116 protein-coding genes, 2 tRNA genes and 3 pseudogenes (1 of these 121 running past the window's edge) are annotated in these 96800 nt (G+C 63.6%); 55 read left to right on the top strand and 66 right to left on the bottom strand.

Annotated elements, in window-relative coordinates; genetic code table 11:
* The first annotated feature begins 131 nt into the window (after positions 1 to 131).
* The 4 genes and pseudogenes from ABMY26_RS00860 to ABMY26_RS00845 form a co-directional block, all read left to right on the top strand.
* Positions 132 to 485: a transposase gene (locus ABMY26_RS00860; RefSeq protein WP_372393877.1), complete on the top strand. Its 354-nt coding sequence runs from the start codon at positions 132 to 134 to the stop codon at positions 483 to 485.
* Complete coding sequence (gene tnpB, locus ABMY26_RS00855; protein ID WP_372393875.1) at positions 482 to 835, top strand: IS66 family insertion sequence element accessory protein TnpB; 354 nt, start codon at positions 482 to 484, stop codon at positions 833 to 835. Before ABMY26_RS00860 ends, tnpB begins: the two co-directional genes overlap by 4 nt.
* Positions 836 to 905: 70 nt before the next feature.
* Positions 906 to 2480 (top strand): IS66 family transposase, encoded by a 1575-nt coding sequence (locus ABMY26_RS00850; RefSeq protein WP_372393873.1) that lies wholly within the window; start codon positions 906 to 908, stop codon positions 2478 to 2480.
* A 14-nt stretch (positions 2481 to 2494) separates the two neighbouring features.
* Positions 2495 to 2734, top strand: a pseudogene (locus ABMY26_RS00845) (transposase); the annotation flags it as partial.
* Between the two features lie 52 nt (positions 2735 to 2786).
* Here the strand turns inward: ABMY26_RS00845 and ABMY26_RS00840 are convergent.
* Together ABMY26_RS00840 and ABMY26_RS00835 are read right to left on the bottom strand one after the other, a co-directional pair.
* Positions 2787 to 3506 (bottom strand): response regulator transcription factor, encoded by a 720-nt coding sequence (locus ABMY26_RS00840; protein WP_372393871.1) that lies wholly within the window; start codon positions 3504 to 3506, stop codon positions 2787 to 2789.
* Positions 3499 to 4938, bottom strand: a complete 1440-nt coding sequence (locus ABMY26_RS00835; protein WP_372393869.1) for a sensor histidine kinase — start codon at positions 4936 to 4938, stop codon at positions 3499 to 3501. The genes ABMY26_RS00840 and ABMY26_RS00835 overlap by 8 nt, the downstream gene beginning before the upstream one ends.
* Before the next feature lie 357 nt (positions 4939 to 5295).
* Here ABMY26_RS00835 and ABMY26_RS00830 point away from each other — a divergent pair, with 357 nt between their 5' ends.
* From ABMY26_RS00830 to ABMY26_RS00820, 3 genes are all read left to right on the top strand, one after another.
* Positions 5296 to 7209 (top strand): MAC/perforin domain-containing protein, encoded by a 1914-nt coding sequence (locus tag ABMY26_RS00830; RefSeq protein WP_372393867.1) that lies wholly within the window; start codon positions 5296 to 5298, stop codon positions 7207 to 7209.
* Between the two features lie 182 nt (positions 7210 to 7391).
* Entirely contained in the window at positions 7392 to 7604 is a 213-nt protein-coding gene (locus ABMY26_RS00825; protein WP_372393865.1) for a transposase, read from the top strand.
* A gap of 117 nt (positions 7605 to 7721) precedes the next feature.
* Complete coding sequence (locus tag ABMY26_RS00820; protein WP_372393863.1) at positions 7722 to 9278, top strand: ISL3 family transposase; 1557 nt, start codon at positions 7722 to 7724, stop codon at positions 9276 to 9278.
* 67 nt (positions 9279 to 9345) lie between these two features.
* Here ABMY26_RS00820 and ABMY26_RS00815 read toward each other — a convergent pair.
* Positions 9346 to 9837 (bottom strand): annotated as a pseudogene (locus ABMY26_RS00815) (transposase); the annotation flags it as partial.
* Here ABMY26_RS00815 and ABMY26_RS00810 point away from each other — a divergent pair.
* Complete coding sequence (locus ABMY26_RS00810) at positions 9834 to 10316, top strand: hypothetical protein (protein WP_372393994.1); 483 nt, start codon at positions 9834 to 9836, stop codon at positions 10314 to 10316. The pseudogene ABMY26_RS00815 and the gene ABMY26_RS00810 sit on opposite strands and share 4 nt — an antisense overlap.
* Here the strand turns inward: ABMY26_RS00810 and ABMY26_RS00805 are convergent.
* Complete coding sequence (locus ABMY26_RS00805) at positions 10272 to 10523, bottom strand: hypothetical protein (protein WP_372393862.1); 252 nt, start codon at positions 10521 to 10523, stop codon at positions 10272 to 10274. The two genes, ABMY26_RS00810 and ABMY26_RS00805, sit on opposite strands and share 45 nt — an antisense overlap.
* Before the next feature lie 42 nt (positions 10524 to 10565).
* On the opposite strand from ABMY26_RS00805, the gene ABMY26_RS00800 reads away from it, so the two are divergent.
* The 10 genes from ABMY26_RS00800 (at position 10566) to ABMY26_RS00755 (ending at position 19656) form a co-directional block, all read left to right on the top strand.
* Positions 10566 to 10787 carry a hypothetical protein gene (locus tag ABMY26_RS00800; protein ID WP_372393860.1) on the top strand — a complete coding sequence of 74 codons (222 nt, stop codon included), beginning with the start codon at positions 10566 to 10568 and terminating at the stop codon, positions 10785 to 10787.
* A gap of 7 nt (positions 10788 to 10794) precedes the next feature.
* The gene (locus ABMY26_RS00795; protein ID WP_372393858.1) at positions 10795 to 11076 is read left to right on the top strand and encodes a hypothetical protein; all 282 of its coding nucleotides are present in this window, start codon (positions 10795 to 10797) and stop codon (positions 11074 to 11076) included.
* Positions 11077 to 11137: 61 nt separating this feature from the next.
* Positions 11138 to 11359: a hypothetical protein gene (locus ABMY26_RS00790; protein ID WP_372393856.1), complete on the top strand. Its 222-nt coding sequence runs from the start codon at positions 11138 to 11140 to the stop codon at positions 11357 to 11359.
* A gap of 122 nt (positions 11360 to 11481) precedes the next feature.
* Positions 11482 to 12081 carry a hypothetical protein gene (locus tag ABMY26_RS00785; RefSeq protein WP_372393854.1) on the top strand — a complete coding sequence of 200 codons (600 nt, stop codon included), beginning with the start codon at positions 11482 to 11484 and terminating at the stop codon, positions 12079 to 12081.
* Between the two features lie 11 nt (positions 12082 to 12092).
* Entirely contained in the window at positions 12093 to 12488 is a 396-nt protein-coding gene (locus tag ABMY26_RS00780) for a hypothetical protein (RefSeq protein ID WP_372393852.1), read from the top strand.
* Positions 12478 to 13113 (top strand): hypothetical protein, encoded by a 636-nt coding sequence (locus tag ABMY26_RS00775; RefSeq protein WP_372393850.1) that lies wholly within the window; start codon positions 12478 to 12480, stop codon positions 13111 to 13113. Before ABMY26_RS00780 ends, ABMY26_RS00775 begins: the two co-directional genes overlap by 11 nt.
* A 253-nt stretch (positions 13114 to 13366) precedes the next feature.
* Positions 13367 to 14224 (top strand): transporter substrate-binding domain-containing protein, encoded by an 858-nt coding sequence (locus ABMY26_RS00770; RefSeq protein WP_372393849.1) that lies wholly within the window; start codon positions 13367 to 13369, stop codon positions 14222 to 14224.
* Positions 14225 to 14441: 217 nt separating this feature from the next.
* Positions 14442 to 18752 (top strand): strawberry notch-like NTP hydrolase domain-containing protein, encoded by a 4311-nt coding sequence (locus ABMY26_RS00765; protein WP_372393847.1) that lies wholly within the window; start codon positions 14442 to 14444, stop codon positions 18750 to 18752.
* A gap of 95 nt (positions 18753 to 18847) precedes the next feature.
* A complete protein-coding gene (locus ABMY26_RS00760) occupies positions 18848 to 19159 on the top strand; it encodes a hypothetical protein (RefSeq protein WP_372393845.1) in 312 nt (103 codons plus the stop codon).
* A gap of 104 nt (positions 19160 to 19263) precedes the next feature.
* Complete coding sequence (locus ABMY26_RS00755) at positions 19264 to 19656, top strand: hypothetical protein (RefSeq protein WP_372393843.1); 393 nt, start codon at positions 19264 to 19266, stop codon at positions 19654 to 19656.
* Positions 19657 to 20140: 484 nt separating this feature from the next.
* On the opposite strand, the gene ABMY26_RS00750 is transcribed toward ABMY26_RS00755, so the two are convergent.
* From ABMY26_RS00750 to ABMY26_RS00685, 14 genes are all read right to left on the bottom strand, one after another.
* Entirely contained in the window at positions 20141 to 20398 is a 258-nt protein-coding gene (locus ABMY26_RS00750) for a DUF4326 domain-containing protein (RefSeq protein ID WP_372393841.1), read from the bottom strand.
* Positions 20399 to 20511: 113 nt separating this feature from the next.
* Complete coding sequence (locus tag ABMY26_RS00745) at positions 20512 to 20763, bottom strand: hypothetical protein (RefSeq protein ID WP_372393839.1); 252 nt, start codon at positions 20761 to 20763, stop codon at positions 20512 to 20514.
* Positions 20760 to 21968 carry an ATP-dependent RecD-like DNA helicase gene (locus ABMY26_RS00740; protein ID WP_372393837.1) on the bottom strand — a complete coding sequence of 403 codons (1209 nt, stop codon included), beginning with the start codon at positions 21966 to 21968 and terminating at the stop codon, positions 20760 to 20762. The genes ABMY26_RS00745 and ABMY26_RS00740 overlap by 4 nt, the downstream gene beginning before the upstream one ends.
* On the bottom strand, positions 21965 to 22186 hold the full coding sequence (locus ABMY26_RS00735; protein ID WP_372393835.1) for a hypothetical protein: 222 nt from the start codon (positions 22184 to 22186) through the stop codon (positions 21965 to 21967). Before ABMY26_RS00735 ends, ABMY26_RS00740 begins: the two co-directional genes overlap by 4 nt.
* Entirely contained in the window at positions 22183 to 22644 is a 462-nt protein-coding gene (locus ABMY26_RS00730) for a hypothetical protein (protein WP_372393833.1), read from the bottom strand. Before ABMY26_RS00730 ends, ABMY26_RS00735 begins: the two co-directional genes overlap by 4 nt.
* Positions 22610 to 23614, bottom strand: coding sequence for a hypothetical protein (locus tag ABMY26_RS00725; RefSeq protein WP_372393831.1), 1005 nt, complete (start codon positions 23612 to 23614; stop codon positions 22610 to 22612). Before ABMY26_RS00725 ends, ABMY26_RS00730 begins: the two co-directional genes overlap by 35 nt.
* 2 nt (positions 23615 to 23616) lie before the next feature.
* Positions 23617 to 25035: a replicative DNA helicase gene (locus ABMY26_RS00720; RefSeq protein WP_372393829.1), complete on the bottom strand. Its 1419-nt coding sequence runs from the start codon at positions 25033 to 25035 to the stop codon at positions 23617 to 23619.
* Positions 25032 to 25262: a hypothetical protein gene (locus ABMY26_RS00715; RefSeq protein ID WP_372393827.1), complete on the bottom strand. Its 231-nt coding sequence runs from the start codon at positions 25260 to 25262 to the stop codon at positions 25032 to 25034. The genes ABMY26_RS00720 and ABMY26_RS00715 overlap by 4 nt, the downstream gene beginning before the upstream one ends.
* The gene (locus ABMY26_RS00710; protein WP_372393825.1) at positions 25262 to 25738 is read right to left on the bottom strand and encodes a hypothetical protein; all 477 of its coding nucleotides are present in this window, start codon (positions 25736 to 25738) and stop codon (positions 25262 to 25264) included. Before ABMY26_RS00710 ends, ABMY26_RS00715 begins: the two co-directional genes overlap by 1 nt.
* A gap of 2 nt (positions 25739 to 25740) precedes the next feature.
* Complete coding sequence (locus ABMY26_RS00705; RefSeq protein ID WP_372393823.1) at positions 25741 to 27102, bottom strand: hypothetical protein; 1362 nt, start codon at positions 27100 to 27102, stop codon at positions 25741 to 25743.
* Positions 27103 to 27168: 66 nt separating this feature from the next.
* Positions 27169 to 27474 carry a hypothetical protein gene (locus ABMY26_RS00700; RefSeq protein WP_372393821.1) on the bottom strand — a complete coding sequence of 102 codons (306 nt, stop codon included), beginning with the start codon at positions 27472 to 27474 and terminating at the stop codon, positions 27169 to 27171.
* Positions 27471 to 28190 (bottom strand): MT-A70 family methyltransferase, encoded by a 720-nt coding sequence (locus ABMY26_RS00695; RefSeq protein ID WP_372393820.1) that lies wholly within the window; start codon positions 28188 to 28190, stop codon positions 27471 to 27473. The genes ABMY26_RS00700 and ABMY26_RS00695 overlap by 4 nt, the downstream gene beginning before the upstream one ends.
* Positions 28187 to 28399: a hypothetical protein gene (locus ABMY26_RS00690; RefSeq protein ID WP_372393819.1), complete on the bottom strand. Its 213-nt coding sequence runs from the start codon at positions 28397 to 28399 to the stop codon at positions 28187 to 28189. The genes ABMY26_RS00695 and ABMY26_RS00690 overlap by 4 nt, the downstream gene beginning before the upstream one ends.
* Positions 28396 to 29067, bottom strand: a complete 672-nt coding sequence (locus ABMY26_RS00685) for a hypothetical protein (RefSeq protein WP_372393818.1) — start codon at positions 29065 to 29067, stop codon at positions 28396 to 28398. The genes ABMY26_RS00690 and ABMY26_RS00685 overlap by 4 nt, the downstream gene beginning before the upstream one ends.
* 47 nt (positions 29068 to 29114) lie before the next feature.
* Between ABMY26_RS00685 and ABMY26_RS00680 the strand changes: the two genes are divergently transcribed.
* Complete coding sequence (locus tag ABMY26_RS00680) at positions 29115 to 29273, top strand: hypothetical protein (RefSeq protein ID WP_372393816.1); 159 nt, start codon at positions 29115 to 29117, stop codon at positions 29271 to 29273.
* 43 nt (positions 29274 to 29316) lie between these two features.
* On the opposite strand, the gene ABMY26_RS00675 is transcribed toward ABMY26_RS00680, so the two are convergent.
* From ABMY26_RS00675 to ABMY26_RS00640, 8 genes are all read right to left on the bottom strand, one after another.
* A complete protein-coding gene (locus tag ABMY26_RS00675; RefSeq protein ID WP_372393814.1) occupies positions 29317 to 29841 on the bottom strand; it encodes an N-acetyltransferase in 525 nt (174 codons plus the stop codon).
* Complete coding sequence (locus ABMY26_RS00670; protein WP_372393812.1) at positions 29838 to 30326, bottom strand: GNAT family N-acetyltransferase; 489 nt, start codon at positions 30324 to 30326, stop codon at positions 29838 to 29840. Before ABMY26_RS00670 ends, ABMY26_RS00675 begins: the two co-directional genes overlap by 4 nt.
* Positions 30323 to 32440, bottom strand: coding sequence for an SNF2-related protein (locus ABMY26_RS00665; RefSeq protein WP_372393810.1), 2118 nt, complete (start codon positions 32438 to 32440; stop codon positions 30323 to 30325). Before ABMY26_RS00665 ends, ABMY26_RS00670 begins: the two co-directional genes overlap by 4 nt.
* Positions 32441 to 32443: 3 nt before the next feature.
* Positions 32444 to 32863 (bottom strand): hypothetical protein, encoded by a 420-nt coding sequence (locus ABMY26_RS00660; RefSeq protein ID WP_372393808.1) that lies wholly within the window; start codon positions 32861 to 32863, stop codon positions 32444 to 32446.
* Positions 32860 to 33546, bottom strand: a complete 687-nt coding sequence (locus ABMY26_RS00655) for an MT-A70 family methyltransferase (protein ID WP_372393992.1) — start codon at positions 33544 to 33546, stop codon at positions 32860 to 32862. Before ABMY26_RS00655 ends, ABMY26_RS00660 begins: the two co-directional genes overlap by 4 nt.
* A gap of 96 nt (positions 33547 to 33642) precedes the next feature.
* Positions 33643 to 34206 carry a hypothetical protein gene (locus ABMY26_RS00650; protein WP_372393806.1) on the bottom strand — a complete coding sequence of 188 codons (564 nt, stop codon included), beginning with the start codon at positions 34204 to 34206 and terminating at the stop codon, positions 33643 to 33645.
* Positions 34203 to 35375, bottom strand: coding sequence for a hypothetical protein (locus tag ABMY26_RS00645; RefSeq protein ID WP_372393804.1), 1173 nt, complete (start codon positions 35373 to 35375; stop codon positions 34203 to 34205). The genes ABMY26_RS00650 and ABMY26_RS00645 overlap by 4 nt, the downstream gene beginning before the upstream one ends.
* A gap of 43 nt (positions 35376 to 35418) precedes the next feature.
* Positions 35419 to 35916 carry a phage regulatory CII family protein gene (locus ABMY26_RS00640; protein WP_372393802.1) on the bottom strand — a complete coding sequence of 166 codons (498 nt, stop codon included), beginning with the start codon at positions 35914 to 35916 and terminating at the stop codon, positions 35419 to 35421.
* A gap of 59 nt (positions 35917 to 35975) precedes the next feature.
* Here ABMY26_RS00640 and ABMY26_RS00635 point away from each other — a divergent pair, with 59 nt between their 5' ends.
* The gene (locus tag ABMY26_RS00635; protein ID WP_372393800.1) at positions 35976 to 36233 is read left to right on the top strand and encodes a hypothetical protein; all 258 of its coding nucleotides are present in this window, start codon (positions 35976 to 35978) and stop codon (positions 36231 to 36233) included.
* A 297-nt stretch (positions 36234 to 36530) separates the two neighbouring features.
* Here the strand turns inward: ABMY26_RS00635 and ABMY26_RS00630 are convergent.
* Positions 36531 to 36767 (bottom strand): annotated as a pseudogene (locus ABMY26_RS00630) (YdaS family helix-turn-helix protein); the annotation flags it as partial.
* On the opposite strand from ABMY26_RS00630, the gene ABMY26_RS00625 reads away from it, so the two are divergent.
* Entirely contained in the window at positions 36657 to 37217 is a 561-nt protein-coding gene (locus ABMY26_RS00625; RefSeq protein WP_372393798.1) for a helix-turn-helix domain-containing protein, read from the top strand. The pseudogene ABMY26_RS00630 and the gene ABMY26_RS00625 overlap by 111 nt on opposite strands.
* A gap of 447 nt (positions 37218 to 37664) precedes the next feature.
* Here ABMY26_RS00625 and ABMY26_RS00620 read toward each other — a convergent pair whose 3' ends face one another.
* The 6 genes from ABMY26_RS00620 to ABMY26_RS00595 all read right to left on the bottom strand — a co-directional run bounded on the left by ABMY26_RS00620 (position 37665) and on the right by ABMY26_RS00595 (position 41830).
* Positions 37665 to 38138 (bottom strand): LuxR C-terminal-related transcriptional regulator, encoded by a 474-nt coding sequence (locus ABMY26_RS00620; protein ID WP_372393796.1) that lies wholly within the window; start codon positions 38136 to 38138, stop codon positions 37665 to 37667.
* Positions 38139 to 38292: 154 nt separating this feature from the next.
* Entirely contained in the window at positions 38293 to 38598 is a 306-nt protein-coding gene (locus ABMY26_RS00615) for a LuxR C-terminal-related transcriptional regulator (protein WP_372393794.1), read from the bottom strand.
* On the bottom strand, positions 38598 to 39131 hold the full coding sequence (locus ABMY26_RS00610) for a hypothetical protein (protein WP_372393792.1): 534 nt from the start codon (positions 39129 to 39131) through the stop codon (positions 38598 to 38600). Before ABMY26_RS00610 ends, ABMY26_RS00615 begins: the two co-directional genes overlap by 1 nt.
* A 102-nt stretch (positions 39132 to 39233) precedes the next feature.
* The gene (locus ABMY26_RS00605; protein ID WP_372393790.1) at positions 39234 to 39686 is read right to left on the bottom strand and encodes a glycine-rich domain-containing protein-like; all 453 of its coding nucleotides are present in this window, start codon (positions 39684 to 39686) and stop codon (positions 39234 to 39236) included.
* Between the two features lie 10 nt (positions 39687 to 39696).
* On the bottom strand, positions 39697 to 40764 hold the full coding sequence (locus tag ABMY26_RS00600; RefSeq protein WP_372393788.1) for a hypothetical protein: 1068 nt from the start codon (positions 40762 to 40764) through the stop codon (positions 39697 to 39699).
* A gap of 181 nt (positions 40765 to 40945) precedes the next feature.
* Positions 40946 to 41830: a DMT family transporter gene (locus ABMY26_RS00595; protein WP_372393786.1), complete on the bottom strand. Its 885-nt coding sequence runs from the start codon at positions 41828 to 41830 to the stop codon at positions 40946 to 40948.
* A 92-nt stretch (positions 41831 to 41922) separates the two neighbouring features.
* On the opposite strand from ABMY26_RS00595, the gene ABMY26_RS00590 reads away from it, so the two are divergent.
* A complete protein-coding gene (locus ABMY26_RS00590) occupies positions 41923 to 42222 on the top strand; it encodes a ribbon-helix-helix domain-containing protein (protein ID WP_372393784.1) in 300 nt (99 codons plus the stop codon).
* A 130-nt stretch (positions 42223 to 42352) separates the two neighbouring features.
* On the opposite strand, the gene ABMY26_RS00585 is transcribed toward ABMY26_RS00590, so the two are convergent.
* From ABMY26_RS00585 to ABMY26_RS00575, 3 genes are read right to left on the bottom strand one after another with little or no spacing between them, the layout of a single operon-like run.
* On the bottom strand, positions 42353 to 42649 hold the full coding sequence (locus ABMY26_RS00585; RefSeq protein ID WP_372393782.1) for a hypothetical protein: 297 nt from the start codon (positions 42647 to 42649) through the stop codon (positions 42353 to 42355).
* Between the two features lie 39 nt (positions 42650 to 42688).
* Positions 42689 to 43432, bottom strand: coding sequence for a hypothetical protein (locus tag ABMY26_RS00580; RefSeq protein WP_372393780.1), 744 nt, complete (start codon positions 43430 to 43432; stop codon positions 42689 to 42691).
* Between the two features lie 9 nt (positions 43433 to 43441).
* Positions 43442 to 43900, bottom strand: a complete 459-nt coding sequence (locus ABMY26_RS00575) for a hypothetical protein (protein ID WP_372393778.1) — start codon at positions 43898 to 43900, stop codon at positions 43442 to 43444.
* A 169-nt stretch (positions 43901 to 44069) separates the two neighbouring features.
* Between ABMY26_RS00575 and ABMY26_RS00570 the strand changes: the two genes are divergently transcribed.
* From ABMY26_RS00570 to ABMY26_RS00425, 30 genes are all read left to right on the top strand, one after another.
* On the top strand, positions 44070 to 44321 hold the full coding sequence (locus ABMY26_RS00570) for a hypothetical protein (RefSeq protein ID WP_372393776.1): 252 nt from the start codon (positions 44070 to 44072) through the stop codon (positions 44319 to 44321).
* A 16-nt stretch (positions 44322 to 44337) separates the two neighbouring features.
* Entirely contained in the window at positions 44338 to 44808 is a 471-nt protein-coding gene (locus ABMY26_RS00565; RefSeq protein WP_372393775.1) for a hypothetical protein, read from the top strand.
* A 442-nt stretch (positions 44809 to 45250) separates the two neighbouring features.
* Positions 45251 to 45326, top strand: a tRNA-Ala gene (locus ABMY26_RS00560).
* Between the two features lie 9 nt (positions 45327 to 45335).
* A tRNA-Pro gene (locus ABMY26_RS00555) sits at positions 45336 to 45413 on the top strand.
* Positions 45414 to 45480: 67 nt separating this feature from the next.
* Positions 45481 to 45927 carry a hypothetical protein gene (locus ABMY26_RS00550; protein ID WP_372393773.1) on the top strand — a complete coding sequence of 149 codons (447 nt, stop codon included), beginning with the start codon at positions 45481 to 45483 and terminating at the stop codon, positions 45925 to 45927.
* Between the two features lie 320 nt (positions 45928 to 46247).
* A complete protein-coding gene (locus ABMY26_RS00545) occupies positions 46248 to 46664 on the top strand; it encodes a ProQ/FINO family protein (protein ID WP_372393771.1) in 417 nt (138 codons plus the stop codon).
* Positions 46665 to 46669: 5 nt separating this feature from the next.
* The gene (locus tag ABMY26_RS00540) at positions 46670 to 46972 is read left to right on the top strand and encodes a hypothetical protein (protein WP_372393769.1); all 303 of its coding nucleotides are present in this window, start codon (positions 46670 to 46672) and stop codon (positions 46970 to 46972) included.
* A gap of 5 nt (positions 46973 to 46977) precedes the next feature.
* The gene (locus ABMY26_RS00535) at positions 46978 to 47358 is read left to right on the top strand and encodes a hypothetical protein (RefSeq protein WP_372393767.1); all 381 of its coding nucleotides are present in this window, start codon (positions 46978 to 46980) and stop codon (positions 47356 to 47358) included.
* A gap of 30 nt (positions 47359 to 47388) precedes the next feature.
* Positions 47389 to 47922, top strand: coding sequence for a helix-turn-helix domain-containing protein (locus ABMY26_RS00530; RefSeq protein WP_372393765.1), 534 nt, complete (start codon positions 47389 to 47391; stop codon positions 47920 to 47922).
* A gap of 5 nt (positions 47923 to 47927) precedes the next feature.
* Entirely contained in the window at positions 47928 to 48113 is a 186-nt protein-coding gene (locus ABMY26_RS00525; protein WP_372393762.1) for a hypothetical protein, read from the top strand.
* Entirely contained in the window at positions 48110 to 48994 is an 885-nt protein-coding gene (locus ABMY26_RS00520) for a PD-(D/E)XK nuclease-like domain-containing protein (RefSeq protein WP_372393760.1), read from the top strand. The genes ABMY26_RS00525 and ABMY26_RS00520 overlap by 4 nt, the downstream gene beginning before the upstream one ends.
* Before the next feature lie 76 nt (positions 48995 to 49070).
* Positions 49071 to 50213 (top strand): recombinase RecT, encoded by a 1143-nt coding sequence (locus ABMY26_RS00515; protein ID WP_372393758.1) that lies wholly within the window; start codon positions 49071 to 49073, stop codon positions 50211 to 50213.
* A gap of 195 nt (positions 50214 to 50408) precedes the next feature.
* Positions 50409 to 52136: a hypothetical protein gene (locus tag ABMY26_RS00510; protein WP_372393755.1), complete on the top strand. Its 1728-nt coding sequence runs from the start codon at positions 50409 to 50411 to the stop codon at positions 52134 to 52136.
* A gap of 240 nt (positions 52137 to 52376) precedes the next feature.
* Positions 52377 to 52595, top strand: coding sequence for an RNase H family protein (locus ABMY26_RS00505; RefSeq protein ID WP_372393752.1), 219 nt, complete (start codon positions 52377 to 52379; stop codon positions 52593 to 52595).
* Positions 52588 to 54027, top strand: coding sequence for a DUF5131 family protein (locus ABMY26_RS00500; protein WP_372393750.1), 1440 nt, complete (start codon positions 52588 to 52590; stop codon positions 54025 to 54027). Before ABMY26_RS00505 ends, ABMY26_RS00500 begins: the two co-directional genes overlap by 8 nt.
* A complete protein-coding gene (locus tag ABMY26_RS00495) occupies positions 54017 to 54751 on the top strand; it encodes a hypothetical protein (protein ID WP_372393748.1) in 735 nt (244 codons plus the stop codon). Before ABMY26_RS00500 ends, ABMY26_RS00495 begins: the two co-directional genes overlap by 11 nt.
* Positions 54738 to 55205 carry a hypothetical protein gene (locus ABMY26_RS00490; protein ID WP_372393745.1) on the top strand — a complete coding sequence of 156 codons (468 nt, stop codon included), beginning with the start codon at positions 54738 to 54740 and terminating at the stop codon, positions 55203 to 55205. Before ABMY26_RS00495 ends, ABMY26_RS00490 begins: the two co-directional genes overlap by 14 nt.
* Positions 55198 to 56529: a hypothetical protein gene (locus tag ABMY26_RS00485; RefSeq protein WP_372393743.1), complete on the top strand. Its 1332-nt coding sequence runs from the start codon at positions 55198 to 55200 to the stop codon at positions 56527 to 56529. The genes ABMY26_RS00490 and ABMY26_RS00485 overlap by 8 nt, the downstream gene beginning before the upstream one ends.
* The gene (locus ABMY26_RS00480; RefSeq protein WP_372393741.1) at positions 56522 to 57265 is read left to right on the top strand and encodes a hypothetical protein; all 744 of its coding nucleotides are present in this window, start codon (positions 56522 to 56524) and stop codon (positions 57263 to 57265) included. Before ABMY26_RS00485 ends, ABMY26_RS00480 begins: the two co-directional genes overlap by 8 nt.
* Positions 57258 to 57698: a hypothetical protein gene (locus tag ABMY26_RS00475; protein ID WP_372393739.1), complete on the top strand. Its 441-nt coding sequence runs from the start codon at positions 57258 to 57260 to the stop codon at positions 57696 to 57698. Before ABMY26_RS00480 ends, ABMY26_RS00475 begins: the two co-directional genes overlap by 8 nt.
* The gene (locus tag ABMY26_RS00470; RefSeq protein ID WP_372393737.1) at positions 57691 to 58041 is read left to right on the top strand and encodes a hypothetical protein; all 351 of its coding nucleotides are present in this window, start codon (positions 57691 to 57693) and stop codon (positions 58039 to 58041) included. The genes ABMY26_RS00475 and ABMY26_RS00470 overlap by 8 nt, the downstream gene beginning before the upstream one ends.
* Entirely contained in the window at positions 58041 to 58535 is a 495-nt protein-coding gene (locus tag ABMY26_RS00465; RefSeq protein WP_372393735.1) for a hypothetical protein, read from the top strand. Before ABMY26_RS00470 ends, ABMY26_RS00465 begins: the two co-directional genes overlap by 1 nt.
* On the top strand, positions 58532 to 59029 hold the full coding sequence (locus ABMY26_RS00460; protein ID WP_372393733.1) for a hypothetical protein: 498 nt from the start codon (positions 58532 to 58534) through the stop codon (positions 59027 to 59029). Before ABMY26_RS00465 ends, ABMY26_RS00460 begins: the two co-directional genes overlap by 4 nt.
* 210 nt (positions 59030 to 59239) lie before the next feature.
* Complete coding sequence (locus ABMY26_RS00455) at positions 59240 to 59485, top strand: hypothetical protein (protein WP_372393731.1); 246 nt, start codon at positions 59240 to 59242, stop codon at positions 59483 to 59485.
* A complete protein-coding gene (locus tag ABMY26_RS00450; protein WP_372393729.1) occupies positions 59478 to 59759 on the top strand; it encodes a hypothetical protein in 282 nt (93 codons plus the stop codon). The genes ABMY26_RS00455 and ABMY26_RS00450 overlap by 8 nt, the downstream gene beginning before the upstream one ends.
* 231 nt (positions 59760 to 59990) lie before the next feature.
* Positions 59991 to 63131 carry a DNA cytosine methyltransferase gene (locus ABMY26_RS00445; protein ID WP_372393727.1) on the top strand — a complete coding sequence of 1047 codons (3141 nt, stop codon included), beginning with the start codon at positions 59991 to 59993 and terminating at the stop codon, positions 63129 to 63131.
* A gap of 5 nt (positions 63132 to 63136) precedes the next feature.
* On the top strand, positions 63137 to 63562 hold the full coding sequence (locus tag ABMY26_RS00440) for a hypothetical protein (RefSeq protein WP_372393725.1): 426 nt from the start codon (positions 63137 to 63139) through the stop codon (positions 63560 to 63562).
* A gap of 39 nt (positions 63563 to 63601) precedes the next feature.
* Positions 63602 to 65005, top strand: a complete 1404-nt coding sequence (locus ABMY26_RS00435) for a hypothetical protein (protein WP_372393723.1) — start codon at positions 63602 to 63604, stop codon at positions 65003 to 65005.
* A gap of 4 nt (positions 65006 to 65009) precedes the next feature.
* A complete protein-coding gene (locus ABMY26_RS00430; protein WP_372393721.1) occupies positions 65010 to 65240 on the top strand; it encodes a hypothetical protein in 231 nt (76 codons plus the stop codon).
* Positions 65241 to 65244: 4 nt separating this feature from the next.
* Entirely contained in the window at positions 65245 to 65640 is a 396-nt protein-coding gene (locus ABMY26_RS00425) for a DUF2493 domain-containing protein (RefSeq protein WP_372393719.1), read from the top strand.
* Positions 65641 to 65890: 250 nt separating this feature from the next.
* Here ABMY26_RS00425 and ABMY26_RS00420 read toward each other — a convergent pair whose 3' ends face one another.
* The 3 genes from ABMY26_RS00420 to ABMY26_RS00410 form a co-directional block, all read right to left on the bottom strand.
* Entirely contained in the window at positions 65891 to 66484 is a 594-nt protein-coding gene (locus ABMY26_RS00420; protein WP_372393717.1) for a hypothetical protein, read from the bottom strand.
* Complete coding sequence (locus ABMY26_RS00415) at positions 66481 to 67116, bottom strand: AAA family ATPase (RefSeq protein WP_372393714.1); 636 nt, start codon at positions 67114 to 67116, stop codon at positions 66481 to 66483. The genes ABMY26_RS00420 and ABMY26_RS00415 overlap by 4 nt, the downstream gene beginning before the upstream one ends.
* Positions 67117 to 67232: 116 nt before the next feature.
* The gene (locus ABMY26_RS00410) at positions 67233 to 68222 is read right to left on the bottom strand and encodes a replication protein RepA (protein ID WP_372393712.1); all 990 of its coding nucleotides are present in this window, start codon (positions 68220 to 68222) and stop codon (positions 67233 to 67235) included.
* 493 nt (positions 68223 to 68715) lie between these two features.
* Between ABMY26_RS00410 and ABMY26_RS00405 the strand changes: the two genes are divergently transcribed.
* From ABMY26_RS00405 to ABMY26_RS00395, 3 genes are read left to right on the top strand one after another with little or no spacing between them, the layout of a single operon-like run.
* Entirely contained in the window at positions 68716 to 68979 is a 264-nt protein-coding gene (locus ABMY26_RS00405) for a hypothetical protein (protein ID WP_372393710.1), read from the top strand.
* Positions 68976 to 69209: a hypothetical protein gene (locus ABMY26_RS00400; RefSeq protein ID WP_372393708.1), complete on the top strand. Its 234-nt coding sequence runs from the start codon at positions 68976 to 68978 to the stop codon at positions 69207 to 69209. Before ABMY26_RS00405 ends, ABMY26_RS00400 begins: the two co-directional genes overlap by 4 nt.
* A complete protein-coding gene (locus tag ABMY26_RS00395; RefSeq protein WP_372393707.1) occupies positions 69206 to 69547 on the top strand; it encodes a hypothetical protein in 342 nt (113 codons plus the stop codon). The genes ABMY26_RS00400 and ABMY26_RS00395 overlap by 4 nt, the downstream gene beginning before the upstream one ends.
* A 41-nt stretch (positions 69548 to 69588) precedes the next feature.
* On the opposite strand, the gene ABMY26_RS00390 is transcribed toward ABMY26_RS00395, so the two are convergent.
* The 27 genes from ABMY26_RS00390 to ABMY26_RS00260 all read right to left on the bottom strand — a co-directional run.
* On the bottom strand, positions 69589 to 70125 hold the full coding sequence (locus ABMY26_RS00390) for a ribosome-inactivating family protein (protein ID WP_372393705.1): 537 nt from the start codon (positions 70123 to 70125) through the stop codon (positions 69589 to 69591).
* A gap of 72 nt (positions 70126 to 70197) precedes the next feature.
* Positions 70198 to 70503 carry a hypothetical protein gene (locus tag ABMY26_RS00385; protein ID WP_372393703.1) on the bottom strand — a complete coding sequence of 102 codons (306 nt, stop codon included), beginning with the start codon at positions 70501 to 70503 and terminating at the stop codon, positions 70198 to 70200.
* 121 nt (positions 70504 to 70624) lie between these two features.
* Positions 70625 to 71314 carry a thermonuclease family protein gene (locus ABMY26_RS00380; protein ID WP_372393701.1) on the bottom strand — a complete coding sequence of 230 codons (690 nt, stop codon included), beginning with the start codon at positions 71312 to 71314 and terminating at the stop codon, positions 70625 to 70627.
* A gap of 343 nt (positions 71315 to 71657) precedes the next feature.
* Positions 71658 to 71924: a hypothetical protein gene (locus ABMY26_RS00375; protein WP_372393699.1), complete on the bottom strand. Its 267-nt coding sequence runs from the start codon at positions 71922 to 71924 to the stop codon at positions 71658 to 71660.
* Positions 71906 to 72226 (bottom strand): hypothetical protein, encoded by a 321-nt coding sequence (locus ABMY26_RS00370; RefSeq protein WP_372393697.1) that lies wholly within the window; start codon positions 72224 to 72226, stop codon positions 71906 to 71908. The genes ABMY26_RS00375 and ABMY26_RS00370 overlap by 19 nt, the downstream gene beginning before the upstream one ends.
* On the bottom strand, positions 72223 to 72426 hold the full coding sequence (locus ABMY26_RS00365; RefSeq protein ID WP_372393695.1) for a hypothetical protein: 204 nt from the start codon (positions 72424 to 72426) through the stop codon (positions 72223 to 72225). The genes ABMY26_RS00370 and ABMY26_RS00365 overlap by 4 nt, the downstream gene beginning before the upstream one ends.
* A gap of 110 nt (positions 72427 to 72536) precedes the next feature.
* Positions 72537 to 72839 (bottom strand): hypothetical protein, encoded by a 303-nt coding sequence (locus tag ABMY26_RS00360; RefSeq protein WP_372393693.1) that lies wholly within the window; start codon positions 72837 to 72839, stop codon positions 72537 to 72539.
* Between the two features lie 438 nt (positions 72840 to 73277).
* A complete protein-coding gene (locus ABMY26_RS00355; protein WP_372393690.1) occupies positions 73278 to 73868 on the bottom strand; it encodes a KilA-N domain-containing protein in 591 nt (196 codons plus the stop codon).
* A 521-nt stretch (positions 73869 to 74389) separates the two neighbouring features.
* Positions 74390 to 74593: a hypothetical protein gene (locus ABMY26_RS00350; RefSeq protein ID WP_372393688.1), complete on the bottom strand. Its 204-nt coding sequence runs from the start codon at positions 74591 to 74593 to the stop codon at positions 74390 to 74392.
* A 2-nt stretch (positions 74594 to 74595) separates the two neighbouring features.
* Complete coding sequence (locus ABMY26_RS00345) at positions 74596 to 75429, bottom strand: N-acetylmuramidase domain-containing protein (protein WP_372393686.1); 834 nt, start codon at positions 75427 to 75429, stop codon at positions 74596 to 74598.
* Positions 75430 to 75515: 86 nt separating this feature from the next.
* Entirely contained in the window at positions 75516 to 75719 is a 204-nt protein-coding gene (locus tag ABMY26_RS00340; RefSeq protein ID WP_372393684.1) for a hypothetical protein, read from the bottom strand.
* A 73-nt stretch (positions 75720 to 75792) separates the two neighbouring features.
* Entirely contained in the window at positions 75793 to 76275 is a 483-nt protein-coding gene (locus tag ABMY26_RS00335) for a discoidin domain-containing protein (protein WP_372393683.1), read from the bottom strand.
* 2 nt (positions 76276 to 76277) lie between these two features.
* Positions 76278 to 76922, bottom strand: coding sequence for a hypothetical protein (locus ABMY26_RS00330; protein ID WP_372393682.1), 645 nt, complete (start codon positions 76920 to 76922; stop codon positions 76278 to 76280).
* On the bottom strand, positions 76919 to 77263 hold the full coding sequence (locus ABMY26_RS00325; protein ID WP_372393988.1) for a hypothetical protein: 345 nt from the start codon (positions 77261 to 77263) through the stop codon (positions 76919 to 76921). The genes ABMY26_RS00330 and ABMY26_RS00325 overlap by 4 nt, the downstream gene beginning before the upstream one ends.
* A gap of 7 nt (positions 77264 to 77270) precedes the next feature.
* Complete coding sequence (locus ABMY26_RS00320) at positions 77271 to 78527, bottom strand: hypothetical protein (RefSeq protein WP_372393986.1); 1257 nt, start codon at positions 78525 to 78527, stop codon at positions 77271 to 77273.
* A complete protein-coding gene (locus ABMY26_RS00315) occupies positions 78527 to 79399 on the bottom strand; it encodes a hypothetical protein (protein ID WP_372393985.1) in 873 nt (290 codons plus the stop codon). The genes ABMY26_RS00320 and ABMY26_RS00315 overlap by 1 nt, the downstream gene beginning before the upstream one ends.
* Complete coding sequence (locus ABMY26_RS00310) at positions 79396 to 81219, bottom strand: hypothetical protein (RefSeq protein ID WP_372393983.1); 1824 nt, start codon at positions 81217 to 81219, stop codon at positions 79396 to 79398. The genes ABMY26_RS00315 and ABMY26_RS00310 overlap by 4 nt, the downstream gene beginning before the upstream one ends.
* Positions 81216 to 90713, bottom strand: a complete 9498-nt coding sequence (locus ABMY26_RS00305) for a phage tail length tape measure family protein (protein ID WP_372393981.1) — start codon at positions 90711 to 90713, stop codon at positions 81216 to 81218. Before ABMY26_RS00305 ends, ABMY26_RS00310 begins: the two co-directional genes overlap by 4 nt.
* Before the next feature lie 1121 nt (positions 90714 to 91834).
* Positions 91835 to 92107, bottom strand: a complete 273-nt coding sequence (locus ABMY26_RS00300) for a hypothetical protein (protein ID WP_372393979.1) — start codon at positions 92105 to 92107, stop codon at positions 91835 to 91837.
* A gap of 44 nt (positions 92108 to 92151) precedes the next feature.
* Entirely contained in the window at positions 92152 to 92700 is a 549-nt protein-coding gene (locus ABMY26_RS00295; protein ID WP_372393977.1) for a hypothetical protein, read from the bottom strand.
* A gap of 161 nt (positions 92701 to 92861) precedes the next feature.
* Positions 92862 to 93290 (bottom strand): hypothetical protein, encoded by a 429-nt coding sequence (locus tag ABMY26_RS00290; protein WP_372393975.1) that lies wholly within the window; start codon positions 93288 to 93290, stop codon positions 92862 to 92864.
* Positions 93291 to 93310: 20 nt separating this feature from the next.
* Positions 93311 to 94516: a phage tail tube protein gene (locus ABMY26_RS00285; protein WP_372393973.1), complete on the bottom strand. Its 1206-nt coding sequence runs from the start codon at positions 94514 to 94516 to the stop codon at positions 93311 to 93313.
* A 100-nt stretch (positions 94517 to 94616) separates the two neighbouring features.
* A complete protein-coding gene (locus ABMY26_RS00280) occupies positions 94617 to 95075 on the bottom strand; it encodes a hypothetical protein (protein ID WP_372393971.1) in 459 nt (152 codons plus the stop codon).
* Positions 95076 to 95077: 2 nt separating this feature from the next.
* Complete coding sequence (locus ABMY26_RS00275) at positions 95078 to 95533, bottom strand: HK97 gp10 family phage protein (RefSeq protein WP_372393969.1); 456 nt, start codon at positions 95531 to 95533, stop codon at positions 95078 to 95080.
* 243 nt (positions 95534 to 95776) lie between these two features.
* Positions 95777 to 96394, bottom strand: a complete 618-nt coding sequence (locus tag ABMY26_RS00270; RefSeq protein WP_372393967.1) for a hypothetical protein — start codon at positions 96392 to 96394, stop codon at positions 95777 to 95779.
* 4 nt (positions 96395 to 96398) lie between these two features.
* A complete protein-coding gene (locus tag ABMY26_RS00265) occupies positions 96399 to 96677 on the bottom strand; it encodes an HU family DNA-binding protein (protein WP_372393966.1) in 279 nt (92 codons plus the stop codon).
* Positions 96677 to 96800, bottom strand: partial view of a MucR family transcriptional regulator gene (locus tag ABMY26_RS00260; protein WP_372393990.1) — the final stretch only. The gene runs 311 nt beyond the window's last position; 124 of the gene's 435 nt are visible here — the last part of the coding sequence; its start codon lies beyond the right edge, outside the window — the gene reads right to left on this strand; it ends in the stop codon at positions 96677 to 96679. Before ABMY26_RS00260 ends, ABMY26_RS00265 begins: the two co-directional genes overlap by 1 nt.

The raw sequence follows: 96800 nt of genomic DNA, 5'->3' as shown, positions 1-96800 counted from the left end.
TAAGCGGTGTTCTGGCCCCACCTTCCAGCGGAAACAGGGCGGAGCGAGTCTTCCGGATCGAATGGATGGGAGATCGGTTTGTGTCTGCGCTCAACCTTACGCTTGCCTCTGAGCCCGTGCGGGTGCGCCGGATGGAGGTGATCACCGGCGATGTGGGCCGCCGGACTTGGTCACCGGAGGAGAAGGAACGGATCCTGGCGGAGGCGGCGGTGCCCGGGGCCGTGGTCTCCGAAGTGGCCCGGCGTCACGGATTGCGCCCCCAGCAGGTGTTCGACTGGCGCCGGGAAGCGCGTGCCGCCAACCGCTTCCAGGAAGAGGGGTTGGTGTTTGCGCCGGTGGTGCTGGACACCACGCCGCCCCCAGCCGCAGCGAAGGAACTCCGGGCCATCGAAGTGCAGATCGGCGATGCGGTGGTGCGCGTGCCGGCCGGCATGGACAGCGCCACCGTCAAGGCGGTGCTGCGCGCGGTGAGGGCGTCGCGGTGATCGGCATCGAGGGCGCGGTGCGGGTTCTTGTCGCCGCCAAGCCGGTCGATTTCCGCAAGGGTATGGATGGTTTGGCCGCTCTGGTGCAGCAGCAACTGGGGGCGGATCCCTTCAGCGGGGTCGTCTACGTCTTCCGCTCCAAGCGAGCCGACCGGGTGAAACTCCTGCACTGGGACGGCACCGGATTGGTTCTCATCGCGAAGAGATTGGAGGCCGGCCAGTTCCGCTGGCCAGCGATCCGCGACGGCGTGATCCGGCTGACCCCGGCTCAGCTCTCGGCGCTCGTCGAGGGTCTGGACTGGACCCGGGTGCGGGGCGTGCGGGTGTCTCGGCCGACGTCCGCCAGCTGAGCTGCGACACAGCGACTCGGCCACCGCTTCGGAGGCGAGGACTGCGCAAGCCGCCGCTATACTGGTGGACGTGACGACCGCGCCTGAAACCCTTCCCAGCGATCCTGACGAACTGCGTGCCCTGCTGCTGACCGAACGGGTCCGGCATGCCGCGGAGTTGACGGCGGCCCGTTCCTCGGCCGAGGAGGAGATCGCCCGGCTACGCCAGATCATCCGGGAATTGCAGCGCCATCGCTTCGGCCGCCGGGCCGAGCGCCTTGATCCGGACCAGTTGGCCTTGGCCTTGGAGGACCTGGAGCAGACGCTGGCCGCCAAGGAGGCCGAGCCCACCGGCACCGCGGCGGCCAAGCCGGCCCCTTCGCCGCCACGGCGTCGGGTGAACCGCGGCAACCTGCCGGCCGATCTGCCGCGCGAGGAGATCCTCATCGATGTCGCCGACAAGACCTGCCCGTGTTGCGGCGGCACGCTGCATCCCATCGGCGAGGATGTCTCGCAGCGTCTCGACCTCGTCCCGGCCCGCTTCCGGGTGCTGGTGACCCGTCGGCCGAAATACGCCTGCCGCCAGTGCGAGGAGGGCGTCGTGCAGGCCGCGGCGCCGGCGCGCATCGTGGACGCCGGCATCCCCACCGAGGCGCTGATCGCCCACGTGCTGGTGTCCAAGTACGCCGATCACCTGCCGCTCTACCGCCAAGCCCAAATCTACGCGCGCCAGGGTGTCGATCTCGACCGCTCCAACCTGGCCGGCTGGGTCGGACGGGCGGCGTGGTACCTGCGGCCCCTGCATGAGCGGTTGCTGGCCAGCCTGAAGGCGTCGGGCAAGCTGTTTGCTGACGAGACGACGGCGCCCGTGCTCGACCCCGGACGGGGCAGCACGAAGACCGGCCAGCTCTGGGCCTACGCGCGCGACGATCGCCCCTGGAACGGACCGGAGCCGCCGGCGGTGGCCTACGTCTATGCTCCCGATCGCAAGGCGGAACGCCCCGTGATGCATCTGCAGGGGTTCACCGGCGTGCTCCAGGTCGACGGCTATGCCGGCTATCGCAAGCTGGCCGAAGGCGGAGCCGTACGCCTCGCCTTCTGCTGGGCGCACGTCCGCCGCGGCTTCTATGATCTCCAGACCGGCGGCTCGGCGCCGATCGCCAGCGAAGCCTTGCGGCGCATCTCCCAGCTGTACGCGGTGGAGGCCGAGATCAGCGGCCATGCCCCCGAATCGCGCCGCCGGGAGCGCCAAGCACGATCGACGCCGTTGATTGCGGAACTGAAGGTGTGGCTGGAAAAGCAGCTGGCGACCGTGTCGCGCAAATCGACATTGGCCGAGGCGATCCGTTACGCGCTCAGCCGCTGGGAGGGGTTGACGCTGTTCCTCGACGACGGCCGGGTGGAGATCGACAGCAACAGCGTGGAGCGCAGCATCCGCCCGCTGGCCCTCACGCGCAAAAATGCTCTGTTCGCTGGCAGCGACGGCGGCGGTGAGCACTGGGCGACCATCGCGTCGCTGGTGGAAACCTGCAAGCTCAGCGGTGTCGATCCGCAAGCTTGGTTCGCCGATGTCCTGACCAAACTCGCCAGCGGACATCCGATCACCAGACTCGATGAACTGCTGCCCTGGAGCTATGCCCGGCAGGCCGAAACCGCCGTGGCCTGAAAACACCGCTTACGGTGAAGGACAAAACGCCGACCCTGTTCGACGGCTGGCTGCGTGAGGCGGAGGCCAGTTCCCTGAGGCCGTTCGTCGCCGGCATCCGACGCGACGAGGACGCCGTCCGCGCCGCGCTCACCGAGCCGTGGAGCAGCGGGCAAGTCGAGGGCCACGTCAACCGGCTCAAGGTTATCAAGTGGGATATGTACGGCCGTGCCGGCTTCGATCTCCTACGCAGCCGCACTCTCCATGCAGCGTGAGCGCTGCCTTCACGCAAAGTGCGGGAGAACCAAACTTCATTCGGCCTTTACACTACGCGTCGCCGGTGAAACAGTAGCCAACGCCGTAGACAACGCGGATCGGAACGGCCATGCCGCTGGCCTGCTCCACCTTGCGCCGCAGGCGGCGGACGACCTCGTCGAGGTTGCGATCGTTGAAGCGCATGGACGGTCGTGCCAGTGCGGCGATCAGGTCCGCGCGCGGACGGGGCGTTCCCGGCTTTGCCAGCAGCGCCTCCAGGAACGCGACCTCGGTCCCGGTGAGGGTGATGCGGGCGGCGTTGGGGGCCTGCAGCGTCCAGTCCGCCCGCAACATTCGCCATCCCCCGACGTCCTGTCCGCCGGCGGGGGCCGCTGCCGGTGTCTCCGCCGCTGCCGTGGCTGCTACGGGCAGCCGGCGCAACACGCTGCGGATCGTGGCCTCGATCTCCCGCAAGGTGGCGTGCTTGACGAGGTACGTGTCGGCTCCGCTTTCCAGGCCATCGACCCGGTCGTTGGGGGTGGACAAGCCAGTCAGCATGATCAGCCCGCATCCCACCCCAAAACGCGCGTGGATTTCGCGCGCAAGCGCGAACCCGTGTCCATCCGGCAGTCTCACATCGAGAACGACGACATCCGGCGACATGCGGTCGAGGGCCTGACGGCAGGCGGCCGCACTCTCCGCCCCGATGGTGCGGAAGCCCTTCAGGTTGAGATAATCCACGAGGTCGAAGCGGAGACCATCGTCGTCGTCCACCACCAGGATGTCAGGCATCGGCCGGCTCCGGTGCGTTGTCGCGGCGGTTCAGGGGAAAGGTCGCGATCATCGTCGTTCCTTTGCCATCCGGCCCGTCATCGATGGTTAGATGACCGCCCTGTACAGCGAGAAGCCGACGCACCGCGAAAATCCCCAACCCTATTCCCGCAACTGTACCAACATTTGACGCCCGAAAGAAGCGCTGTCCGACAAATTCGCGTTCCGAGCGTGGAATTCCGATGCCGCGATCATACACGAGAATGTTTGCTTCATCGATTCCACATGACACCGTAACACTCACCGTCGTATCGGCCGGGGAGTACTTCAGGGCGTTCTCGATCAGATTGCGCAGGATCGCCATCGCCATGCCCTGGTCGGCGACGATGCGGACCGATTGGTCGGGCACAGTCACGCGGATGCGGAGGGCGGCACCCGCGTCTTCCAATCCACGCACGACGATGCCGATGACCTCATCCACGGCCAGAGGCTCGGGCCGCAGCCGCGCGTGGTGGTCACGCTCCGTCGCCAGCAGCCGGTCGATCATGCCGATCGTGTGCCTCACCCGATTGCGGATGCCGTCGACCCGGTGGAGGACGGCGCTGTCGCCGAGCATCAGCATCTCGGCCGCGCGGTCGATGCCGGCCAGCGGCGACCGGATTTCGTGGCCGACGATGTGGATAAGCTGCTGCTGCTCCGCCCGCAGCCGCACCTCGGTGGCGAGGGCAGAGGAGAGTTGGCGTTCCAGCCGGAGCCGCCGGTCGATCTCGTCCGACAGGACTTGGTTGCGCGCCCGCAGGTCGTCGTTCAACCGCGCCCCGACCATGACGAGGAAGCACACGAACAGGGTGTTGGCATAGACCACGCTTTCCAGCGCGGACAGAACGTCGAGCGGCGCGTTGGCGTGAATGCTCGGCGGCAGGCCCTGCAAGGCCCACCAGCCCCGCATCAAGGCGAACCCGATGTGCACAACCGTGAGCGCGCCGACGATCCGACGCACCCATCGGTGGGCGCCGCTGCCATTGCTGATCACGGCGATAAGATAGCCGAAGGTGACGACCGTCACGACGGTCGCGGCGGCGATCCTGAGTCCCCGCTCGTCCGGTAGGAAATAGAGGGCCGGCGGCCACACCAGAATCGTGAAGAGCAGGCAGAAGGCCGGCAGCCACAGCCGGCTCGGCCCCCCAAGAAAGATCCCCAACCCGTTGACACCCAGGCCGTGGGACAAATTGACCAGAAGGTTCGCGGTGAAGAGTGCAAACGGCGAGGCCGGAGCCGGCAGGAGGCTTTGAATGGTCAGACCGATGCCGCCGAGTATATAGGCCGCCGCAATGTCCGGAACCCCGTGCAGATGACGGTTCTGAAACCAGACGATTGCCGAGACGGTTGAATTTATGACTGCCAGGGTGAGATAAACAAAAAGTATCGTCTTTGAGTCGAAGGGAACATGCATTGTCCGCTCCCTCACTTTTTCAGGAGAAATCAATTTTTTGGTGTGTCATTAACATAAATGGCAAACTTTGATGGCGTGCGGGTTGATGATTGTGGTTAGAAACCGGAATCTATCGAAATTGGTGAGATGAAGCAATTTTCGAATTGTAATAGTTTTCGAACGGGAAAGATTGTTATCGCGATAATGCGGTCATTCGGATTCCTGGTTCGTCGTGCTTCCGGTTGAGAAAGCAGGTCGAAGCGATCAAGACACGAAATTTGAGAGATTTCGCATGTCGCTACCGATCTCTGTCCTGCAAGCGCCTGTCATGCGGCAATGTAACAATTGAAAACTCCACGTGAAATACAGGAGGGATTTATGAGCTCCGAACCCGCGACGCCGCCTCCGGCCGACCTGATACAAGCCTTCTCGCTCGCTTTCAACATGAAGACTGGTAGCTTCGGTGGAAGTCAGATCTTCGATCTGACGTACAATGAGAACATCACCCAGGCGGTCGGGCCGGTCGGGCTTTCGCAGACCTACTCCGTTCCCGACGGCATCAACATGCTGACGCTCCAGGCCGGCGGGTTCGAGACGTCGAACACCCAGCTCTACACGTCGAAGCAGCAGTTCACCGACGCGTTCAATCTGTCGATCGGCGGCGAATTCTCGTATCTCGGCTTCGAGGCGTCCGCGAATGTCGGCATCAGGTCGGCAAGCGAGATTCTGAGCGACGGCAGCAGCTATATGGCGCTCAACATCGGCGGCCAGACGGTCTACACGGCGGAGTGGGCGGAACAGCCCGCCCCGACCGCCGGGATGAAGGCCGATCTGCTCGCGCTCATGCAGAATGGCAGTGCGGCGAGCTACCAGAGCTTCGTCGCGTTCTTCGAGAAATACGGCACGCATTACCTCAAGCGGGCCGCCTTCGGCGGCTATTACGCGCTCCAGACGACGATCAGCTCCAGCCAGTACCAGAGCTCGACCGAATCGTCGCTGACCGCGAACATCGGCCTCGCCTATTCCGGCGTCGTCGCCAGCGGCAAGCTCAGCGTCGATCTGTCGAGCGAGTCCTCGACGATCGGTGCCGTCTCCTCGGAGGTGACAGCCATGTCGGTCACCACGGTCGGCGGGTCCTTCAATCAGGATCTCCAGACCTTCATGGACAGCATCATCGGCGACCCCGCAGTGCTGGTGGTTCCGTCCGGTCCGCCCGCGCGTTTCGTGCCCCTGTCCGCCCTGGTGCTGATCGCGGGCGGCAGCCAGGCGCTGGCCACAGCGTTCAACAGCGCCCTGGTTCAGTATCTCGGCCTGGGTTCCGGGCAGATGTCCGCCGTGTTCGACGGACCGGTCCATGTCCGACCGAACCAGATCTTCCAGGCCACCTCCGACGGCTTCGTCACGGTGAATCTGCGCCTGAAGTCCACCGCAGCAGCCACCAACAACTGCACCGCGCAAATCTTTACAGATAGCTCGCCGCAACCGACAACGCTGCGAACCGCCGCCGCCGTGCAGGCCACTCTGTCTATGACTCAAAGCACGTGCATGAGCCCAGTGCGCGAGGGCGACTACTACTTTGTACAACTCTCCGCTCCGCAGCAGGTGGCGGCGAAGATCGAGTTTCTTCCCCTGTTGGCGTCGTCCGGACTGTCCCTCGGATCTTGGGCTAATGTTTCTGGTGGCGCTCCTACAACAGCCACAAGTGATTGCATCGCAGTGGCGAATTTCCAAGCGGGAAACCAAAATAGCGGAAACCTATGCCTTTGCAACAATCAAACTAATACCTCGCAAATTGTGGCATCTAGTGCTTTTTTTAACCCAGGTTATACTATTCCATGTTACATTGGTGTCATCGGGTGTGCGCTTCCTGTTCAGAATTCTAATACATTTTCCTGCAACGGAAGGAACGTTATTCAAAGACCCGTCGGCCCCACCAGTCCCGTCTACAGTCTCCCGATCACCCAGAAAAGCAACGCTGCGGTGTTCGGAGCCACCGTCGTATACACACCGGGATTGGCGTTCACCCCCTCAGCCGACGGATTTCTGATCGTGCTATCGTCTGCAAGCTCCGGAACCAGCAATGGGTCGGTGGCCGCGGTTGTATCGTCGGGCGCTGACAACGAAATCATCGGCAACGCATTGGCGGCGCAGATGCCGTCGGTGGGAGGGGTGTACTTCCCCTACGCTTCCTTCTGCGCGCCGGTGCCGCTCGGCAGCGAAATCCGGGTCAACATCAACACGACCGGACCGGGTGGGTCCGTGAACGTGTGGTGGGTGCCCATAGCGACCTGAGCCGCATGGTGTATGCACCGCAACGATCGGCGTCCTGTCCCACTTCGGCGCGGTCGGGACGCCGTTTGTGTTTGGCCGGGCGGCGAACCGGGGACGGCCGGTGGGATGGGGCGCGCAGGCCTTCGGCTAGGGTCTGTTCTCAAAGTTCGTGACGGAAGCGGGTGTGGCCCTGTTAAGGGTCTATGGCACGAGACGAACTGAGCGAGGGGCAGCTTGAACGTCTGCTGACCTTGCTGCCGCCGGAGCGCCCCCGGACCGGGCGCCCGGCGCGGAACTTGCGGCAGACGGTGCTGGCCATCCTGTGGGTGAACCCCACGGGGGCGGCATGGCGCGACCTGCCGGCAGAATTTGGCCCTTGGCAGACGGCAGCCAACCGGTTCTACCGTTGGCTGTGAATCGGCATGGAATAAGGACCCCGTATAGGGGGTGATCGGCATCCAAACGGGGCTCTGTCGCAGTTTTGATGGTGCTGAATTGTTATCAGTTCTGGCTTCATCAGCGGAATCAGCATCATGGCTCAATCGCTTCGCTGCACGGGGTGTGTGCCGCCCGGCTTCGTGGTCATTGAGGCGACGGACGCCGGCCTCGCCATTCAGATCACGGTGCGCTCCACCGCCGCGTTCAGCCCTTGCCCGGTGTGCGGCGGGCACTCGTTTCGGGTGCACAGCCGGTACCAGCGCCTCCTTCTCGACCTGCCGCTCTCGGGGCGTAACGTCCACCTGCACCTCCAGGCGCGGCGCTTCCACTGCGATGTTCCAACCTGTCGGCGCCGGATCTTCGCCGAGCGCTTTGATCCGGATGTTCTGAAGCCATGGGCCCGGAGAACGGCGCGGCTCGACGATCTCGTCCATCATCTCGGTCTCGTCCTCGGTGGACGCCCCGCGGCCCGACTGGGAAGACGCCTGATGGTGCCGATCACCAAGGACACGCCTCTGCGCACCATGCGGCGGCACGGCCGTCCTGCATTCCTGCCGCCCTCGGCCAGCGGGATTGATGACTGGGCATGGCGGCGCAACCAGCGCTACGGAACGCTCATCTGCGACCTCGATCGCCACCGCACGATCGCTCTGCTGCCCAACCGCGAGCCGGCGAGCGCGGAGGAGTGGCTGCTGGATCAGCCGCAGATCGCGATCGTGGCGCGTGACCGCAGTGGCGCCTACGCCCAAGCGGCCTCCAACGCCCTGCCGTATGCCGTCCAGGTCGCTGACCGCTGGCACTTGATGGAGAACGCCAGCCACGCCTTTCTGGATGCCGTGCACAAGTCGATGCGCCAGATCCGCGCCGCCATTGGTGCAGCGACTGTTGATCCCGCCCTACTCACCGCGGCGGAGCGGATTCAGTATGAGGGCTATCTGCGCCGGGAGGAGACCAACGGCGCCATTCTCGCCCTGGCCAAAGAGGGCGTCGCCATCAAGGAGATCGTCCGTCGCACCGGCCTCAGCCGCAAGCTCGTCCGCAAAGTCGTGCGCGGCCAGCGGTCCGACATCTTCCGGATCCGGGAAAGCTCGCTTGACCTGCATCTCCCCTGGCTGGATGCGCAGTGGGCTGCTGGGCAACACAACGCGACCGACCTCTGGCGCCAGTTGAGAAGGAGTGGGTTTCGGGGCAGCCTTCGTGTCGTTGGCGAATGGGCGACGCGCCGCCGGCGCTCAGACCGGGCGCAGGCTGGGGAACATAGCCGCACGCCGGCGGCGCGGACGATCGCGCGCTTGCTCACCATCGGATGGGATGCGCTGACCAAAGCGGAGACGGTGACGGTCGCGGCGATTGAGGGCGGAGTGCCGCTGCTGGTCGAGGCACGTGAAATCGTTGCAGCGTTCCACTCAATGATCCGGAAGAAAAGTGCCGAGGATTTTGAACCCTGGCTGCAGCGGGCCAAGGCCAGCTTGGTGGCGTCCTTCGCCAATGGGGTGGCCAAGGACCGGACTGCCGTCATCGCGGCAATTACTTTGCCGTGGTCCAACGGCCAGACCGAGGGGCAGATCACCAAGCTCAAGCTGGTGAAGCGGCAGATGTATGGCCGCGGCAAACTCGACATCCTTCAGGCGCGCGTCATCGGCCCCGGATGAGATCCACACCATCAAATCTGCGACAGAGCCCCTTTTCCGTGCCGATCCAGGGTCCCTATCGCAAGCCGATTGACATGTACATGGCGGCAGCGCGCTGTCCGCCTCGATCCGAGCCGCAGAATAGCCATGCCCGTCTGCCCAGAGCGATGCCACGCAACGCTCGTTCGGCGGCATTGTTAGTCTGGCAGACCCGGCCGTCGTGCAGGAAACGGGTGAAGCCCTCCCAGCGGGTCAGCAGGTAGTCGATCGCCTTGGCCACCGGCGCGTGCTTCGACATCCCGGCCCGTGCCGTTCGCATCCAGTTTTCCAGTTCCTCGACCCGGGGCTTGGAGAGCTCTGTGCGCACCGCCAGACGGTCGGTCGCCGAGCGCCCGAGGGCCTCGCGCTCGATGCCAAACAGCGGATCGATGCGCCGCACCGCCTCCAGCGCCAAGGGCGAGATCGGCGGCGCCCCCTTGCCGCGCCAAGAGATCGCGGCGATGTCGGCCAGCTTGAAGAAGCCGCGCCGCGCATGCGCCCAGCACAGCACGTCGCGGATCGGCCCCGGCTGCCCGGCTGCCCGGCTGGCGGTACCGCCGCAGCACCCCGGACCTGCATGTTCTGTTCGGGTATCTCCAGGTCGGGGAGGTTCTGGCCCTGGGCCCGGATAGCGCCGCGCTGCGCGCCGGCCGGCCAGAGCTGGCCGAGCATCCGCACTTCAACGGTCGCTGGGCCGAGGGGAACACCGTCTATGTCGCCTCCGACCGGCTGGTGATCGACGGACAGGACCTCGGCGTGCCGCGGTGGCGGCGTCTTCCCGCGCTTCCACCACAATCTTCGGCTCACCAAGCCCGGCAGCACCCGGACCGTCTGGTCATTGCCGGGCTGGTTCCTACCGAAAGCCGGGCCGGCGCTGAGCTACCACATGGACGCCGCACGCTGGGAGTGGGTGGCGACCGTTGCCAACTACGCACGGTGGCGAAGGGGCAGGAATTCGTGGCCACAGGTCTGCCGTTATACAGTGCTGCCGGGTGGCTGCGTGATATTTTTGATTTGTAGCTCTGCGCTGTATTCATCGGCCATTGCCAGTTCGAGCGCCTTTCCCCGATCCGCTTTCGGAAGCAGGTCGAAAGCAATCAGTAGCCGGATGATCGGTGCTCGTTCCCTGGTGAGGTTCGGCAGTGGCGCCCAGACTGCCGCCCGTCGTTCGATGGGGACAAGAGCGGCAACCCGAAGCAGTGTTTCAACCGCGGCATCAATCCGCATTTCCCCTTTGGACCATCGGTTAACCGTCGATGAGTCCCTGCCATGCACAAGCGCGTCACGCAATGCCGTCAAGGAGCCCAGCCCCAACGACATCACGCGACGGACGAATGGCGTTTCTTCGGCTTTTCTACCCATGTCGGCAAGCTACCACCAACACCCCTGATTGGTCAATTTTTGCAGCGCGACGCTATTATTTACTGGTATGTTTTGGCGCGTGACGCTATAAATTTTGTTATTAGCAGCGCTTCGCTGCTGCCGCCATAGGGAGACGATGATGAAATCCTCCTCTGCTCAGGATGCCCGCCCCACAATGCAGGCCATCAAGGCCGACCTGCTGACTGCCGGACGCGTGGTCTGGCTCGAAGGCTTTCGGTTCAGCTGCGTCGGCGTCCGCTCGGATCCGATCGGTAACGGCACCGTGGGGGAGCCGCGTCCCCGCATCCTGGCCGACTTGGTGTGGAGCGGCGAAGGCCATGATCCCGGCCCCGGTTACCACACGATAACGTCCGGTCGCGACACGGACCATTGCTGGACCGTCGAAGTGCTTCACTGAGCCTGTTCCTGCGCCACACCGATGTCGCATGACGTCGAGGACAACCCAACGAGGACGAGTCATGGCCGCCTTTCACATCGCAGTCGGCTCCAGCTTCGTCTACCAGGGCTTCAACATCACCCGCGTTTCCCAGCGCAAGCTTGAAGCCCATCCGGGCGGCCGGTGGATCGGGTCGGTATCCACGCTGAAACAGTACGAAGAACTGCTGCGCGTATGCCGCGCCCATCGCGACGAGTTGCAGGCTGCATCGGATCTGATCACCCGCCGACGGACTGCTGCCTGATTTTGCCGCTCCGGTCACTCCACCCGCCCGGAGCGATGCGGGCCGGTTCCCCGAGCTGCTGCACCGGTACGCGGCAGTTCCGGCAACCGGATCGCCAGGATCCACTCATTTTGGAGCTCGCCATGTCCGCCCAGGTCGTCCTTCTCCCATCGTCCACTCACAACGTTCTACAGCTGGTCCAGCCGCAGCCGCAGCCTCAACGCGGCCCATCCTTCACCACCAAGAAGGGCGACAAGTTTGACCCGGATCGGGATCTTCGGGACATCGCCAAACTGGTCCGTCAGGATATCAACTCCGCGGTGGATGCCGGTCTGCTGCCCAGCGGAACCAAATGCAGCGTGCGGATCGAGCGTTACAGCATGGGACAGACGCTGCATGTCAGAGTAACGGAGTGCCCCATCATGGTGGTGAACCCCATCTATGTCCGGTGGCACCGCGACAACCCGCATGCCTGTATGATCGAAGCGCCGCCCAGTGCCCGCGACCGGTTCAGCCCGGAGGGCCGGCTTGCGCTCTCCACGCTGGAGCACATCGTCGAATCCTATAATCGGCGCGTTACCAGCGATCAGCCGGACGACTACAGCAGCGTCCGCTTTCATACGGACATCGCATTCGCAATCGATCTCCGTGACGAACAAACCAAGACGATCCTTGCTCTCCAGCCGAAAATGAACCTGCGGAATTCTTGGAAGCCGGCTGTCAACACCGCCGCCGAGTTCTGAAGGAGACCACTATGACGGACATCTCCGTTCTCGACACGCTCCGCATCGAGAATCAGGCCACCCCCGCCAGCATGGCCTATCACGCGGCACGGCAGCCCGGGCCGAACAGCGGTCTCACCGCCGTCACCAGCATCTACACCAAGCAGACCGCCGTCGCTCTTGATGGCCGGCCGATCGGCCGGATCCACGCGCTCACCGACGTCGTGTCCGATGGTAATGTCTACCGAGCTGAATCCTACCGGGTTCCCGGGTTCTGGTGCGGGAGGTCGTTGTGGAACGGCGACGGGCCGGACGGCTACTTCCTCGACCCGCTGGCGGCTCTTTCTGCATTGATCGACGACCACTTCGGCGAGGTGCTGGCGCACGAGTGCCCCGGAAGAAAGCGGGGAGCGCCCGATGACAAATAGCTATGACCGAACCGTGGCCGACAACATGGCCGACATGGGCTCAAGCCTTTCCGATTGGCAGGCAGTGCCCATCACCAGCGTCAGCGACGATGGCCCGTCCTTCAACATGCCGGAGGGCTTCTCCCAAGCGCCCAGCCTCTTCGGCGGCCAAGCCGACTGCTGCGAGCTCTGCGGGCACCACATCAAGAATGTCTTCTGGATCCAGAACGATAAGAGGCGCTGGATCCTCCCAGTCGGTTCGGAATGTGTCTGCCACTTCCAGGAAGCATCGGGCGAAGATATGGCGAAGGCGGTCAACTGGCAGCAGAACCGGGACCTTCTCCGCCGAGCCATCGCTGCGCGAGCCGGCCTCTGGAAGCAGTTCGCCCGCAAGCTGCACCTCGGCTACGGACGGACGGAGACCCGCATTCCGTGTTTCGGCCTGGGCGATGGAGGGAAAGCCTACGATCTCCATCGGACGCTGACCGACAGGATCGGGCCAAGAATGAGCGCCGACAAGACGTGGAACATGGAGCCGTCGGGTTATGCCGTGATCACGAAGTGGGTGAAGCGGAACCCCGATATCCTGCCGCTGATCGAGCAGGCGGAGGCGATGATCACCGCTGCTTTGGGTATTGCCGCATGATCCCGCAGAACCGCCAAGAGGCCCTTTATAACCGAATGAACGGTCCAGCACCTGACCGATACCGGGCTCAAGCGGAGTGGTGGCGGCTACACACCCAGACAAGCGCCAACCCATCGGAAGCTCTTCGATTCGCTCGAAGTCAGGACCGCCTCGCTGCCGATATGGAATCCAGACCCGGCCACTACAGATGCAAGCCACCCGACTTCACCGATTGGGAATGGTCCGCCCTGAAACCCCAAGGGGCCGCGTAACCATGAAGAACAGCCCTCTCAAGTTCATCATCGTAACCATCGCCACACTCACCACCCCGATAGACGCTGGTGCCGCCGACCGGCTCCGGATCGCCACGGAAGGCGCCTTCCCTCCCTGGAACGCTATGACGCCGGCTGGAGAGTTGGTTGGCTTCGAAGTCGATCTGGCCCGCGACCTCTGCCGCCGGATGGAAGCTGATTGCGAGATTGTCGCCCAGGCGTGGGACGGAATCCTGCCCGGCCTCCAGCAGGGCCGATACGACGCCATCATGGCCGGTATGGCGATCACCGATGCCCGCGTCACCAAGGTCGACTTCGCCGGTCCCTACGCGACCGAACCGACGGTACTGGCCACCCGCGCCGAGTCACCGCTGCGGGATCTCAGCTTCCAGGTCGACCCGGTCGACCTGGACAACGCCGGCCCTGCGACAGAAGCAGCGCTCGCGGCCTTCGCGCGCGGTCTTGCCGGGATGACGGTCGGCGTCCAGGTTTCAACGATTCAGGCCGCGTTCGTGGAACGCCACCTTCCCGGCATCCGTGTCCGCGAATACGGTAAGCTCGACGAGGCCGCGCTCGATCTCGCTGCCGACCGGCTGGATGCCGTCCTCGGTTCCCGCTCCGCTGTCAATGCCTTGCGGTCCGCCGATGCTCCGCTTGTTCTGGTCGGACTCAGCTTCACGCGTGGCGTGTTGGGACGTGGCGTCGGTGTCGCTGTTCGAAAGGGCGATGTCGCTCGCAAAACCGCATTCGACGATGCCATTGCTGCCGCCCAGAGAGACGGAACAGTCCAGACCCTGAGCATCCGCTGGTTCGGCTTTGACGTCTCGATTCATCCCCACGCCTCGATTCATCCCCATTGAAGTCCTTGCCCGGCGGAAGCACCGGATCCTGTGAATTGATGCATCTGGCGTAGTAGTAATAATTTTAAAAGCAGCGAAAATAGCAATTTCTTCCCTGTTCTCGTTGCTCCGTCATTAGCCGCCCCATAATATTCGACGTCTCCTGCTTTTTATCCCAGATCCGCTTCGAGATTTTCGAGCGCGGACGCACTCCCCCTTTGTCATCGAGAACGGCCGAATGTCGGACATCATCGCACGCCCCGCCCCGCTGCCGGCACTCACCGAACGTCTCGGCGCCGGGAACAGCATCTCGTCCCAGGCCCTGTTCTCTGCGGCCGATCAGTGGTTCGGCGGGTCGCAGGGAGCCGGGACATACACCGCCGCGGATGCCTACGACATCGCCGAAATGACGCTGCACAGGCTGATCCTGGACCGACGGATATCGCTGGCGCCGACGGTCGGGCTGCTGTCCGCCCAGCTCCGGGCCGAAGACCTGGAATCTCTGGGTGCGCTGCTGCCAACGCGATCGAGGCGGGACGAGGAGGTGGCGGCATTCGACCAGTTCAGCACCCCGCCGGCAGTCGCCTTCCTGGCTGCGTGGCTTGCCGATCTGAAGCCGGCTGACCTGGTGCTGGAGCCGTCGGGGGGAACCGGTGCCCTTGCCGTGCAGGCGGCAAACGCCGGCGCCGCAGTGGTCTGCGTCGAGTTGTCGGAGCGCCGGGCGGCCATCCTCGAGGGGCTCGGCTTCCGGACGATCCGGGAGAACGCCGACCATCTGCATTCGATCCTTCCGAAGGACGTGCTGCCGACCGCCGTCCTGATGAACCCGCCCTTCACCGCAACCGCCGGCCGGCTGGGCGATATCGCTGATCCCATGACCGCGGCGCGCCATACCGAACAGGCGCTGAAGCGGCTGGTGAAGGGCGGCCGTCTCGTCGCCATCCTGCCGCCGGGGATGGGCTTCGGCGCCGCCCGCTACCGGGATTGGTGGCGATCGATCATCCAGACTTACACCGTCAAGGCGAACCTCCTCCTGGAGGGGGCCGCGTTCCGCAAGGCCGGCACCTCGATCGCTGTTCGGATCGTGGTGATCGACAAGACCGGCCCAACTTCGAGCGGTCAGCGGCCGCTCGGCGGAGAGTTCGACAGCGTCGCCAGCATCATGGCGGTGCTTGAAGGTGTACGGCTCAACCGCCCCACCCCGTCGCAGGCTCCACGGCCGGTCCTGGCCCGACCTGCACCGCGTCCTGCGGCAGCTCCCGGCTGTGCCGGCACGCCCACCACGCCGCAAGCCGCAGTAGCGGGCGCGGTAGCGTCGACGGAACCCGGAGCAGAAGCGGCGAACGCGCCGGCGGAACCTGACACGGTCGCTCCGGCGACGACCGCCGCGACGGTCACCGTGGGCCAGACCAAGGCCCGCGACCGCTTTGACGCTCCGATCCAGGATGTGAAGTACGAGCCCTATGAGCCGCAACGTCTCAAGCTTGATGGCGCCAAGCCTCACCCGTCCAAGCTGGTCGAGTCTGCGGCCATGGCCGCGGTGCTGCCGCCGGAGCCGACCTACAGCCCCCATTTCCCTGAAAACGTTATCCTGGACGGTAAGCTGTCCTTCGCCCAGGTCGAGGCGGTGGTCTACGCCGGGCAGGCACACCGGGAACTTCTACCGGCACGCGCTGAAGAGCCCGCCTTCCGCGCCGGCTTCGCGATCGGCGACGGAACAGGTGTCGGCAAGGGACGTGAATGCGCCGGCATCATCTTCGACAACTGGTGCCAGGGCCGCATCAAGGCGCTGTGGATCACGAAGAATGACTCCACGCTCTTGGATGCTGCGCGGCGCGACTGGGGTGACCTCGGCGGCAATCCGTCCGACATCTTTCCCATGTCCAAGATCCCGGCCGGCGAGCCGATCAAGGCGACGAAGGGAATCATGCTGGTGTCGACCGGCACCCTGCGCAGCAAGCCGCGGGACAAGATCAGCCGGCTCCAGCAGATCCTGAATTGGCTCGGCACCGGCTTCGACGGCGTCATCATTTCCGACGAACACCATGCGGCCGCCAACGCTGTCGAGACCGACGGCGCCCGCGGCAAGGCGAAGGCCAGCCAGACCGGCCTAGCGTCGGTCGACCTGCAGAAGGCCCTTCCCAACGCCCGGGTGGTCTACGTCAGCGCTACGCTCGCCGACAAGGTCGAGAACCTGTCGAGCTGCGATCGGCTCGGGCTCTGGGGACATGGCACACCGTTCGCCGGCAAGCACCAGTTCATCGACGAGATCAAGGCCGGCGGCATCGCCGCCATGGAGATCGTCACGCGCGACGTGAAGGCGCTGGGCCGGTATGTCGCCCGCTCACTCTCTTACGAAGATGTCCGGTACCGGCGGCTGGTCCATGAACTGACGCCGGCGCAGGTCGAGCTCTACGACGCCATGGCCGAGGCCTGGCAGCTGGTGCTGGCCAACGTCCACAAGGTGATGGAAATCATCGGCACCAGTGGAGACGCTCAGGCCAAATCCAAGACGATGTCGGCCTTTTGGGGGAGCCACCAGCGCTTCTTCAATCAGGTGCTGACGGCGATGATGATGCCGACCATCCTCAAGGAGATGGAGGCGGACCTCGCCGCCGGCCGGTCGCCGCTGCTCTACTTCGTCAACACCAATGAGGCGGCAATGGACCGCGCTCTGTCGCGAGAGGGAGCCGCTGAGAACCTCGAAGACCTCGACATGTCGCCGCGGGAGTCGCTGCTCCAATATCTGGAGATGTGCTTCCCGACGAAGCAGCACGAGGCCTATATGGATGAGGCCGGAAACTTCCGCATGCGGGTGGCGCTGGACGAGAGCGGCCGGCCGATCATCAATGCCGAAGCCGACGAGATCCGGGAAGAACTCATCCTTCAGGTCGCGTCGCTGCGCGTGCCCAACGGACCACTGGAGCAGCTCCTCGACCACTTCGGTGTCGACAAGGTCGCCGAACTGACCGGCCGCTCCCGGCGCGTGGTCAAGAAGCCGGACGGCTTCGGCGCCATGAAAGCGCAGATCGAGACCCGCACCCGATCCAGCATGATGGCGGACCTTCAGGCATTCCACGACGACACCAAGCCCATTGCCGCCTACAGCAACGCCGGCAACACAGGTATCGACCTGCATGCCAGTCGCAAGTTCCGGAACCAGCGCCAGCGGGTGCTCTACATCGCCCAGGCCGGCTGGTCGGCGAAGGAAGCGACGCAGGCCTGCGGCCGGCCGCACAGGAGCGATCAGGTGTCAGCGCCGGAGATCGTGCTGTGCGCCACCAGCCTGAAGGGCCATAAGCGCTTCATGTCCTCTATCGCTCGCCGGCTCGGCAGCCTGGGCGCCTTGACCAAGGGACAGCGCAATACCGGGGAGCAGGGCCTGTTCACCACCCGGGACGACCTGGAAGGCGAATACGGCTCCGCCGCCCTCTTCCAGCTGATCATGGACCTCTACGACGGCAAGGAGGTCGCCGGCCTTTCGATCTTCGAGTTCGAGCGCCAGCTCGGCCTGCGGCTGCTGAATGACGAAGGCGACCTGCTCAAGGACAAGCTGCCGCCGGTGAAGCAGTTCCTGAACCGGCTGCTGAGCATGAACGTCGAGCCGATGAACCGGCTTTTCGACGAGTTCGCCAGCCGGCTGGAACAGGCCGTGGAGTTGGCCGCCGACGCAGGGACGCTCAACGTCGGCATGGAAACCGTCATCGCCGACAGCATCGAGATGGTCAGCCCGCCGCGCGTGGTCTACCGGGAGCCGCGGACCGGCGCCGAGACCACCTACACGGAGCTGAAGGTCTGGCGGCGGAACAACGGCGTCGACTTCGATGCCCTGCTTGAGAAGCACGACGACATCCTGCAGTTCATCAACAACAAGCAGAACGGGCGCATCTACGCCCAGCGGCCGGCGCACAACCGGACCGACGCCGACGGCAAGGTGATCGGCCAGTACCGGCTGGTGGGGCCGTTCGGAACCCACTATATCGACGCCCCATCCATCGACGGCGTCATCTCCCACTATCGCATGGTCGACGAGGAAAAGGCAAAATCGCTGTGGCAGGCGGAGATCGGTCACGCGGAGCCGTTCACCGTCGAGGCCATGCACGTCATCAGCGGCGTGCTGCTGCCGATCTGGGACAAGCTGGCAGGCGCCGGCGAACCGCGGGTCTACCGGCTCCAGACCGATGACGGACAGCGCATCCTCGGTCGCGTCATCCCTGCACTCATGATCCGGCAGGTGCTCCAGCGCCTGGGAGCCTCCTATGGGAAGGCCTGGAGCGCGAAGGAGACCATCGCCGCGGTGCTGGCCGGCCACCGCCTGCAACTCGCCAACGGCTGGACCCTGTTCAGCACAAAGGTCAACGGGGAGCAGCGCATCGAGCTAACCGGCCCGAAGTTTTCCCAGTACAGCGCCGACCTCAAGAAGATCGGCGTCTTGTACGAGTACATCCGTTCGGCAACACGATTCTTTGTGCCGCACGGCGGACCGGCCGTGATGGACAAGCTGATCCAGTTCCGGCCGGTTGTGGATGGAGGCGTCGGCAGTCGCTGACGCCCGGTAGCGAGCGAACCACTGGGGCCGCCTCCGGATCACCGTTTACATGAGCACACTCTTCCTGCAACCTTCCCCAAAATGGGGATGTTTCCATGACCTGCGCCTGCTGCAAGAAGCCGATCGACAACGCCAAATTCTACAGCGTTTCCATTGGGGCCATGGCGAAGCAGCCCAATGACAGGCAGACCATGATTTCGGGCGACGATGCTATCGGCATCTTCTGGGATCTCAGCATCCATGATCATGACCTGATAGGAGCATCCAGAACCGGTGAACATCATCACGATTTGCTTCAGGGCCAGCCGATCCGGAACGCGCAGGCTGAACTGCTTTTCTGTTCCAAAGCCTGTCTGAAATCCTGGTTCTACGAGAAGGTCAACTCGCTGGCTGACCTCACCGCATAGGGATGACTCCGATACCATGAACAGATGCAGTCATGGTTGAAAGGCAACTCGTGCCGGCAACGGCGTGATTGTAAGCTTCCCCAAAAAAAAGAAGCTGCATCACGATGGACGCTACCGAATTCCTCTCCATTCTCGGCAACCTGCAGCGCCACGCCAGCAACGGCGTCCGGGCGCCGCACAAGCCGCTCCTGCTACTCTATGCGCTGGCGCGGCTTATGGCCGGGAACGATAGAATCCGATACCTCGATGCCGCTGCCGTCCTCCCGCAATTAACCCGGACCTACGGGCCGACCGGCACCCGGGCGCGGGTCGCCGATCCGATTGCTCGGCTCCGCTCAGACGGCATCTGGCGCCTGGACGCCTCCCCCACCCTCTTTGACGCCAGCGGCCAGGGTCGGCCCAGGGCGATGGCGGACGCCGATCCGGAGGCCGGCTTTACGCCGGAGGTGCTGTCTCTGCTACACCAGACGCCCGGCCTCTTCATTGCTTCTTTCTAAGCTCATGGAGTTCCGTTAGCAGACGATCTACTGTACTCCACATCGGCTCGCCAGATTTCTGCTCAGATTTGATAACTTTACCCGCGTTAATTCCAACGTTGATTGTGTACCGGTCTGGATTTGGTCGCTTCGTCCGTAACGCTGACAAAGCTATATTTACCTTATGGACGTCTGCCTCCATATGATCGGCGATTTCTTCGTTATCAAAGCCCTGCTTTCTTAACTTCCGGATTTCGTAGACTTGCTCCCTTGTGAATCCATGCTCAGGGCGCAACCTTGCAGTTCGCTTACCCTCAGTAAATGGACCGACGGGGCGAGCACTCTTGACCATAGGCCACTCTACTTTCTGGAAAGACGACGAGATCTATGGTCATTCATGATACATGAAAATACCGTGATATACAACTCATGCAAACACTAACCGCTCCCAGCCCACCCCAATGCCGCCCACAGCCATAACATCTTCTCGTTTATCGCCCCTTTCCTATTCAATTTCGACCGGTCCGTTCGCCAGCCGTAACAGCACGTCCCGATGACAGGGGCTTCCCTCTGCACAGAAGCACGCGAGGTTCTTCCCCCGAAGTTCCGGTAGCCGGCGCAGAATCGCTTCCCGGTCGGCATGCCCCCTGCCCCAGATCCAGGCGGCGCGCTCGGCGAACTCCGCCCTGGACATACGACCAGCAGCACCACGCCGCGGCGCGCCTTCAGCAGCTTGGCGTGGCCTGGATCGGCAAGCTCCCAAATACCGCGGGGGCCGTCATCGATTAGACCTTGCATGACGGCGGTCTGCCGGGCCCAGCGGACCTGCTGCTCAAAGAAGACGTAACTCCGGCCGTTGCCGCAGGTCCGGCTCTCCTAACGCAGATCATCCGGAACACCGAGACGGTCAGCCAGCTGCTGGTAGAGGTCGCTCGGCCGGGCCCGTCCGCCGGCCTCCTCTAGCGTTTCCAGCAACGGGATCTGCAGCATGCCCTGCAACGATGCCTTGCTGGTGCGCTTCCGAGCCGCCGCCTCGACGGTCTCGCCACGGCGGACCCGGCGGGCGCGGGCCTTCAGCGCCGCGGCGCTTGGCGCCTTGGTCGAGCCGGTGTCGGGAGCGTCGGTCACCGGTCGCCTCCTCGCAGCAGCAGTGTAAGGCCGGTTTGCGCCCGGGTAATCGCGGTGTAGAGCCATTTACCACTGTCATCGCGGTCCCGGCGGCGAAACGCCCCACTGTCGTCGACAATGGAGACATGCGGCCATTCCGATCCCTGCGCCTTGTGGCAGGTGATGGCATAGGCCCAGTCGAATTCATTGATGCCCTTCTCGATCCGATCCGGCTTGCCTACTGCATGGTCGAAGTGCTGGGCGAACTGCCAGGGGTGGACGAGGATCGCATCCCTTGCTTCCCTCTCGTCCTCCAGGTGGACCTGCATGGTTACCAGCCCAGGTTCGGCAGCAGCCACCGTGTCCACCGTCACGACGCCCAGGACACCGTTGAAAAGCCGATCACCATGGCTGTTGCGGGTACAGATAACGCGTTCACCTGTCAGCGGAAGCGGGCCATCGAACCCGAGGCGACGACGCGCCCGCTGGCAGATCGTCCACCGAACCCGGTGGATACCGCAAATAGCCTGAGTGTCGGGCCGGTAGACCTCGTGCTGCGTCGATGCTGTAAGCGACAGAACCTGCACACCACCGCCATAGTCGCCGGGCCGGATCCGTTCGCCCAGACGTGCCATCGTCGCAAGCCGGATGATCGGGCTGTCTGCCGCCTGCCGATGGATTTCGGTCAGGAAGGCGTCCGGCTCCCGGTTGGTGAAGGCGCCGGCGCCGGACACCGGTGGGAGCTGGCCCGGGTCGCCCATGACGAGAATCTTCTTCCCGAAGGAACGGAGGTCCTGGGCGATCTGCTCGTTCACCATCGACACCTCGTCGAGCACGATCAGGTCCGCGTTGCTGGCCGGCCCGTCCTCCGCCAGATCAAAGCTGAGCGCGCCGTCACGCTCGGTCGGCGCATAGATCATCGCGTGAATGGTCGAAGGATTGGGGGCTCCCTTCTGACGGAGACGGTACGCGGCCTTTCCCGTGTAGGCTCCGGTGACGACCTTTTTGCACCGCTTGTATCGGGCCTGGATTTCCTCGATAGCAAGGCGGGCGATGGTGGTCTTTCCGACACCGGCATAGCCGGCTAGATAGAATTCCGGCCGATGACGGTCCCCATACCACTTGACGATCTCACGGATCACGGAGAATTGAGCATTGGACGGCGTTATGCCATTGGATTCCAGTACGCTGTCCGCTTCCTGCTCGACAGCAACTTTGCTGTTCATTTTTCTTTTCCTCTGCCGGCGGATGGGTTCACCCCATACTCCCGATTGGCGATGCTCTCGACGAACTGGCGCTCGAAATCGTCCTTCAGCATGTCCGGGAAGATCACGACGACGCCGGTGTCGTGGTAGCCGGCCCGTGCAGCATCTCGAGCACCAAGGCGGGTGGTGTGGAGGCGCCCAAGAGCGCATTTCGGTCCGCGTGGCCTGCCCAGGCTCATGGCCGGTCACCAGCCGATAACTGCCGGTCATGGTGGTCGACCAGCTTCCAGAGTAGCTTGAGGTTCAGGGCCGGTTCGGCGACGCGCCACCGGCAGCCGGCCGCGATGTCGCCTGGCATTGGCTTCTGCCGACCAGGGCGGTCCAACCATTCGACGACCGCCGCCTGGACCGCCCACTGCGGGTAGCGGGCAAGCAGCATGATCCAGTCGCCAAGAGCCGCAACCTGCGCCTGCTGCGGGATGTCTGGAACGAAGTAATGGGACAGCAAGGCGATGACCCGGCCGTTGATCCACGTCCGATCTGCTGGCGCAAGGTATGCCTCCAAGGCCGGAATGTCCGAGGTCACCAGTCGGTACCGCTCAGCTGCACTGATGGTCGGCGGCGTCCATTTGGTATCTTCACTTAGCCCCTGAAATTCACCATCAGTTAATTCGTTTTTCTTCCCGGAGTTGAGCATCGACAAGAGCTCCGGCCTCAAAAAGGGCTTGGTGTGGAGAGAGCTTTTCCCGCTTGCGGCTGTAAGTTCCTGTCCCATTGATTTCCTCGTAATCCCTTCTGATGACGTCGTGAATCCAGGCAATGGGGTCGACAGGACTTGCGCGCGCCGCGTTTTGCAGGACCTCCAGAACGGCGCCATCTCCGTAGCGGCTGCAGAGACGGCCAAGTGCCGGGCGAAGCTTGTCCTGGGGCTTGCCGGTGGCGCCAGTCAGCCAGACCAGGCAAGCCCCGAAGATTACCGCCTTCAGGTCGACCGGCTGGCCGGGAGTGGGATCGGGGCCGCCAAGGACCATCTCGGCCTGCTGCTGGGGTTGCGGCGGCGCAGTGGCCGGCTCAGCCGGCTCGGTAGCGTCAGCTACCGGAATATCCTTCCCTTCGTTCCCTTTGTTTCCTTCGTTATAGTTTGTGCCGGAGCTGTGCCGGAGCTGTGCCGCTTCTGTGTCGCTTGCTGTGCCGGAGCTGTGCCGCTTAACGCCGTTTTCTGTTTCTTTTGAATGGCTTGCCTGTGCCGGTTTCCGTCGCGCAGGTGTGCCGGTTTCCGATCGCGACCGCTTCACCCCCTGTGCCGGAGCTGTGCCGGCCTCATCGTCGGTATCCTGCTCGATGGATTGATGTTTCTCGTAATTACAAAGGGTTATGATTGTCAGCCCTTGGTCGGTCGCCAAGCTGACCATCTCCTCGCGTTCAAGGCGGTCCAGGTACCGGCGCACTTTCGAATGAGCCCATCTCCAGGCGTCTGCGAGAAAGCGCGTGGAGGCGGCGATTTGGCCGCGCTCGACATCGACCACGATCTTCCCGACACGCTTCCGCCGGGCACTGTATGCCGCTTCCTCGATAAGGCAGACCCATGCCTCGCGTTCCGTGCAGGGCTCGTCCTGGAACGCTGGGTTGCTGCGCCAGCCACGACGTAGGAGGAAGAATCCGCTCACGGTCATTGCCTCGCGAGATCGCCGAACTTGCTGGCCGTACCGTCGAAGAAGGCCTTCACGATTCCAATCGGCCCCATTCGCTGTTTGGCGATGATCAGTTCTGCGGTGTTCTGGACGTCGCCGAGACGCTGCTGCCAGCGCTGGTGCCGGTCGTTGAACTTCTCATCGCTTTCGTCGGCCCGGCGGCTGGGCTCCGCGCGCTCCAGGTAGTATTGTTCGCGGAAGGCGAAGACGACGACGTCGGCGTCCTGCTCGATCGAGCCGGATTCGCGCAGGTCGGAAAGCTGCGGCCGTTTTTCCTCTCGCTCCTCCACCTTACGGGAGAGCTGTGAGAGCGCCACCACCGGAACCTGGAGGTCGCGCGCCAGCTTCTTGAGCCCGCGGGTGATCTGGGTCAGTTCCTGCACCCGGTTTTCCGACCGCGAACCGTTGGTTAACAGTTGGAGGTAATCGACAATGAACAGCCCGACGCCATGCTTGCGCTTCATCCGGCGGGCGCGGCTCAGCAGTACAGGGAGCGTGTCGGCGCTGGTGTCGATGTAGAAGGGAATATCTGGGTCGACATGGATCAGCCGAAGGAAATCGTCATCGGTGAGGTCGCCTTGCCGCTGACGCGGGCTGCCGATGCCGGTTTCCTCTGCCAGGTAGTTGGCAGCCAGCTGGGTGCCAGACATTTCCAGGGAGAAGAAGCCGACCGGGCAAGAATGATCCTGGCCGGCCTTGAACTGCTTCGCCGCGTGGACGCAGATGTTCTTTGCCCAGGTGGTCTTTCCCATGCTCGGGCGTCCGGCGATGATGATCAGGTCGGTCGCCTGAAAGCCGCCGGTCATCCGATCCATGTCGATCAGGCCGGTGGAAATGCCGGACAGCCCACCACCGGAGCGGCGGGCTACATCTGCCTGTTCAATGGCTGCCTCGACGCTTTCCCGCATGGTGACGAAACCGGCGCCGGCGGCCGGCGCGCGATCAAGCAGAAAGTCGAGATCCGCCGCGCACTGGGCGATTGCCTCCTCCGGCTTCGGGCCGGTCATGTCGTAGGCCATGTCCAGCATCGCCACGGCCGCTTCGATCTGCTGCCGGCGCAGGAAGCACTCATGGATGGTCCTGGCGTAATCGGCGGCGTTCACCACCGTGATGACGTTTCCGGCCAGTTCCACCAGGTAGGAAGCGCCTCCGCTGGACTGGAGATCGGCGTCGCCTGCGAACTGGGCCTTCAGGGTGACAGGATTCGCCGTCCGACCGCTGTCGACTGCCTCGGCGATGGCTGCGAAGATGCGCTGATGCGCCGGGTCATAGAAGTGCTCCGGCCGAAGGACATCGCTGACCTTGTCATAGGCCCGGTTGTTGATCAGGAGGGCGCCGAGCAGCGCCTGCTCCGCCTCTTCGTTGTGCGGGATCTGCCGCTTGTCATTGTCGTTCATTGCCTGAAGACCTTGTTCAGCCGGTCCTGGATCGATGCGACCCCGCCATCGATGCGGTTCCTGTCCCATCCCTGAGTACGGCGGTATCGAATAGCGGCATTGACCAGAGCAGCCCGATTTCCTGGCGCGAGAGCTCCGTCATGGCTACGCATCGCGGCGCGGCGCAACTCCAGCAGATCGTCCAGTTCCTGCTGGAGTGGCGCAGAGGACTGGAGCTCTCCGTCCATCAGCGCGCCTTGGACAGTGCCGGGACCACGACGTGGCGGGCCTCTGCAGCCCTTGCTTCCATCGCCAGCGCCTGCTTCTGGGTGATCCTTGTCCTGCTGTGATGGTGTTCGCAGTAGCTTGAATCCGGTCGCTGATGAGCTTGACAGAAACTCCAGTTTCCCCGCGGGTCGCCGTCAATCCAGCGACAGCCAACGGGCTCGTGCGGATCGACAGCATGCCCGCCCTTTCGCGACCGCCGGGCCGGCGTCGCAGCAGGTCGTGCCGACGGCATGGCGACGATGCCGACAGCGATGCATACCGCCTTGACCTCGTCGGAAGTAACCGCTGCACCGATGCCTTCCGCAATCAGTGCCGCGATGCTGTCGAAGGACATGCCGTTGTCGACATGCAGCATCGACAGCAGGGCGCTATTGGTCTGCCAGCCATGAAGTGGATCGTCTTCGTCGCATGGAGGTGCTGCGGTGAACCCGTCCATGATCAGGCGCTCTTCCGGGTCAGCAGGCGCATGCTGCGAGCGCGGCGCGAGACCTCAATGGCTGTCACCTGCAAGTCGCTGATCTTGAAAGGATGGCTGGAGTTTCCAGGATTCCGAACGATGGCAACGCCCTTGGACTTCAGGAACTCAAAATCCTCATCCGTGACATCCTTGCCGGCGTTCGCCGCTTCCTGCAGCTCGCGTTCGGCTTCGGACAGCCCCCTCCCCTTCACAGCTGCTTTCGGTAATTCCTTCGGCGTGGCCGGCGTGGGCGTGCGGGTAGCGGGTGTCGGTGCGGCGAAGGGATTCCGCGTGGTCAACCCTTTCTCCGAGCCGGTCAAGAACTCGACGACACGCACTCGGCCCTTGATGTAGCTGTCGGCTTTTTTGCCGCGGCTATCCATGAAGCTGAAGGAAATCCTGCCCCCTTCCTGCAGATGCTTGAAGAGAGCCGTCACGTAGACGGACTTCAGGACCACGCCCTCGATCAACGCCTCGCAGAGCGTGGTGTTGGGCGGGCATTCCCGACCCTGCCTGGCGCATGCCAGCAGCACACCGTAAAGAGATTCGGCGTCTTGCTGAAATACCTCCTCCTCCGACACCTGGACGTCCGCTGGCTTTTCGGCGGGATCAGCGTCAGTCGACGTGACCGGAACCTCCGGGTTCCCGGCAGTCACCGGCACCGAATCTGCGGGTTCGACGGTCGGTGCCGGGTCGATGTTATCCGGTTCGACCCGCGGACAACTCGCCTCGACCATCAGCCGCGCAGCATCGCCCGCAGGTACTGCAGGACCGCTGTTGGCGACCGGTGCCTTCTCCGTTTCGACGGCCAGCGGCGGCAGTTCGGCTTCAGTGTTCTCGCTGGTGATGATCGCGGACGGCTGCGGCAGATATTCCGGTCGAATGAAGCTGTCGGGCAGCTGGATCAGCAGCGCTCCCGCGGCAAGTTTGAAGCTCGCAACATCGACAGCTTCGGTCCGCTCGGATATGCACCAGAAGGGCGTTGCGAAGGCAACCTTGCGCAAGGCGGCACCAACCCTTCCACCGCTGTTGCTGACCGTGAAGGTTGCCAGTTTACTGTTCGGGAAGGCCTCCTTCGCGGCTTGGGGAGAGCATACAAGAACCTGACCGGCCTGACGTCCCATCAAGACGGCGGCTTTGGTCTGAACCTGGACCCCCAGCTTTTCGCAAACCGCGGGGGAAAAGGTAATGTTCACGCGAGCGCCGGCCTTCTTGTTGGTCGTCTGCTGCGGTGACACCGACACGCGCACGACCCGCAGGTTGGCGCGTTCCATCGGGTTCACCGTGGAAACCGGCAGAAATTCCTCTGGGTTGATCTGGAGGTCGGCAAAGAGGTCGGACATTGAGGTGATTCCCTCTTGGGAGTTGCGGTTGCCGGCAGCCTTGGCGCCGGCGGAGAGCGGGGTCGGTCAGGCGCGGGGCAGCCGCCGACGGGATATGCGATGCAGTTCACGAGCGGCCTGTTCGTGCCGCTCCATCATGGTCCGGCCAACTGCGGTCAGGCGGAAACGCAACCGCGTCTGGTCGCGGCACCACGGGAACTCGCCCGGTTTGATCCACCTGCTTGCGAAGATTTCCTGGACCATGCCGCTGTCCATCGGCAGAAGCACGCCGAGGCCGGCATCCGCCGAGTGGACGCGCTTCAGCAGGGCATGCTGGGCAGCGGTCATCGATGAGCGGGTGCTGTGAACGACCTGGCTCTGTAGGCGGGTCATGCGGGGACACCTTCTGCAAAGAGGTTGTCGTCGACTTGGTCGCCCCAGGCGTCCCAGCCGGGACGGCGCTCGCGGGCGAAGATCTCGACCTTCGGGACATCGGGGAACATCCGCTCCAGCGCTTCCCGCATTTCTTCGGGCTTGCGGCTGTGTTCGCGGAGTTGGGCGATCAGCGCGTCGAGTTCGAACGCGGCATCGACCTCCACCTCGGTCAGGACGCCATTGCGCTCGGCATGGCTGCGCACCTTCGGCGCACCGATGCTCGCGGTAAGAAACGGCTCATTGCAGCCGCGGAAGCCGTAGCCGGTTCCCATCGCCAGCTTGCCGTTCTTCGTGATCTTGAACCACGCGCCGCCAGATTTCGGTTGGAAGCCCCAGGCCTTCAGCGTGTCGGTGGCAAAACCCGGAGCGACAAAATTCCAGAGCGTCCACATCACCACGAAGCAGTTCGGCGCCGCGAGTTGCGCGACAGGCAGCGTCTGGATCTCCTTCAATGACATGCAAGGATACTTGGCCTGGGGAGCCTTCTTGATCCCGGTTTCGGCAGAGAACATTTCCTGCTCCCAGGGCGGATCGATCATGATCAGCCCGTAGGCGCGCGGCTTCAGATCGCCCCAGAACCATCCCGGTACCGGCGACAGCGGAACACGCGGGCGCGGCGCCGTCATCGGTCCGAGGTCCAACAACAGGGTTGATTCCAGTGCGTGGCTTTTCACAGCCCAAGCCTCCGTCGATGCTCCCGCTGTGCGCGAACCACCGCTTCGGTGGCATCAAGGCGGGCCTCCAGCGCGGCTTCGCAATTCAGCTTCGCCCGCCGGATCTGCTCGTCGTTGCCAGTCAATACGGCAGCGCGGAACAATTCGATGTGCGCGCCCTGGGAGGCTGCTGCCGCTGCCTCGATGTCGAGCGCCTTCCCGATGTTCACGGCTGTTCCCCCGTGACATGGGCCCAGGCCTGGACGATAGCGCGGGCCGCCGCCATCAGTTCGCTATGGGCCTTGGTGATGGCCGGCACGCCGCTGTCCCGGCGAAGGAGCACCGGAGGATAGACGTGCGCGCAGTATCCTTGGCCGCGGAAGGTATCCTTCCAGGTGCAGTAGCCCCAGTCGGCCGGGCGAAACAGCAGCACGGCGTCGACGAGGTCAGCCGCAGCCATCCCAGCCAGACGTCGTTCATTCACCATCTCGTTCATGTCGAGGCAGGCATCGTTCGTGATCAGCCCGACCGACGAGAGGACCAACCCCAAGGACTGGATCGCGTCCAGTTCGCCGGCCGGTCCATCGACTGCCTCAAGATCGGCTTCCAGCGTCCGCAGGAGATGCAGGACGGTGCCCTTCCCGTACCTCGGCGGAACGACCTGCTCAGGCTGGATGGTGGCGGCGGAATCGGTCATCGGTGATGCCTCATGCGGCAAGGCGGTGGACCCGTATGGAAGCAGCAGCGACGCGCATCTCCACCACAGGCTGAAGGCGGCGAGCGGCGCCCAGAGAAAGGTGAAAGGCATGAGTCCTGGTGCGAACGGCGCGACCGCGCAGGATCGGACGTGCAGCGGTCGCTCGACGCGCTGTCCGTTGACGGTGACGAGCTTCAGCATGGTCGTCCTCACGACAGGGTTCGGTGTTCTGTTCTGCGGTCCCATCCGTGCCGATCAGGGTGCCTTGGCGAGGATCGGTCGGGTTCCGGACCAAGCCCAACCGGGCGATCTTCGCCTTCACGGCGCTCGCGGACCGGCCGACCTTCTGGGCGGAGATCGTCTCCAGCTTGCCGGCGGCATGGGAGCGCTCCAGTGCGCGGCGCTGACCGGACGTCCAGCGCGGACGGGGGGTGAGACGGCGGCCCGGCATCAGGCGGCCTTCTCATGCGGACAAGCGAGGTTCGCCGCGGCGCCAAGACGAATGTCCCGCACCAGCGCCCGCATGATCGCGGGATCGTCATGGAACTGACCGAATCCGCGCTGTTCGAATGCCCCGGCAAGGGCGCTACGGACCAGCACGAAGTGATCCGGACCGGACGCCCACTTGATCCGCGTGAGAGCGGCGTCGAGGATCCGGCACCCGATCCCCGCGCGCTGCATCCGCGATGCCGTCGCCCAATAGGAGACCTCCCAGGCCAGGCTGGAGAGGCGCGAAGCGCTGTAACAGATGACGCCAACCGGCTCGTCATCGACCGCGCCGACCAACACTTCGGCCCGATGCGGGCACAGGCTGCTCAAGGAGGCAAAGAACATCCTGGTCAGCGACACGGTGTCATAACGAGCGGGCACCGTCCCGTCCGGCCGCGCGTGGGCATCCCGCAGGATCGCAACCAGCGCTGACACATCGGTCGCTTGAAGGCCGCGAATGACCAGGGGTGAGGCGGAGGCGGTCATGCTGCAACATCCAGATCGGTGTCGAGAGATCCTGACGAGGCGGTAGCCAGTCGCCGGCAAAGCAGGGTCGAGCCATCCACCTCGTCGATGATCCGGAAGCCGAGACGGAGCCAGGACGCCGGACGCTTGCTGGAGACATGAAGCAGGACGGCTGACTTGCCGGATTCGCCCGCCAACTTGCCGATGGCATCGAAGCGGGCCTGGATCAGCGCAGCACCGATGCCGCGGCCTTGATACTCGGGGAGCGTCGCAGCCGGCCCCAGTGCCCAGGCGTGCCGCGAATAACCGGAGGGACCATATCCTCCGACCGCCACCGGCTGCCCGTCGACTTCCGCGACAAGGAACCGCCTCTGATACTGCATCAGCTGATAGAGCCCACCATGCGTGTGCCATGGCAGGAACGGGATGAACAGCGCGGAAAGCGTTGACGCTTCGCCATCACGAAGAGAACGGATGGTAGGGTCGATCTTGGAAACATCGGTCATGCGGCGGCCCTGTCGTGAGAGTGGGCGATAGGAGCGAGGGGCAGGAGCCCGGCGGCGCCTGCGGTGGAGAGGATGAAGCGGCCAGTGGTTTCGCGCGTGGCGGTGGCCTTGGCGATCGACGGCACCAGGTCGGCGAGCGCGCCGAGGTCGGCGTCGGTATGCTCCGGCGGCAACGCGGCGCCGCGTTCAAGCGCAAGGAAGGTGCTGGCGGCGCCGGCGGTCTGCATGATGACGCGCTGCTGGAGCGCCATGAACTCGGCGGGCGTCATGGTGGCCAGCAGCGCGATGCAAGACACATCGCCTCTGCCCGTGTTGTCGTTGGTGGTGCCGGCGGCGAGCGCACGCTCGATCCGGCCGAGCCCGGCGGATTCATGGGCCTCCCGCTCTTCAGCGGTGTCGGCCTCCATCTTCATGACGCCGTAATACTGGGCCATCTTCGCGCCCAGAACCTCCATCATCTTCGGGTCCTTGCCGAACTGGCTGACGACGAAGTAGGCCAGCACCTGCAAGGCTTGGCCTTCACGGTGCAGGCGGCCAATGATCTGACGATGGACCTGCGGGGACCAGTCGAGCTCACCGGCGACGAAGATTCGGCAGACGTGCTGCAGCCCGTCGACGCCGGCTCCGGACCGGAGGTTCATGATCAGCACCTTGATGGTGCCGGCGATAAAGGCGTCCTTGACGTTCTCCTTCTGCGTGGTGTCCTGGCGACCGGTGAAGCAACCGACGCCGATGTCCTTCAGCGCCTCGACATAAAGGTCGACGACCTCATGGTGCCAGGCGCCCAGCAGGACCCGCTCGCCGTCGGCGACGAGCGTCTTGACCAGCGCGATGACGTCGGCCGCCTTCGCAATCCCGGTCGCCTTCCTCTCCGCACTGTCCGCGGCCTCTTCCAGACGGGCGCGGTCGAAGGCCGTGTTCTGGTTGGCCGCCTCGGCACGCAGGCGCTGCGCATCGACGTTGAGGCGGTTGAAAGTCGTTTCGTCGCCGTCGACCCAGTAGGTCATCGGATGGACCGGCGGGACTTTCGACTTCACCATCTCCTTAGTCCGGCGCAGGAGCAGACCTTCGCGCCGGAGATAGTCACCGAGGGCGTCTGGATCGGTGACCTGCACGGAGTTGGCGCACCACTGGCGCATGAACTGGTCGCGCGTGCCCAGGCACTGCTGGTCGACCGCGTTCATGACCGACCACATCTCGATTCCATAGCCGTAGATCGGCGTGTCGCTCAGCCCGACCACATGATCGGCTCGCCACGCGATGTCGGTCGCGGCAAAGTATTTCTGGCTGTCGTGCTTCCGAAGGGCCTGGATCTCGTCGAAGCCGATGACCTGGATCCCGGCATCGACCAGCTCCTGCCGCCAGTGGCGCAGCAGGCCATAGTGGGTGACGTAGATGTGCGCCTGCGACAGCCCCCCTGCCGGATTCGTGCCACGAATCCGGTGGAGTTTCAGCCGGCCGCCGTCTTCATCGATCCCGAGGAATTTGCAGGTCTGCTTGATCCATTGGACCTGGTTGTGGGTCTCGCACACGATCAGCGCCGGCCATTTCTCAAGCTGGGCGAGCAGCGCCAGGAACTGAACCGTCTTCCCAAGCCCGAGGTCGTCGCCAAGGATCGTGCGCGGGTTGGCCACCATGTGGGCCAGACCCTCTTCCTGCCACGGCCGGTCAGCCAGAGAGCCATGGAAGATCGCCGGCGCTTTGAGGGCGATCCGCTCGCCATCGGCGCCGCGTTTCTCGAATGCCTTGTTGGCGCGGATGCGCTTGACCAGGAACGACGCGCATTCCCGGAACGCCTCATCGAAAGCAGACCGGTCGACGATGCGTAGCGGGTAGCGCTGCATCAGCCAAACGAGGTCCTGGAAGATGCGAGGATTGGCGGTGAACAGGAGACGATGGCCGCCGCGCTGGTCGGCGCCAGGGAACAGCTTCGTCCCGACCATGATCATGTCGCGGTCGCCGGTCAGCTCCCACACTGGCCGGACGGACTTCGTGATCTTCTCGTCCGGCCCAGGCTTCACGACGCGCAGTTCCCCGCAGAACCGCACACCGTCCAGGACCGGATAGGCCATGTGCGCAGGGAGGTCGGCAGGCATCGGGAACGGCGCGGCCATGGTTCAGCAGATCCCCCAGTTGGCATTGAGGGAGACGACGCGCACCGGCTTGCCAGCGGTCTCGCGCGCCAGCACCATGCTCTGCTCCAGGACCAGGACGAGCGCGCGCACTTCCGGGAGAGCGGCATAGCGGCCGAGCTGTTCGACCACGTCGGCTTTCGATGGCCGGCCCTTCTTGAACTCGATGGCGATGCCGGGATTGGAGATCCAGAAGTCGAGCCGGCACCGCGGCGCGATCCGGAACTCGTGCTCGGCTGCAAAGCCCTTCTGCCGGAGAAGATCAGCTGCGCGCCGGTGGATCTCGACCTCCGACAGGCCGACCTGGGTCAGCCGGAGAACGCGCAGAGCCGATACGACTCCGTCCAGGGAGGCACGCAAGCCGTCAGCGCAGGGCGGCAGGGACGACATGGGGGCGGCAGTCATGCTGCACCTCCAGCGGTATCGGTGACCGTCGAGTTGAAGGCATAGGTGTCCCAGGTCGGCACATAGCTGTCGTCGGCCTGGTTGCCCCACACCGTCCAATTCGGACGGGCGCCGCGGGCGAACAGCTCCAGATAGGGGCCGGGGCTGCACGCCTCGATCAGGTCGTATTGCTCGTCGGGCTTGCGGCTATGTTCCCGCTTCCGGGTGCCGAGATAGTTGACCTGGGTGCGGCCGGCATCGAGCGTCCGGGCCTTCTTGCCGCGGACGCCGAACAGCAGCAGCTCGGTCACGTTGCGGAAATAGAAGCCGACGCCGCGCCCGTCCGACCCGCCGTCCTTGCGCAGCTTGTGCCAGACGAGGTTGGTCTTATATTCGAATCCCCAGCTGCGCATGACCTGCAAGCCTTCCGGCAGCAGTGCGTTCGGAACCCACAGATAGAGGTGCGCAGGGGGTGCGGCGATATCCGCGACCGGCAAGGCGCAGATCGCCTCCACCGTCATGGTGCCGTAGCGGGACAGGCGGCGATGTTCCGGCGCCACCTTGCCGGTGCGGTTGACGAAGCGCCAGGGCGGGTCCGCCATCACCGTGGCGAAGCGCCGGCCAGCGGCGGCAGCCAGCAGGTCACCCGCCGGGTCGGCAGGGACCGCGGTTGCCGAAGGGATTTCTGCTTCTGGAAGGAGCATATCCGGCATCTCAGGCGACCTTCCGGACGGCCCACAGGATCGCACCTGCAACGGCGTCGAGATGCAGGACATAGGCGACGATGGCGGCGGTCATCATCATAACTGCTCCTTGTGCTTGAGGGACCGAACGGCGCATTCCAGGACCGCTGCCGCGTCGGCCGCGTTAGGGTCGGGAGGTGTCCAGCCACGGAGAATGCAGGCGTCGACCATGTCGGACTTTTCGGCGCGGCCGTTGCCGGCGAACTGCTTCTTCACGGTCCCGTTGTGGATTTCGAAGCAGGGGATACCCTGATCGGCGCAACGCATCTCAAGGACAGCCGCTTTCCCGACCAGCCTCCGCACCGCCTCGATGCCCTCCCCTTTCCCTTTCTTCCCACCCTTGTGCGCGGCGATCGCGGCTTCATAGGCCACCGCCCGCGGTTTCAGCCGGTCCAGCAGGTCGCAGACAACGTTCTCGAAGCCGAGGAAATAGGGGCCATGCGGCGTGCTCGGCGGCGCGATCACGATGGTGTCCAGTTCGATTGCGGGGCGCGGCGGTGTCCGGCCCGGAACGAACAGGCCCGGCGGCCAGCGGTCGATGGCCGGGCGGTCTGCCGTCGCCCAACCAAGATGCCGACCGAGGTCGAAGGTGAGGATTCCGCCGCCGGCCACCGACTTCACTCCGCGAAGACGTCGGCGGCCGTCATCGGCCGGGACATCGCTGCCATCGGGAAGGCGTCGTCTTCGTCGTCGGGCGGATCGAGCATCTCGTCGGCATCCGCGGACGCCTCGACGAGATCGTCGCCATCATCATGGGCTTCATCATCGTGATGGTCAGCGCCCTCCTGGTCTCCGGCGTCCTCCACCCCCGGTCCGTTCCCGCCGACGCCATCGAACAGCGCGTCGTCAGCTTCGTCGAAGCCGCTCAGCCAGAGATCCGCTTCCGCGGTTCCTTCGGCGTACCGGCATTTCGCCCGCGTCTCGCCGGCATGGCAGGCGGCAACGCCCTCGGCCTTGATCTCCTCCATCTGCTCCGGCGTCATGACAGGCGCTGCCGCCACATCCTTGGCCTTCTGCTGCTCGTCCTGTTCCGCGGCCCAGCCGAGCTGGAGCACCCGGGCTTTGACCGGATCGTCGGCATCGGCATGGTCGCCCGGCGACTTGCCTGAACGGAACAGGCTGCCGCCGTCTTTAAACAGGCTGGTGAAGATGTCCTGCGACATGCCTTCGGGGATATCGTAGCCGCCGATCGAAGTGGCGGGGGCCACCGGCTGCGCGCCGCCTTCCGATGCGGCCTTGATCGCCGCGTCCATCCCGTCCCATCCGGCCTCGAAGGTCTTGATGGACTCCGCGCCGGTCAGCAGGCAGTCGCTGCGCTTCCGGCCCTCGCGACGAGCTTCGACGCCCTTGTTCCAGGCACCGATCAGCCGCTTCTTGCCTTCCATGTCGGCGGGGTGCGGAACAGGCGGGATGTCGTCGACGCTGGGACCGTTGTTGATCACGCCGACGGCGTCGGCCACGTCGTCGGCGGACGGCATCGCCTCCTGGCCGTCGAAGATCGACCGCTGCGGGTCCTTGTCCAGGTTGAGGACCGTGACGTAGTGGACGAAGTGCTTCCAGAAGGCGAGGCGCTTCGCCGGCTCTTCCTTCGCCATCACAACGGCCAGCTTCAGGGCCTTTGTATGGAGCCCCTTCTTCTCCGCCGCTTTGTACTCACCGGCATGCCCCATCTGGGCATCCGAGAGAACTTGCTTCTTCTCCCGGATGTTGCCGACCGTCTCCACCACGAGATCTGCGGATATGCGGTCCGGCGGAATTGCCGATGGCTTCAGGTTCAGTTTCGCGGCCACGGTCGGCCTCCTTCACTGTTTTGGAACAGGGCGTTGGGGTGGATCAGGCGGTTGCTGCCTGGGTGCGGATCGACACGACGCCGATGTGCGGCGGTTCGGCCGCATCTCGGATGACGCGGGCATGCTCCATGACGTCGTTGGCAGCTGCGGCGATCCGCCGGCGTTCCGCCTGATCGACATGGTCGTCGGCCAGAGCGTCGTCGATTTCCTTGGCCAGCCGGCCGGACTCGATGTTGAGCTGGCGGAGCGATCGGCCGAAATCCGTAACGGGCGCTTCGGCGCCGCCGAGCTGAGCCACGACGCTGGCGATGATCTCCTGGAAGAGCGGCTGGAAGCGCGGCGGCCGCCCCTTCCGGATCAGCGCGGCGTCGAGAGCGGCGGCATCGTCCAGGTCGAGCGCGGTACCGTTCAGCGGGTTCGAGATCCGGCGGAAGGTTCCGATCTTCAGTCCCGTTGCGGTCTCGATTTCCTGCGGGGACAGCTCGTTGACCACCTGCAATAGAGCGTGTTCGATCGAGCCCGGAGTGCGTTGCAACGTCATAGAAAATCACCCATTCGATTGGATTTGATGGAGTGCGGTTGCCCTGCCACCGTCAGTTCATGACCGCTCAGCTTCCGCTTCCGTCCGCCGGCACCGGTCCGGCTCCCGACGCTCCCCCGTCCTCTCCACTGGCGCGCATCGACTGCGCTGCCGCCGCGGCTGTCCGGGCGCTCGCCGTGTTCGCCCGCGCCGTCGCGGCGGGCGGTGGGAACGCTTGTGACGATGTCGACCGGGTCTGGCTGATCGGCACCGAACTCGGCGCCATTGCGCAGCGAGCTGCGGATCGGTCGGAAGGAGAGGATGGCAATGCACGGTGACACGGCCATTGAGATGCCGACCTCACCAGCAGTCTGGGCAACACCGGTCACGACGGTGCTACCTCTGGAGAGGTGCGCACGGTCTACCTCTGCACCGTCACAGCCTATCCCAGAGGATGGTATGGTGATGGCAATGGCATGCTGGGGTAAATGTGCCCAACTTGCGCTAAGCTTGCTTTCGGTTGGCTTCCAGCTTCTCATCTCGTCCTCCTCCGTTCAGGCGCCTTCCGGCGCGCGTGCTTTGGGGGAGTGGGGATGTTTGGCTTCTCCCTTACTCAGTGGTTCATTAGTTTTATTCTTGATCTTCTTTGGCTGGATAAAGACATCTGGCCGCAGGTCGCGGCGGCTCACCCCACTCAAGCACTCGATTGCCAGTGTGAATTCTGCTGGTGCCTTTTTCGACTTATTGACCCAATGCCAGACATGCCCCTGCTGGACCCTCAATCCGAAGGTCTCATGAAGGAGCCGTGCGAGGGCGCTTTGGCCTCCCACGGCGTCGATAGCGGTTCTGAGGGCTGCAAGTTTGGGCTCCATAGCATGGAGATTACTAGTTTGCTTGTTACCGCGTCAACAAGTAATCTTGTCAATCAGCCCAACAAGGGAACTGGTAACATCCTGCCCATGACGACCATGGGCCAGAGAGTTCTCAACCGCCGCAAACTGCTCGGGATGTCCCAGGAGCAGTTGGCTGAGTTTTGTAAGGTCAGCCAGCAGGCGATTGACCAATTAGAAGGGGATCTGGTGCGCCGCCCCCGCTACATGGACGATCTTGCTATTGCCCTCAAAACCACAAAAAACTGGATCAAGACCGGAATCGGAAACCCGGATCTTGTTGAAGATCCATTTACTCCTGAGGAACGTCGGGATGCCGAATTCCTTCGGACCGCAGATCCTGAAGGTTGGGAGATGGTTCGACAGCTACTTCGCCGCGAAGCGCGGCTCGCTCGCGAGCGCCTTGAGCAACAATCTGCAGAAAAGCCCTAAAACGTAGACGCCCTTCTAACGAAAGGTTAATCAAGTCGTTTATTTCATTCTCTGTTAACAGGAACTCACTCTTTCGATCACCCACCTCAACTCCCCCCAAGCTAGTGCGCCTGCCATTTTGCCGAACCATCATCATCATCTGAATGAGAACATACAAAGAACATCTCTGCAACCAGCTGGTTCACGCCTTATCGGCGCAATTCACATCTCTTGAACAGTTAAGAGCAGCTGGCAGATCAGGTTGCAAACGTTGCGGTTAACGGCATTTGACGCTGATGAGGGGAAATGCTGACTGGTCATATTAGCTCCTTAGCGACATATCTCGGTATGCGGGGCTTCGTTCCCGCTGGCGGTCGAGCTGATCGCGTCTGGAGCGCGAGATGTGATGGGTAACGGGCTGGCCTTTGTCCAGAAGGTCAGCCCGCCGCTGTTTTGGAATTCAGTAGGCTATTCTCTTTCAACTCCAGCCGGAATACTAATCCGACCACTGACGGCCATAGCCGCTGCCTCCCACATTCGTCCAAGCTCAATGGAACTCGTGCAGCCAAGCTTGTCCATAATCCGCGCATGATGGAGCCCGACCGTCTTGGCACTGATGCCGAGGTCGAGTGCCACCGCCTTGGTGGTCCTCCCTGCGGTGAGGGCGTTTAAGACCTCGGCCTCTCTGATTGTCAGATTTCTGAGCCGCCGGAGAGCGTCCCGGCCGCGCTCAATGGCGCCTTCACTGCCGACCCGCAACATCAAAGTGATGGGATGCGAATTCTGTGCAGCGATAGCATCGAATCGTTCTGCGACACTGGCGTCCATCTGCCGAAACGCATAAGTCAATGCGGGTTCCTCCTGACCCGGCAGTTCCGGTTCCAATAACTGCTCGGGCTTGCAACTACCGCCTATCGAGGTATGTTCAGTTCTGGTCTTCATGGAGTTTCCAGGCTTTATGGGATCGCGTTGCGATCTGGTTTTGTTTTCCGGATCCGACAGAGCGCCCGACGGGTTCCAGCCGTCGGGCGTTTGTCTTTTCAGGGCCATGCCATATTGCATGCGTCATGCTGGTCAGTTACCGTCCAGCCCTCCTTTATTTGCTGTTCCAGACCGCAGCTTCCCATGCGCGCCCTAGTTCGAAGAGGCCGGAGCATCCCAGCTTCTCCATGATGCGGGCACGATGGCATTCTACGGTCTTGAAGCTGATGCCAAGATCGAGGCCGATGGTCTTGGAGCTCTTGCCGGCGACCAGGCGCACCAGCACGTCGACTTCCCGCGCCGACAGATGGGTCAGGCGAGCAACCGTATCCCGGCCACGGGAATGTGACGAACCGACGTCCGCCTTCAGCGCCGCACCGACTGGGCCGGCTAGCGACGAAGCCACGTCGATGCAGGACATCAGCATCGCCTCACCGCCATGGACGCCAGAGACCGGACGGCGGCGACATAGGCGGCCTCCAGCGTCGGTTGGGGCGTTGACTGCAAGCGGCACCGCGTGGCGTCGGCGCAGTGGGCCACGAAGGCATAGGCGGCGCCATGGTCCGCGTCGCGTAGGATGTCGGCCTGAATGCCTGTGATGGGCGACGCCGGACGGCCGGGCGGCTCGCCAACTACCCGCCCGCGAGCTGCCCGGACCAGCTGCTCGATGGCGTTTTCGATGGTCAGGCCGTTCAGGCCGGCGGTGATGGAGTCGCCGCAGCGTTGTTCGAGCAAGGTCGCTCGCGTCTCGCACCGCTCGGCGTCCTCCAGCAGCATGGAGATGCGGCCGGCCGAGGCGTGGTCGACCATTTCCAGCGCGTCGCTACGATCATCGGCCGCCCGCTGCCGAAGCTGATCGACGGACAAATGATCGATATAAGGCAGGGTGGTGTCGGGAACACTCCCCCTCTTGCGCCTGCAGAATACTGAGGTACGCTCGTGGTTGATCATCATGCCTCCGCGGCTATGTGTGATCGGTTCGATTCGGTCAGAGGTTGCCCGATCGAACGGCGGCGCCCGCCTGGGCCAACAGGCGGGCGCATGCCGTACGCAGGCTTACGCGGCCTTGACCGTGAGCGGATCCTCCGGGTCCCAAGGTTGGCTGGGAGCGCGGAAGCACTCGGCCCCTGCCATCTCATCGTTGGCGGCATAGGCGTCGACAGGCATCTGGTGCCCGTATGGTACAAGCTGGCGCGTCAGGTCGTAGGCATCCTGAAACGGTCCCGTGCGGTAGACTCCGGGGTCATGGTCCATGATGTGCCCGGCGACGGCGATGCAGTCGCGCGCATATTTGGCAGGACGCAGCATGTGCGCGTGCCATGCCAGATCGCACAGATGTGTGGGGACCAAGGGCTTCTCCGGATAGGCCGCGCAGGCTGCGAAGAATTCCCGGTACTGAGCAACTGAACGTCGGGCCCGCTCTTCGGCTACGCCTCGCTCGATCATATCGGAGACCAGTATTTCGAAGTCCAAATCGGCTGTTGCCGCCATCTTTTCAGATATGCTCAAATCATTTCTCCTATCGCCTTCCGCAATTCCGGGCAACGCCGGCAATAGACGAAAGCACTGCAGCAAAACGCGAAAGGCGCGCTTGGGTGCTCCCGCCAATAACGCTGTCAAGACGACTTATGCCGCCTTTGAGCTGTGTTCGTATTGTCTCTTTTGATTTATCGAGTCGCTGAGCGGCTTCTTCCGGAGAGAGACCGGAAGCCACCAGGGCGGCGGCCTCGGATTGAGCCTCAGTCAGTCCAAAATCCCTATACAGCACATTAGCCAAATCTTCGGGACCAAGCGCTACGGGAGCCACCACAAGAACGGCGCTCCCAGCCAGCGCCCCCAGCCCTTGTGATATTGACAGAATGTGCGGGTCGCCGCACCCGCGACGGACGCACATCGTTACGCTTCGGCGGCCCGGCCAGCCGAGCGCTGCAGAGGCAACGGCCTTACCCAAGTGCTGAGAATCGACGCAGTCGGCCGCGCGCAACCGCCCGCCATCATCGATCACGAAGCCATCGCCGCAAGATAACAGGGCCGAGAAAGCCGCGTTCTCATAGCGGATGCGTCCCTCCGGCCCAACGACCGCAATCGCTAGATCGATGCTGTCCAGTACCGCGGCGCGCTGTGCCATTTCCTCGCGCCGGCGAAGTGCCTCCAACAGGCCGAATGCAGGAACCTCATCATCGAAGAAGCTGCTGAGGCCAATATGCTTTGGCTCTGCCCTGATCTGGATGCTCCATCCGCTGTGATGCATCCAGTGCAGACACATCAGCTGAACTGGAAATGTCCGGATGAACTCCATTCGCTCAATCCGACGACGCACTTTGGTGCGCGCAAGCTTATCAGCAGGGGACTCTTGAAGTGTTGCGCCAGCCGCGACCTCATGCTTCAACGAGGTGAGAAGAATGTCGTCAAACGTCAGTGGTCCACTGAAGTCGCAGAAGGAATACACATTCCTCAGGTGGTCGCTTGCGAATTTCAATCTATCAGAGCAATCAAATACAGCTGCGCTAGAGCCAATACGGACGGCGAGAGCAGCCATTTCCGCCAAAGCGGGTGGTGTATCGGCGGGTAAATCCAGTGCGAGCATAGCGATACCCATATAGGGGAATATCTGAGCAGCATACCTACCGGATATCGCGCTATCATCACCCAAATGGGTCAACTTCCGCAATCAGCGCGTATTTTGTACCGGAGCCATACCCCGGTATATCTGCGTGATCGTGTCAGGCAACAATCCGCCATAATACACCCATTCCGCGTACCGACGGTTAGAAACGTAACCTTTTTTGAGTCGCGACTCGGACCCGACTTGGATGTGCTTCCGTCATCCAAGTGACATAGGCTGCGGCCGAGATGATGATGGCAGCCCCCACAACCGCGTTGATACCAGGTACCTCGCCGAACAGCAGATAGCCGGCGGCCAGCGCCACCGGCACGTCTACCAGGGTGACAGGCATCAGCACGGCCGGACTGGCGTGCTTGTAGCCGCGGACAGTCGACCATTGCGCACAGGCCGACAGCAGGGCGATGACCACCAGCCATGGCAGATCGCCGGCCGGCGGCTCCACCATGACGGTCGACGCCGGCACCGCCACGATGGCGCTGACCAGGATGGCGGCGACCGCGACCACGACGGAGGCGGGGTTCGTCTTGGCAAGCCGTCGCATGGCGATCTGGCTCCCGGCCCCGGCGAAGGCGGCGACCACCAGAGAGGCGACAGACCAATCCCAATGGGGGGTGCCGATCGACATCAGGCGGGGCCAGAGCGCCACCAGGGCGCCGACGATGCCGATGCCGGCGGCCACCCACACCCGACGGCCCGCGCCCTCGCCCAGGAACACGCGCTGCATCGGGATGACCAGCAGGACGCGCGTGTACATGAAGGCCGTCACCAGGGCGACCGGGAGGGCTGGCGAACTGTAGGCATGCACCAGAGCCATCAGGGAGACGGAGCCCACCGCAGCCCGGATCAGGTGTCCCTTGGGGTCCTGGATCTGGCGCAGATGCAGGAAGGCCCGCCATGCCACCACAGCCAGGATGATCCCGCCGGCCGACCGGAACAGGGCCATCTCCAGCGCGGGCAGCTTCGTGCTCAGATGCTTGATGAGGATATTTGCCGCCATAAAGCTGATTGCAGACAGAAGCGTCCACATAGCCCCTTTAGTCACATTACTCACAAAAAATAACCCCTTAGTTGAATTTCTGTGAAACTGTTCACATACAGATGCACATTAAATTCGCTTAAATGACTTTCTTCTGCAAGTATGGGGGTACGCAGGTGAGAAAGACGGTATATGTCGGCGAGAGACGCTCAACCATGAACCTTGAGCCGGAGATGTGGGAAGCTCTGGATGACATCTGCGTCAGGGAGACGCTGACGCTGAATAGGATCCTTACGCTGTTGGCCAGCCGCCGACCGAGAAACCTGACGGGTGCGGTGCGCGTGTTCATCGTCAGCTATCTGCGCGGCGCGGCTCAGGAAGGTGTTTTGGCGGTCCACCAACAGAAGAGCCATGCCGTACCGGCCGACCGGTTGGCTGCCTGAGATCAGCGAAGCCGTGTCCAGTTTGAGGGCGGGAGCCGACATACAGGATCGGCCCCCGAACTTTTCCCGCCACAACTATGAAAAAACCCGCCGGCGGGTGCGGGCGGGCTGCTGTCGGGGAGGCTGGCAGTTATCCGGCGTGCCGTAGAAGCGCTACAGCGAGGCCAGCGACTGCAACGATCCCAGCGTTGATAGCGAGCATGGTTCCGGCGATCTGCCATAGGGTCGGCATATGGGCGATCTTGCCTTTCAGTTCGGCAAGATCGCCCGTCATTCGGGAAAGGGCCGGCTCTCCCCATTTTTTCGATAAACCTAATCTTGATGTGCCCGACGCCACCGTGGCTTCCCACTCGTCATCGGTAAGCAGAACGGCGCCCACCCGCCTGATCGACTGTAGGCGCTGCATGTCGAGACTGTGCAGCGCCATTCCATGCGAGCAGAAACCATCGCTATTTACAAAGAATCCTTATTTTCCAATAATAGATGTTCCTATGGTGACGCCGTCATAGCTTACGCCATTACCGTAAATACGGACTATATCGTATACATCATTAGAGCTTTTAACTGTGGCATACATTCTAGTAGATAATATTGCGCACTCATTCTTATTGATCAGAGAATCGTACATATTGCGATCACCGTCAGAAAGTGCCTTTAGGAACGATGTTATTCCATCAACATTATTGCAAAATATCGATTTTTCCTTTAAAAGGGCTGGACCATATTTAGCAGGGATGATGCCTTTGTATTGAGACTTGTAGCTTGACAGCGAAGCTCCGCCCTTCCTGAATATATCACTTGCCGCATCTATTTTCTGCGTGATCAGATTTGTATCTTGATCAACGCACCCGTATTCTGCGCTGAGCATGGTACCAAGTAGCTCCGCTTGATCTGCTTCGTATTGTGACATACCAAGCTTAAAGCCTGCAGCCCTCAATGATCTTATAGATTTATCGTATTCTTCAATATATTTATTATTTTCACGGCACCATTTAAGTCTTGAAAGTGATAATCTAGTGTAAACGATCGAATCATATGTAAGATCCTGAGCCCCATTCAGTGAATTTGTATTGACGGAAGTTTGGGCACCTTTCGACGTCTGGCAACTCACTAGGCCAAATGCCAGTATGACAACCATTAAAATACGCATCTCAACTCCTGTATATGAATTATTATATTCAAAATGGTGCATAAGGTCTTGAGTATCCAAATTGACGATTCAATAATCACGCTCCCTCCTGATCAACATCGCCTTTGCGACGAAGAACCCGCCGATGAGGCACCCGAAGATCAACAGCGTCCCTACGCCGTCCGGCATTCTGCTGCTTCCGGCTATGGCAAATCCTATGAACCCTGAAACGAATGTCAGCAGGGTCACGCCAATCCAGGCACCCGGCCCCGACCCTTCCACCCGCTGCCTCTCGACCTGCTGAGTGACGACCTGACCACCCACCCTCAACTGCTGACAGGCGGCGTCGATCTCCTGATCGAAAACCATAAGCAGCTTGGTCATCTCCTCCGGCGTCACGGATGCATGCGCGGCCTCAAACTGATCGCGGAGATCAAGGCGGTAAAGCGGAAGGCGATTCTCCGCCGCTGCCGCCAACATCTGTTGAGCCTTGCCCGCTACGAAGGCACGAACTGAGGCACGATCGACCTTAACAGTCGCTTCTGACATCGCAATCCCTCCAGATGAATACCGGAGCATGCGCATCTTGGCGGATGTGCAACTGGATTATGCCAGCCCACGAAATTTCGAGGACAACAAGTTTGCTTGTTGACAGCCGTCCACTAGTTTGCTTGTATATCTCCACGTTCACTCACCTTGTGCCCCATGAGCCGACGTCATGCACCTCCACCTCCTCAAACTGTCCTACTTGCAATGCGTCTGCGACCAAGCCCTCGAACGCGCCCGCCAGACGGCGCACCAGATCGCGACCGGGACTTGCACGGAACCGCCCCCCGCCCTGACCTTTCACGACCAGCGGCTCGCCCATCTGTTCGGTGGCGTCGGCCCGGACGAGATCGAGGCAGACGCTGGCCGATCCCCGTTCCTGCCTTCCCTGGGCGGTTCCGACACCATCCTGCTGCCCGCCTGACCACCGGAGAGCTCATATGCGTGACTGCATCACTGTGAATATCGGCGCCGCCACCCTCATTGCGGAACCCGTGCGCGGGCGCCTTGCTGAGGTCGCCCTATTCGTAGAAGACGGCGACGGTGCGCCGGTCGGGCAGCGCAAGCTGGGCGTCATCTCTGCGGATGCGGTCACGGTGATCGAGGCCGCCAAAGGCGAGTTCTTCGCCGATCCGGCGGATGCCGACGTCTGGTTGGAGGCGAAGGTGGCGGAACTGAATAACTCCATGGTTCAGGGCGACAACAACGCAGCTCCAATCAAGGTGGGGAGCTGCACCAGCTCCCAATGGGAAGATTTCTGGATGGAATCTTTGGGGAAGCTTACTTCAAAAACTGCTTCCTCAGAGTGTCCTGAAGCGCACCAAGCAAAATGTCCGCTGAATTCCAAATTTCTGGATCATGCGGGCTTACTGCCCTCATCTTATCAAGACCGTGCTGCGCAACATCTATAATCTGAATGGTGTTCCCAACATCAATTTTCTTTTCCTTGGCCATAACCAAAATGATATGTGAAAGCAATGTCCATGCTGCAAGTCCAGCGCCCTCGTTATTTACTTTCAACATGCGTTATCTCCTATGGGTTGATTGATAGGCAGGCACGCTCTCTCGTCAGTATACCACCCATCTGAAATCCGCATACCCTACGAACTTCTACTCGGCCCGTTACCCGCGCCACGCCGGCAGGGTCGGGCTTGAGCCAGTGAGGGGGCCGGCAGCGCTTTCCCCAAGCGCGACATCCCCGGTCATGCCGGCCCGCTCTCAAACCACAACCATTCGAAGAAAGGGGTCTCGTCGGGACGGATTTGCGAAGCGTGCCGGTGCTCAGGGCTGGGCACCGGCCAATTCCAGGCTGGTAGACGGTGCAAACCCGTCGCTGGCCTTGAAGCAGTAGAGGGGGCCTTAGCTCAGTTGGGAGAGCGCCTGCTGTGCAAGCAGGAGGTCGCCGGTTCGATCCCGGCAGGTTCCACCAAACCACACTCGGGGCGTAGCGCAGCCAGGTTAGCGCGGCAGTTTTGGGTACTGCAGGCCGTGGGTTCAAATCCCACCGCCCCGACCATTGTCGACTTCCCCCACCTCACATCGGCAGGAATCAAGCCATGACCGGCACAAGATCCTTCATCAAAATGATCATTTCCTCCCTGGGCGCCAAGCTCGCCGGCGGCGAATGCGATTGTCCGAACTGCCGCAAGACCGAATACCGCTCCGTCCTGCTGACGGGCGACGCCGCAAAGGCCATCACCGACTTCGAAACGGTCTTCAAGGCCAACACCGAGAAGATCGACGCGTTGCAGGCAGAGATCGAAGCGACCAGCCAGTCGATGTGGGAGACCGTCCAGGCGGCCACAGGCACCCAGGACATCGACGGCCTGAAGATCGACGACACCCACGCCAGCGCCGGCTTCATCTTCCTGCGCGCGCCGGTAACCGCGCCGACCGATGGCGACGAAAACGGCAGCCAACCGACCGAAGGGTCGGGCGCCAGCACCGACGCAGAAACCATCGCCGACCACGATTTCGAGGAAGGCAGCCAGCCCGAGCAGCCGCCCATCATCATCCCCGCCGCCGCCTGATTAGCCTTCGGTGGCTGGAACGCCCCCCTTCCCAGCCGCCGATTGCTGCCCTGCATCGGAGTCATCTCCCGCCGGTGCATGGCGGCATACGAGGTGCCGGAGCATCCCTATCCCCAGGGACGCCGGCAAGCAGCTCCGGCACCTCTCTTTCTTATCCGACCCGCCCTTCGTGTTGCCGCGTGGAGGGCGGTCAGGCGCCCGGATTTGAGCCGGATCCGCAGCGCCGGAACCGCCGGGGTTCCCATCACCCCGGCGGCTTTCCAGAAGGTCTGGTCCAGTCCGGACCCTCCGGAAAGCCAAATCAGGAAGGTGCATCCGTCATGTCGAAGCACGCCCCCGCCCAGGTCCGGAGCGACCGCTACGCTCTCGCAAAGGCCTTCCCGAACGCCTTCGAGCCGCCGCGGTCCGGCCGGCCGAAGCAGCCCTTGAAGATCGGCATCTTCCAAGACCTGGCGGCGCGTGGCGTCGCTGATAAGGATGGCAGACCTCTGTCCCGCACTCGGATCGGTCGCGCCTTCGGCGATTACGTCCGCGGCTACCGCTATCACCTCTCCGGGTCCGCTGGCGGACAGCGCATCGACCTCGACGGGAACCCGGTCGGCGAAGTGACCGAGAAGGAAAGGAGCTGGCATGCCGGCATCGTCGCCAAGATGGACCGAGACCGCGAGCGCGGTCAGGCGCTGAAGGCCGAGCGCCGGCGGGTGAAGGCCTCCAGCATCCTGCAAGCCGCGGAGTGACCGCCGTGGCGCCCCAGGCAACCGGTATCCGCTTTCAATTCTACGGCCAGTATGTGGATCGACGCGGCGACCTGCTGACTTGGTCGGACTACTGCGAAACGCCGGCCGAGGCGATGTGGATGCTGACGAGGTTCGCAGGAAATCTCAGCGCGCATCACGAGGTCGATCCGGAATGGACACAGGTGCTGTTCGACGACGGCACGATCTTCTCCCGCGCCGAATACGAGCAGCGGAGGGGCTCCGCCCAGTCCAACCCGCCAGCCGGAGAAACCGCCCTGGCAATCATCCCGAGCCTCGCCGCGGAGTGACCGCAATGCTGCCCCAGACCACGCACATCCACCGCGCGACCTTCGTCAACAGTGCCGGCGGCTGCATCATCGAGCGCGCCGAAGTCGCTATCCACTTCAGCTACACCCATGCGGATGGCCCGGCATCGGTCGGGTCCAGCAGCAGCATGACGCTCGTCGACCTCTTGAAGGTCGAGATCCTGTGCGGTCCAGGTACCTCCTCCCGGACCACCCGCCGGGCTCCGCCTCACATCCTCTCGTGGGCGGAGCACTACTGCCAGGACTTCGCTGCCGATCTGTGCCGTGAAGCCCGGGCGGAACTCGCCGACGAGATGGACTTCACGCCCACCGTGTTGGCGCCGACCCGACAGGCAGCCGGCACCAACCCCACGCGATACGCCGCCTGATCCTCTCCCTCCCCTACTCAGGACACCCCGATGAACTCCATGCCCCGTTCCGTGATCCCGTCGCGCTCGACGTCGACGTCGTCGCGAGAGGCGCCCGCCACCCGCCGAGCGGGACGCCCCAAGACCGGGAAGCCGAACCCGATCGACGAGCATGTCGGCCGCCGCGTCCGCATTCGCCGCACGCTGCTCGGCATGAGCCAGGAGAAGCTGGGCGAGGCCATCGGCCTGACCTTCCAGCAGGTGCAGAAGTACGAGCGCGGCGCCAACCGCATCGGCGCATCGCGCTTGTTCGACCTGAGCCGCGTCCTCGACGTGCCGGTGTCCTTCTTCTTCGACGACATGCCGGAAGAAGTCGCCGACGCTCGTGTCGACGATGACGATGTCGGTGCGTTGGAAGATAGCTCGAGCTGCGGCTTCCAGCCGGATCCGATGGCCAAGCGCGAGACGCTGGAGCTGGTCCGCGCCTACTACAAGATCGGCGACCCGACGGTGCGTAAGCGGCTGTTCGAACTGACCAAGGCGATGGGCAAGATCGACGCCGAAGCCGCCGGCTCCGAGGCCTGACCGACATGGCCGGCCCACTGATCCGATACGCCTTTCATGCTGCTGGTCTCGTGCTCACCATAGCCGTGTGCCTCTTCATCGGCGGCGCGTCAGCCTGTGGGCTCATCTACGCAGCAACGAATCTGTCGATCGATCACGCGACCAAGGGGTTTCCCTTCATCGCTGCCGTCGATGCCGGAGGCGCACCATGAACGCCCTGACGCCGATCCCGACTCCAGAGCCGGACCACTCCAGCGCGATGGACATTCTGCCACCCTCGCCGCCGGTTCCGGTTCCCAAACCAGGTCTCTACGACCGGATCCCTGAGGACCAGTATCACGCCAGTCCAGGGGTATCGGTCAGCCGGCTGAAGATCTTTGCGAAGGCGCCGGCCAAGGCACGGTACGGGCAGAACAAGGAGACGGATTCGCTTCGTTTCGGATCTCTCATCCATACCGCCGTCCTGGAACCCGCCGAGCTCGACCTGCGCTACATGGTGACCGACCTGGAGCGCTTCGACCCGCGCACGGGCGATTTCAAAGAAGAAATCCTGAAGGCCAAGGGCCGCGAGTTGGTCAAGCGCGCGGAATACGAGGAGGCGCTTCGGATCCAGGACGCGGTCCATGCCCACCCTTCAGCTGGCGCACTTCTGCGGGGAGACCTCCGGGTCGAACAGTCGTTCTACTGGATCGATCCCGAAACCGGGCTTCTGTGCCGTGGCCGCGCTGATAGCCTTCGCATGGAGCTCCACGCCATCGTCGATTTGAAATCAGCCGCCGATGCCAGCCCCGATCCACGCGGTTTCGCCAAAAGCTGCGGCGAATACAAGTACCACTGGCAGGATGCCTACTATCGCGAAGGCATCGAGGCCGTCACTGGCTGGCAGCCGGAGGCCTTCGTGTTCATCGCCGTCGAAAAGGAACGGCCCTACCTGGTGGCCACCTATGAACTGGAGCCGGCCGCCATTGAGCGGGGCCGCGAAGATGTTCACGAGCAGCTTCGTCTCTACGCCAAGTGCCTGAAGGACGACTACTGGCCCGGCTACTCCGGCGAAATCGAGCCTCTCGCCATGCCGTCCTGGGCCTACGCCTGAACCATCCCTTCCGCCGTCCCTTATGAGCCGCGCACCGGCGCGAGGGCGTCCGCATTTCCAACGGAGATCTCTCCCCATGGCCTCCCCATCCGCCGTCGGAATGTCCTCGACACCGACCAAGTCCATCCAAGAACTGCGTGCCGCCGGGAAGGAGGTTGCTCGCAAAGCCGGCGGCAACACCGTCAAGGAGTTCTTCCACGCCAACAAGGCGACGCTCACGGCCCTGTTGCCGGAGCATATGAAGCGCAACCCGGACCGCATGGTGACGCTGGCACTGAACTGCCTGCGAACCACGCCGAAGCTTCTGGACTGCACGCTGGACTCGCTGTTCCGCGCCATCATCGTCTGCTCCCAATTCGGCCTGGAGCCGAACACACCGCAGGGTCACATCTACCTGATCCCGTTCGAGAACAAGCGGAAGAAGACCATCGAGGTCCAGATTGTCATCGGTTACAAGGGCCTGATCGACCTCGCCCGCCGTTCCGGTGAGATCGAAACCATCACAGCCCGCGTCGCCTACAAGGGCGACGAATTCTCGGTCGAGTATGGGGTCGAAGACAAGATCCGCCACCTCCCGCTGCTCGAAGGCGAGCCCGGCCCTGTGCTGGGCGTCTACGCCGTCGCGAAGATGAAGGGCGGCGGTTACCAGTTCGAATGGATGTCCGTCGCCCAGGTCAACAGGATCCGGGACGAATCCCAGGGCTACAAAACGGCGAAGCGTTACAACAACGACAACACGCCGTGGATTTCGAACTGGGAGGAGATGGCGAAAAAGACCGTCATCCGCCGCCTCTGCAAGTACCTCCCGATGTCCATCGAAATGGCCAACGTCCTGGCCCTTGATACCCGCGCCGAAGCCGGGAAGACCCAAGTCGAGCTGGTGGAGGGCGAGTTCCAGGTGCTCGCAGAAGATGCGCCTGATGATGGCGATAACCAAAGCGACGGCGACGGCGACGGCGACGGCGAGCAGACCAACGAAGGTTCCGGCCCGGTCACCCAGCAGATCACGCAAGGGGCGGAAGTGCCCATGGCGACCGTTTCAAACGACACCAAACCGAAGGCGTCGGCAGAGCGGCAGCAGTCCGCCCCGCGTCAGCCTACCAGGCAAAGCGCACCGCCGCCGCCCGCTGATCCGGTCGCGGACGAGGACACGATGCTCGATCCGCCGGTCGACGAGGACCAGCAGTCCGACGGCTCCGCCAACCTCTTCGACGAGTAACGCCCGATGACCAAGCACATTGCCTCTATCAGGAACTTCCAGATCATCGACCGGGCTGACGTCGTTTTCGGCGCCGGCATTACCCTGATCGCCGCCGAGAACAGCAACGGCAAATCCTCTATCGCCAAAGCCATCGCCGGCGCCGCGGCGGCCGAGCCGAAGCACGGACTGACCGCCGCAGGACTGAAGACCCTGGTGCGCGACGGCGCCAAAGCCGCTTCCGTCACCATTGCCGGCCCGACGGCCGGCGACACGCTGACGGTCAACTACCCCAAGGCTGAGATGGCGATGACGGGCGCCCCGCTGCATCTGAGCCGCATCGCATGCGGCTTCGACAGCATCGTCGATCTTTCGTCCAAGGACCGGGCCGTCAAGCTGGTCGAGTTGCTGAAGACCGTCCCCGCGCGGGAAGACCTCGCTGCCACCCTGTTGGACTTCGGCTTCAAGGACGAGCCACCGGCGCCGAAGATCGATGCAGCCCTTGCAAAGGCTGGGAAGACGTTCGACCCGGCGCTGTCGCTCATGAACCACGCCAAGGCGATGACGGAAGCTGGGACCAGCCTGAACGTCGTCGACTGGCTGTGGCGCCAGATCGAGCATCGCGGTTGGGATGAAACCGCCAAGAAGCTTGAGAAGGAACGGGCGGAACTGAGGGGCAGCTGGGCGGAAGTCGCGGGCGAAGCGTTCGGCGACAAAAAGGTCCAGGACTGGACCCCGCAGGGCTGGACGCCGGATCTCGCCGAAGCGTCGGCCGAAGGGATGAAGGCGGTTCTGGAATCGGCACGCGCTACGCTGGAGGCCGCCGTCGGACAGGCTGCGGTCGACCAGAGCGTTCTGTCCGATCTTCGGGCCGACGCCGGCAAGCTGGCCGACCTGAAGGCCGCGGAAGAAGCGGCTCGCGAGAAGAAGCTCGACGCCGAGGTCGCCGTCGTCAACGCGGAAGCCGCACTCAAGCCGGCCCAGCGTGCTTTCGACGAACTTCCGCCGGTCAAGCAGGCGAAGGGCCTGGAGTGCCCACACTGCAATGGTCAGGTCCACTACCATTGCGGCACCGATGGAGAACGGCTCGACAAAGCGGAAGCCATTTCGGACGACGTGCTGCGCAAGCGGCGCTTGGATCGGGCCGATACCGAAGGGAAGCTGTCGAACGCAAAGGACACCCTGAATCTCGCCAAGGCGGCGTTCAACACCGCCCTTCGCGCCTTCGATGATGCGCAGCGCGCCGTGGCACAGGCGGAAGCGGCCAAGAAGCGGCTGGCCGAGATGGAAACTTCCACCGACGGCAAGGCTGCCACCGCCGACCAAGTCGACGGAGCACGTCAAGCGGTGACCGCCGCCGAGGCCCGCCTTGACCTCCACCAGCGCAAGGCCCGCGCCGATACTCTCGCCCGGCGGATCGCCGGCATGACCAACATCATCGGCCTGCTGGGTTCGGACGGCTGCCGCAAGGCGAAGCTGGCGAAGGTGCTCGACATCTTCAACGACCAGCGGCTGCGCGGTCTCTGCGACGCCGCCGGCTGGGCACCGGTGCGCATCGAGAACGACGTCGCCCTGACGGTGACCTACGGCCAGCGGCCCTATGCTGCGCTGAGCGGCCACGGCCCGCAGATCTCCAGCGACCAGTTCCGGACGCGGGTGATTCTGCAGATCGCGTTCGCCGTGCTGGCTGGTGATCCGCTGGTGATCATCGATGCGGCCGACATCCTCGATCAGAAGGGGCGCAACGGCCTTTTCACGATGCTCAAGGAGGTCGGCATGGCGGCCATCGTCTGCATGACCTTCTCGATGAAGGCGCTGAAGGACCGGAAGATCCCAGACTTGGAGGCGGCGAAGCTCGGCCAGAGCTACTGGGTCGCCGACGGTGTTGCCAAGCCCCTGGCGGAAGCGATCACCGCCGCGCCGCCGGCCAAGAAGGCGGCGTGAAGATGGCAATCCCCGTTGTCTTGTATGTGACACCTGATGGCGAAGCCAGCCCCCATCACCCAAGGGTCGGCCCAGAGCCATCTACCGCAGCCTGGGCGGTGGCGATCGACAATGGTCGCGGTTACGACCGTGGCCATTTCGGCCTTGTCTACATCCGTGGCTGTGGTGATCGAGCCCAGGGTCTCATTAAGCACCCGGAACGGGTGCTCGGTGTCCCCCAAGGCTGAGGGGCTGCCGACCATGACCCGCCCGACCTGCGACCTCTGGCGCGAACTCGACTGGCTCTGCGGCCGGCACATCGTCACCTGGAAATGGGTGAAGGGGCACGCCGGAAACGCTGGGAATGAGCGCGCCGACAAGCTGGCCACGCGCGGACGCAAGGAAGCCATCGCGCAACAACGCAACTTCGCCGCCGGCACTCGCCCGGCTGCACAAGATCTGGAAGCCGCACATGCGTGATGCTCCGAACCCGATAAAGCCGCCTCTGACGGCTGATCTATCTCCGCACGCCTGGGTGCATTGGGACCTCGACGACGACCTTGCCATGCCGTTGAACCGGCAGGCGCCAACCGTCTTCAGCGTAAGCCCCGACCTTTTCTCGGTGCCTGCCAGAAATCCGGCAAGCCACCAAGCGCAGATGTTCGGCGTCATGGCAGTAGCTGGCGCCGTAGGGAAGTTCCAAGGCCCGGAGGACGGATTCACCCAGGGTGGCAGTTGGACTGCGTCCGATGGCAGACAAATCCCCACCCGCTGGCCGAACCAGTTGAGCGGTCCGCACGTCTTCATGATCGAGACGCGGCACCTGCTCGAAGCCCGCAGCGTAACGGGCGGCTCCAATGTCGGGCCGGACCTGCAAGGCGCAGTTGCCGATGCCGCCTACAATTGGGCGCACGACCGCGTGAATGCCGGCGATATCTCCGACCGCATCGAGCGTGGCGACCTGTGGCCGCTGCCGAATGTCTGGATCGGGACGACTGCACGGATGCAGTCTGAGGTCGACCACGCGGGGCACCTTGCCCAGGTATCGGCCGCACGACGCTTTCTGCGGCTGCGGCTGTTGAATGAGGTGAGCTTGCGGGATCTCTTCGGTCTCTACGAGCCCGAGGAAGGCATCTTCGCGCTGAAGGTCGGCAGCCGCTGGGAAGGGTCGCCGGACTGGGTGATCGTCTCGGCGCCGGACGGGCCGTCCCCCAAGGCCGCATGGGTGGAAACCATCATCGCGCAGTGCCGCGGCGCCGGCGTGCCAGTGTGGGTGGAAGCCGATATCGGCATCTTCCTGCCAGAGACGTTGCGGGTGCAGGAGCTGCCGCAGATCGACCTCCCCACCAAGGCGATGGATGGAGCATCCGGTGACGCCTCGGAAATCGCTGCGCCGCCGGCCATCTCCAACGCGCTCGCGGATGTGGACACCGCGCTCCGCGAAATCTTGGGCCACCGGCTCTTCGACGCGCTCCGCCAGAGCCCGGCCGGGAGCCGGCCCCAGATGATGAAGGACGTCGCGGCAGAATGCTTCCCCCGCCGGCGGCCGGAGGACCAGCACAGCGCAGTCCTGCGCGCCGCGATCCAGCAGCTGGACAAGACAGGGGTGATCATGCCCGCGGATGCCCCCGTCAGGACCGCTGAGCGCGAGTATCCGCCGGCCACGCCGATGGACCTTCTGAACATGGCCCACTGGGTGAAGAAGAACCTCCACTGCTACCGGCCTGACACGGCGGAAAGTGCCGACGCGATCCACCGCCCGCTTGCCGCCTTGTTGGAAAACGCGGCTGTGCAACTGGCCGGCCGGCTGCACCCCGATCAGGACTGCACCCTGCCCGGCACATGGTTCCGCGATGGGAACGACCAGTGGCAGCGCGTTCCTCGGACCGGGGAGAACGATTGTGACCTCTGAGCGCCCCATCGACATGCGCGACCACGATGTCCGCGCGCTGCTGGCCGGCACGAAGACACAGCACCGGCTTCCGATTACCAGCGTGCGGACGACCGCCACGCGCGAAACCAGACCCAGCACATTGCGCGGCCCGGACCTGGAGAAGGCTCTTGATCTGGCCGCGGGTTTCCGCTGCCTGGATGGCGATATCTGGCACTGGACCGCATCGGCCTTCAGCTATCAGATCGGGGCGCGGACGAACTGGATGGCGCACATCGGCTACGTGCTCGAGCAGCGGCTGTGGGTGCGGGAGAGCGTCACGCAAAGGCCGATGGCGAACATCCTGACCGGCGAGCCAACGAACGCCATTGTGGCCGCGTACGCCGCCGATGATGAGGATGTCGTCGAGAAGGCCGGCTTCAACCTGTGCCCATGGTGGACAACACCCGGAAGCCTGCCTTCCAGCCGCATGCCGCGGATGGCCGGTCGGCTCACGCTGGAGGTGACGGGGGTCCGGATCCAGCGACTGCAGGACATCAGCGAGGCGGATGCACTCGCCGAAGGGTGCCCGGCGCAGACTTACGAGGAACTTGCCGGCATGGACCCGCGCGGCTGGTTCCGCGACCTCTGGGACAGCATCAACGGCACAGACGCCTGGGATGCCAACCCGTGGGTAGTCGCCCTGACCTTCATCGCACACCGCGTCAACATCGACGCCATGGAGAAGCCGCATGCTGCTGCGTGACCTCCCCACCCGCGCGCTCAGCGTCCGCGCACCCTGGGACTTCGCCATCCTGGAAATGGGAAAGCCTGTCGAGAACCGGAAGCGGTCGCACAGATTCCGCGGCCTGGTCTTCATCCACACCAGCTCGTGGTGGAAGGAAAGCGAGGTTGCCGAAGATCGGGATTTCGCAGAAGAGGTGGCCCGGCGCACGCTTCCCGACCGCTGGCCAGCGGACCGCCACCTTCCCCTGTCCGATCTCACGCCCCGCCTTGGCCGGATCACCGGCATGGTCGAGGTAGCCGACTGCGTCGCCGTCAGCGATAGCCCGTGGTTCTTCGGCCCGGTCGGTTTCACGCTGCGCAACCCGGTGATCTTCAAGAACCCGGTGCAGTGCAAGGGAGCGCTGGGCTTCTTCCCGGTGCCGGAGTCCATCCGCGCGGCTGTGGCTCAGGCGGAGGGCTTCGCCAATGCCTGACGGCTACACCTTCGCGCATCGGAAGCGGTGGCAGCCGGACTTGGCGAAGCCGCTCAGCCGGCAGGAGCAGGAACTGCTCGCCAGCTTGCTTCATTGGCGCGAAGACTCCCGGACGATCCACGGCACGAATCTCAGCGACGGCTACCGGCTGGCATTGCGGGACATGGTGCGGCCGCTCGCCATCGACGGCAGCTTCACGGTCCAGGCCGAGGTGACGCCCTTCGGCCGGTTGGTCGTTCATGCCCATGACGCCGTCGGCATCTGCTGCGACTTTCCGCTCGATCCGGTCCCGCGTCCGCTGTTCGAAATCAACTGCCCGGAATGTGACGGCACCGGCGCGGAAAAACCGGACTGCTGGCTCTGCAAAGGTGAGCTGACGATCAAAGTCCAGAAGGCTTACCGGCACGGCTACAAGAAGGACGATCTGGAGAACCTGGAAGACGATGGGTATTGCGATTGCCCGGCTTGCGATGGCGAGACCTGCCATACGTGCGAAGGGGGCGGCAAGGTCCGCGCCGATTACCTGTGGCGCGAGGCGCAACGTGTGCTGCTGACGGCGACCAAGGACTGCCGCACCCTTTTCCCCGACATGGAATGGATCAGGGAGGTCGGCATCATCGATGCGGACAAGTTGCTCTCGCCCGCCGCCCATGGCTGGCTGTACGACCTGGGATACAGTTTCGGTCGCTTCAACAACATGTTTTCGGATTTCATCCTCCAGTCCGAGGAAGGAGAACGCGCCGCCGCGTCGCTGCTGGTGCCGACGGAAGTCCCCGATGCCATCCGCATGTGGCTGGTCGGGGAACCGTGGAAGCCGGCCAAGGCGTCCGGGCACTATTACGCCACCCCACGTGAGCGGGAGCGCTTCGATGAAGCGGCGGCCTTCCACCGCTGTTACTTCCGCGGTTGGATCGATCATGACCGGTACGGCGACTTCCGCTGGACCGAGGAAGGCCGCGCCGCCGTCGCCGGTTGGGAAGGCTCTGAACTGATGCCGGATCGGCCGCGTTTGGAAGATCCCTGCGGCTTCATCCGGGCGATGGAATCCGTCTCCCGCGAGCGGCGCGGCGTCGCCTATTGGACGGCTGCCGCAATCCGAGTTGCCGATGGCGTTGAACGGGCGCAGGCCGCGCTGGAGGCAGCGGATCATGCCGGCGATTCAAAGCGCGCCGAATGGTGGCGCAACCAACTTGTCCACCTCAGCCGCAGCCATGGCTACGACCTGCGACAGGTCGAGAACCACCGTTTCTTCCTTCGATACGCGCTTACTCAACTCCAGAAGCAGGAAGCGCTTTCCCAAGCCAACGAGGCATCCAATGGCTGATGTCACCCGCCGCAGTTTCCTGCGCGGCCTCGTTGCTGCGCCTGTCGCCGCCGCGCTCGCGCCGGCTATCATCGCCTCTCCGCCCACAGCTTCGGCAGCGGTTATCACGCCGGAATTCGGCTATCTGCTGGCTGACCGTCAGCTCTGGTCCACCGGCTTCTCTAGCCGCGCCGAGGCCATCGCCGACGCCATGTCGCATTGCAACGGCGCTGCGTTCGAAACCGCCGAGACCACCCGATATTCGGTCACCTATCCCGACTTCGCCGAAGCCGCTGCCGATTGGTTGGGCAACGACGACGGCCACCTCGGAAACTGGCTGGTCGACGCACTGACAGGTGCCAACGACGACGGCGATTTCGAGGGCGAATTCACCGACGCCTGCAACCGGGTCAGCCGTGAGCCGATCGGCAATGCCGGGCGCACCGCTCTCGGGGCCGCGCTGCGCCGGCAGGACGCCGTCGCCCTGGCCGACAAGGTCGAAGCTGGGAAAGTGCCGGACGAGGACTGGGCGGCTCCGGACGCCCTTTTCGAAGCGCTCCAGTCGGACAAGGTGCTGGGCGCGGAGATCGAGACGGCAGTCCGCGCGTGGGTCAGCGCCAACAACCTGGAGGACGATCTGCGCGGCCTGATGATCAACGCCGTAGAACGACACCCCTCCCCCACGGCAGCAGTTCCCGCCCCTGTGCCCGCCGCCACTGTCGACACCGCCTCCGACCCGGAACCGGCCCATGCCTGACTCTCCCCTGCCCTCCTCCGTTATCCTGCCGGTCGAGACGCTGATGACCGTCCTGTGCTATGCCGAGCGCGAGCACGCGCGGCTGGTGACATGGCTCGAACTCGGCGCTCATGAGAGCTTCAGCCAGGATGCGACGGACTTGGTGGTCGCCATCACCATTGCTATGCGCTCCATCACCCATGGCCCTGGCGGCTCGATGATCGGCCTGCCGGTCCTGACCGCCGCCACGCTGCGCTATTTCGCCGAACGCGAGTTGGCTCGGATCGCCGGGCTCGCACGGTGGATGCCAGACGACGACCTCGACCGCCAGGAAGCCGAGTTGCGGCCGGCGCTCGCGCGGATCCCGGTGACGCTCAAGCGCGACGCCGCCCTCCCCTCCCCTCCCTTGCGCACAGCCGGCACCGTGCCGGCCGGAGCCCACGCCCATGGATAAGCCGCTGCTCGCCCTGCCCTACCTGGGGCCGTCCTGTTCCGTCGATGTGCTGGAGCGCGTCGTGAAACGCGACCTCTGCGCCCGCGGCAGGATATGGGCCGACCTTCCGGCCGCAAAGCGCAATGCACATCTCGGCGAAGCCCAAGAACTCCTTCAGAACGCACTCCGTATGGTCCTGGATGATGCATTGGTCGACGCACGATCTTTCTTCCCGTCCGGCGCCATCCAGACCTACGAGCAATTGGACGACCTGATCGGAATGCTCGGATGGCTGGAAACGGTACATCGCAACCGATCTCGGACGGCCGCGAATCTGCTCCAATATGTCCAAGGGCTGTCTTGATGAGCACCCTGGATGCCATTGAGGTTCGGGACGCAGCATTCCCGCTCGAATGCCGACTGGCCTATGAGGGCGTGCGGGAGAACGTCGACGGCGGCTTTCGGGTGGTGCTGGACTTTCACCCCAACGATCGGCCGGATGCTCTTCTGTCCGCCGCCCCCGGCACTAGGTTCTTGCTGGTCGCGGTGGAGCTGGACGACGATGACCGCCCGCGCAGCCGGATCGGCGCCAACATCGGACGGCCGGGCCAGGTCTACGAGGACATGCTGCCATCGGCCCAGGCCGGTATGCTCTGCGGCAATCCGACCTTCCACGAGTTCCTGACCGCCATGTTCGGCGAACCCATCATGTCGCGCGAAGACGCTTCCGACGCCGTGTGCCTGCATTGCGGGGTCGACCAGAAGCGTGAACTCGCGACCAACCTTGACGCCGGCCGGAAGTGGGTCGCTCTCGACGACGACTACCGGCACTGGAGACAAACCGGAGAACTCCCATGACCGTGCCCTCCCCTACCCACCCCTGCACCCTGGAAGACGCCCTCTCTGCCGTGCGGGCCGGCACCTTCACCGGTATGAAGCTGAGCCGCATCGTCGCGTACTGCCTGGGAGACGGCGATTCGACCAGCCGGCAGGTCTACATTGAACTGGGGCCAACGATGACAGAGCCCGGCAAGAAGAAGCCGGCTGCCGGCTGGCTGCCCGCCCATTATGCCGAGGATCTGACCGGTGCGACGGCCGCCCTGCCCCGGCCGCCGGCGTCGATCAAGAACGACAGTCTGCCGGCATCCGAGCGCTGGGGCATCATGTCCGGCCAACATCCGGACGGGCGCTTCTTCGCCCGTGCCTGGAAGGGCGACGGGAAAGGCGACAACCCGGTCATCAACGTCACCAAGGCGCCAAGCGAAGTGATCGCGCGCCTCGATGCCGCGTTGCAGGCGCGAATATGGGTGGAGCGGAACAGCGCGATAAACTCAGTAAGCGCTGTTGCATGATCAAAGAGATTTTCAAACCGTTGCGCAGTTTTTCTTAAAAGAAAATCTGGTTTTGACGGATTATTACTGCCACTACAGCGCAACTACACCGTAGACTTCTGTTCAGTTCAAAGCAGTTACGGACTTGGCACTTCGCCTTCACTGGTGCGCAGAAGACGCCGCGCGCCAACAGGAGAGATTTGCCTTATAGGAGAAGAGGAAGACACCTGAATGAACTCCCGATCGATTTCAATCATATCCTTACCGCTTGGGGGAAACCGGCAACCGGATACCCGCGCCGGCCGGCTTGCACTTGCGGCGATGTTCCGCGCGCAGGCCTGCATCATGACCGCTGACGGCGACAGCGCCACGGCGCAGGGGCTGCGACGGCGGGCTCGTGGCATCGAATTGCGCGAACTGGGAGCGGACATCGTTGCCGGTATTCGGCTCGTCGCGGGAGTGGCCGGCCATGCATGACCAGCAGCTTCCCGCCGCGCGCCCACGGCTCCGCGTCCAGGCCGGAACCGGGATCCGGAAATCCGATGGGCGGATCGCTTACCCCCGCATCGTCCAATATGAGGTGGGCGGCAAGCTCCAGGACCTACCGCCCGATGACGGCCGGCTCTACTTCGCCAAGGTTCATGATCTCGCCGCCTATGACCGGCTGAAGCAGACCGGGGCGTTGGAGATCGGGCACCGGCTGCCCGCCGCGGTGCCCATTGTCGACAACCGCGTGGCCCCAGGAGCTTGATGATGACCGGCAAAGTACCTCTCGGAATGTGGCCTCATGCAGACGTCGCCGGGCACGTCATGCGTTGCGAAATGCATCCTGTCGTACCGAAAGTCGACGGACACGGCCTGCCGGACTTCTGGGACATTCGCCCGCTCAACGTCGCGCGGCCGATCACCCTGCTTTGGACATCGCCGCCGTGCGTAGCGTTCAGCCGGCCAGTGCGCACTCCCCACAGGGAGGGGCAGGCCAATGGCTGATGGCTCCTTCCTCTTCGATCCGGAGATGCTTCCGGTAAGCGATGTGGTCCGCCCTTCGAAGACGCGGACCCGCGGCATACGTCGCTCCGAGCAGCGGGGGCGCCGCTCTGGTGGAAGGCCCCGGCACCCCGACGGACAATGGCCGCTCGACGCCAACATCAACGTCGTGCTCTTCGCCGGAATGGGAGGGGCCTGCCAGGGCCTGGAAGATGCCGGCTTCCCGGTTCATGTGGCGGTCAACCATGACGAAATTGCAATCGCCGCCCATAGGGCTCTGAACCCCCATACCAAGCACCTCCAGGCCGACATCTATGAAGTCTGCCCACTCGAAGCCACCCAAGGGCGACACGTAAACATCCTGTGGCTGTCCCCTGACTGCAAAGATCACTCAGTGGCCAAGGGCGGCGCGCCGCGGTCGAAGCGGGTTCGCTCCATGCCATGGCAGGGATGCCGATGGGTCGGGGTGCTCCGCAAGCATGGTCGCGGCCCGGAAGTCGTCTACCTGGAGAATGTCCGGGAGATACGTGGATGGGCAAGGTTGATCGCCAAGCGCGACAAGGCCACCGGCCGAGTCATCAAGCTGGATGGCACCGTGGCTGCGAAGGGTGAGCAGGTGCCGGTACAAGAACAGCAACTGGTCCGCGATCCGAAGGCCATCAATAAGAAGACCGGTATCGGTCGGACCTACCGTGCCTGGAAACAGCACATGGAAGCCCTCGGTGTCCGGTTCGAGGATCGAGACCTAAACTGCGCTGATTTCGGCATTCCGACCGCACGCAAGCGGCTATGGGGGGTCGGTGTATTCAGTGACCAACCGATCGTCTGGCCGACCGCCACACATGCACGCCGGAAATCGGAATTGGTCCGGTCCGGCTCCCGCCTGCCCTACCGGATGGCCGCCGAGATCATCGACTGGTCGCTCCCTCTGACGTCGATCTTCGGGCGCAAGAAGGATCTCGCCGCAGCGACACAGAAGCGGATCGCCGTCGGGATCAAGCGCTTCGTGCTGGATGCCGAGGAACCGTTCCTCATCCACCTGACGCATCATGGCCAGCGGCCTGAAATCGACCGGAGTGAACCGCTCCCGACGATCACCGGGGCGCACCGGGGCGAGTTCGCCGTGGTCGACGTCAACGTGGTCGTCAATGGCTCAGGCGATCCCAATGCCGTCCGGCAGGTTGCCGCCACCGACACCGCCGTCATTCCGGCCATCGTCCCGACCACCCACTCCAGTAGCGGGCCCAGGAGGGTCCACGCCGGTATGGAGCCGGCTCCGGTCCTGACCGCCGGCGTGAAGGGCGGGGAACTGGCGGTGATGGGGGCGACGATCGTCGGGGCCGGCGGCCGGGCCGCGCAGAGTCCGCCGATGGCCGTCAGCGATGCGCTGAACACCACCACCACGAAGGAGGACCGCTGCGTGGTGGCAGCCTCCCTGGTCGGTGTTGCTCACGGCGACGACGCTCGCAGCGGCAGCCGGACCTACGACGTTCACGACGCGCTGCGCGTAGCTACCGGCAGCAACGACCAAGCGGTCATCGCGGCACACCTGACCCGTTACCACGGAGAGCGCCGGCCCGGAGAGGCGCGCGGTGCCGAAATGCCCGACTCCCTGCCAACCCAGACCACGGAGAACCGGTTTGGGATCGTCGGGGCGGTGCTCGCTCCGCACGTCACGAAGTTCCGGAACAACTGCGTCGGCCACGAGATGTTCGAGCCCCCGCACACCTTCACCTGTTCGCATTCGACGTATCATCCCGGAGCGGCGCCGTCGATGGGGGTGGCGGGCGCGGTGTTGGCCCCGGCCATCATGGCGAACAACACCAACAACGTCGGTGCCGGCGCCGACGACGCCGTGCCACCCTTTACCACCGGGAATCGTGACTACTTGGTCGCCGCCCATGTGGTTGAGCATCGTGGCGAGAGCATCGGTCAGCACACCGGGCAGCCTCTGGGAGCCCAGACGCAGATCCCGCATCACGGTGTGGTCGCAGCCCACCTGACGAAGTTCCAGGAGAACAGCGTCGGCCAGGAGGCCAAGCAGCCGTTCGACACGGTGATGGCGGGGGCCGCGCGCTTCGGCACTGTCGGCGTCTTCCTCGAGGAGCACCGCTCGCATAGCATCGGTCAGCCGGCCGAAGACCCTCTGGTCTCTCAGACGCAGAGGGAGCACAACGCGGTCATCGGCGCGGCCGTGGTCAGCACCGCCAACACCGGCACGACAGGCCGGGGCACATACGCGTGGCCGACCGAGGAACCAACCCGTACGTTCACTGGGACCAGTGGGCAGGCCGTCGTGGGCGCTACAATGGTGCAAACCGGCTACGGCGAACGGGAAGGGCAGGCCCCGCGCGCGCTCGACGTCAAGGAAGCGCTCGGCACACAGGTTGCGGGTGGAGCGAAGCACGCAATAGCCGGGGCGTGGATGGTTCAGCACAACACAGGCGTCATCGGACACGGCATGGATGAGAGCGTGTCGACGTTGACCACGGCGGGAACGCAGCAGCAGTTGGCCGCCGCCTACTTGACCGAATTCCGTGGGTCATCAAAGGACGGCCAGCCAGTGACCGACCCGGCTGGGACAATGTGTGCCGGCGGAGAGCGAGGAGGTGCCCACGACGGTGTCACCGCTGCTTTCCTTCACCACCAGTACAGCAGCGGCGTCCAGCATCAGGACACCCAAGCGCCCTTGGCCACCCAGTCCACCGTCGACCGGACGATGGTCACTGGCGCGGACCTGCAGGCGCCTCCCCTGCCCCCGGAGACGCTGCAGCGTGCCCGCGAGGTCGCGGCGTTCCTGCGCCGGCACGGAGTGTGGGACGACCGGGAATTCGTGATCTTCGGCCCGTGGATCGTGGTCGATATCGGCATGCGCATGCTCAAGCCGGTCGAAGCTGCCGCCGCGCACGAACTCCGGATGCCTGACCTGATCACGGTTCCAAAGCGGGACCGAAAGGGTCTGGTCGTCACCGGGGAAGATGGGAACGTCGTCTATGTCACGCGCCCGCTGACCAAGACCGAGGCCATGCGCCTGGTGGGCAACAGCGTGCCGAAGCGGATGGCGATGCTGCTGGCACTGGCCAACGCGCATCACTCGCTCGATGCGCCGAGGCAGCGGCTGGCGGAGGCGGCGTAGTAGGGATGCCGCCTACTCGCTACCCGTCTGCCGACGCCCCCGAGTTCCTGCTGTCGAAGACCCGCAGCAGGGCGCGGGGGCACGTCGACAAGACGGTGCTGACCATTGCCGAGCCGGTCCGGATCCGGGATCGGGTGTACCTGGACAGCGCCCAGCATCGGCCGTGCGAGCGGTGCGGATCCCGCATCGGCGTGGTCGGCTGCCACCTCAACTCGGAAGGGCGGGGTGGAATGGCGCTGAAGGTCGGAGACGACCAGATTTTGGTGCTCTGCGCGAAATGCCATCGCGAGATGGACACGGATCCCCGCGGCATCCCGGTCTGGTTGCTCGAAGAATTGATCCGCCCTGCCCTCGCCCGCCGGTACCAGGGTTACCGATCCGGGTCGGTCGCCTTCTGGACATTCGGCGCGCCGCTCACCGGCGGGCGCTGACCCCCATTCAACCGCGCCATAGGCGCAGAGGATGAAACCATGACGACAATCACTGTCAGTCCCGACATGTGCGTTGCTGCCTCCGACGCGGCGTCAAAGCTGGGCATCACCCTGCCCGCCAGCCAGGCCGGTCCAATCATCAAGGCTGCGCTCGCCGCCCCACAGCCGGCAGATACGTCGGCGCGGACCGAGACGGCTGGGCGTTACACGGACGAGATCGATGCAGCCCGCGCCGGGTTCGATTGGCTGGATGCAGTGCGGAAGAAACGCTGCTCGGGCACCCCGTCTCATATCGAAAGGTTCGGGCTGTTGCGCAACGGGATCCATGTCAACGGCGGCCTGACCGTCTTGTGGGGGCGCGCCGGACAGATGGTGGCCAGCTACGCCATCGTGCGAGACGACGCCAACTGCTCCGTGCTGGTCACGCATGATGCTCTCGTCCACGCCGCCGCTCCGGCCTCTATGGCATCCGCCAGCACCGGGCAGCTGACCGAGACGGTGGGTGCGATCTTTGGCGAGATCCGGTGCGCCCTGGACGAGACATACGACTTTGCCTCCACCAGCCCGGGCGCGCAGGACAACATCAACTTCGTCTGCGAGAAGCTGGACGAGGTGGAAAGGCTCCTCGCCGCTACTGCCATGGCCGCGCGGAACAGCATGACCGAGATGGTCGGGGAGCCGTCGGTCGAACAGCTGATGCAGGTGCTGAAGGAAGCTCCGGAGTGGCACGACCCGTCCTGCGCCGCCGGTCCTCATGATGCGGACGCGAAGTGCAATTGTTGGGTGTCCAGGAAGCATACCGCCCTCTCCGGCGCCCAAGCTGCACAGCCGACGGCAGGGGAGGCGCTGCCCGACGAGACATCCGCGCCGCGGGCCGGGCTTGGCAAACCGGTCGCTCTCCTGGACGCGCAGGACGGCCTGACCGTGACGGCGCTGTTAAGCCGCGCGCTGTCCGCCCTGGAGTGCAAGCGGTGTGCATCCTACGGCCGTCCCGGCGAAATCTTCCGCGATGGAGAATGGGACGAGTGCCCGGATTGCCACGGCGACGAAAGCGCGCTCGTCAAGGATCTGCGCTCTGCCATCAACTCCAACAGTTCTACCCAGTCGGCCGGGCAGACGCGCAATTCATCCACGCCGGTCCGCTGCTCCCAATGCGGCTGGCTTGGTGATGGGACCGAGCTCGGTCCGGAAGGCGAATGCGGCGGGGAAGGGTGCCCGGGCACAGCGGTCAGCGAGATCACCACGCCGGCCAACATGATCGATGCTTGGCAGGACAGCGAGGGGGAGATGTGCAGGCCGCAGCTCGCAGACTCGGGGCTGATCGCACTGCATCCAGCGAGCTCCGAAGAGGCCAAGCGACTGGACCTTCAACCGGGCGACAGCGTGTGGGATCTCACGGATGCGGGCAAGGCCGTGCTCGACGCGGTGCGCGGGGAGGGGTGACGCGATGGGCAGTGAAATTGAATGGGAGCAGCGCCAGCACCTTCTGCGGTCGATGGTCGATGCCCACTTCAACGGTCTGCTGACCGGTCCGAGCGACGGCATCAGGGGGAAGCTCTTTCGGCCGGTGTCGGTGCCTGATGTCCGCGAGTGGATGACCGAAGAGCCGACGGGGTTGCTGAACCAGCACCGCCGGCCGATCTACCGGTTGCGCCGGATCTTGAGCGGGGAGGGCTGAGACCATGACCGACACCGCACAGGGTGCCGCCACCAGCTACCGCGTCCTCGTCTGCGGAGGGCGGAATTATAGCGATCATCGGACGCTTTTCGCGGTGCTCGACGATGTTCACGGAGCCCGGACGATCTCGCTCATCATCCACGGGGCATGTATTCAACGCGGCCTTATATCAGGTGCTGACCGGTGGGCCGAGGCGTGGGCGCGTGCCTGCGAGATCTCTTATCTCGGCGTGCCAACACGCTGGAACGCTGAGGGCAACAGGGCTGGGCCTTTGCGCAACTTCCGCATGCTCAACGAGCACAAGCCCGACCTCGTGATCGGCTTTCCCGGCGGCAAAGGAACGGCCGGAATGCTGGAGCTAGCACGGAAGGCCGGCATCGACAGGAGGATTGTCCCCTGACCCGAGACACCACACAGGCACTGAGCTCAGACACCCTGGAGAGCCCGGAGGCCGTAGCTGAGCGGCTGGACGTGCTTTCTCGCCGTGCCATCCAGGCAGAGGCTGCGCTATCCGCTCTGCTGAGCGATGTCGAGGCCATTGCCGGCGACCGGAACGCCTACGGTATGCCGATCGAGGACCCTGACCACCCATTTCACGGATCAGCGACCCAAGCACGAAAGGTGCTGGATACCAAGCTGAAGCCCCATCGTTACATGGCGGCCAACTCGGCTTCCAACTGAGCGCGGCGTTCCGCCCATCGGCGCTCTTCATCTCTCGCGCGCTCGATCTCCCGCAGCAACTCTGCCCGGCGGTCGGGCGCTGGGGCAGGGGAGGGCGCCCGAAGGCGCTTCCGGAAAGCTGTCAGTTCCGCCTTCCGCACCGTTGAGCGAACGAGGCCTTCCTCCTTGGCGATCTTCAGCTCGTCCTCCTTGAGCGATGTCAGGAGATACGCGGCTTCCGACTCCTTCGGGAGTTCGTCCGGATCGACGAACCCATTCCGCAGGGCAGAGGCGACCGTCATGTACCGGTTTGCGCTTTGATAGCTGAGGTTGCGCAACGCGCCGGCTTCGATCCGCTCGGCGATGAGCTTCACGAATTGCCCATGCGGCACGCTGGCTTTCCAGTCGAGCAGGATCTCGCCAACGAGGACGAACCGTTCCCGGCTCTCTTCCAACAGGCGATTGATGGAGTCCTCAAAACTCTCGCCGGCTAGAGATTTGACCGCACCCGCGGGGGCAGGGGAGGGGACGTGAATGTCATCGAACCGAATGTCCGAAACCGCTGTCTTGGTGGCCTTCTTCATGACTTGAATCCGAGCTTACCCGCTACGTATTGCCAGAGCGCAATGAAATCCTCCACCGACTTGGCCCCGGCAACCTCAACGACACCGAGGCCAGCCGAGAAGCTGCGGTAGACCTCAGCCAGGTCTGGAAGGTCGACAGGGGCAACCTCGCCGCCGCCGGCCAACCCGCGGCGAGCGTCGGTTACTTCCTTCACCCTCGGCTTCACCTTGTTCAGCACGAAGGTGGTTGCTTTTCCGCGCGAGCGGATGAGCATAAGGGTGCCGCGGACGGACTCCAGATCCTCCGGGGTTGCCTGGAGCGGGGTGAGGATCAGGTCTGCCTGATCGATCAGCTTTTCGGCGTTGGGGCGAATCCCAGCCATTTCGATTGCCGTCGGGGTATCGATCACCAGCAGGTCGATTCCATCCAGTGCCTCGACCGGCCCCTCCATGTCGGCCAGCGATTCCTGGTAGTGGTCTATCGCCGGCGCGCCTTCAGGGCGCCTCTGCCACCATTTCGTGAGCGTTCCTTGAGGGTCTGTATCCAACGTGGCGACCTTCAGGCCGGATGCCGCAGCAGCTGCGGCCATATTCCGGGCTGTCGTGGTCTTCCCAACGCCGCCCTTGCCGTTCAGGATCAACAGGATCTTCATGGTTCCCCCAACGTCGGACGAATATCACGCCCGTAATTGGCGTGAAGGTGCGGCACCTAAGCCGGCAGTGTCAACGCCAATAGGGGGCTCCAGATTGGAGGGGGGTTGGAACTTCCCTACGCTCCAATTTTTCCGATTAGGCGTTCCGGTACCGCGGGAGGGGAACGGTGCAGGATCAAGCCGCTTTTGTCGTCGGCCTCTTGCACGACCGCATCCTCGTAAACCGAGAGCGCATATTGGAGTGCCCTGCGGAATTCGGGTTTGAAGGCGCGGAGCCTGCTGCGATAGGTCGCGTCGTCTTCCGTCTGCCGGCCGGCGCCGAACTGTTCGTACACCGCAGCCCAACTGACCTGTGTCGGCCGCTCAAGGACGTGCAGACGGTAGGCGAGCCAGATGTAGATGTCGATCGCTGCGCTCTTGCCCGAGATGGCCCGGATTGCCGGTTCCCAGACCGGTACCGGATGGTCCTTCAGCATCATGAAGAAGCTGTCCGACAGCTGGACCGTTTCGTCCCAGAGGTTTCCCTGGCCGTCGCCGGCCCGGAGGTTGATCGCATTTCGGACGATGCTGTCGTTACGATGACCGCTGGCCATTCCGCCGCCATAAGGTCCCTCGTAGTCGAAAGTGAGCTTGCATCGTGAAATTCGCTCAGCCTGATTCTTCACCTCGCGGTAGGTGGCCCCACCAGACGAGATGTCCATTCGTTCCAGCCAGTTGTTCATCGAGCGGCCGAGTTCGACAACGGGGCTGTTGTTGCGCAGGGCTTCGGTCTGGAGATAGAGCAGGATGAGGCGGGCCTTGGCTCCGTATGGCACCCCGACGAGTTCATAATCCGCAACTGTGCGCGGGCTCTTGATCTTCGGCCGGCGGCCGGGTTCGATGAGCAGAGACATGCTGCCGTTGGATCTGACCCAGGGGAGATCGTCGGGAAGCCGCCGGTGGGGTAGGGACGTCATGCAGAATCCGGAATAGGTTATCCCGGTTTCATTGCTCTCTTCCTCCATGATCGAGGAGGCGATCTGGAAGTAAGGAATTTCCTCATGAGGAATCATCGCGCGAGCAATATCTCGCCCGTGGGTACGGATCAACTTGTGGACCGTTGCCATGCCCTATCCCTCCTCAACATGGGGAAAATTGACCATAGAGCTTTGGTCCGATCAACTTGGAAGATCCCTACGCAAGCTATTTGAGAATCTATTTGAAGAGATCTATTTGCTTAGTAGGGAAGTTCCACGGGAAAACGCGAGTCGCGTAGGGATCTTCCGAACATCGGGTAGGGATGTTCCAGATGGCGACTGGTGACTGGAGAACCGAATCGGGTGCGTAGGGAAATTCCGTACCGGGGCTTTGGGTGCGCCGATTCGGGTCTCTGAGCGTAGGGATGTTCCAAGTCATATTGGCGCGTGAACTCCATACGGAAGTCGCAGAGACTGCCGGCGCCATAGGCGTAGGGAAGTTCCAAGTGGAATTGGGCTCCTGTGGGATAGCCGGGCTTCAGTTGGAGCCGGTATCGATCAGGGGTGGTCAATCTGCCATAAATGGCAGATTGACCCGCTGGGCAAATTCGGTTCCCATGAATGAGAACATACGGTGAACACAATGGATGACCACCTCCAAGAGAAGCCACCCTCGCCATGGTCGAGTGAGGGCCAGCCTGTTCCGGACGAGCAGTTGATCATCGGCTTGATAATCGTGCTGGCAAAGCACAGCGGCAGACTGACCACCCGCCGGGCCGATGTGACCACGCGCGAGACCATCGCCCGCGACTTGGTCGCCCAACTGCGCCGATCCGGCTATCGGATCACCTTCGGGCCGGGCGCGGCAGGCCACAGCACGCCGTACAGCTTGGCGGACAAGCCGTGACCGGCCGCCGCCTTTTCGTGATCGAGGGCACCCGCCGTCGAGTCGTCGCATTGGCGCGCGACGCTGGTCAGGCGCGGGCCATCGCCGCCATGCTGCTGCTCGGCAGCCCGCACGCGCCCGAGCGGGACGCACTGGTGGTGCGCGAGCCCGAGGAGGAGGAGCACGACGCCTTCGAGGCATGCCGGCCGGCGCCGGGTAGTGATGTCGATCTCGGGGCTATCCCGCTGTGACCACTGGCCCGGCCGTCACCTTTGGCTACCAGCAGAGGGGCCTGGAGGACTGGCGGCAGTCCGGGTGCCTGCACGTCGAATTCTGGTGCCTCGCCTGCCCGCACATGGTGCGGGTCCACATCGAGCGTCTGATCGGCAAGGTTGGGACATCGACGCCGTTCGTCGACCTTGCTCGCAAGGCCCGATGCTCAGCCTGCGGCCGGCGGGGCTGCCATGTCCAGCCGGCGGACCCGCCGAAGCCTGGGCACAGCGATTATACCCTGTGGCTGATTGCTGAGGTCGTGCGCCGGAAGGATTTCATCATGCTGGCGGAAATGGAATTGAGGGAAATGGAGTAATGTCTGCCACCGAGCGATTCTCCAATTATGGTTCTGCTAAACTATGCCTTCACCACTCGTACTTTGTCTGCCTTCTTGTGGTGTGTCCAATCCAAATCATCAATATCTTTGTTGTGTAAAATAGATAGAATAACGTCATCAAAGCGTACCGCTTCCGCGAAGGCAACGCATATAGTCCAAAATGATTTCTTGATATCATTAGGATTCTTTCCATCTATTCTGTAGTAAAGATCTGTTATTGCGCCATTCACATTCGCAAGACTCAACTTGAATGGAGAGCTTCTATCAAGCCCAAGCTCGCCATATTCATTTCCATAAGGAAGTCGATAATCGGCCACGACCGAGCAATGTGCATTTTTTGCCAGGAAAAGCTTTCCATTCCGCGCTCGAAAGCCTTCAATGTATAGATCGTCAAGTTTATAAAATAATGTCAGAGGTATTGGCGTAAACTGCAGTGTGAACTGCCCAAATCCGGTTCTGGTTTGATGTGGCCCTGGCACTCCCCCGCCGGGCGGTGCATTCGTAAGATCGCGACGGATCAAGCTGACATTTAGCGGGTATGTCACATTGTCAAGCAATTGTGCGCTCCATTATGTTATTCTGTTCTACTATTTTACGATTAAACAGAAAGTGAAATCATAATTCATTCTTCACATGCGCTCACCATGCGAGCGTCGCCAACGCGCTACCATCGCTTCCGTCACGTTGTCGGCGTAACAGATCGGCGACCGCCCGCCTGGCTTGCTATAGGCACTCCTGCCACCACATCTGTGCCCGTTCCGCATGGTGCTGAAGGGGCAGGCGCAGGCACCCGGGTAAGACGCGATCGATTCTGAAATTATCCGTTGCTTCACCTCATCATCGGTTAGCCGCGTATCGCGCGCAGCTGCGGCGCCAGCGATCAGCAGAGCCGCCACAATGGCGCATCGCACCCAAGTCTTCTGTAATCGGCTCATCGTCGCGGGGACCTCCGCCAAGCCGCGACACAGCTCCAGGCGTAAAGGAAGCCAACGACGGAGGCGAACACCGCGCCTTCGACAATGAGCGCGAATCCACGGGAAACAGGGTTGCGGTTGTTCATTGCGCCGACTTCCTCCAACCGGCGGTGGCGGCGTCCTGCTCGCTGCAGAACCACCGTTCTCCGTCGCGCTCGTTGATCTGCGTCTGCTCGTAGAACCGGCCGCCGGGAACGTGATAGATGTGCTCGCCCTTTGCTGAGATGTTGCCCTTGATCTTGCACCCGACGGCGGTCGCAGCCGGCGCCGCGGCGCTCTGGTTGGCCGGCTGCTGCTTGCCCTCCCGCTTGTCCTTTCGCCAGTCCCAAGGCTGCTGGAAGGTGCCGGCCCAGATGCCGGCGCGGGCGGCCCGGGCAGTCGCCTCGGCGTCGACATAGTCCTTGCTGTACTGGCGATACGCCATGGCCCAGCCGTTGGCGACCATCCAGGCGTTCAGCGACTCGCCACCAGCCGAGCACGCAGCGACGCTCCGGGCGTACCGGTCGGTATCTTTCACCTCGCACGTCACTGGTCTCCGAGCGATCCGGTCCGACAGCGCATTGGCTGCCCGCTGGCCGCAGCGCCAGTCCTTGCCGGCGGCGTCCTGGCAGAGCTGCGCGCTTTCCGGGGCATCGATCCCATGCAGCCGGATGCGCTTGCCCTGCACCTCCAGGGTGTCGCCATCGATCACCGAAGCAGTGCCGGCGATGCTCTCGGCGGCGGCCGGGGAAGCGAGGATCAGGAAAGCGACTGTGAAGGTGGCAAGGCGCATATTGCTTCTCTATGAGCGATGATCAATCGGATGATGTCCGGGATAATGATGAATGTCGATCCTCGAAAGTCGATACTTCAATCTACGGATGCTCGTTGCACGGGTGCGTCCGATTTAGCAAGTGGATAGACCGACCGCCGGTCCCTCCAGTTCCTATATGATCCGGCTTCGATCTCCTCGCTCTGCCCTCCGATCGCATCCGGAGTGCGGGAGGCGCGGGGGAGGGACGCATTTCGGCGGAAGTATGAAATCCCCAGCACCAGTATGGGGCACCAGCAAGTCCATCAGCGTGTTGGTGTCGATGCTCGGTACCGCGGCGTGTTCGTGATGGCCTATCTTTCTATCAGGGCGCCGTCCACGCCTCCCATGCGCCCACCCTCTTCCGGAGCAATTCGACATAGCCGACGAGGGCATCCCGCCCCGCCGGATCGAGGCAGGCGATCGACGATGTGCCTGGCGCGCTGAAGATGGGACCGGGCGGCGGAATGGGCGCAACCAGATCAGCCGGCGGCTCCGCACGCTGGACCACCGGCACCTTGACGGCGATCTGGTCGGAGGCGCAGCCGGACAGCAGCAGCGCTGCGGCAAGGGTCAGGGGGAGGCGAGCCATGCGTTCAGCTCCTCGACGGTCTTGAGGTTGGGTTTGGGGCGTGGGGCGAGCGCCTTCAGCGCCCGCGCGTCGGCCGCCGACTTCGCCGCGGCGGCTTTGTCCTGCCAGTCCATGACAGCGTCGTTCTGGAGACGGACCGCGCTTTCCAGCGTGTCGGCCCGCTGGCGCTCGTTGGCAAGGTCGGAGCGAATCAGCCACAGGGACAGGCCCAGCCCGCCGGCTGTGGCGGTCAGCAGGCCGACCAGCACCAGGGCGGCGATGCCGCCGGCCCGGGTGCCGAGGAAAGCGATGACGCCGGTCATGCGGAATGCTTTCCATCAGGGACGGCGGCGATAATACCGGTCAGCACGTAGCCAGCCACCTCCAGCCAGAGGGACACGTCTTCCGGGGTGTAGTGCCCCAGCGCGCGGGAGAGGACGGCCCCTACGGCAAGGCGGGTGGAAGGTTCAGCAAAGCGGTCAGCGGCATAGATCGCCACAGCGCGCCAGTCGATGACAGCCATGATTGGCTCCTTTCGGGCATGAAAAAACCCGCGGCCGGGGTGGCGCGCGGGAGGGCGATAGAGTCAGCAATAGAGAAGGCCGCCCACTGGGGGCGGCCTTTTTTAACGGATCACGCAGAGTAGAGGTCGTACGACACGTTCGTACCACCACCCAGCGCTCCCTCAGCGCGCAGCCAGAGTCCTTTGCCCGGCGCAAGTTCGATCGAATAGGGAACGGTCATTCCCGAAGCCTGCGTCGAGTTATGGCAGGCGATGACGGGCGTATTGACCCCAACCGGCCCAGGAGCGGAAGTACCAGTGATGAGATAAGCAATACCCGCCCCGTAGAGTTGCAGAGTTGCCGTACGCACAACAGCGCCGGCGACATTTGCCGTTGGATTGATGATTTGCAGTGAGGTGTTATTGGCAGTCACGTTATTGAAAAAAAATCTGCCCAGCCTTCACAACAGTCATAGCTGCCTCCTTCATTCAATTGGCTAAAAGGACTTTAGACCTATATTTTTGAAAATGTGTGATTTTGTACCCTGATTTTCACTTATTCTTATGAGCCGGTCTTTTGCCTAAGGAGGATCCTGCCAGAGTCCCCCTGGCGGAATGGCGTGAGCGGATCGTCGTGGTAGGCTGGTGGTCTGCGAAGCTGGTTAGGCCGTTCAGTGGCGGGGAAGCGCACGCTCAGCACGCACACGTCGCAGATCGTGATCGCCGGGCGACCGGGAATATCGCCTCCGGCTTCTGCGCGAGCGGAACACAGGGTGGGGTGGCGTCCTCCCCGGCGGTCACATTGAAGCTACCGAGGAACTGGTTGATCCTGAGGAAAGAAAAGGCCGCCCGGTGAGGGGCGGCCGAGAAGGTCAATGGGGCGGCTGTGACGGCCAATTTGGGAGTGCTGCAAAAAGGTTCCCTTGGCGCAGTGGTGACGGAAACAAGTCAGCGGGAGCTTTGATGCCAAGCATGTTCAAGACTACGGGCATGATTTGGGCGGCATATTCTGGACCACCATTCCGCCGAGCTTCACCCAATAGGCGAGTTCCGGCGTTGCATGCAGTAATTCGCAGCTTCAGTTCGGCATGGATCTGCGCAGTCGTCATTGTATGTGCAACCCTACTTGACTCCATGTGTGCGCGAACCACGCCGTTACACCACTCATGAAATTCAGGGCTGAGGTACTTGGCGTACGCCATGCCGATCTGCCAGTGCGCCCAAGTTCCGCCGCTGCGGCCAGTTTTAGTAACAATGTGCTTATTGCCGGATATTCCTGCAGAAAGCGCAATATGCTGTATAAATTCAACGGCTTGAGGTAATGCTTTCCAATCGTTGGGCGCTCGCCCATCCGGTGCCCCTGCAGCCCTCCACATGTCGGTAAGATTCAGCGTCTCACCGCGATCATGAATAATAGTCCCATTGTAGGAAAACGCAGCCTTATGTAAGGTGGAGTTCTTCATCGTGTGCATACCTCATTGATAGACGATGGAGAGGCCCGGCCGCGCAAACGGCCGAGCGGGGATACGGCGGCGGAGCTATCTGGGGAGAAGCTCCGCCGCCGCTGCTTTTGGACAAGCGGGGTCGCCATCCAAAATTCGAAGTGGGAGAAGACGGTTCGCTGTGCAGTGCGCAGCGAAGGCGCGGTGTCGCGCCTGCATGGTTCGTCATGGGGCATCTTATAGCGCAGATGCAGCTCGCGCAAAAGCGCCACTTTTGTTTCACGGAGCCATGCCCGTGAAACGCATGCACGCGACAAAAGTTATGTGGATAACTGCCATTTTCTGTGGACAAATGGCGCAAGCGCCATTTTACCGTGCGGATTATGGCAGCGACTCGGGCTGCGTTATCCACAACGGCGTGGCTCCGCATGCACAATGTCGGAGGGCTGTCGCCGGGCGACCACCTTAATTTTCGAGGCGGCAGATGAGGCGCGACGCTGCGCCCTACGACCTGGGCGAAAAAATCGACACGTCCGCCACGATCACTTGGGGGCGCCAGCGTGCATCCGGCCCTGCTGATAGCCGTTGACGAACTGGAGACTTGCCTCCGCGCCGCAACGGGAGCACCGGTAGCGCGCGGGCATGGGGCGCCGATCCTCGCGCTGGAAGTCGTGAACCGGGCAGGACTCCAGTGCCCGCAGGTTGGCCTGCACTTGGGCGAGCAAGCCCTTGGCGTCGATCGCCATGGCTACAGCCCCATCGCGACGGCGGTCATGGGCCCGACCATGCCGTCGACCTTCAGGCCGCGGGCCACCTGGGCCAGTTCCACCGCGTTGCGTGTCATCCGGCCGAAGTCGCCGTCGGTCGACACCTTGTAGCCGAGCGCGGAGAGTGCCCGCTGAAGGCTCGCCACCTCCGGGCCGTAATCGCCGATCGACAGCGCTCCGTCGGCCGGGGTGCCGCTGATGACACGGGCATAGGCCGCCGCCAGCTTCGTGTCATAGGCGTTCGCGGCAAAGGCCGTGCCGTTGTACCCGCGGGCGAATGCCGGCCAGTCCTTTCGGCGGAGCGCGTCCGCCAGTCCGCGCGCCTTGATGAAGGCTGCCACGGCGCCGAGTTGCTGCTCCTCGCCTTCGGCCATGGCGCGGACGAAGGACTGGACGCTGGAGAAGCCGCACAGATCGGCGTTCATGCCTAGCACCTGCCCGACACCCCAGGATGCGGCCTCCAGGGCGACGTCTTCGCCCAGCAGGTCGACCGCGCGCAGCAGTCGGTCCCATTCGCCGCCGCCGGTGCTGGCGTAGAGGGTGCGATCCCAGGCCTGTACCGACAGGCCGGCCACCTGGCGCCCACACAGCCGGTGAGCGATGTGGGCCTCGTAAAGGATGCGGGGCCGGCTGTCCGGGGCAGCCAGAAAGCCGCTGCGCATGCCGGTCTCCACCACCAGCACGGCGGACAAGGCGGCCGGCTCGCAGCCGAGGTCACGGGCAGCGCGGTCAACGGCGCCGAGCGGGAGGTGCCGGGCAGCGCCGGTATAAGAGCGGGCGCGCGGGATCGCCGCGCCGGTGGGCGTGGTGGACATGGGGTTTCTCCCATTGGGGTAGAGAGGAAATGGAAAGGCGCTTACCGGAAGCTGAGGCGGTCTGACGGCATGTCGGACTTCCTCCCTCAACTCGGGCGCCTGCTGGCGCCCTTTTTCTTTTCAGCTCTTGGGCCGGCCGGCTGACCGAGCCGGAGGAAGCCGCCGCACATCGCGCGGCGGGCGTTGACGAGGGTGTGTGCGAGCAGCAGGAGGGCGGCATCTCGGTTGCCGCCGCAGGCATCCAGCGCCTGCTGCACCTCCAGCTCGGCCGGGGATGGGCCGTCGGGCATGCGAGAACCTCCGGGCATGAAAAAGGCCGCTCACAGGCGGCCGGGGATGGTCAGGGTTGGAGTGTTGTCGCGGTCACCAAGTGATCGTCTTGGTCTCGTCGTTCGACCAACTGATGCCGAACGGGAAAGCTATCTGCGTCCAGTTGGCCAGGTCTTGCGACCCAAGCACGGAAAACGAGGATGGAGCGCCGCCAGCGAAGCCGCTTGTCATGATGACACCGCTGATGCCGATGGACGAGCCCGGACCGAAATACACTTGCAGCCACGGCATGCCTTCCGTTACGCCAGAGTCCCAATACGTTCCGGTGTTGCCATCGAACGCTCGCCATGCCTCAAAACCGCCGCTGACGACGGACGCAGACGCAACAAGCGGCGACGGCGCTGTATCGCTCGTCATCGGCACAGTTGGGAGCTGCGCTTCGCCTGACAGGACCCGCAACTCTTTGAGGCTGTAAGTCTGGCCGGCGCCAGACTTGTTGTGGCAGCTGATCCTGATGGCTGCCCACCCTCGCCGCGTCGGCAGAGTGGCGGACATGCTGAGCGCGTTGATGAGCATGATTATGCGTCCGTCTGCGCGGCGATGGTCAGGTACAGCCGTACGCCAAGCAGGCGTGCCGACGATGACAGCGTGTCGCCGCCGGCCGTTGCGTCGCGGTAGACCTGGAAGATGACCGTGTCCAGCGCTGCCGGGCTGCCTGCGATGGTCATGGCCGAAGTCGCGCTGGTGAGATGGGCCTGCGACGCGGATTGCAGCGCATCCGTCACGGTGACCGCAGAGCCGAAAGCCGCGTCCAAAGCGTCTCCATCCCCCACGGCCAGGGCCTGGATGCCCCAGGCGACGGAGCCAGATCCAGACAGCGCGGTCCAGAGGAATTGTGCAGCCACGGTCCCGCGATCCCAGCTCTTCGGCATGGCGACCATGGCCTGGGCGTATTGCGCCGTCGAAGGATCGAAGTCATAGCCGGCGATCATGACACGATTGGTAGAGGTCTCAGACGCGTTGTAGATCGGCCCGTTGGTGGTGCGGCCTACCAGCCCAATGGCGGGCAGCCAGACCGTATGCAGCCCCTGCTGGATGCTGCTGTTGACGCCCGCCTGCGCCATGGCGAGGCTGGTTTGAATGCCGGGCACCGCATCGGCATTCTGCTTGTCGCGCGGCCCCATAAGCCCGGCGTGGTACGTGTCGGCGAGGGGATAGGTCATTGCTGGCGCCTCCGGCGGGGATTGGCTATGTCGCTCAGGACGAAGGGGGAAGCGGCCTCAAAGATGGCGTCCCATGCAGCAGGATCGGCATCGAGCCGCAGTGGCGCCGGATAGGCGTTGAGATGGAAGCGCTCGTCTACGACGGTGGGCGTCACCACCTCGCCTGTCTCCGGATCGACGACGGCAGCCGTCAGGGCGAGGGGGCCGATTGGGTCCACATCGCACACCGGGCCAGCGGTCAGCCAGCACGGGGAGCCGTTATGATCGATGACGCGCAGCATGGGCAAGGCTTCGATCAGCGCCGCCTCAGTGTCCGCGCGCAGTCTCAGGGTCATGGGCATGTCAGCCTCACGCGGTCAGGAGAGGGTGGGTCGCGTTGGACAGGCGCCGCGGGAACTGCGTCAGGCGCGCTATCGTGCTGTTCCAGGGCGCCGACGATCCAACCAGCGAGCCGATCCGCAGCGTTGTCACCCCAGAAGGGATGCTGCCCGATGATGCCGTGACGACAGTCCCTCCGTTCAGAGACGCGACAAAAGAATTTGCGGCCCATGAGAACGAGACGCAAATTGCAGCGTCGTCAGCTACGGAGCCGAGACCAAGACTCGACTGCGTGACGCCCCCAACCTGGGTTAGTGCGTAGACAATCCGATTGGTCTCTCGATAGATGAAGAACCTATTTGATCCGGTGCCGTCGTCCATGCACCACAGCACCTGTCCGGTCGAGCCCATGCCGAGAGCGGTCCGGCCCCGGATTACCACAGTCCCTTCGGCGGCGCTCCAACCGGCTACTGCGGATAGTAGTAGAGCATTGACGTCGGCCGCGCGAGTGACGGTTGAGCCCACCGTGCGTGTGTAGCTCGTCGGGAGTACGCCAGTTTCGAACTGGGCAAACTGGACAGCCCCCGAAATGGTCAGCATCAGCGTGCCTGCGGCCGGCGTGAACGTCAGCGTCTTCAGCGCCGGGAATGCTCCTGTGCCGGTTACGGAAGCAGCGTAGGCACCGGACAGCGTGACCGTGCCGGTGCCGTAAAAGCTCAGGGTGTAAGCCTGCGCCGTGACGCTGACCGCCTGTGTCGATGGGGCGTCGCTGCCAAGGATGAGATTCGTGGTAGCAAGCTCGACACGAAGACCACGCAACGCCGATGTGATCGGGTCGTACTCGATGGGCGCCGTACCGGCCGGCACATAGGTCAGCAGGCCGGATTGCCCGGTCACCCACTTGCCCGACGATCCGGTGATGACGCCGGAAGGGACAGCGGCCGGGCCGCTGAAGGGAAAATCCAAGATGGGCGGGATACCGGCGCGATCCACGACGTCGACCGATTGAACGATGCCGGCGGCGGTGTTGGCGGCAGCAACAGCTTGGTCGCGAGCCGCCGTGACGATGGGCACTGATGGGGCAATTTGAGCAACGGCATCGATTGCTTGCTGGCGCAGAGAAGCCGCCTCCAGTGCGTGCTCGCCAACTTCTGCCACTGCATCGACGAAGAGGTTCTCCCACTGGTCGCGGGTTACTCCGTCGGCACCGGCTTGGGTCTTCCGCTTGTGGCCGAAATTGGTGCCGAGGTCAGCGCCGGTGTATTCCTTGCCCTTCAACATCACCATCAGAGAACCCCTTCAAAGGAGAATGGGACTTCGTCGTATTCATCCGTGACGATCCGGAACGGCGTTGGATCAACGTTGCGGACGAAGTTGCACATGCGGAGCCAATCCACCTTCCGGCTTGGGAAGGGGAAGAATAGAAACGGCGTATCTAGGTCATATTCTTCGTTTGCGTCATGCATGCGCTGACGCGCTTCGTCCGTGGGTAGGTAATCGATGGTACCCTTCCAGGTCGGAGCCTTTGGAAGCCTGTTGAATTCCTTGTGCCCACAGGCGGCCTGAAGAGCCGTCGTTCGAAAGTTGAAGCCGTAGCTCATTCCGAAGGAGGGGTTGATCGACACCTGATGCCCGAGGCAGATCTCGAACATCCTGATCCGGAAAGGACCCACCGCCGGCCTGTCTCGGCGCATCGTTACTCGGATTGCTTGGACCATGACGGGGGTTGGCAGCCAAACCGGCCGGACCGGCGTCCGCTTCTTCGCGCGCTGCCGAGCTGAGAGCTTGCCGGTCCAGAAAGACTCGTGCTCGAACGGCAGAGCGCTCCGGTCGTAGACGATGGGCCAGAATTCTTCGCCCAAGATGGCCTGAACAGGCTCATGCATGTCGAAATCGGCGAACAATTCGATGTCGAAGGTGTCGTCGCCATCGGCGTCGTGGCCGACGAAGGCCAGCAGCCCGACAGGCACCGGCGTCGGTGATCGAGCAATGAATGATGTATCTGCGACGTTCCCGGACGCCGTTTGGCCCACGCGATAGAGCGGCATCGATCCGAGATTCGTCACCGGCCGGTCAGGATCCCAGGCTCTACCACCAGCCTCGAAGATGAACTGGCCGGTCCACTTGTCGAAGCCGATGATCGCGTTGACGTTGCTCATAGCGCGATCTCCATCAGGTCCAACTTCATTGACTGTCCTTCCAACTGGCGCCCGTTGACGCGCAGCGCTTTGCCGACCGACAGGCCATACCGGCTCGATTGCGCAATGACGCAGGCTCCTGGCCGTGCGACGAGAGTTTCCTCGTTGAGGAAAGAGGTGAGGGTGAAGCGATCGCGCGGAACCGAGTGGACGGCGAACAGCCGCTGGGCGAGTGCGAGCGCATCGGAGCGGTAGCGCAGCGCGGTCTTGACGGGCAGCCGCCGCTCGCCCCACAGGGCGATGACCGCCGCATCCTTGCCGTCAACCGTGGTGGGCCACGTCGCGGTCAGCGACTCGCTGGTGATCTGCGCGCGGATGTCCGCGCCACCCACCGGGTCGGTGGCCGATGTGCTGTCGCCCGCAAGGTCTCCGGCGTCCAGCTTCCGGTCGCGCGGCGCGAACTGGATGTCGACGCCGCAGACCGGCAATCCGCGCGTATCGTCATTACTGGCGACCAGTTCCAGGTCGACATAGGGCACGTGACCGAAGGGCGCATCCTCGTCGGAACCGACGAGCTCTCGGAAGGTCAACACCGTCTCGCTGGCGGCGGCACCGTCGAAGACAATGCGCCAGACGCTCAAATCGTCATCATGGTAACCGGCGACGCCACCGCACAGTTCGTCCAGAACGTCTTTCTTGGTGCGTTCGGATGTGCCGGCCCAGACCCCCGCTTCCCAGGGACAGGCCGTGTCCAGCGCGGACACGTCGGCTCCAGAGATGTCACTGTCCGTGTAGCCGCAATCCTCGATCAGAATCCTGCGCCAGACCTGGGCCAGGGTCCGGGCGGCCGGCGTCGCTCCCTCCCATGCCGCCAAGGTGAAGACGCCGCCCTGTGACCCAAAGGTGGTCTTGCACCAGGCGCCATCGCCGTCGGAGCCATCATACCAGTTGAAGGAGCCGGACGCGGGGGTGGAGTCCTTCAGCACCTGGAGGGTGTTGCACTTCGTCCCTACGGTGATGGGGGCGCCCCGATTGCGGCCGTCGGCGACGCCGTGGATGCGCCGGTCGCTGATCTGCCGAAGGTCGCCGACGTTGTTGGTCGGTACCGGCTCGATCTGCGGCCGGTAGCCGCGCAGCCGAGGGCGGGGCTGGTCTTTCAGCCCCTCACCTCCCACGGTCGACATGCCACCGGCCCCGGTGCCGGGATAGGTGGACGATTGCCACCGGCTGTCCAGATCGGACAGCTTGCCGCGCCAGCGGAAGAGCACGTCCTCCTTGCTGACGACAGGCTGCTCGACCGTGCCGGTACGGACGACAGTGGCCGTGCTGTAATCGGCGCCGGCATCGGAGACGATCAACTCTCGTGCCAGCCTGCCGAAATAGGCGTAGCGTCGAAGATGGTCCCGGAGGCCGGCGTTGATGATCTTGATCAGCCCCTTTTCGACGTCGGCCGCGCCGAAGGACTTTCCGTCTCCATGGAGGCTGACGGATCCCTGTGCATACCCCTCGGGAGTGATGATGGGCTCGTATGGGCCCGGCGCGGTGGCGGTGTCGTATTCCTCATTCGAGAAGCGCAGCGTGCCGGCGGCCAGCTTCCACCCGGCATGGGTGCCGATTCCGCCGGTCGTCTTGACGCTGAGCGCGAAGCCGGTGGCGTCCGCCCATGCCACCAGCCCTTCCATCCAGGCACCGGATCCGTCTGTCGCCTCCACGCGGAGGGTCATCCACACGGTGGCCTGCGGCCCGGAGGTCAGGACGAAGCCTTTCAGCCCCGTTCCGACCGTGTGGGTGCTCGCCGACGTCGCGTTGACGTAGCAGCCGATTTCTACGAGGTGGATCATGCCGCGCGGTCCCGGTCTCTCTGCCGGCGGAGCGCTGTTTCGGTGCGCTCATGGCCGGCAGCGTTGGTGATGATTGCCTGTTCGTCGAGCGCCTCTTTCCGGCGCGCGTCCTTGCTCCGCTCGGCGCGCAGTTCCTTGACCTCACGGGTGAGTTCTGCAACCTGTCGGACGAGGGGGGACAGGTCGAAGCGCTCTGGTGTCGGAGCTACCGTTGATCGATCGCCGATCGACGGAATTCCGTAGGGCAGGCGGTCATTGGCAGCGGACTGCCACATGTCGTAGATCCGCATGCTGTCTGCGGACGACGCCACCGCTGCGGCGCCACCCTGCCATAGCAACTCCGGCCCCTTTTCGCCGACCCACACCGCGCCCGGAGGCGTCGACATGGTGCCTACGGCGAAGCCCGGCACGCCGGCGGTGTGCGCGGCCGCACGAACTGCCGCCTCGAAGGCGGCCTGGTGGCCGAGCTTCACCCAGGCGTTCAGCCCGGCATCCACACCGCCGTCGTAGCCGGCCGCCTTGACCGCGGCGGCCTGCTGCATCTGGGTCAGCCCGTCCCAGGCTCGCTGCACATCTTCTGGAGCGCCATACCGCGCCCCGCTGCCGACGGTAGTGACGTTGCCCTCGAAGGTCGCAGCCCGGGTCTTGTCGGTCGCCAGCCAGATATTGAAGGCTTCGTCGATATCGCCGCCCCAGCCCATGGCGCGGGCGATGCCGTGCTGCTGCTCGGCCGACAGCCCGTCCCATGCCGATTGCACCGCCGCCGGAGCGCCGTAGTGCGGTGTGTTGTCGTTGGTGCCGGTCAGAGCCTTGAGCGGACCCAAGGCAGCCTGCCAGACCGCATACGACTGATCCATAACGTCCTTGAGGCCGCTGATTGCCCCATACTGCCGTTCTCCGATCCGGGCAGCCTCCGCCCGGGCCTTCTGTAGCTCCGAAAGTTGGTCCTGGGCAGCCTGAAGCTGCTGATCGGCTGTGCCGAGATCGGCGTTGACCGGCAGCGTTCCGAGTTGATCGAACACGGCACGGACGCGGTCGTAATCGGACCTGTCGCTGTTGGCGAAGTAGGCGTTCGCCAACTGGACGACGGTGGGGCCGAGCTGCTGGAGCAACGACTCCGCCGCTGTCTTTTCCGTGTCGGTGGCAGTTCCGCTGGTCGCGGTGCTGTAGGCTTCCTCGAATTGCCGACGAGCCTCCAGCAGCTTGTCGTAAGCGCCCAGCGGGCTGTTGTCGCTGAGCGCCAAGCTGTCGTAGGCCTGCCGGAATTGGCGGGCGACCGCCGCCGCGGCGACGGCACCCTCCTGCAGCTCCGAAATCAGGTCCTGTTGGGCGCTGATCTGCTGGTCATAGGCGGCGAGGATGTCCTGTTGGGCCAACTGGAAGGCTTGCGCCGCCCGTTCCGCCGCCTGGACCTGTTGCAGTTGCGTCGTGTCGCGGCCAGCATCCTGAGCGGTCTTCAGCTCCTGGCGCTGCTGCTCGTCCAGGGTGATCAGGCCGGAGCCGCGGCTGTTGCCCAGCGCGGCGTACATCCGGGAATCGATGCCGGCATTGAAGGACCGGGCCGCCTCCGCCGTCGCGTCGGCCAGTGCCTGGAGTGCTGCCCGCGCCGCGTTCACCACCTCCGGCGTGGCGCCGAATGCGGTGATGATCTGCTGAAGGCTGGCGCTGGTGATGCTGCCCGACTTGACCAAGCCCTCCATGTTGTTGGTCAGAGCGCCGGTGACCTTCGCCATCTGCTCGGCGCGGGCGGTGCCTTCCGGCCAGAGGGCGGTGACGTCCTTCACCGACGTCTTGTAGGCGTCGATCAGGCCAACGGCGCTGTCATAGCCCTCCTCCCCCTTGGACTTGCGGAAGGCGGTGTCCAGACTGTCGCTGTAAGAGCCCTGCTCCTTCCGCAGGTCATTCGAGAAGCCTTCATTGAGCTTCGCCGCCAGTTCGTCCCCGATGATGCCCACGCTGGCAAAAGCCTTGACCAGATCGGTGGCGGTGGTGCTCCACTTCCCACGGAACTGCTCGACCTTCTGCTCTTCCGGGCTGGTCTCGACGGTGACGCCCGCCACCTCGTCCAAGAGGCGCTTTCGGACAGCCCCCAGCGCCTCCATCTGGTTGAGCGCACCGAAGAGACCGTCAGGCACGGACTGGCCGGCGGCGACATAAGCATCCGCCGCCTTCTTCATGTCCGTGGCCAGGGCGTCAAAGTCCTTGCCGATCGGCGAAAAAGTACTGTCACCAAGCGAGACGACGACGCTGTTCAGCTCCGCGATCCGGTCCTTGACCAGCCCGACGGCATCGAACTGCACCTGAAGCGCGTCGGCCTTTTGTTGCGCCTGCTCCTCCTGCATCTGCCGGGCTGCGGTCGCGGGTGCAATCCCCAGCTCGACGGCATAGGCATTCGCGCCGTCAAGCGCCCGCTGAAGGACGTCGGGGATTTGGCCGGTGCTGGCCAGCAGTTGCTGCGCGGCGGTGTCCAGTTCCTCCAGAGCCCCCAGCGGATCGTCCTGCGACCCGGCGAAGACTTTCCACGGCGCGTCCGCGATCTGCTGGACGGTGGCGTTCCGCGGGCCTCCTACCGCCGCCGCGCCAATGAGGGCGTTGGCCTGCGCGCCATTCGGATCGGCGGCGATCACGTCGCGCAGGCGCGTCAGTGTCTCCAATACGCCGGGGTCGTAGCTCCCGCCACCGCTGGCTGTTCCGCCCGGATCGCCCGGCCCAGACACCGAGCCGGCCTCGCCGGCTCCGAAGGTCGACTCCAAAAAGCCGCCAAGCGTCTCGGCTGCCGCGCGCATGCCGCCGATGGCAGCTGTCCCAAAAATCCCCACCATGCCGGCAAGGGCCTGGGTCTCTTGCGCTGGAATTCCGACCGCTTCGCTGAGCGCCTCGTTGACGCTGTCAAGCGCCTCACCGATCGCATCCAGGAAGCCACCGAATCCATCGGAGGAGTTGCTGTTGCCATTGCTGTCTACGCCGTAGCCGCTGCCCGTATCTCCCTGAGACGTGCCGCTGCCCGGGGTGTCGCGCTCGCCGCCAGGGCTGTTGTCGGATCCGACACCGTCGCCGCTGTCGTCGAAGCCGAGCAGCCCTGTGACCGGGTTCACCTTGCCGTTCATGCCCAGCGCGCGACGGACCGCGGACAGTTCGTCCGTGCTGCGCAGGTGGATCAGGGTGTCATCGCGACCCTGCCCCAGCCCGGCCAGCATCTGGGCGGACTCGCGAGCATTCCAAATCCGCTCGCCGCCGCCGAGCCGGACGACTTCCGGCCCTTCTTCGCCAACGACAGCCCAGCCCGAAGGCGCGGAGACCGTCCCGCGGGCGAAGCCCGGCAGCTTGGCACCGGAGCTGACGGCAAAAACTGTCTGCGCGTTGTCGATGACGTCCAACAACGACGCGCCGAAGGTGTTGGCGCTGTCCACCCCGGTCTGGAACTGGCTGAACAGGTCGGAGATCGACGAGCGCAGCGCCTGGACTTGATCGTTGAAGCTGTTCGCGAATTCCAAGTGCGACAGCATATCCTCCAACGACGTCGCGCTCTCGTGCGCGATGGCGTAGGCGATTTCCGGCACGCCCGACTTCATCCCCTTCAGCAGCTCAAGGGCGGCTTGCTCCGCCGATTTGTGCTTGCTGTCGATGTAGCTGTCGCCGGCCTTCGGCGTCAGGTTCAGCCGGGCCGCGATGTCGTTCAGGCCCTTCGCTACCTTGCTGGCGTCTGAATTGAAGCGTGTGGGATCGCCGCCATTGTCCTGATCGAACGCGCCCAGCGCATACTTGCCGTTTTCGCCCAGTGTGATGTGCGAGATCGAGTATTTCTCGCCCCGGTCCTTCGCTCCGGTGACGGCCGACAGCAGCGCGCCAGCCGCCATCATGACGCCGCCGACGATTTGACCGCCGGGGATCATCGCCGCCACGCCGCCGGCCGCCATGAGGCCGCCACCGATCTTCTGGCCGGCGGTCGCGCCCTTCTGGGTCGCGGTCAGAGCACCACTGGCGATGCCGCCGACGCCCTGGATCACTTGCCCCCAGGTCGTGCCGCCCGCCGACGTGTTGCTCCACTGCCCGTTCTGCCAAGACCCCGACTGCCCAGCATCGAACAGGCGCTGGGCGTTGTCCTCCTTGAAGACCGGCTGAGACAGCCACGAGCCGCCAACGCCTTGCGTCGCCGGCGCGAAGCTGGTGGAGCCGTCGGCGTTTTTGATGACCTTCTGCTGCTGGCTGTTGCCGCCCCCGAAGAGGCCGCCGAGCCAGTCGCTCGCGCCGCCCAGCATCTTCGAGAGGCCGCCCAGGAAGGTGTCGGCGCCGTCGGTCGCGGCATCGCCGAACTTGGTCGCGCTGTCGCCGGCCTGGGCCAGCCCGTCGGCGGCGCTGATGGCGCCCTCGCCGATGTGGCTGACCGCCCGGCTCTGCACCTCGATGACGGAAGAGGCGTCCTTGGTGACGCTGGTCATACCCAGCGCGCTGTCCACCCACGATTGCTGTGTGACGGTCAGCGTCTGCGTGCTGTCGATGGCGGTGCGCTGGACATCCACCGCGTCCAGTTGGGCCTGGAGCGCGTCCTCCTGCGCCTTCGTCACGCCACCGACGCGGGCGCCCATGGTGGAGACATCGGTGCTGACGGTCTGGACGGTCTTCCCGAACCGCTCGACGTAGGTCACCGCCTCGGCCGGCAGGGCGCGGCCCTGGGTCAGGTGCTGCTGCACCCGCGTCGGGCCGGCATTGTAGGCGGCGATGGCGTTGGTCCAGTTGCCGCCGAACTGCCGGCCGAGCATAGACAGGAATTTCACCCCGCCCTGGATGTTCTGCTGCGTGTCGGACGCATCGACGCCGAGCCATTTGGCCGTGCCCGGCATCAGTTGCATGACGCCCTGCGCCCCGGCGCTGGAGGTCAGCAGCCGGCCATCGTCGCGGTACTGGCGGAAATTGCTCTCGATCTTGGCGACCGCCAGCACCACATCCTCCGGCACGCCCTGCGCGCGTGCCTCCGACCGGAGCATGTCGACAACCTGCCCGCCGTCCTTGATCGCCACCGGCATCGGTCCGGCGTTGGTCGCTGCGCTGAAGTTCAGCGCAGCGTTGCCATCCCCGAACTGCACGATCATCGGGTTGCCGCGGGTGCCGAGCGAGCCGGCAGCAGAACCGGCACTTCCCAAGCGCTCGAACGCAGCTCGGTAGCCGCCCGGATCGTTGTCGTTCACCGCCTTGACCATGTTGTCGTTGGCGGGGGTTGGCGACAGCAGCTTCGTCATCGTGCCCTGGATCCATCCCTCCATCGGCTTGGTGACGAAGCTACGCAGGAACACGCGCTCGATGTCCTTGGCGAGCGCCTTGAACACGTTCGACAGCTTCTCCCCGCCCAGCAGAGCGTCCTCGAAGCCCTTGCTGATGACGTTGGCAAAATCCCGGCTGGTCTCGGTCGCATCGGCCACGCGGGACTTGTATTCAGCCACCGCGCCAGCCTGGGCGATCCAGGCATCACGGGTCGCTTGCGGAACGGCCTGCCAGTCCGCGGAGTTCTGGACCTCCAGCGTGGCCTTGAGGATGGCGACCGAGCGCTCCCGCTCGGCATTCGACGCACCGAGGAGGTCATATTCGGCTCGGGCGACCTTCAGATCCTGGTTTCCCTGCCGGATCGAATTGTTGACGCGCGCGACAGCATTTTGCGCCTCCAGGGCGCGGGTGCCCGCCTCGATTGCGCGGGCGCGATCGGACTCAAGTCCGACGCCTTCCTTCAGTGCCTGTGCGCGGGCCTTATTCTGGATCGTCGCTTCGGCGACCGCTGCACCGGAGACGGACTCCGCCTGTGCGAGGCGCTGGGCAGCGTCGATCTGCTCCCGCATGTCACGGTTCCAGGCCGCCTGCTGGCCCGCCAGCGACACCATGGACTTTTGCAGTTCAGCCTGCGCCAGGGCAAGCGCGCGTGTCGGGTCGACCCCGCGGGCGGTCTGTTCGGCATAGACGTTCATCGCCTGCGCCTGGGCTGCGGCAATATCGCCACCCTGCGCCTGGGCTGCTGCCAGCCGCTGCGCGGCGGCAACGGCGAGATTCGCGGATGCAACTGAGGCGTCTACTTGCGTCGACCACTCGATGGTGCTCTTCGTGAGGGCGTCCTGCTTGGCCTGCTGCGCAGCTTGGATATTACCAAGGGGATGAGTGGTGTCAGTCGTCTCCCGGATCACCTTGTTGAACGCGGCCTGCGCCTGTGCGGCGATGATGGCCGGCTGGGACAGGGATGCCGTCGCGGCAGCAAGGATCCGTGCGTCGGCTATGGCTTCCTGTGCCGTGCGGTGCCGGTCGGTCCCCTCGGCCGCGTATTTGCGGTCCAGGCCCTGGTTGATGTCTGCCGTCTCCGTACCGGTCAGGCTGTCGCTTGGCTGTGCACCACGCTTTTGGAGAACCGCCTGACGCTGCTGCTCAAAGTCACGCGCTCTGCCGGCTGCCGCCTCCATGACGCGGGCCTGCCGCTCCATCTCGGTCGCGAAGGTCTTCGCTGGGCTGATGCTTTGTTCGAGCTGGTCCCGGTAAAGCTTCAGTAGGCGGGCCGCCTCGTCCTTCGTGGTGGCGCCGGCCTTGATTGCGTTGTTCAGCAGACCTTCGGCATTGGCGTAGGCCTGGGTGGCGTTCTTGGCCGGGTCGACCGAGCGGGCGAAGTCCATGACCGAGGATTGGAGACGCTTGAAGTCTCCGTTGCCCTTTTCGATGACGGCGAACCAGGAATCGGCTTCTGCATTTTGGAAGGCGCGGGAATAGTCAGCCGCGGTTTGGTCAGCGATCTCCTTGGTCGTCAACTTCGCGCCATTGACCCAATTGCTGCCGTTCGGATCAGCCTTGTAGTCGGTAGCCGCTTTATCAGCGACGGCCTTCAGCTGCCCCACTGTCCTCGTGTCGCTCGCATATCTCGCGAAGGCATCTGCGGCGTCGCTGATGTGGGTCGAAACCGATTCCCAGGCTTTGGCGTACCAAGCGACGTTTTCTGCGGCACCCTGCGTGCGGGAGCGAATTCCATCGAGCAGAAGCGTCTGCGCCTGTTCCAGGTCGCCCTGTACCTGGTAGTTCTTGATGACCTGCAACTGCGCGTCAGAGAAGAACCCGTACTTTTTGGTCAACTCCTCCGCCGCGCGGGCCGGGTCGGTGAACATGCCGGCGAGCTCTTTGCTCGCGGTGTCCATGTCCTGTCTAGTCGCGACGGCCCAGTCCTTCGTCGCGCGGGTGACTTGCTCCAGCATCTGGCCGCCGATGCGGCCGGTGCCGGCGTACTGCGTTTCAAGATCGCGAGCGGCGCTGCGCGAGATGCCCGCTGCTGCGGCAGCCGCGTCAGCCTGGGCGACGATCTGCGCCGTAGTCATGCCTGTGCTGTTGCCGGTCAGGCGATTCACACGATCAAGTTCGCGCAGCGAGCCGGTGTAATTGTTGACGGCGATCCCGAGCGCGACCACAGGCCCAACTGTTGCAGCCGCGGCCGCGGCATAGCCAAGGAGCGCAGCGCTGCCGCCTTGTAGGAGCGTGAGCAACTGGGTGCCCTGCGTCATGGCGACGGTTTCGAGCGGAATGCCGGATGCCAGGGACTGGATCGTATTGACGCCGACGGAGCCCAGAACCTGTTGGTTCATCCGGGCTTCGCCCTTGGACGTGCCCTTGCCGAGACGGTCCTGTTCGGCGTTCAGCTTCTCCATCGCCGCGGTGAGTTTGGCGACATCGGCGCCTTCGGCGGCCATGGCCTTGCGGAGCAGTTCCTGATCGGCGGCGAGTTCGCGGGACTTCTTGGCCGTCGGATCCAGGCGGTCCAGGAGCTTGGTGACCGCATCGGCCTCCTTCTGCGCTTCGATCGCAGCGGGACCCATGGCGTTTTTCACGCGGTCCATATCCGCGGCCATGGCTTCTGTGCTGCTGCCGACGCTGGCGTGATAGGCGACGACCTGCGCAAGCGCCTGCTCGTATTCGTTCTGCTTCTTGACCGTTGGATCGATTTTCCCCATCAGGGAAACGTAGGACGCGGCGAGGCGGTCATTCTCCGCTGCCAGCCGCTCGGCATCCTGCGTCGCCTTCTTCTGTGCGGCGATGGCCGGATCATAGGCCTGCGCCACCTCGCGCAGGATGGCGGCACGGTCTTGGTCGGACGCGCCGGCGGCATCCAGGATCTTCGTGACGCGCTCGACTTCGGTCGTGTAGTGGCGCTGCGCCTCGGACACGCCGCTGTACTGGCCCTTCAGTGCGACCAGCGCATCGGCCTGGGCCTGTTCGCCCGACACCAGCTTGCGGAGCCGCTCATACTCGCCTTCGTCGTCCAAGACACCGACCCGGCGGGCAGCATGCAGGGTGTCCAGCGCTTCATTGCGCCGGGCGATGGCAGCGGATTCGTAATCGTACCGAAGGGTCAGCTTGTCGAGGGCGTCCGTCAGGGCAAGGACATCAACCTTCTCCTGTTCCAGGTTCGCACCAGTCTGCGACGGCTGGGCAGGCGTGACAGATGCTGGCGCGGGGATGTTGGTGGACAGCAGCCCACCGTTGCTCACGGAATAGCGGCCCGCCTGCTGGGTGGCATCGGCATGCGCACGCAGCGCCACGGTCTCGGCCGTGATGGCGGTTGTGCTGGCTTCGCGCGCCTCTGTGCCACGACGAACGACGGCGAGCAGCCGCTCGTTGTCTTGCGCTTCGGTAGCCACCTGGCTGGCGTGCGACTTCTCGGTGGCGATCAGCCGGGTCAGTGCGCCGTCGAGCTGCTGCTCCGTCTTGGCAACGGCACCGAGGCCTCGCTCGTATTCGGCCTGTACCGCGGCCTCGCGCTGCTTGAGCGCGATCACCTCGTTGGTCCGGCTCCGCAGGTCAGCGAGCACAGCGGAGTTTGCCGCCTTCGCCGTGGCGATGTCCGCGGCGGCGGCGGCCTTGGCCTGCTCCAGCGCCTGCTGAGCCGCAGCACGCTCCTGGGCGGCGATCTCCGTTTTCGCGCCCTTGTGCAGATCCTTGATCCGCTCCCACTCCTCCTGGGCACCGGCGATGCGCTTCTGCGCCTCTTCACGGACCAAGGCCATCTGCTGGTCGAGTTGCTGCTTGGCGAGCGTCAGGATGTCCCGCTGGGCGGCGCGGGCCGCGGTGACTGCGCCCTTGCCGCCGGCATCCATGGCGCGGGCCATGTCGTCGGCAAGCCGGTTCATCTGTGCGGTGACGTCGCCGGTGAACTTGGTGCGCCCGAAGTCCTGCAGAGACGTGACGGCACTCTTGGCCGCCTGACGGACGACGTCGAATTTCATGCTCAGGTCGTTGACCGCACGCGTGCTGGTTTCGAGGCTGCTCTCCAGTGCCTTGATGCCCGCGGTCATGGTAGCGGTCTGCTTGGCGAACAGTTCGGCGGCGGTGCCGCCGGCGCCGAGCGTGGAATTGTAGCGGTCGACAGCACCCATGCTGTCGCGTGCGCTGTTGCTGATGTCCTCCAGCGACCGGCGGACGGCACGGGACCCTTGCTCGGCGCCGGACCCGTCGATTCCTACGGAAAGAACTGCATCGGGCATGGAGAAGCCTTTTCATCTGGAGCGCTTGAGGGGTTGGCCCTGATGGAGAAAATCCTTGAACCGCAGCGTTATGCGCGTTTATTTTCTTACCAAAACTGCTTAAATTAGTAATTGTGTATTGTTGGGCAACCTGACATGATGACCGGCAACGAACCGCGTCTGTCCTCTGGGGTGCGATGATGCGTAACGGGGTCGTGCTGCTTCCGATGATATCGGTGGTGTTTGTCGGTTATTTTCACCCGGCATCATCTCAGGCGTCGGATGATATCTGCCGCATACTCAGGGAAAGACTGATCCGGGGAGACATTTTGGATTCTGCCGAACGAAAGAAGCATCTTGAGTGCGTCAGTGTGAGTCAAAAGGGTCCAGTTGTTTTGCCTGGAAACACCTTCAATGTACCTCCTGAGGTTATAGCACCGCCATCCTCTGTCCCGCCACCGCCATTGTCTGTACCGACCCCTAGCATTCCGGACGTCAGACCTGTTCCTGCATTGAAATCACTTGTGAAGCCGGATTCAATGCAGAAGTAGCAAAAATCTGTAGGTGCAACTTGTTGAGACATGGGTCAATATCTCAATGGAATTGTATTTGTTGATTGAGGCTATATGGTCGGCAGGATTTCTGCTGGTGATGTCATTGATAGTATACTTAATTTTTATTATTGTCGGCTATTTGTATAGCCGGGCTATATTTTATGGTAATGGAAGGACATTATTCCTTCGGAGTCTCGGGGCAGGAATGCCGTTAACGATTATCGGGATTGTCTCTGGATTTCTAACGGGTGCAAGTCGGGCTCCGGCAGTCGCAGCGCTTCTTCCGGCCTCGCTAACGTTTTTAGGAGCCTTTGTAGTTTACATCATCGGTAAGAGCCGGATCAGAAGCGTTGCGATTGGCTTCTGTGTTTCTCTATTCTCTCTATCACTCCTACTTGGTACTGCATTAGGGTCCCGTTCCCGTTCCGTTAGCGAAGATTTTTCGAAGAGCGCTGAACACTTGATTGAGCGAAGCAACGTGGAACTAAGGGTCAGGGCCTATAGGACGGGCGTCGGGCTTCCACCCGATATGCCGGACTTTTCAAAGTCCAAGAGTGATACATCGAAGGAATGAGGGCGGGCAGCACCCTAAGGAGTACTGCTCTCCTCATTTTGTTTGGATCGCAAATATTCACCGTCCATCGCCATGATGAGGTCGACGAAATCATCGACCTCATCCTCATCGTCGATGCCGCAGGATCCGGCATATTGGATGATGGCGGTCCAGGGAATGTGCCCGGCCGCCATGCCGATGGATCGGCAGGTGCTCAGCCGCCCAAAGGCTGTGAACACCCAGTCGAGATACGGATCGGGATCCGGCTCATGGTCGAGGGCGTAGGGGTCGATCCCCGATTGGACCAACCCCTCCAGGAACCCCCGTTTAGGCTCCCAATCGAGCGCCCACCTCAGGCGCTCGCGGAGTTTCCCGACTGATCCTGCACCAGCTGCCGGCGGAAATTGCCCATCTTGGACGCTTCACCGAAGAACTCGTCGAAGCTCTCCGGGAAGCGTGTGAAGAGCAGAACCACGTTCTCGACGCTGTAAGGGGCCGGGTCCGACGCGGTCATACCCTTCGGCATCGAACCGTCTTCCAGCGACGAATGGAGGTCGGCCATGGTGACGCCCTCCCATTCCGGCAGGAGCAGCTTCTCGGCTGCGGCGCGGATCAGCAGCTTCTGCATGATCTCCTGCTGCTGGATGACCAGCGCCTCGTCGTTGGGGCCCGGCTTGGCGGACAGCAGGCGCTCATAGGGCTTGCGCAGGATGGTCATGCGGGCGCTGAATGCCTTGTTGGAGCCGCCCGCGCGCTTCGTCTTAAAGCCCCAATCGCCGATATACACCTTGATGCCGGTCACCGACTCCAGGGCGGTGTCGGTATTGAAGAAAGCGCGGTTATTCATCGCGTCGGAGGCCAGGGAGTCGGTGGTCAGGTCGGTATTCACGAAAGCGTTCATGGTCTCTGTCTTTCCAATGTCGGTTGGATAGGGCGGGGCGGCGCCGACACACCGCCCCTGTGGCGCTCCCGTCATGGGCGTGCGCCATCACCCCGCCGGCCGGCCGGCGGACAGGTTTCCCGGCTGTCGGGCCGGGGTCTCGGTATTCGGTGAGGCGGGCGTCAGCTCTCCGGGGTCTCTGGCGATCCATCGCCGCCCGCGTCATCGGCGCCGGCACCACCGGTGCGGCGCCGACGCGGTGAAACCGGGCCTGCCACCGTGACCTCGGCCGCGGGCTGTTGCTCCACAGTCGAGTTGGTCGAGGTGGTGTCGGCTCCCTGCTCCACCGCCACCTGTTCCGTCTTTCGCCACATCTCGGGGTGGCTCAGCGACAGGACCGGGGCTTCGAGCGAGGTCTCGGTCTTCTGGAAACCGTCATCGAGCCCGGACACGACGACGTGCTCGACATCGCCGCCTTCGGTCCGGCGGAACTCGGTCCGCCCATCACCATGCCAGACGACGCGGAAGCCCTCATCGGTGACGCCGCCGATGGTGATGGACCAAGTGTGGTTGCCGGTCGGGGTCAGAGTGGCGGTCTGTTCGGTCTGCATGATCATTCCTCTTCCGGCGCTCAGGCCGCGCGGTCCATCTGGAAGGTCGCGCCGGTAGCGGGATCCGGGTTGCCCTCCAACTCGAAGGACGCGACCACCGGGCGACCCGGGCCGCCAGCGGTCACCTTCGGATTCATCAGTGCGACTTTCAGCATGGTCAGCACGTAGGCGGAGCCGGTCGCGTCGACCTGGCGGAAGGACAGCGGGTCCATCGCCTCGGATTTGAAGCGGTCGTAGAGGGTGAAGTCGGCGAAGTAGATTTCCGTGGTGCCCGTGACCTCGAGCTTGCCCTTGGTGATCATTACCGCGCCGGCCGACTGAAGCGCGTAATGGGCGGCGGCTCCCTGCTTCTGGAACTGGAGCTTCATCGAATTGACCGACGCCGCGATGGCCGTGCCGTTCAGGGTCAGCGCCTGCATGCCGGCGATCGGGTCGATCACCGGGCCGGCTGGGGCCGGCAGTACGCCGCCGGTGGAACTGTCGACCGTCGCCTTGTTCTCGATCTTGGCGATGTAGTTGATCGAACCCGATGTGAACTGGCCTTGCTGGCAGTCGATGTTGCCGCCCGATGCGAAGCTTCCCGGATACGTCAGGTAGCCGGCCGCGCCCAACTTCTTCTGAATGAAAAGGGTCTGGACGACGTTGCTGTTCCGAATCATCGACCCGCGGATGGAGACGGCGGTGCCGGTGGGGCTTTCCGCGACCAGCGCCTTGCCGCTGACGATCAGGGTCTGGTTGTCCGGCTTGCTGTCGACCTTCACGAAGAACGCTGCGCCATTGCCGTCCGGCGCCGCGGCGCAGCCCATGACCTTGATGTACTGGCCGACCAGGACGTTTTGGAACTTGCTGTTCGTCGTGCTGGTGATCTTGTTGCCACCGGCCGAGGCGACGAAGGCGATATCGCCGCCGACGCCGACGATGTTCAGGGTGTTCGACCAGGACGAGTTCAGCAGAGAGCAGAAGGCGTCGTCGTAGGTGCCGTAGCTCAGCGCGAAGTTGATGGCGCCGTCGGCTCCTTCCTGGGTGGTGACGGCGGTGCTGACCTGCGCGCTGTCGTTGATCTCATCCGGTCGCGAGCGGGTCTTCTTGCCCGCCATGCCCTCGGACGTCATGCGCCACGCCTGGAAGGTTGTCGCGGGGGGCTGCGCCCACGTCGCCTCCAGGCCGTAGGACATGACGACGTCGGTCGTCTCGATCGCTGCGGCGTTATACCCGGTGGTTGCCATCGTTTGCCCCTCCTATGGGCACAAAAATGGCCGCGCGGCGGGTGCCGGCGGCGCTGTGGCAGTACGGTTGCTGTGTTGGATTCGGCCGGAGCGATCCGCCCTATTGGGCGCGGTAGCGCTCGTAGGTGATTGTCAGCGACCCCTGATACCAGACGCCGGTGGACTCCACACCGACGTCGCTGTAGGCGATCCGCCGAAGGCGGAGCAAGTCCGGCTCACGGAAAAAGCCAGAGAAGTCGTCCATCAACTCATCCCCGAACTGGGATGCGAGCGGTGCGCCGTCGGCTTTCGGCACGAAGATGTCGACGATGCAGAGGCTGGTGAAAGCGTGCTGGTTGGAACCGGGATTGCCGAACTCGATAGGTTGGCCGCCGGCGCCGCGGCGGGACAAGCGGAGGTATGGGATCGGTTTGCCGTCGACCTTGCAGTCGGTGTCCCTGTTGACTTCCGCCCCCCATGGTTTCGCCACAGGGTAGGCACTGTGCCGCTTCATCCACCCCTGTTCCAACACCCCGAAAAGCAGCGGCAATTCGGCGCCGTAGCCGTTGGTGACGGTCACGGTCAGCGCTCCCTGAGACGGGCCTCGCGCGCGGCCGCCTGCATGATTGTGTCAATCTGGGACTGGACATCGGCCATCGTGACGCGAGCCATGCCCTCCGGTGCTTGAGGGCTGTGGCCCTCGTACTCCAGCTTCTTGATGTAGGCCGCGCCGTTGGCGATCACGATCATGCCAGTTGCGACCTTGGTGTAGGTCGAGAGCTTCACCAAATCTTCAGCGGTGTGGTCGCCGACCGGACGGACCGCAACTTCGTCACCAGCGAAGAGGATCTGCCATTGGCTCCTGGCGAAGCCGGTGTCGACGGGCGTTCGCTGGATGACGCCGTTGTAGAGCGCCTGCGCGATCTTGCGTGCGGCGACCTCGACGGTGGCGTCGACGGAATCGGCAAACGCTTTGAGATTGGCATCGAAGTCTATGAAGCCGCCCTTCGACCCTGGGCGGACGGTGAAGGCGCTCATGCTGGGCTCCAAAAAGGAATGGGCGCCACCGGTGGAACCGACAGCGCCCAAGTGCCAGGAGGATACGGTGGAGTGATACCAGGGTCAGAAAGTTCTGACTTCTGATCCTGGTATCGGCCGCGACGGCGGCCGCGCGGGCTCATGCCCGCGAAGCCAAGGCCTGCGGACGCGGGCCGCCCGGCGTCTGAGGGCCCGGAAAGTGCCGACCACAGGTCGGAACTTTCCGGAATTGGTATGACTGAGTCAGCGCCGCTTGCCGCGGGCCTCTGTCCGACGCTGACGTCGGTTGGCCTGCTGGTCGGGAGGTACGCCGCCGGTCGCCTGCGCGGCGACCTTCGCCATGTTCGCCATGCTGTTCAGCGCCTCGCTCATCCGGGCCGCGGCGTCATACTGTCCCGCGGCGGTGGCTTTGGCGATGGCCGCCGTCATCTGCTCGATGGGGTTCTGCTGGGGTTTGGCGGACCAACTGGGGAAGATCTTGATGAAGCCTTCGTCCAGCATGCGGCCAGCGGCATGCTGGAGCGTCCAGGCGGACAATTCGTCCGGTCGGAAGATGTGGGAAGGAGGGAGGTCAGTTCCGATAACGTCGGCCGTCAGGGTGAAGACCGGCGGGCTGACGATGCAGGGGGAACCGCCTGGGCCGAATGCCCATTCCCCCGGTGGTGGCGGGAAGGTCTCCGAGCGCCGCATCATCTCCCCGCCATCGTACAGCGCCACCCACCCGACCGCCCCGGCCAACCTGATCGTCAGGAGCGGATTGACGGTTGGAGGGATAGTCGAGCCGATGACAGGGGGGATGTACGGTCTGGAAGGCGCGACACGAACGTGGCGGGTCAGCGTCGGGTTGTCGTTCGCGCCCATCCGCTCATTCCTCGCTGGCGCCCTTGGCGACCTTGATCTTGTAGCGACGGCCGGCCGGGATCATGACCTTCTCGCCGGTGCGCGGGTTGCGGCCTTCGCGCGCCACCGTCTCGGTCGACGAGATCGTGAAAGCTCCACGGAACTGGATGGTGTCGCCACGCTCCAGGGCGTCGGTGAAGAAGGAGAGAACAGCATCCGCCGCCTTGGTGGAGCCGTCCTTGGTGAGGCCGGCCTCCTGGGCGATGTGCTTGATCAGGTCTGGCTTGGTGACGGTGTTGGCCATTATGCGGCCCTCGTGTTGGTTCGCGACGTGCGGGTATTGCCTTTGCCCAGGCCTATCTTCTTGGCCATTTCCGACCGCGCAGAGGCGTAGTTCGGCGCGACCATAGGATAGTCCGGCGGCAGG

The organism is Azospirillum sp. HJ39 (genome assembly GCF_041507355.1).
Classification (GTDB): Bacteria; Pseudomonadota; Alphaproteobacteria; order Azospirillales; family Azospirillaceae; genus Azospirillum; species Azospirillum thiophilum.
This window is presented reverse-complemented; position numbering and strand designations above follow the sequence as displayed.

Excerpts from the sequence above, each read along its gene's own strand:
- ABMY26_RS00860 (WP_372393877.1), top strand. The coding sequence starts at position 132 with ATGGAGGTGATCACCGGCGATGTGGGCCGCCGGACTTGGTCACCGGAG.
- ABMY26_RS00840 (WP_372393871.1), bottom strand. The coding sequence starts at position 3,506 with ATGCCTGACATCCTGGTGGTGGACGACGACGATGGTCTCCGCTTCGAC.
- ABMY26_RS00835 (WP_372393869.1), bottom strand. The coding sequence starts at position 4,938 with ATGCATGTTCCCTTCGACTCAAAGACGATACTTTTTGTTTATCTCACC.
- ABMY26_RS00830 (WP_372393867.1), top strand. The coding sequence starts at position 5,296 with ATGAGCTCCGAACCCGCGACGCCGCCTCCGGCCGACCTGATACAAGCC.
- ABMY26_RS00825 (WP_372393865.1), top strand. The coding sequence starts at position 7,392 with ATGGCACGAGACGAACTGAGCGAGGGGCAGCTTGAACGTCTGCTGACC.
- ABMY26_RS00820 (WP_372393863.1), top strand. The coding sequence starts at position 7,722 with ATGGCTCAATCGCTTCGCTGCACGGGGTGTGTGCCGCCCGGCTTCGTG.
- ABMY26_RS00805 (WP_372393862.1), bottom strand. The coding sequence starts at position 10,523 with ATGCGGATTGATGCCGCGGTTGAAACACTGCTTCGGGTTGCCGCTCTT.
- ABMY26_RS00800 (WP_372393860.1), top strand. The coding sequence starts at position 10,566 with ATGCACAAGCGCGTCACGCAATGCCGTCAAGGAGCCCAGCCCCAACGA.
- ABMY26_RS00795 (WP_372393858.1), top strand. The coding sequence starts at position 10,795 with ATGATGAAATCCTCCTCTGCTCAGGATGCCCGCCCCACAATGCAGGCC.
- ABMY26_RS00790 (WP_372393856.1), top strand. The coding sequence starts at position 11,138 with ATGGCCGCCTTTCACATCGCAGTCGGCTCCAGCTTCGTCTACCAGGGC.
- ABMY26_RS00785 (WP_372393854.1), top strand. The coding sequence starts at position 11,482 with ATGTCCGCCCAGGTCGTCCTTCTCCCATCGTCCACTCACAACGTTCTA.
- ABMY26_RS00780 (WP_372393852.1), top strand. The coding sequence starts at position 12,093 with ATGACGGACATCTCCGTTCTCGACACGCTCCGCATCGAGAATCAGGCC.
- ABMY26_RS00775 (WP_372393850.1), top strand. The coding sequence starts at position 12,478 with ATGACAAATAGCTATGACCGAACCGTGGCCGACAACATGGCCGACATG.
- ABMY26_RS00770 (WP_372393849.1), top strand. The coding sequence starts at position 13,367 with ATGAAGAACAGCCCTCTCAAGTTCATCATCGTAACCATCGCCACACTC.
- ABMY26_RS00765 (WP_372393847.1), top strand. The coding sequence starts at position 14,442 with ATGTCGGACATCATCGCACGCCCCGCCCCGCTGCCGGCACTCACCGAA.
- ABMY26_RS00760 (WP_372393845.1), top strand. The coding sequence starts at position 18,848 with ATGACCTGCGCCTGCTGCAAGAAGCCGATCGACAACGCCAAATTCTAC.
- ABMY26_RS00755 (WP_372393843.1), top strand. The coding sequence starts at position 19,264 with ATGGACGCTACCGAATTCCTCTCCATTCTCGGCAACCTGCAGCGCCAC.
- ABMY26_RS00740 (WP_372393837.1), bottom strand. The coding sequence starts at position 21,968 with ATGAACAGCAAAGTTGCTGTCGAGCAGGAAGCGGACAGCGTACTGGAA.
- ABMY26_RS00735 (WP_372393835.1), bottom strand. The coding sequence starts at position 22,186 with ATGAGCCTGGGCAGGCCACGCGGACCGAAATGCGCTCTTGGGCGCCTC.
- ABMY26_RS00730 (WP_372393833.1), bottom strand. The coding sequence starts at position 22,644 with ATGCTCAACTCCGGGAAGAAAAACGAATTAACTGATGGTGAATTTCAG.
- ABMY26_RS00720 (WP_372393829.1), bottom strand. The coding sequence starts at position 25,035 with ATGAACGACAATGACAAGCGGCAGATCCCGCACAACGAAGAGGCGGAG.
- ABMY26_RS00715 (WP_372393827.1), bottom strand. The coding sequence starts at position 25,262 with ATGGACGGAGAGCTCCAGTCCTCTGCGCCACTCCAGCAGGAACTGGAC.
- ABMY26_RS00710 (WP_372393825.1), bottom strand. The coding sequence starts at position 25,738 with ATGGACGGGTTCACCGCAGCACCTCCATGCGACGAAGACGATCCACTT.
- ABMY26_RS00705 (WP_372393823.1), bottom strand. The coding sequence starts at position 27,102 with ATGTCCGACCTCTTTGCCGACCTCCAGATCAACCCAGAGGAATTTCTG.
- ABMY26_RS00700 (WP_372393821.1), bottom strand. The coding sequence starts at position 27,474 with ATGACCCGCCTACAGAGCCAGGTCGTTCACAGCACCCGCTCATCGATG.
- ABMY26_RS00685 (WP_372393818.1), bottom strand. The coding sequence starts at position 29,067 with ATGCTGAAGCTCGTCACCGTCAACGGACAGCGCGTCGAGCGACCGCTG.
- ABMY26_RS00675 (WP_372393814.1), bottom strand. The coding sequence starts at position 29,841 with ATGACCGCCTCCGCCTCACCCCTGGTCATTCGCGGCCTTCAAGCGACC.
- ABMY26_RS00670 (WP_372393812.1), bottom strand. The coding sequence starts at position 30,326 with ATGACCGATGTTTCCAAGATCGACCCTACCATCCGTTCTCTTCGTGAT.
- ABMY26_RS00665 (WP_372393810.1), bottom strand. The coding sequence starts at position 32,440 with ATGGCCGCGCCGTTCCCGATGCCTGCCGACCTCCCTGCGCACATGGCC.
- ABMY26_RS00660 (WP_372393808.1), bottom strand. The coding sequence starts at position 32,863 with ATGACTGCCGCCCCCATGTCGTCCCTGCCGCCCTGCGCTGACGGCTTG.
- ABMY26_RS00655 (WP_372393992.1), bottom strand. The coding sequence starts at position 33,546 with ATGCTCCTTCCAGAAGCAGAAATCCCTTCGGCAACCGCGGTCCCTGCC.
- ABMY26_RS00640 (WP_372393802.1), bottom strand. The coding sequence starts at position 35,916 with ATGACGTTGCAACGCACTCCGGGCTCGATCGAACACGCTCTATTGCAG.
- ABMY26_RS00635 (WP_372393800.1), top strand. The coding sequence starts at position 35,976 with ATGACCGCTCAGCTTCCGCTTCCGTCCGCCGGCACCGGTCCGGCTCCC.
- ABMY26_RS00625 (WP_372393798.1), top strand. The coding sequence starts at position 36,657 with ATGCCCCTGCTGGACCCTCAATCCGAAGGTCTCATGAAGGAGCCGTGC.
- ABMY26_RS00620 (WP_372393796.1), bottom strand. The coding sequence starts at position 38,138 with ATGAAGACCAGAACTGAACATACCTCGATAGGCGGTAGTTGCAAGCCC.
- ABMY26_RS00615 (WP_372393794.1), bottom strand. The coding sequence starts at position 38,598 with ATGTCCTGCATCGACGTGGCTTCGTCGCTAGCCGGCCCAGTCGGTGCG.
- ABMY26_RS00610 (WP_372393792.1), bottom strand. The coding sequence starts at position 39,131 with ATGATGATCAACCACGAGCGTACCTCAGTATTCTGCAGGCGCAAGAGG.
- ABMY26_RS00600 (WP_372393788.1), bottom strand. The coding sequence starts at position 40,764 with ATGCTCGCACTGGATTTACCCGCCGATACACCACCCGCTTTGGCGGAA.
- ABMY26_RS00595 (WP_372393786.1), bottom strand. The coding sequence starts at position 41,830 with ATGTGGACGCTTCTGTCTGCAATCAGCTTTATGGCGGCAAATATCCTC.
- ABMY26_RS00590 (WP_372393784.1), top strand. The coding sequence starts at position 41,923 with ATGACTTTCTTCTGCAAGTATGGGGGTACGCAGGTGAGAAAGACGGTA.
- ABMY26_RS00585 (WP_372393782.1), bottom strand. The coding sequence starts at position 42,649 with ATGGCGCTGCACAGTCTCGACATGCAGCGCCTACAGTCGATCAGGCGG.
- ABMY26_RS00575 (WP_372393778.1), bottom strand. The coding sequence starts at position 43,900 with ATGTCAGAAGCGACTGTTAAGGTCGATCGTGCCTCAGTTCGTGCCTTC.
- ABMY26_RS00570 (WP_372393776.1), top strand. The coding sequence starts at position 44,070 with ATGCACCTCCACCTCCTCAAACTGTCCTACTTGCAATGCGTCTGCGAC.
- ABMY26_RS00565 (WP_372393775.1), top strand. The coding sequence starts at position 44,338 with ATGCGTGACTGCATCACTGTGAATATCGGCGCCGCCACCCTCATTGCG.
- ABMY26_RS00550 (WP_372393773.1), top strand. The coding sequence starts at position 45,481 with ATGATCATTTCCTCCCTGGGCGCCAAGCTCGCCGGCGGCGAATGCGAT.
- ABMY26_RS00545 (WP_372393771.1), top strand. The coding sequence starts at position 46,248 with ATGTCGAAGCACGCCCCCGCCCAGGTCCGGAGCGACCGCTACGCTCTC.
- ABMY26_RS00535 (WP_372393767.1), top strand. The coding sequence starts at position 46,978 with ATGCTGCCCCAGACCACGCACATCCACCGCGCGACCTTCGTCAACAGT.
- ABMY26_RS00530 (WP_372393765.1), top strand. The coding sequence starts at position 47,389 with ATGAACTCCATGCCCCGTTCCGTGATCCCGTCGCGCTCGACGTCGACG.
- ABMY26_RS00525 (WP_372393762.1), top strand. The coding sequence starts at position 47,928 with ATGGCCGGCCCACTGATCCGATACGCCTTTCATGCTGCTGGTCTCGTG.
- ABMY26_RS00520 (WP_372393760.1), top strand. The coding sequence starts at position 48,110 with ATGAACGCCCTGACGCCGATCCCGACTCCAGAGCCGGACCACTCCAGC.
- ABMY26_RS00515 (WP_372393758.1), top strand. The coding sequence starts at position 49,071 with ATGGCCTCCCCATCCGCCGTCGGAATGTCCTCGACACCGACCAAGTCC.
- ABMY26_RS00505 (WP_372393752.1), top strand. The coding sequence starts at position 52,377 with ATGACCCGCCCGACCTGCGACCTCTGGCGCGAACTCGACTGGCTCTGC.
- ABMY26_RS00500 (WP_372393750.1), top strand. The coding sequence starts at position 52,588 with ATGCGTGATGCTCCGAACCCGATAAAGCCGCCTCTGACGGCTGATCTA.
- ABMY26_RS00490 (WP_372393745.1), top strand. The coding sequence starts at position 54,738 with ATGCTGCTGCGTGACCTCCCCACCCGCGCGCTCAGCGTCCGCGCACCC.
- ABMY26_RS00485 (WP_372393743.1), top strand. The coding sequence starts at position 55,198 with ATGCCTGACGGCTACACCTTCGCGCATCGGAAGCGGTGGCAGCCGGAC.
- ABMY26_RS00480 (WP_372393741.1), top strand. The coding sequence starts at position 56,522 with ATGGCTGATGTCACCCGCCGCAGTTTCCTGCGCGGCCTCGTTGCTGCG.
- ABMY26_RS00475 (WP_372393739.1), top strand. The coding sequence starts at position 57,258 with ATGCCTGACTCTCCCCTGCCCTCCTCCGTTATCCTGCCGGTCGAGACG.
- ABMY26_RS00470 (WP_372393737.1), top strand. The coding sequence starts at position 57,691 with ATGGATAAGCCGCTGCTCGCCCTGCCCTACCTGGGGCCGTCCTGTTCC.
- ABMY26_RS00465 (WP_372393735.1), top strand. The coding sequence starts at position 58,041 with ATGAGCACCCTGGATGCCATTGAGGTTCGGGACGCAGCATTCCCGCTC.
- ABMY26_RS00460 (WP_372393733.1), top strand. The coding sequence starts at position 58,532 with ATGACCGTGCCCTCCCCTACCCACCCCTGCACCCTGGAAGACGCCCTC.
- ABMY26_RS00455 (WP_372393731.1), top strand. The coding sequence starts at position 59,240 with ATGAACTCCCGATCGATTTCAATCATATCCTTACCGCTTGGGGGAAAC.
- ABMY26_RS00450 (WP_372393729.1), top strand. The coding sequence starts at position 59,478 with ATGCATGACCAGCAGCTTCCCGCCGCGCGCCCACGGCTCCGCGTCCAG.
- ABMY26_RS00445 (WP_372393727.1), top strand. The coding sequence starts at position 59,991 with ATGGCTGATGGCTCCTTCCTCTTCGATCCGGAGATGCTTCCGGTAAGC.
- ABMY26_RS00440 (WP_372393725.1), top strand. The coding sequence starts at position 63,137 with ATGCCGCCTACTCGCTACCCGTCTGCCGACGCCCCCGAGTTCCTGCTG.
- ABMY26_RS00435 (WP_372393723.1), top strand. The coding sequence starts at position 63,602 with ATGACGACAATCACTGTCAGTCCCGACATGTGCGTTGCTGCCTCCGAC.
- ABMY26_RS00430 (WP_372393721.1), top strand. The coding sequence starts at position 65,010 with ATGGGCAGTGAAATTGAATGGGAGCAGCGCCAGCACCTTCTGCGGTCG.
- ABMY26_RS00425 (WP_372393719.1), top strand. The coding sequence starts at position 65,245 with ATGACCGACACCGCACAGGGTGCCGCCACCAGCTACCGCGTCCTCGTC.
- ABMY26_RS00420 (WP_372393717.1), bottom strand. The coding sequence starts at position 66,484 with ATGAAGAAGGCCACCAAGACAGCGGTTTCGGACATTCGGTTCGATGAC.
- ABMY26_RS00415 (WP_372393714.1), bottom strand. The coding sequence starts at position 67,116 with ATGAAGATCCTGTTGATCCTGAACGGCAAGGGCGGCGTTGGGAAGACC.
- ABMY26_RS00410 (WP_372393712.1), bottom strand. The coding sequence starts at position 68,222 with ATGGCAACGGTCCACAAGTTGATCCGTACCCACGGGCGAGATATTGCT.
- ABMY26_RS00405 (WP_372393710.1), top strand. The coding sequence starts at position 68,716 with ATGGATGACCACCTCCAAGAGAAGCCACCCTCGCCATGGTCGAGTGAG.
- ABMY26_RS00385 (WP_372393703.1), bottom strand. The coding sequence starts at position 70,503 with ATGAGCCGATTACAGAAGACTTGGGTGCGATGCGCCATTGTGGCGGCT.
- ABMY26_RS00380 (WP_372393701.1), bottom strand. The coding sequence starts at position 71,314 with ATGCGCCTTGCCACCTTCACAGTCGCTTTCCTGATCCTCGCTTCCCCG.
- ABMY26_RS00375 (WP_372393699.1), bottom strand. The coding sequence starts at position 71,924 with ATGGCTCGCCTCCCCCTGACCCTTGCCGCAGCGCTGCTGCTGTCCGGC.
- ABMY26_RS00370 (WP_372393697.1), bottom strand. The coding sequence starts at position 72,226 with ATGACCGGCGTCATCGCTTTCCTCGGCACCCGGGCCGGCGGCATCGCC.
- ABMY26_RS00365 (WP_372393695.1), bottom strand. The coding sequence starts at position 72,426 with ATGGCTGTCATCGACTGGCGCGCTGTGGCGATCTATGCCGCTGACCGC.
- ABMY26_RS00355 (WP_372393690.1), bottom strand. The coding sequence starts at position 73,868 with ATGAAGAACTCCACCTTACATAAGGCTGCGTTTTCCTACAATGGGACT.
- ABMY26_RS00350 (WP_372393688.1), bottom strand. The coding sequence starts at position 74,593 with ATGGCGATCGACGCCAAGGGCTTGCTCGCCCAAGTGCAGGCCAACCTG.
- ABMY26_RS00345 (WP_372393686.1), bottom strand. The coding sequence starts at position 75,429 with ATGTCCACCACGCCCACCGGCGCGGCGATCCCGCGCGCCCGCTCTTAT.
- ABMY26_RS00340 (WP_372393684.1), bottom strand. The coding sequence starts at position 75,719 with ATGCCCGACGGCCCATCCCCGGCCGAGCTGGAGGTGCAGCAGGCGCTG.
- ABMY26_RS00335 (WP_372393683.1), bottom strand. The coding sequence starts at position 76,275 with ATGCTCATCAACGCGCTCAGCATGTCCGCCACTCTGCCGACGCGGCGA.
- ABMY26_RS00330 (WP_372393682.1), bottom strand. The coding sequence starts at position 76,922 with ATGACCTATCCCCTCGCCGACACGTACCACGCCGGGCTTATGGGGCCG.
- ABMY26_RS00325 (WP_372393988.1), bottom strand. The coding sequence starts at position 77,263 with ATGCCCATGACCCTGAGACTGCGCGCGGACACTGAGGCGGCGCTGATC.
- ABMY26_RS00320 (WP_372393986.1), bottom strand. The coding sequence starts at position 78,527 with ATGGTGATGTTGAAGGGCAAGGAATACACCGGCGCTGACCTCGGCACC.
- ABMY26_RS00315 (WP_372393985.1), bottom strand. The coding sequence starts at position 79,399 with ATGAGCAACGTCAACGCGATCATCGGCTTCGACAAGTGGACCGGCCAG.
- ABMY26_RS00310 (WP_372393983.1), bottom strand. The coding sequence starts at position 81,219 with ATGATCCACCTCGTAGAAATCGGCTGCTACGTCAACGCGACGTCGGCG.
- ABMY26_RS00305 (WP_372393981.1), bottom strand. The coding sequence starts at position 90,713 with ATGCCCGATGCAGTTCTTTCCGTAGGAATCGACGGGTCCGGCGCCGAG.
- ABMY26_RS00295 (WP_372393977.1), bottom strand. The coding sequence starts at position 92,700 with ATGAACGCTTTCGTGAATACCGACCTGACCACCGACTCCCTGGCCTCC.
- ABMY26_RS00290 (WP_372393975.1), bottom strand. The coding sequence starts at position 93,290 with ATGCAGACCGAACAGACCGCCACTCTGACCCCGACCGGCAACCACACT.
- ABMY26_RS00285 (WP_372393973.1), bottom strand. The coding sequence starts at position 94,516 with ATGGCAACCACCGGGTATAACGCCGCAGCGATCGAGACGACCGACGTC.
- ABMY26_RS00275 (WP_372393969.1), bottom strand. The coding sequence starts at position 95,533 with ATGAGCGCCTTCACCGTCCGCCCAGGGTCGAAGGGCGGCTTCATAGAC.
- ABMY26_RS00270 (WP_372393967.1), bottom strand. The coding sequence starts at position 96,394 with ATGGGCGCGAACGACAACCCGACGCTGACCCGCCACGTTCGTGTCGCG.
- ABMY26_RS00265 (WP_372393966.1), bottom strand. The coding sequence starts at position 96,677 with ATGGCCAACACCGTCACCAAGCCAGACCTGATCAAGCACATCGCCCAG.